At 35.7% G+C, this 103,712-nt stretch carries 82 protein-coding genes, 6 tRNA genes and 1 other RNA gene (2 of these 89 running past the window's edge); 59 read left to right on the top strand and 30 right to left on the bottom strand.

Annotated elements, in window-relative coordinates:
- Positions 1-1,230, top strand: partial view of a polysaccharide biosynthesis protein gene (locus tag FBR08_RS01885; protein ID WP_158961128.1) — the 3' portion only. The gene continues 690 nt to the left of window position 1, outside the view; the window shows 1,230 of its 1,920 coding nt (coding positions 691-1,920); its start codon lies beyond the left edge, outside the window; its stop codon occupies positions 1,228-1,230.
- Positions 1,231-1,259: 29 nt separating this feature from the next.
- On the opposite strand, the gene FBR08_RS01880 is transcribed toward FBR08_RS01885, so the two are convergent.
- From FBR08_RS01880 to FBR08_RS01870, 3 genes are read right to left on the bottom strand one after another with little or no spacing between them, the layout of a single operon-like run.
- Positions 1,260-1,889, bottom strand: a complete 630-nt coding sequence (locus FBR08_RS01880) for a hypothetical protein (protein ID WP_158961126.1) — start codon at positions 1,887-1,889, stop codon at positions 1,260-1,262.
- 57 nt (positions 1,890-1,946) lie between these two features.
- Complete coding sequence (locus FBR08_RS01875; RefSeq protein WP_158961124.1) at positions 1,947-2,675, bottom strand: YggS family pyridoxal phosphate-dependent enzyme; 729 nt, start codon at positions 2,673-2,675, stop codon at positions 1,947-1,949.
- 60 nt (positions 2,676-2,735) lie between these two features.
- Positions 2,736-3,182 carry a GNAT family N-acetyltransferase gene (locus FBR08_RS01870; RefSeq protein ID WP_158961122.1) on the bottom strand — a complete coding sequence of 149 codons (447 nt, stop codon included), beginning with the start codon at positions 3,180-3,182 and terminating at the stop codon, positions 2,736-2,738.
- A gap of 82 nt (positions 3,183-3,264) precedes the next feature.
- Between FBR08_RS01870 and pdxR the strand changes: the two genes are divergently transcribed.
- The 7 genes from pdxR (at position 3,265) to FBR08_RS01835 (ending at position 11,660) form a co-directional block, all read left to right on the top strand.
- A complete protein-coding gene (pdxR, locus tag FBR08_RS01865) occupies positions 3,265-4,737 on the top strand; it encodes a MocR-like pyridoxine biosynthesis transcription factor PdxR (RefSeq protein ID WP_158961120.1) in 1,473 nt (490 codons plus the stop codon).
- 214 nt (positions 4,738-4,951) lie between these two features.
- Entirely contained in the window at positions 4,952-5,449 is a 498-nt protein-coding gene (tpx, locus tag FBR08_RS01860) for a thiol peroxidase (RefSeq protein WP_158961118.1), read from the top strand.
- Between the two features lie 143 nt (positions 5,450-5,592).
- Positions 5,593-8,109 (top strand): FtsK/SpoIIIE family DNA translocase, encoded by a 2,517-nt coding sequence (locus FBR08_RS01855; RefSeq protein WP_158961116.1) that lies wholly within the window; start codon positions 5,593-5,595, stop codon positions 8,107-8,109.
- 17 nt (positions 8,110-8,126) lie between these two features.
- On the top strand, positions 8,127-8,771 hold the full coding sequence (locus FBR08_RS01850; RefSeq protein WP_158961114.1) for a LolA family protein: 645 nt from the start codon (positions 8,127-8,129) through the stop codon (positions 8,769-8,771).
- A 9-nt stretch (positions 8,772-8,780) separates the two neighbouring features.
- The gene (locus FBR08_RS01845) at positions 8,781-10,289 is read left to right on the top strand and encodes an LptF/LptG family permease (RefSeq protein WP_158961112.1); all 1,509 of its coding nucleotides are present in this window, start codon (positions 8,781-8,783) and stop codon (positions 10,287-10,289) included.
- A gap of 23 nt (positions 10,290-10,312) precedes the next feature.
- The gene (gene ribB, locus FBR08_RS01840) at positions 10,313-11,449 is read left to right on the top strand and encodes a 3,4-dihydroxy-2-butanone-4-phosphate synthase (protein WP_158961110.1); all 1,137 of its coding nucleotides are present in this window, start codon (positions 10,313-10,315) and stop codon (positions 11,447-11,449) included.
- 126 nt (positions 11,450-11,575) lie between these two features.
- Positions 11,576-11,660: transfer RNA gene (locus FBR08_RS01835), tRNA-Ser, on the top strand.
- 551 nt (positions 11,661-12,211) lie between these two features.
- Here the strand turns inward: FBR08_RS01835 and FBR08_RS01830 are convergent.
- The 3 genes from FBR08_RS01830 to FBR08_RS01820 all read right to left on the bottom strand — a co-directional run bounded on the left by FBR08_RS01830 (position 12,212) and on the right by FBR08_RS01820 (position 14,135).
- On the bottom strand, positions 12,212-13,186 hold the full coding sequence (locus FBR08_RS01830) for a 3-oxoacyl-[acyl-carrier-protein] synthase III C-terminal domain-containing protein (RefSeq protein ID WP_158961108.1): 975 nt from the start codon (positions 13,184-13,186) through the stop codon (positions 12,212-12,214).
- A gap of 247 nt (positions 13,187-13,433) precedes the next feature.
- Positions 13,434-13,799 (bottom strand): hypothetical protein, encoded by a 366-nt coding sequence (locus FBR08_RS01825; RefSeq protein ID WP_158961105.1) that lies wholly within the window; start codon positions 13,797-13,799, stop codon positions 13,434-13,436.
- Between the two features lie 27 nt (positions 13,800-13,826).
- On the bottom strand, positions 13,827-14,135 hold the full coding sequence (locus FBR08_RS01820) for a hypothetical protein (RefSeq protein ID WP_158961103.1): 309 nt from the start codon (positions 14,133-14,135) through the stop codon (positions 13,827-13,829).
- Positions 14,136-14,766: 631 nt separating this feature from the next.
- Between FBR08_RS01820 and FBR08_RS01815 the strand changes: the two genes are divergently transcribed.
- Together FBR08_RS01815 and FBR08_RS01810 are read left to right on the top strand one after the other, a co-directional pair.
- Positions 14,767-18,735 (top strand): GEVED domain-containing protein, encoded by a 3,969-nt coding sequence (locus tag FBR08_RS01815; protein WP_158961101.1) that lies wholly within the window; start codon positions 14,767-14,769, stop codon positions 18,733-18,735.
- 1 nt (position 18,736) lies between these two features.
- On the top strand, positions 18,737-19,561 hold the full coding sequence (locus FBR08_RS01810; RefSeq protein ID WP_233266195.1) for a hypothetical protein: 825 nt from the start codon (positions 18,737-18,739) through the stop codon (positions 19,559-19,561).
- Positions 19,562-19,705: 144 nt separating this feature from the next.
- Here FBR08_RS01810 and FBR08_RS01805 read toward each other — a convergent pair whose 3' ends face one another.
- Entirely contained in the window at positions 19,706-20,143 is a 438-nt protein-coding gene (locus FBR08_RS01805; protein ID WP_158961099.1) for a carboxymuconolactone decarboxylase family protein, read from the bottom strand.
- A 61-nt stretch (positions 20,144-20,204) separates the two neighbouring features.
- Positions 20,205-20,789 carry a Crp/Fnr family transcriptional regulator gene (locus FBR08_RS01800; protein ID WP_158961097.1) on the bottom strand — a complete coding sequence of 195 codons (585 nt, stop codon included), beginning with the start codon at positions 20,787-20,789 and terminating at the stop codon, positions 20,205-20,207.
- A 697-nt stretch (positions 20,790-21,486) separates the two neighbouring features.
- On the opposite strand from FBR08_RS01800, the gene FBR08_RS01795 reads away from it, so the two are divergent.
- The 9 genes from FBR08_RS01795 to FBR08_RS01755 all read left to right on the top strand — a co-directional run bounded on the left by FBR08_RS01795 (position 21,487) and on the right by FBR08_RS01755 (position 32,000).
- The gene (locus FBR08_RS01795; protein ID WP_199268619.1) at positions 21,487-22,416 is read left to right on the top strand and encodes a PorP/SprF family type IX secretion system membrane protein; all 930 of its coding nucleotides are present in this window, start codon (positions 21,487-21,489) and stop codon (positions 22,414-22,416) included.
- A gap of 608 nt (positions 22,417-23,024) precedes the next feature.
- A complete protein-coding gene (locus tag FBR08_RS01790) occupies positions 23,025-23,912 on the top strand; it encodes a hypothetical protein (protein WP_158961095.1) in 888 nt (295 codons plus the stop codon).
- 23 nt (positions 23,913-23,935) lie between these two features.
- On the top strand, positions 23,936-25,189 hold the full coding sequence (locus tag FBR08_RS01785; RefSeq protein WP_158961093.1) for a hypothetical protein: 1,254 nt from the start codon (positions 23,936-23,938) through the stop codon (positions 25,187-25,189).
- A 110-nt stretch (positions 25,190-25,299) separates the two neighbouring features.
- The gene (locus FBR08_RS01780) at positions 25,300-25,944 is read left to right on the top strand and encodes a helix-turn-helix domain-containing protein (RefSeq protein WP_158961091.1); all 645 of its coding nucleotides are present in this window, start codon (positions 25,300-25,302) and stop codon (positions 25,942-25,944) included.
- A 102-nt stretch (positions 25,945-26,046) separates the two neighbouring features.
- Positions 26,047-27,165: a helix-turn-helix domain-containing protein gene (locus FBR08_RS01775; RefSeq protein ID WP_158961089.1), complete on the top strand. Its 1,119-nt coding sequence runs from the start codon at positions 26,047-26,049 to the stop codon at positions 27,163-27,165.
- A gap of 10 nt (positions 27,166-27,175) precedes the next feature.
- Positions 27,176-28,318 carry a hypothetical protein gene (locus FBR08_RS01770; protein WP_158961087.1) on the top strand — a complete coding sequence of 381 codons (1,143 nt, stop codon included), beginning with the start codon at positions 27,176-27,178 and terminating at the stop codon, positions 28,316-28,318.
- 114 nt (positions 28,319-28,432) lie between these two features.
- The gene (locus FBR08_RS01765; protein ID WP_158961085.1) at positions 28,433-29,707 is read left to right on the top strand and encodes a gliding motility-associated C-terminal domain-containing protein; all 1,275 of its coding nucleotides are present in this window, start codon (positions 28,433-28,435) and stop codon (positions 29,705-29,707) included.
- A gap of 201 nt (positions 29,708-29,908) precedes the next feature.
- Entirely contained in the window at positions 29,909-30,853 is a 945-nt protein-coding gene (gene trxB, locus FBR08_RS01760; RefSeq protein ID WP_158961083.1) for a thioredoxin-disulfide reductase, read from the top strand.
- A gap of 184 nt (positions 30,854-31,037) precedes the next feature.
- On the top strand, positions 31,038-32,000 hold the full coding sequence (locus FBR08_RS01755) for an ABC transporter ATP-binding protein (RefSeq protein WP_158961081.1): 963 nt from the start codon (positions 31,038-31,040) through the stop codon (positions 31,998-32,000).
- Between the two features lie 28 nt (positions 32,001-32,028).
- Here the strand turns inward: FBR08_RS01755 and FBR08_RS01750 are convergent, their stop codons facing one another.
- Positions 32,029-34,356 carry a DUF5686 family protein gene (locus FBR08_RS01750; protein WP_233266193.1) on the bottom strand — a complete coding sequence of 776 codons (2,328 nt, stop codon included), beginning with the start codon at positions 34,354-34,356 and terminating at the stop codon, positions 32,029-32,031.
- A 152-nt stretch (positions 34,357-34,508) separates the two neighbouring features.
- Positions 34,509-34,925: a type II 3-dehydroquinate dehydratase gene (aroQ, locus tag FBR08_RS01745; RefSeq protein ID WP_158961077.1), complete on the bottom strand. Its 417-nt coding sequence runs from the start codon at positions 34,923-34,925 to the stop codon at positions 34,509-34,511.
- A gap of 329 nt (positions 34,926-35,254) precedes the next feature.
- Here aroQ and FBR08_RS01740 point away from each other — a divergent pair, with 329 nt between their 5' ends.
- Both FBR08_RS01740 and xerD read left to right on the top strand, forming a co-directional pair.
- A complete protein-coding gene (locus FBR08_RS01740; protein WP_158961075.1) occupies positions 35,255-35,896 on the top strand; it encodes an outer membrane beta-barrel protein in 642 nt (213 codons plus the stop codon).
- A gap of 88 nt (positions 35,897-35,984) precedes the next feature.
- Positions 35,985-36,902 carry a site-specific tyrosine recombinase XerD gene (xerD, locus tag FBR08_RS01735; RefSeq protein WP_158961073.1) on the top strand — a complete coding sequence of 306 codons (918 nt, stop codon included), beginning with the start codon at positions 35,985-35,987 and terminating at the stop codon, positions 36,900-36,902.
- A 50-nt stretch (positions 36,903-36,952) separates the two neighbouring features.
- On the opposite strand, the gene rny is transcribed toward xerD, so the two are convergent.
- From rny to FBR08_RS01715, 4 genes are all read right to left on the bottom strand, one after another.
- Entirely contained in the window at positions 36,953-38,515 is a 1,563-nt protein-coding gene (gene rny / locus FBR08_RS01730; protein WP_158961071.1) for a ribonuclease Y, read from the bottom strand.
- Positions 38,516-38,564: 49 nt separating this feature from the next.
- A non-coding RNA gene (ssrS, locus tag FBR08_RS01725) (6S RNA) lies at positions 38,565-38,673 on the bottom strand.
- Between the two features lie 65 nt (positions 38,674-38,738).
- Positions 38,739-39,038: a cell division protein ZapA gene (locus FBR08_RS01720; protein WP_158961069.1), complete on the bottom strand. Its 300-nt coding sequence runs from the start codon at positions 39,036-39,038 to the stop codon at positions 38,739-38,741.
- Between the two features lie 8 nt (positions 39,039-39,046).
- Positions 39,047-39,337 carry a hypothetical protein gene (locus tag FBR08_RS01715; protein WP_158961067.1) on the bottom strand — a complete coding sequence of 97 codons (291 nt, stop codon included), beginning with the start codon at positions 39,335-39,337 and terminating at the stop codon, positions 39,047-39,049.
- 342 nt (positions 39,338-39,679) lie between these two features.
- On the opposite strand from FBR08_RS01715, the gene FBR08_RS01710 reads away from it, so the two are divergent.
- From FBR08_RS01710 to fabV, 6 genes are all read left to right on the top strand, one after another.
- Positions 39,680-41,386: a M23 family metallopeptidase gene (locus FBR08_RS01710; protein ID WP_158961065.1), complete on the top strand. Its 1,707-nt coding sequence runs from the start codon at positions 39,680-39,682 to the stop codon at positions 41,384-41,386.
- Positions 41,387-41,389: 3 nt separating this feature from the next.
- Complete coding sequence (locus FBR08_RS01705; protein WP_158961062.1) at positions 41,390-43,906, top strand: TonB-dependent receptor plug domain-containing protein; 2,517 nt, start codon at positions 41,390-41,392, stop codon at positions 43,904-43,906.
- 56 nt (positions 43,907-43,962) lie between these two features.
- Complete coding sequence (locus tag FBR08_RS01700) at positions 43,963-44,751, top strand: hypothetical protein (RefSeq protein ID WP_158961060.1); 789 nt, start codon at positions 43,963-43,965, stop codon at positions 44,749-44,751.
- A gap of 949 nt (positions 44,752-45,700) precedes the next feature.
- Positions 45,701-46,651: a helix-turn-helix domain-containing protein gene (locus FBR08_RS01695; RefSeq protein WP_158961058.1), complete on the top strand. Its 951-nt coding sequence runs from the start codon at positions 45,701-45,703 to the stop codon at positions 46,649-46,651.
- Between the two features lie 10 nt (positions 46,652-46,661).
- The gene (locus FBR08_RS01690) at positions 46,662-47,768 is read left to right on the top strand and encodes a helix-turn-helix domain-containing protein (protein ID WP_158961055.1); all 1,107 of its coding nucleotides are present in this window, start codon (positions 46,662-46,664) and stop codon (positions 47,766-47,768) included.
- Positions 47,769-48,021: 253 nt separating this feature from the next.
- Positions 48,022-49,218, top strand: a complete 1,197-nt coding sequence (gene fabV / locus FBR08_RS01685) for an enoyl-ACP reductase FabV (RefSeq protein ID WP_158961053.1) — start codon at positions 48,022-48,024, stop codon at positions 49,216-49,218.
- 126 nt (positions 49,219-49,344) lie between these two features.
- On the opposite strand, the gene FBR08_RS01680 is transcribed toward fabV, so the two are convergent.
- Positions 49,345-51,789, bottom strand: a complete 2,445-nt coding sequence (locus FBR08_RS01680) for an ATP-binding protein (RefSeq protein WP_158961051.1) — start codon at positions 51,787-51,789, stop codon at positions 49,345-49,347.
- A gap of 285 nt (positions 51,790-52,074) precedes the next feature.
- Here FBR08_RS01680 and FBR08_RS01675 point away from each other — a divergent pair, with 285 nt between their 5' ends.
- Positions 52,075-52,953: an energy transducer TonB gene (locus tag FBR08_RS01675; protein WP_158961049.1), complete on the top strand. Its 879-nt coding sequence runs from the start codon at positions 52,075-52,077 to the stop codon at positions 52,951-52,953.
- An 82-nt stretch (positions 52,954-53,035) separates the two neighbouring features.
- On the opposite strand, the gene FBR08_RS01670 is transcribed toward FBR08_RS01675, so the two are convergent.
- Positions 53,036-54,178, bottom strand: coding sequence for an acyl-CoA dehydrogenase (locus tag FBR08_RS01670; protein WP_158961047.1), 1,143 nt, complete (start codon positions 54,176-54,178; stop codon positions 53,036-53,038).
- Between the two features lie 98 nt (positions 54,179-54,276).
- Here FBR08_RS01670 and FBR08_RS01665 point away from each other — a divergent pair, with 98 nt between their 5' ends.
- The 7 genes from FBR08_RS01665 to FBR08_RS01635 all read left to right on the top strand — a co-directional run bounded on the left by FBR08_RS01665 (position 54,277) and on the right by FBR08_RS01635 (position 57,330).
- Positions 54,277-55,365, top strand: a complete 1,089-nt coding sequence (locus tag FBR08_RS01665; RefSeq protein WP_158961045.1) for an anhydro-N-acetylmuramic acid kinase — start codon at positions 54,277-54,279, stop codon at positions 55,363-55,365.
- A 165-nt stretch (positions 55,366-55,530) separates the two neighbouring features.
- The gene (locus FBR08_RS01660; protein ID WP_158961043.1) at positions 55,531-56,748 is read left to right on the top strand and encodes a bifunctional folylpolyglutamate synthase/dihydrofolate synthase; all 1,218 of its coding nucleotides are present in this window, start codon (positions 55,531-55,533) and stop codon (positions 56,746-56,748) included.
- A gap of 87 nt (positions 56,749-56,835) precedes the next feature.
- A tRNA-Val gene (locus tag FBR08_RS01655) sits at positions 56,836-56,913 on the top strand.
- Between the two features lie 46 nt (positions 56,914-56,959).
- A tRNA-Val gene (locus tag FBR08_RS01650) sits at positions 56,960-57,034 on the top strand.
- A gap of 24 nt (positions 57,035-57,058) precedes the next feature.
- Positions 57,059-57,133 (top strand) — tRNA-Val (locus FBR08_RS01645).
- 23 nt (positions 57,134-57,156) lie between these two features.
- Positions 57,157-57,231, top strand: a tRNA-Val gene (locus tag FBR08_RS01640).
- Positions 57,232-57,255: 24 nt separating this feature from the next.
- A tRNA-Val gene (locus tag FBR08_RS01635) sits at positions 57,256-57,330 on the top strand.
- Between the two features lie 167 nt (positions 57,331-57,497).
- Here the strand turns inward: FBR08_RS01635 and FBR08_RS01630 are convergent.
- Together FBR08_RS01630 and FBR08_RS01625 are read right to left on the bottom strand one after the other, a co-directional pair.
- On the bottom strand, positions 57,498-57,923 hold the full coding sequence (locus tag FBR08_RS01630; protein WP_158961041.1) for a PH domain-containing protein: 426 nt from the start codon (positions 57,921-57,923) through the stop codon (positions 57,498-57,500).
- A 130-nt stretch (positions 57,924-58,053) separates the two neighbouring features.
- Complete coding sequence (locus FBR08_RS01625) at positions 58,054-59,334, bottom strand: DUF7507 domain-containing protein (RefSeq protein WP_158961039.1); 1,281 nt, start codon at positions 59,332-59,334, stop codon at positions 58,054-58,056.
- Positions 59,335-59,997: 663 nt separating this feature from the next.
- On the opposite strand from FBR08_RS01625, the gene FBR08_RS01620 reads away from it, so the two are divergent.
- The 6 genes from FBR08_RS01620 to FBR08_RS01595 all read left to right on the top strand — a co-directional run bounded on the left by FBR08_RS01620 (position 59,998) and on the right by FBR08_RS01595 (position 69,241).
- The gene (locus FBR08_RS01620) at positions 59,998-61,575 is read left to right on the top strand and encodes a helix-turn-helix domain-containing protein (RefSeq protein ID WP_158961037.1); all 1,578 of its coding nucleotides are present in this window, start codon (positions 59,998-60,000) and stop codon (positions 61,573-61,575) included.
- A gap of 9 nt (positions 61,576-61,584) precedes the next feature.
- Positions 61,585-62,706, top strand: coding sequence for a helix-turn-helix domain-containing protein (locus FBR08_RS01615; RefSeq protein ID WP_158961035.1), 1,122 nt, complete (start codon positions 61,585-61,587; stop codon positions 62,704-62,706).
- Positions 62,707-62,871: 165 nt separating this feature from the next.
- Positions 62,872-64,650 carry an arginine--tRNA ligase gene (gene argS / locus FBR08_RS01610; RefSeq protein WP_158961033.1) on the top strand — a complete coding sequence of 593 codons (1,779 nt, stop codon included), beginning with the start codon at positions 62,872-62,874 and terminating at the stop codon, positions 64,648-64,650.
- A 32-nt stretch (positions 64,651-64,682) separates the two neighbouring features.
- Complete coding sequence (locus FBR08_RS01605) at positions 64,683-66,161, top strand: SGNH/GDSL hydrolase family protein (RefSeq protein WP_158961031.1); 1,479 nt, start codon at positions 64,683-64,685, stop codon at positions 66,159-66,161.
- Positions 66,145-67,593 carry a LysM peptidoglycan-binding domain-containing protein gene (locus tag FBR08_RS01600; protein WP_158961029.1) on the top strand — a complete coding sequence of 483 codons (1,449 nt, stop codon included), beginning with the start codon at positions 66,145-66,147 and terminating at the stop codon, positions 67,591-67,593. Before FBR08_RS01605 ends, FBR08_RS01600 begins: the two co-directional genes overlap by 17 nt.
- Positions 67,580-69,241, top strand: a complete 1,662-nt coding sequence (locus tag FBR08_RS01595; protein WP_158961027.1) for an MBOAT family O-acyltransferase — start codon at positions 67,580-67,582, stop codon at positions 69,239-69,241. The genes FBR08_RS01600 and FBR08_RS01595 overlap by 14 nt, the downstream gene beginning before the upstream one ends.
- 51 nt (positions 69,242-69,292) lie before the next feature.
- On the opposite strand, the gene FBR08_RS01590 is transcribed toward FBR08_RS01595, so the two are convergent.
- On the bottom strand, positions 69,293-69,763 hold the full coding sequence (locus FBR08_RS01590; protein WP_158961025.1) for a DUF4265 domain-containing protein: 471 nt from the start codon (positions 69,761-69,763) through the stop codon (positions 69,293-69,295).
- Positions 69,764-69,945: 182 nt separating this feature from the next.
- Between FBR08_RS01590 and FBR08_RS01585 the strand changes: the two genes are divergently transcribed.
- Positions 69,946-71,010, top strand: a complete 1,065-nt coding sequence (locus FBR08_RS01585; RefSeq protein ID WP_158961023.1) for a tetratricopeptide repeat protein — start codon at positions 69,946-69,948, stop codon at positions 71,008-71,010.
- Positions 71,011-71,087: 77 nt separating this feature from the next.
- Here the strand turns inward: FBR08_RS01585 and FBR08_RS01580 are convergent, their stop codons facing one another.
- The 3 genes from FBR08_RS01580 to FBR08_RS01570 are packed head-to-tail and all read right to left on the bottom strand — an operon-like array spanning position 71,088 to position 76,926.
- On the bottom strand, positions 71,088-72,560 hold the full coding sequence (locus tag FBR08_RS01580; protein WP_158961021.1) for an efflux transporter outer membrane subunit: 1,473 nt from the start codon (positions 72,558-72,560) through the stop codon (positions 71,088-71,090).
- Positions 72,561-72,570: 10 nt separating this feature from the next.
- A complete protein-coding gene (locus tag FBR08_RS01575) occupies positions 72,571-75,720 on the bottom strand; it encodes an efflux RND transporter permease subunit (RefSeq protein WP_158961019.1) in 3,150 nt (1,049 codons plus the stop codon).
- 48 nt (positions 75,721-75,768) lie between these two features.
- Complete coding sequence (locus FBR08_RS01570) at positions 75,769-76,926, bottom strand: efflux RND transporter periplasmic adaptor subunit (protein ID WP_158961017.1); 1,158 nt, start codon at positions 76,924-76,926, stop codon at positions 75,769-75,771.
- A 306-nt stretch (positions 76,927-77,232) separates the two neighbouring features.
- Here FBR08_RS01570 and FBR08_RS01565 point away from each other — a divergent pair, with 306 nt between their 5' ends.
- Entirely contained in the window at positions 77,233-78,771 is a 1,539-nt protein-coding gene (locus FBR08_RS01565) for a YifB family Mg chelatase-like AAA ATPase (protein ID WP_158961015.1), read from the top strand.
- A 261-nt stretch (positions 78,772-79,032) separates the two neighbouring features.
- Here the strand turns inward: FBR08_RS01565 and FBR08_RS01560 are convergent, their stop codons facing one another.
- From FBR08_RS01560 to gcvT, 4 genes are all read right to left on the bottom strand, one after another.
- Positions 79,033-79,815 carry a DUF2189 domain-containing protein gene (locus tag FBR08_RS01560; RefSeq protein ID WP_158961013.1) on the bottom strand — a complete coding sequence of 261 codons (783 nt, stop codon included), beginning with the start codon at positions 79,813-79,815 and terminating at the stop codon, positions 79,033-79,035.
- Between the two features lie 20 nt (positions 79,816-79,835).
- Complete coding sequence (gene ypfJ / locus FBR08_RS01555) at positions 79,836-80,693, bottom strand: KPN_02809 family neutral zinc metallopeptidase (RefSeq protein WP_158961011.1); 858 nt, start codon at positions 80,691-80,693, stop codon at positions 79,836-79,838.
- Positions 80,694-81,149: 456 nt separating this feature from the next.
- On the bottom strand, positions 81,150-81,860 hold the full coding sequence (locus FBR08_RS01550) for a YebC/PmpR family DNA-binding transcriptional regulator (RefSeq protein ID WP_158961009.1): 711 nt from the start codon (positions 81,858-81,860) through the stop codon (positions 81,150-81,152).
- Between the two features lie 99 nt (positions 81,861-81,959).
- The gene (gene gcvT, locus FBR08_RS01545; protein WP_158961007.1) at positions 81,960-83,042 is read right to left on the bottom strand and encodes a glycine cleavage system aminomethyltransferase GcvT; all 1,083 of its coding nucleotides are present in this window, start codon (positions 83,040-83,042) and stop codon (positions 81,960-81,962) included.
- A 242-nt stretch (positions 83,043-83,284) separates the two neighbouring features.
- Between gcvT and FBR08_RS01540 the strand changes: the two genes are divergently transcribed.
- Positions 83,285-83,590, top strand: coding sequence for a DUF6804 family protein (locus FBR08_RS01540; protein WP_158961005.1), 306 nt, complete (start codon positions 83,285-83,287; stop codon positions 83,588-83,590).
- A gap of 1,360 nt (positions 83,591-84,950) precedes the next feature.
- Here FBR08_RS01540 and FBR08_RS01535 read toward each other — a convergent pair.
- Positions 84,951-87,488: a heavy metal translocating P-type ATPase gene (locus FBR08_RS01535; RefSeq protein WP_158961003.1), complete on the bottom strand. Its 2,538-nt coding sequence runs from the start codon at positions 87,486-87,488 to the stop codon at positions 84,951-84,953.
- A gap of 677 nt (positions 87,489-88,165) precedes the next feature.
- On the opposite strand from FBR08_RS01535, the gene FBR08_RS01530 reads away from it, so the two are divergent.
- Together FBR08_RS01530 and FBR08_RS01525 are read left to right on the top strand one after the other, a co-directional pair.
- Positions 88,166-88,915, top strand: coding sequence for a hypothetical protein (locus tag FBR08_RS01530; protein WP_158961001.1), 750 nt, complete (start codon positions 88,166-88,168; stop codon positions 88,913-88,915).
- A gap of 12 nt (positions 88,916-88,927) precedes the next feature.
- Positions 88,928-89,134 (top strand): hypothetical protein, encoded by a 207-nt coding sequence (locus FBR08_RS01525; RefSeq protein WP_158960999.1) that lies wholly within the window; start codon positions 88,928-88,930, stop codon positions 89,132-89,134.
- Between the two features lie 372 nt (positions 89,135-89,506).
- Here the strand turns inward: FBR08_RS01525 and FBR08_RS01520 are convergent, their stop codons facing one another.
- From FBR08_RS01520 to FBR08_RS01510, 3 genes are all read right to left on the bottom strand, one after another.
- Positions 89,507-90,202: an RluA family pseudouridine synthase gene (locus tag FBR08_RS01520; protein ID WP_158960997.1), complete on the bottom strand. Its 696-nt coding sequence runs from the start codon at positions 90,200-90,202 to the stop codon at positions 89,507-89,509.
- Positions 90,203-90,279: 77 nt separating this feature from the next.
- Positions 90,280-91,098: a 3-methyl-2-oxobutanoate hydroxymethyltransferase gene (gene panB / locus FBR08_RS01515; protein WP_158960995.1), complete on the bottom strand. Its 819-nt coding sequence runs from the start codon at positions 91,096-91,098 to the stop codon at positions 90,280-90,282.
- A gap of 58 nt (positions 91,099-91,156) precedes the next feature.
- Entirely contained in the window at positions 91,157-92,332 is a 1,176-nt protein-coding gene (locus tag FBR08_RS01510; protein WP_158960993.1) for an SH3 domain-containing protein, read from the bottom strand.
- A 424-nt stretch (positions 92,333-92,756) separates the two neighbouring features.
- Between FBR08_RS01510 and FBR08_RS01505 the strand changes: the two genes are divergently transcribed.
- The 13 genes from FBR08_RS01505 to FBR08_RS01450 all read left to right on the top strand — a co-directional run.
- The gene (locus tag FBR08_RS01505; RefSeq protein ID WP_158960991.1) at positions 92,757-93,140 is read left to right on the top strand and encodes a hypothetical protein; all 384 of its coding nucleotides are present in this window, start codon (positions 92,757-92,759) and stop codon (positions 93,138-93,140) included.
- 1,083 nt (positions 93,141-94,223) lie between these two features.
- Positions 94,224-94,694, top strand: coding sequence for a hypothetical protein (locus FBR08_RS01500; protein ID WP_158960989.1), 471 nt, complete (start codon positions 94,224-94,226; stop codon positions 94,692-94,694).
- Positions 94,695-94,707: 13 nt separating this feature from the next.
- A complete protein-coding gene (locus FBR08_RS01495) occupies positions 94,708-95,478 on the top strand; it encodes an RDD family protein (protein ID WP_158960987.1) in 771 nt (256 codons plus the stop codon).
- A gap of 360 nt (positions 95,479-95,838) precedes the next feature.
- A complete protein-coding gene (locus FBR08_RS16845) occupies positions 95,839-96,864 on the top strand; it encodes an RHS repeat-associated core domain-containing protein (protein ID WP_317165376.1) in 1,026 nt (341 codons plus the stop codon).
- A complete protein-coding gene (locus tag FBR08_RS01485; protein ID WP_158960983.1) occupies positions 96,864-97,172 on the top strand; it encodes a hypothetical protein in 309 nt (102 codons plus the stop codon). Before FBR08_RS16845 ends, FBR08_RS01485 begins: the two co-directional genes overlap by 1 nt.
- Before the next feature lie 532 nt (positions 97,173-97,704).
- Complete coding sequence (locus tag FBR08_RS17055) at positions 97,705-97,833, top strand: hypothetical protein (protein WP_262885173.1); 129 nt, start codon at positions 97,705-97,707, stop codon at positions 97,831-97,833.
- Between the two features lie 247 nt (positions 97,834-98,080).
- A complete protein-coding gene (locus FBR08_RS01475) occupies positions 98,081-98,419 on the top strand; it encodes a hypothetical protein (protein WP_158960981.1) in 339 nt (112 codons plus the stop codon).
- 364 nt (positions 98,420-98,783) lie between these two features.
- A complete protein-coding gene (locus FBR08_RS17050) occupies positions 98,784-98,915 on the top strand; it encodes a hypothetical protein (protein ID WP_262885172.1) in 132 nt (43 codons plus the stop codon).
- Positions 98,916-99,905 carry an RHS repeat-associated core domain-containing protein gene (locus FBR08_RS01470; RefSeq protein ID WP_158960979.1) on the top strand — a complete coding sequence of 330 codons (990 nt, stop codon included), beginning with the start codon at positions 98,916-98,918 and terminating at the stop codon, positions 99,903-99,905.
- 11 nt (positions 99,906-99,916) lie between these two features.
- Positions 99,917-100,381, top strand: a complete 465-nt coding sequence (locus FBR08_RS01465; RefSeq protein ID WP_158960977.1) for a hypothetical protein — start codon at positions 99,917-99,919, stop codon at positions 100,379-100,381.
- A gap of 344 nt (positions 100,382-100,725) precedes the next feature.
- A complete protein-coding gene (locus FBR08_RS01460; RefSeq protein ID WP_158964127.1) occupies positions 100,726-101,712 on the top strand; it encodes an RHS repeat-associated core domain-containing protein in 987 nt (328 codons plus the stop codon).
- A 6-nt stretch (positions 101,713-101,718) separates the two neighbouring features.
- Positions 101,719-102,633 (top strand): pentapeptide repeat-containing protein, encoded by a 915-nt coding sequence (locus tag FBR08_RS01455; RefSeq protein WP_158960975.1) that lies wholly within the window; start codon positions 101,719-101,721, stop codon positions 102,631-102,633.
- 576 nt (positions 102,634-103,209) lie between these two features.
- On the top strand, positions 103,210-103,712 hold the 5' portion of the coding sequence (locus tag FBR08_RS01450; protein ID WP_158960973.1) for an RHS repeat-associated core domain-containing protein. 433 nt of this gene lie beyond the right edge of the window; only the first 503 of its 936 coding nucleotides appear in the window; its start codon is at positions 103,210-103,212; its stop codon lies off the right edge, out of view.

Genomic DNA, 103,712 nt, shown 5'->3' with positions numbered 1-103,712 from the left:
ATTCAACGCGAACGTTTAAATGATATTGCAGAATATTTAGTTGAATTACCCGTGAAGATTAAAATCATTCCACCAGCATCTGATTGGTTGAATGGTAAGTATACGAATAAGCAAATTAAGGAACTGCGTATTGATGATTTATTGGGACGCAAGGCAATTAATTTAGAGAATCCTATTATAGGAAATGAATTGAAGGATAAAGTAGTGATGATTACTGGTGCAGCTGGATCAATAGGAAGTGAAATTGCCAGACAGGTAGCTCTTTTTGATTTTAAGCAACTAATTTTAATTGATCACGCAGAATCTCCACTGTATGATGTTCAGCAATCGATGGTATCTCGTCATAAAGAGCGAATTGTTTACGTGGTTGGAAATATTAGAGAGATGGCTAATATGGAAGCTATTTTCGATAAATATAGACCAGAATTAGTTTATCACGCAGCAGCTTATAAGCATGTCCCTTTGATGGAATCTTATCCTTACGAAGCTATTTATACTAATATAAAGGGAACGAAGCATATTGCGGACTTATCAGTGGCCTTTGGGGTTGATAAATTCGTTATGGTATCGACCGATAAAGCCGTGAATCCTACTAATGTTATGGGAGCGACAAAGCGCGCTGCTGAAATTTATGTATCTAGTTTAAAAGGCAAAGGCAAGACGAGTTTTATTGTGACGCGTTTTGGAAATGTATTGGGGTCGAATGGATCTGTTATTCCGCTTTTTAAACGTCAATTGGATGCTGGTGGACCTCTAACTGTTACACATCCTGATATTACGCGTTATTTTATGACTATTCCAGAAGCTTGTCAATTGGTTTTGGAGGCGTCAATCATGGGAAAAGGAGGGGAGATTTTTGTGTTTGATATGGGAAAATCAATGAAGATTATTGATTTAGCTAAACGAATGATTAAATTGAGCGGGTTAGTTTATCCTGATGATATAGATATTAAGATTACGGGATTGCGTCCAGGGGAAAAGATTTTTGAGGAGCTTTTGGCTAATGATGAAAATACCGTGAAAACGCATCATGAAAAAATCATGATCGCTCAAGTAAGAGAACAGAATCTTGTTGAAATTAGAAACACAATTGAACAACTTTGTCATCGTGTGTTAAGCGAGGAAATAAAAAAAGATACGATGTATTTGGTTACTACATTGAAGGAAATTGTACCAGAGTTTATTTCTCAAAATTCAATTTACTCTTCTTTGGATGATGTAAAAGTATAAAAAGAGGCTGTCCGGAAAGACAGCCTCTTTTAATTTTGCCAAAGTTCTATGCTTTGAAATTTTATTTCTTTGATTGTATTTCCTTGCGTATCGCCAATCGGTTTTTCAAATACAACCCAATACATCATTCTCTTTTTACTCGTTGGATTTGTATAAATGCAACTTAATAATGGAGATTCAGGATTATTTCCGCTGCCGTTTTTGTATTTCATAGGCGTTGTACAATACAGACTTAATTCGTTGTAATTAGTATTGTATGCATAATTATCCTCTTTATACTGTACTTGTTTTTTGGCATCTACCGTGTATTCACTTTTTAATAAAAATTGTGCGCCAAAGTAATATTTATCCGCTCGTTTTAATTGTTCCACTGTAAACCTACTTTCTTCAGGAGTGGTAAAGGGAATGTAATACATTTTATCTCCATCAAATCCATCAAAGATGCTGTAGGACAGTGGACCTGTTTTTACTTCTTTGTTGTCCATGTGTAGGGTTTCTAGAATTTGCTGTATTTTTTCTGTATTTGGTTGATTTACTGTCATTTCATACATTAGATCACCAATTGTTTTGCCAAAATTTTTCGTCTGTGCTTGAGCTGTGATGCCAACGATAGTCACCATAAAAAACACTAATAATGTTTGTAAATTGTATTTTCTCATTGTTTGTATGTTTAAATTTAAAAATACAATATTTATGCCAAACCCTATGTGTATTTGTTATTTGTTTTCGTTCCAGTAGTAGCTGTCAGGATAAATTCGTTCGCCAAATATTGCAGTACCTACGCGTACAATAGTAGCTCCTTCTGCAATGGCGATCTCGAGATCGCCACTCATTCCCATTGACAATTCTCTCATTTCAACTTGAGGGATATTAAGTTGAAGTGCTTGTTGTTGTATATTTTTAAGTAACCTAAAACAGGGGCGTATTTGATTTTCATCTGCGCTAAATAGACCAATGGTCATGAGTCCTTTAATGTGTAGTGTGTCGAGTTCAGAAACTTGTTGAATAAGCTGTAATGCATGCTCGGGTGCAATGCCGAATTTACTTTCTTCATTGGAGGTGTTTACCTGAATTAGAACATCCATGGTTTTGTTTTCCAAAGTTAGGCGTTGATGTAATTTTGTTGCTAAATCTAATCGGTCTATCGAGTGAATACAGGATACATCGTATTTTAAAATGTCTTTGATCTTATTTGTTTGGAGATGGCCAATAAAGTGATTAATAGGTTTTAAATCTAGCAGATCGGGATGCTTCTCCTTTATTTCTTGTATTTTGTTTTCTGCAATTAGGGTTTGACCCGTTTCTAGCGCCAGGCGAATTTTTGATGCGGGAACTGTTTTTGTTGCTAATAGCAATTTTACTTCTTTTGGGTCTCTATTATGGGCCAGGCATGCCTTTTCAATGCGTTGTAAAATGTGCGTTATGTTTTCTTGAATGTGTAACATGATCTGTAAATTAAGATAAAACAAAATTGGCGAAGCCGAAACTCCGCCAACAAACTAGACTTATTTCCACCAATTATAGTAGTTATGCACCCCATCGTATTGAAAATCACATTTCGGATAGAGATTATTACCTATGATGTTCGTTTTTTCGGTTTCGAGCATTAAGCCACAAGCTCCTGTCTCCTCGCACCATTGTTTACTGCGGTTAATTAGAGCAACTGACAACCCTTTTCCTCTGTGATCTGGGTGTACAAATAAGTCACTTAATAACCATTGCTTTTGTAATTTGATGTAGTGAAAAAGCTTGTATAATTGAACAAAACCAACTGGTTTATCATCAATTATCGCTAAGAAAATATCAGATTCCCCATTGAGCAATCGCTCTTTGATGAAAGCTGTACTTCCTTGTAGATTTGTTTCTTGACGATAAAAAATTCGGTATAAATTAAATAATTCAGACGCTTCTTTTAAATCTTCTAATGTTGCTTTTTTAATTGTGTAGTTCATCTTTATTTTATTTTACGAGACAAAAGTATAAGAGATAAGGACTATCTTTGTGGTCCAGTTAAGTTATAATTAGTAGTCCAATATGTTGCCATTTGAGAGAATCATCACCATTGATAGAGAAAGTAAAGTACCTATTTATCGACAGATTGCCATTGCTTTTATTAATGCGATTAGTCAAGGGATTATTAAAGCAAATACACATTTGCCAAGTACAAGAGATTTGTCGAAGTTACTCGAAGTACATCGCAAAACGATTGTAGCGGCTTATGATGAGTTAGAAGCACAAGATTGGGTTGTTTCTGTTCCCAGAAAGTATGTTGCTGTTTCTGCTAAGATTCCCAATTTGAAACCCAAAAAGTGGATGGACGAGGTAAATGAATCCGCTTATCGAGCTTTGTTTCAATTGCCTTTTAAGCAAATAGTCGTTCCTAAGGTAAAATCAAATGCGCAATTACCTGAAGTAATTATAGATGATGGATTTCCAGATGTGCGCCTTTCACCTATAGATGATTTACTCAAGATTTACCGTTCTTATACCTCTAAGAAGCACAGCATCCGCAATGCAACTTTTGGAAGTGCCCAAGGCAGTTTAAAGTTGCGTGAAGTTTTAGCGAGTTATTTATCAGAGACACGCGGATTAAATATAGAAAAAGAACACCTTTTGATTACCCATGGGGCACAGATGAGTATTTATTTGGCTGCACAATTACTATTGGCAAAAGGAGATGTTGTTGTGGTAGGAAAGCCTAATTATAGCAAGGCAACCCAAGTGTTTGAACAGACAGGAGCAACAGTAGTGGAAGTGGGAGTAGACAAGAGTGGTTTACTTGTTGAAGAGATACAAGCCATTTGTCAACAAAAGGCAATTAAAGCAATTTATGTCATTCCTCATCATCATTATCCTACGACGGTCACGATGAGCATCGAAAGGAGAATAGCGTTGCTTAAGTTGTCTCAACAATACGCTTTTGCGATTATAGAAGATGATTATGATTACGATTATCACTATGCGTCTTCCCCATATTTGCCTTTAGCGAGTAGTCCACATCAGGGGAATATTATTTATATTGGATCCTTTTCAAAATTGTTGGATCCCTCTATCCGCATAGGGTTTATGGTAGCTCCATTTAATTTTATTGAGCAAGGGGTGGCTTTGCGCAAATTAATTGATGTGGGGGTGGACGGTTATATGCAAAATGCATTGGCGGAGTTGATAAGAATGGGAGAATTAAAACGGCATATTAAAAAAGCAAAAAAATGTTATTTTTCCCGTCGGGATTATTTAGATCATTTGTTACAAGAACACTTAAAGTCTCAGGTATCTTATAGTCTTCCTTCTGGAGGAATGGCCATTTGGATTGTATTAAAAAAAGAGGGACTAGTGGAATATTTGGTCCAGCATCCTCAACTTGCAATTAGACGGTCTGCTATTGAATTAAATGCATTTCGCTTTGGGTTTGCCTCCATGAACGAGACTGAGCTAGAACAAGCAGTGTTATTGCTCAAAAAAATTATTGAAGGTTTTGAATTGCAAGGGGTAAAAGGGCAGTTGTGAATTTTATAAGCTGCGAGGATATTCTCTTTTATCGCGAATCAAATAAAAAATGAAAAAACAAAAAAGCGAGAAGAAGAAAGTCTCAATTTAGTGTGCGTATACGCTTGTCTACATTTATCCTAATGGATAGGATGATTTGCGATAAGACTTCGCAACAATTAAATCAAAAAGTTGGGCATTTTTTCTTATTTTTGTTTGAATAAAAAAGTAAGGTATGGCAACAGTTACATTAAAAAATAATCCATTTCACACCCTAGGTGAATTACCTAGTGTAGGTGTGGTAGCTCCTAATTTTGAATTAGTTGGAGTCGATTTAGCTACAAAAACAATGGCGGATTTCGCAGGTAAAAAGATTGTTTTAAATATTTTTCCTAGTGTAGATACGCCAACATGTGCAACATCTGTCCGCACGTTTAATCAAAAAGCAGCGCAATTAGCAAATACAGTAGTCTTGTGTATTTCTAAAGATTTACCCTTTGCTCAAACTCGTTTTTGTGGTGCTGAAGGTATTGATAATGTTGTGATGTTGTCCGATTTTAGATCGGGAGCATTTGGTCAGACGTATGGATTGACATTTACAGACGGACCTCTAACAGGTTTATTATCGCGTTCCATCGTTGTGATTAATGAGGAAGGAAAAGTTGTTTATACAGAACAAGTTGCCGAAACAGCAGATGAACCAAATTATGAATTAGCTTTGACTGCTTTATAAGCAGCACTAACTTCAATCGTGTAAAAAGATATTTTTAAAAAAGTAGTTCATTTAAATGGAATTCATTTTTTTAAAGATATCTTTTACTTTATTACATGAGTGAACAAACTGTAAAAGCCTATCTTATCAATTGCAAGGTATAAATGGAAAAAGAAAATAAATCAACAAAGAAAAAACCAACTCCACTTGAACAGAAAAAATACGATACAGCGATTTTAAAGAACTCGCGTTTTCTATTTTCTATCTTATTGATTATTATGGGGATTTCCCTTACACTGAGTTTTGTTTCTTATTTTATTTCAGGAATAGAAGATCAGAGTAATTTAATCGATGTGAGTAATAGGGAATTAGAAGTCAACAACTGGTTAGGAAAATTAGGTGCTTATTTAGGGCATGTTTTTATTTATCAAGGATTTGGATTAGCTTCTTTTTTCTTTGCCAAATTATTGGTTCACACAGGAGTATATGCTTTTTTCGGGATTGCTTCTAGACGAATTAAAAAAATTGTTTTTTGGGATCTTACCTCGATGATTTTATTAGGGGGATTCTTGGGTTTTTTTTGGGAGTCAAATCCACTTTTGGGAGGAACAGTAGGATATGAAATTAATCTGTATTTAACGGATTATTTAGGTACTGCTGGAGCTATATTATTAATCAGCTTTATTACACTGATATTCTTTTTGTTTCGCTATAAATTATCACCAACTAAAATTAGAGATTTTATAGCCACGATGCCAGCCAAGTTTTCTACATTGGCGCCAGGCAAGAAGTTAGATGACGCATCTTTTGATCAGGAGATACCTCCAGTTGCGTCAGTTGTTCAGCAAGAAACAGCTGTACCAGCAGCTAAAAAAGAAGTTGTCCCACAAGAGGAGCAAGTCAAGGCAATAGTTCCGTCAGAACAAGATAGCCGTTCTAAAGAAGAGCAGCCATCCGCTTTTGCTATTGACCACAAGAGTATTAAACCAACAATAGGGCATAGTTCGGAATTAAATTTACCCCTCAAAAAGGAAAGCGAATTAACCAAAAATGAGGAAGAACTTAAACCTAGTTCTACGGAAGAGTTCGTTATTGAGGCTATAAAAGAGGAAGGAACAGTAGAAGAGAACTTGGCAGCGCAATTGGTGCAGGACTTTGGAGAATTTGACCCGACTTTAGAGTTGTCTAATTATCAATTTCCTTCTATTGATTTATTAAAGGATTATGGAACGGGAAGTATTACAATTAATCAAGAAGAATTAGAAGAAAATAAAAATAGAATCGTAGAAACCCTGCGAAATTACAAGATTGATATTGCGCAAATTAAAGCTACAGTAGGACCGACGGTAACGCTGTATGAAATTGTACCAGAAGCAGGTGTTCGCATATCGAAGATTAAGAATTTAGAAGATGATATTGCTTTGTCTTTGGCCGCTTTGGGAATTCGTATCATTGCTCCTATTCCAGGAAAAGGAACCATCGGTATTGAGGTTCCAAATACAAGTCCGTCGACTGTATCCATGCGCAGTGTAATTGGTTCTCCAAAGTTCCAAAGTGCTGAAATGGAATTACCTGTTGCATTGGGGAAAACCATTTCTAATGAGACTTTTGTGGTCGATTTAGCAAAAATGCCTCACTTGTTGATGGCTGGAGCAACAGGACAGGGTAAATCGGTGGGGTTAAATGCTTTATTAACTTCTTTGTTGTACAAGAAACATCCCGCAGAGGTGAAGTTTGTTTTGGTGGATCCGAAAAAGGTTGAGCTGACGCTGTTCAACAAAATTGAACGCCATTATTTAGCGAAATTACCAGATGCTGAAGAAGCTATTATTACTGATAATACAAAGGTTATCAATACGTTAAATTCACTTTGTATTGAGATGGATAACCGCTATAGTTTGTTGAAAGATGCGATGGTTCGCAATATCAAGGAATACAATGAAAAATTTAAACAAAGACGTTTAAATCCTGAAAATGGGCATCGTTTCTTACCTTATATTGTATTAGTGATTGACGAATTTGCGGATTTGATTATGACAGCAGGTAAGGATGTGGAAACACCAATTGCGCGTTTAGCACAATTAGCTCGTGCCATTGGAATACACTTAATTATTGCAACTCAACGCCCATCTGTAAATGTCATTACAGGAATTATTAAGGCGAACTTTCCTGCTAGAATTGCGTTTCGCGTAACGTCTAAAATTGACTCTCGTACGATTCTCGATCAGCAAGGGGCTGATCAATTAATAGGACGAGGAGATTTACTCTATACGCAAGGAAATGACTTGGTTCGCGTGCAATGTGCTTTTGTTGATACACCAGAAGTGGAAAAAGTTACAGAATATATTGGTGGGCAAAAAGCGTATCCAGATGCTTATTTGTTGCCAGAATATGTAGGAGAGGAAGGAAATTTATCTGCCTTAGATATGGATATTAGTGAGCGAGATTCCCTATTTAGAGAAGCCGCGGAAATTATTGTTACAGCTCAACAAGGCTCTGCTTCTCTGTTGCAGCGTAAATTAAAATTAGGGTATAATCGAGCAGGGAGAATTATTGATCAATTGGAAGCAGCGGGTATTGTAGGACCATTTGAAGGAAGTAAAGCGCGTAGTGTGCTAATTCCCGATTTAGTAGCTTTGGATCACTTTTTCCAAGAAGAACAAAATGACTTATTTAACTAAGAAAATTAAGAGTAATCATGAAAAAAATAGTATTTCTTTTATTGGTGTGTAGTACAGCATTAACGTATGGGCAAAGTAGTCAACGCGCGAGAAATTATTTGGATGAAGTAAATAAGAAAATAGCGAGTTATTCGACTATTTCTATTGATTTTCACTACGCTCAGCTTGATGCAAAATCGGGGGATATCAATCAAGAAACAGATGGACATATTGATTTGAAAGAAAATTTGTATCGCTTGACATTCATGGATATGACGCGTATTTTCGACGGTAAGAAGATCTATACTATTAGCGATGAGGATAAAGAAGTAACAGTTTCAAAATACGATCCCAAGAAAATAGACAATGCCTTGCCTTTGCAAATATTGACCTTCTATAAAGAAGGCTATGATTTGCAGTGGGATATTTTGCAAAACATCAAAGGCAAGCAAATCCAATACATTAAATTGATTCCCCTTGATAAGAAGTCTGGGATTAAGGAGGTTTTAGTTGGAGTGGATCACGAAACAAAACAGATCTATACCAAAATTCAAGTAAATAAAAATGGTTCGAAGTCAGTCTTGACGGTTAAATCTTTTAAAACTAACCAAACTATGTCGAAAAATCATTTTACCTTTACAAGCGCAGATTATTCAACTTATTACATCAATAACATAGATTAATTCCACTTCGTGAAAATACTTGATCGCTATATACTAACCTCTTTTGTATCAACGCTGTTTACAGTGTTTATCATTCTTTATTTTATCTTTATCTTACAGGGTATTTGGTTGTTTATCACTGAATTAGCAGGTAAGGATTTAGATTTCTTTATCATCGTGCAGTTTTTGTTGTTTTATTCGCCTAAGATGATTCCATTGGTTTTACCTCTTTCGGTTTTATTGGCATCGATTATGACTTTTGGAAACTTTGCTGAGCATTATGAATTTGCCGCAATGAAAGCATCGGGAATTTCTTTGAAAAGAGCGATGCAACCGCTATCTATATTTATTGCTGTATTGGCTTTGATTTCATTTTGGTTTGCCAATGATGTGATTCCAAAGGCGGAATATCGCTTTATCAATATGCGAAAAGAGATCTTGCAAACGAAACCGGCGATGGCTATTGCTGCAGGCCAGTTTAATGATGTAGGAGCCATTAATATCAAAGTAGATAAGAAAACTGGGGAAAAAGGGCAGTATTTGGAAAATGTAACCATGCATATCAAGTCAGCCTCTGGTTATGATAATAAAGCAGTTATCCGTTCTGTGGATGGTGAATTGGAATCAGATAATTCTTCTAGTATTTTGCAATTGCATTTATTTGATGGGAATTACTATGAGGATGTGGTGCCTAAGTCGACCTCTCAAATGAGCAGAAAACCTTTTACAAAGGTTGCTTTTGAAAAGTACACCATGAATATCGATTTGAGTGCTTTACAAGATGAAGGAGGCGAAAGGGAAGAAATTAAGAATACCTATCACATGTTGAATATTCGAGAATTAACCTATACGATTGATTCTTTAGAAACCACTTTAGCAAGTGATACAAAATCGAATATGGAAAATATGTTGCTTCGTTATAACGGTATATACAATCCATATAATTCTAAAAAAACGAACGCTGGAACGATTAAAGAGGCTCAAAAAGATTCAGTTCGAGAAAAGGAAATGGATTTGAAAGGAGATGCTTTAGCTCAATTTTCGGAGCCATTGCAAGCGAGGATTTTACAATCATCCATTGATTATACCAATAACATTGTGTTTAATACAGAGTCAAATGACGTTGCTTCATTAGGGCAAATCAAGAAATTAAACGATCACTACTTAGCGTTGTATGAAAAGTTCGTCATTGCTTATTCTTGTTTTTTAATGTATTTTATTGGTGCGCCTTTGGGAGCTATCATTCGAAAAGGAGGATTGGGATTGCCTATTGTCTTTGCGGTGATCATTTTTATTCTGTATCACTTTGTTAATACATTTGGAAAGAAGTTGGCGCAAGAAGATGGAATACAACCTATTCTAGGAGCATGGGCAGGAGCTATGGTACTTACGCCTTTAGCTATCTTTTTAACCTTGAAAGCAACACGTGATAATGGAGAAGTAAATTTCTTGGGATTCTTTTCGACAATTGGAGATTTTTTTAAGGGATTATTTGTTAAGAAACACGAGGTAAAAGAAGAAGAAAATACAATAGAATAACACACAACAAATATATATTTATTATGTCAACGAATCATATTCAGTTAAATACGATAGAAGAAGCAATAGAAGATATTAGAGCGGGGAAAGTGATTATTGTCGTGGATGATGAAGATCGTGAGAATGAAGGAGATTTTATTGCTGCCGCGGAGATGGCTACACCAGAAATGATTAATTTCATGGCTACCCATGGGCGTGGGTTGATTTGTGCACCATTAAACGAAAAACGCTGTAGAGAATTAGATTTGAAACCGATGGTTCAAAACAATACGGTATTACATCAAACGGCATTTACGGTATCAATTGACTTAATCGGAAATGGTTGTACTACTGGTATTTCAGTACAGGATCGCGCCAAGACAATTTTGTCGTTGGTAGATGATGCAACAAAACCAGAAGATTTAGGTCGCCCAGGACATATTTTTCCATTAATCGCAAAACAAGGTGGCGTATTACGCCGTACGGGACATACGGAGGCAGCGGTTGATTTGGCTCGTTTAGCTGGATTTAAATCTGCGGGTATTCTAGTAGAAATCCTAAATGAAGATGGCACGATGGCTCGTTTACCTCAATTGGTTGAAGTAGCGAAAAAATGGGATTTGAAAATTATTTCGATTGAGGCTTTAGTGGCGTATCGAATGAAACACGATAGCTTGATTGACAAGAAAGAAGATTTCGAAATTGAAACGCGTTTTGGCAAGTTTCGTTTACGTGCTTACCAACAAATTACCAATAAACAAATCCACATCGCCTTAACAAGAGGAGAATGGAGCGAAGATGAGGCAGTTCTGACGCGTATTAATTCCATGATTGGAAGTAATGATATCCTAGATGCATTGAGTGGAAAATTAGATTTGCGTATAGAAGCAGCCTTTAATAAGATTAACGAAGAAGGAAAAGGAGCTATTTTGTTTATTAATCAAGATGCACAAAACATTAGTTTATTAAGAAGATTGAGTTTTATCAAGGATCAATTGGCTGGGAAATTAGATATGGAAACACCGAAATTACCAGGTGATGAAAAGGATTTTGGTATTGGGGCTCAAATTTTACATGATTTAGCTATCACTAATATTCGTTTAATGACGAACTCTGAACCAGAAAAACGCGTTGGAATGATTGGATATGGTTTAGAAATAACAGATTATGTTACGTATTAACTAACAAGATAAGAGGTAGTTGGAAGTATAGGGTAATTTTTTATTTAAAAAATAAATTTTCTTTTTTGGATAATTAAAAAAACGCGCTATATTTGCACTCGCAATACAGAAGTAGAGCAGACTACTGGAGAAATGGCAGAGTGGTCGATTGCGGCAGTCTTGAAAACTGTTGACTGTAACAGGTCCGGGGGTTCGAATCCCTCTTTCTCCGCAAAGAAAACCGATAGTGTAACTATCGGTTTTTTTATTTTGTAAAAGGAACGGAAAGCTCGCTTTCTGCGTTCCTTTTACAAAATAAAAAAAGTGGATAAGCGTAGCTTATCTGTTTTCTTTGTGTTAATTTACCCTCCTCTGGGATCTGTAATCCCTTTTGTATAAACCGTAGATGTTTTCGTTAGACAAATACAACGAAGTATCGGTTTTCTTTGTGTTAATTTACTCCTTTTGGGATATCCAATCCCTTTTTTCTTTTGAAATAAAATTCATGTTATAGGGCGAATGGCCATTCGCTCCTACGTTTATCCTGGAAATAAAAATGCTAGTCGCATTTCTGCAGGCCCATATCTTTAGGATTTTATCGGCATTATTTAGTAGTCAAGTAGTAGAAGAAACCCCAGGATTAGACCAGTTGTATTGGGTGGTGAATTCGGTTTTTTTAAGAATTAAATCTTTGCCACAGAGGAATAGAAGATAAAAAAAACCGATAGTCCTTGACTATCGGTTTTAGAATGATTCATTTTTAGCAGACGCTAAAGGGTATTTTTAAAATCTCCACAACATAAGTCCCGCTTGATATCCAGCACCTAAGGTCCAAATAAGAGCATATTCCCCTTCTTTTAGGGGTTGGACAATTTGTTGATGCTGATGCAAAGCTACGAGTGGACTGGAGGATCCAGAGTATCCAATTTCTTTGGAATAGAAAGGAACCTTGTAGTCGGGTAGTGCAAAGTGTTTTTTGATAGTATCAATGTTTTTTAAGGACAATTGAGAGAATAAAAATAAACTAATATCTGCTGTTGTTAGCTTATTTCGACTTAGAAAATCTTCTATTTTACTGGTTGCATATTCCACACTACCACTACCGTCAAAGGAGGTATCCCAAGTGGTTAATTCTCCAGTAGCAAAGCAGGAGTGCCCTTTAGGCGGAAATAGTACAGTGTTGCAGAAACTGCTATCCGTGTGATAATGGACATCAATTAATCCAGCAGCGGTATCGTCTTTTTCTACGATAAAGGCGAAAGCGGAATCTGAAAAGCAAAAAGCCGTTACCGGATTTTCTTGATCCAGTATGCTAGACATCTTTTCTGCACAGATGACCAAGGCTTTTTGTGCAGTTTTGCTGTTGTTTAGATATTGGGCTACCTGATCTAAAGCGAGCAATGCACCAATACAATTGGCATTGATATCATAACACATGGTGTCGGGTTTGCCTTGTAGGGCTTGATGAATGAAAATGGAATCATTGGGAATTTGATGTTCTGGTGTACAAGTTACAAAAGCAATAATGTCAATTTCCTGCATGGAGATTTTGCTTTCTCTTAATACGCCTTTGGCAGCATCAATCCCCAAAGAAAGGGAAGTTTCAGGTGAATCAAGTGGAACCACATAACGATTGGTTCTCCCTAGTGCTTCTTGAATCTTTTTCATGGAAACACCTTGGTTTTCAAATTTTTGTATCACCTCTTCGTTGTTTTCTAATCTCGAAGGATGATGAAAATACATCTGTTTTAATTTCATACTATAAGGGGTTTTGTTGGTTAAAAAAAATAGTATGAAACGAATTTAATATTAATATTATTTTTTTGTTCGTTAATTATGTTAATTTTTATTTATAACACGAAGTTGTTGGTGATGTACCGTAAACAGGGAACAGTGAAAATCCGCCTGGAATAGTATCGATCAATTTAAAGTAAAATTTCATAGAACATTCTTCTGATGGGGATCTTTCAGGATTAAAAGTGAGCGTAGGAAGAGCAAAAGCGTACTATTTATTCTTTTCAACTATTTTTGAATTGGTTTTGTGAAGCAGATAAAAAACTAAAGCACCGCTAAAATAAAGGATGCAATCGATCCAATCTCCCGTATAGCGAGGATTGTGCTGTGGTAAATACCATTCAAAATAGATGCAATAACAGACCGTTACGGCCAGGATTAAAGACAGGGATAGTTGAAGATTGGGGGCCTGTTTTATTTTTCGCACGACAAATAAGCAAAGACTCAGTGTCAGCGGTAGAAAGAGAAAATCATTGACATAATGATTAACCCACAACGGAAGAGGCTGTTGTAGTTGTTGTAATAGGTAGATGGTAGTGGCTATACTTAAAGCAATAAAAAATAAGCCCTTTCTCATATGTAGTCTTTTTGTCGTTAGCGGTGATCAGGCAGCAATCATGCCTACAAGATAGGCAATCCCCGCCGCTATTGTGGCAACAATCAACCAAACGGTATGTACAATGAAAAAGAGGACTCGAATAATAGGATTGGAGTGATTTCGCAGTTTTTGGATGACTTTTTCAAAGGGAGTAGGTGCGGCCTGAAGTTCTTTTTGGATTCGCTCTTCTTTTACTCGTTGTTGTTCCAATTGACGCTCCAGTACAATATTGATGATTTTCCCACAGTTTGTACAATAATCTGTATTGACGTTCTCTGTGTTGCAATATTTACACGTGATGTAATGCTTACTCATGATTCGCTTTTAAATGAACCCTATTTTTTTCAATACTTGATAAGGGTAAAATTGAGGTCAATAGCTAGTGTAAAACGAACTATTTGTAACCAAAATGGGCTTAAAAATACGCCTTTTTTTTAATATGAATAGGGAACTGGTTAGAACGGGTAGTTCCCGTATGTTAGGCAAGAGATATTTAATCTATAGAAAGGAGTTAACATTCAGTTCAATAGCACATCAGAGCGAATTGTTTGCTATGAATCCCTTAAGGCTTGTCATTGGCTATGTACTACAAGATAAAGACTGACTGAAAATTAACGAAATAAAACAGCAATAAATTTAATTAGTCTAATTCTAATGAAATTAACCTTGGTTTTATAACGGTTAAATAGAAAAATCGGCAAATAATCATTCTTTGTTTTTAATTAGATTTAATATAAATAGATTTGTTAGTGAAATTATAACGATCTATTTATATGAATCATTTATACCCTAAATCGGAGTTTAAACCCTTGTTTTGCCCGAATCAGTTTTATTTTTATCAGCCCAAAGGATGTCCAATCGGTTTTGTTTTAGGAATGAATTAAAAGTAAGAAAACGCAAGATTGTTTTCAAATAAACGAAATGAATCATGATATAATCAGACACAATGTACATCTATACAATTAAAAAAACACTTATTTTTTTAGGCCTTTGCTTGTTAGGAGGTTTTACAGTTCAGGCTGAGCATTTTCGCGTGCTTACAGCTCATACTTTTTCAGCGGTATTCTATGAGGATGCCACTATACTAAATGTCAACAACGATACTTATTCAGCTCTTGAGTTTCCTGACACAGCAACAAGATATAGCAAAGGAAAGACAGATTTGTTTGTAAGCGGTTATACAAGTGATGCTGCTGGCATGACAACTTTATATAAGAATACAGTAGAACCTGTTGTAGCGGAGGATTACTGTGATGTTTCTGTGTTATATGGAGTGGAACCAATTACACTTGTACAATTTGCTAATCTGAACAACCAAACTGATAGAACACCTAATCCGACGGTAGCTCCAGCAGCGGCGTATGAAGATTTTACGTCTTTAATGGCGAACGTACAGCGCGGTGAAATCTATACCTTAACGGTGAAAGGTAATACCAACGGAAATTTCGAACACGATATTCGCGTCTTTATCGATTGGAATAACGATGGCCAATTTGATGTGCACACAGAATTGTATCGAAGGCTACTTTCGCCTTCTACAGGGCAAGATGACGTTCAGGTTGAGTTTGAGATTCGCGTTCCTGCTGATGCAGAGCTAGGTAAAACGCGCATGCGAATTATCAAGGACAATTGGTATATCTATGAAGAGGGAGAGTTTGATGCATGTACAGCTGCCGAATACGGTCAGATCGAAGACTATTCGGTCCAAATTTCGGATGAAAGCACTTCAGAAGCGTACTGTCAACCTGAAATTTCGGATAACGCGCGTAGCCTACCCATTTATGAAGTTACGTTTGGTACAACAACGAAGACAAGTGGAAGTAATACCGCTACAGAGCCATTGTATGAAGATTTTACCTCTATTATACTACCTGTTGAACAAGGTAGAACCTACCCCATAACGGTGAAAGGGAAAACTGATGGACAGGATATGTTATTAGTAAAGGTATACCTTGATTACAATCAAGATTTTGAATTTTCAGAAAATGAAGCAGTAACAGTTGGTTTTTTAACGAATACAGAAGGAGAAAGAGGAGAAGTTTCGGGAGCGATTCAACTGCCATCGGATGCATTACTTGGTACAACGCGAATGCGTGTGGTAAGTATGTATCACAATCCAGAAACAACCTGGGCACACCTAGAAAACGTTCCTTGTCCGACGGGATATTATTTGGGACAAGTAGAGGATTATACGTTAGATATTCAACGTCCTGCTGTTGAAATAACTGCAGTAAACGTGATTACAGAAAACAATATTCCTGCTGCGATTACAACCGAAAATGGCACAATACAACTCTTAGCCAACATAACCCCAGCTGAAGCAAGTCAAACCGTGACATGGTCTCTTGTTGAAGGCGCCGAATTTGCATTAGTCAATCAACAAGGGCTCGTTACTGCTCTGGCTAATGGAGTGGTAAAAGTAAGAGCAACTGCGGTTCAGCATGCCACAAAATATGGAGAAATAGAAGTGATTATTGATATTGAAGCTTTGCGCTGTCCACCAGTTCAACTCAATATAGAACATATTGGAGAGGAAACAGCAACGCTACAAATTGCGTCTACGGTTACTGTTTTCGAAATAGAATATGGCGTAGAAGGATTTGTACAAGGAGAGGGAACTTTAATAGAAAATGCAACGAATACGCAACAAATACAAGGATTGTCTCCAGAAGTAACGTATGACGTTTACGTGCGTGTTGCAGCGAATTGTTCTACATGGCAAAAAATTAACTTTACCACGATTAAGGTAAAAGAACAAGTTATTTCGGTAGAGGATGTCAATAAAATATACGGAGATGTTCCGTTTCTAGTAGGTGAAACCACAAGTCAATTGCCTTTGACCTATACAATAACAGATACTTCTGTTGCTGCGATTGAAGGAGGTAGGATTGTGATAAAAGGAGCTGGAGAAACAGAAGTTCTGGTTAATCAAGCTGGGAATACCGAATATTTACCAGCTGAAGAAGTGCGATTTACGCTGCATGTAGATAGAGCTCCGTTGACGGTTTTACCAAGTAATCAAACGAAGGTGTATGACGGAAGAGCACATACAACCTGGAATGTAACTTATCAAGGGTTTGTATATGGTGAAGGGGCAAATGTATTACACGGAACATTACAGTATGATGGAGCTGCTATAGACGCCGTGAACGTAGGAATATATACTGTTGAAGCAAGTGGGTATGAATCGGTGAATTACAATATTCAATACGAAGTAGGAACGCTGGAAATTACCAAAGCAATGATTAGAGGAATCACATTTGTCAATGAATCATTCTTATATGATGGCACACCTAAGACCATTGAAATTACAGGCGTACTTCCGGAAGGAGTAAGTGTAACGTACGACGGCAATCAACAGGTAGAGGTAGGAGATTATACGGCTATAGCATTGCTTCATGGTGGACTAAACTACGAAGACAATAGGCTAGAAGCTACTCTTCAAATTCGACATGCTTTATCCGGTTTAATATTTGAAGATGCTACTTTCGTTTACGATGGAACAGCCAAGCAAATTACGATACAAAATTTACCTGAAGGTGTAAGTGTAACCTATCAAGGTAATGACAAGGTAGCCGTGGGAACTTATACCGTTATTGCTGTAGTTCAAGGAGGGAATGATTACGAAAATATCACGCTTCGCGCGACTTTGAAAATTGGGAAAGCAGCTATTGAACACATCCAATTTGAAGGACAAACATTTACGTATGACGGCACTGCGAAGTATATTTTTGTTTCAGGATCATTGCCACAAGGAGTGACTGTAGAACACATCAACAATGGAAAAATAGAGGTCGGAGCTTATGAAGTTAAAGCAAAAATTAGTGGTGGAAACAACTATCAAAATGCAGAGTTAGTTGCTATTTTGAAAATAGAAAAGGCAAATCAACAAATTCGATTTGATGAATTGGAAACCCTAATCTTAGACGAGAGTGAAGATTTTCAACTTCAGGCGGCCACATCGTCGGGTTTACCTTTACAATATACGTATACCTATGCCGGTACTCAATCAGCGGCTGAAGTGAGTACAACAGGTTGGGTGACACTTAAAAAAGTAGGGGAAATTACGGTTACTGTAACGCAAGTAGGAGATAAGAATTATCATCCAGCAACTGCTGTAACTCGAGTACTGCGCATTGTAAACAACGATGCCACGATACACGATATCTGGATTGAAGAGCAACAGTATACCAAACCTCAGAGTGAAATTTATCATGTAATGAGTTGTGAAGATTTACGCACAACAGTAGCGGTGAAAATTGCTGTAGATGAGGGCGCTCAAATTACCCCTAGTGCTACATTTATACTAGCTGTACCTAAACCAGGTATTTACAAACAAATGGTCACTGTGGTTTCACAAAATGGAAAAGTAAAAGAAACTTATGTCATTGTAGTTGAGAAACCGTTTGCCTTTGCCGATGTTGCAGTACAAAAGTTTAATAACACCTTGTTGATTAACAAAAATCCAAAAACGAATGGCGGTTACAATTTCGTTGGATTTAAGTGGTTTAAAAATGGAAGTTTGATATCAGAAGAGCAAGTATACTCTGCTGGGGCTATGACCATATTAGATCATAAAGCTGTATATCACGCAATTGTTAAAACCGCAGAAGGAGAGGAGATTCACGTTTGTCCAATGGAAGAGACAACCGCTGCAAAAGCAGTCATTCAATTGTATCCCAATCCCGTGACCTTGGGACAACGAACAACCCTAGAAGTACACGTTACTGGAGTTCAATTGAGAGGAATTCCAGTGCAAGTATTCAATTTAAATGGACAGTTAGTTCATACCTTTTCAATAGAAGGAGAGCAAACAGAGATCTACTTGCCTCAAACAATACAAGGAGGGATGTATGTAGCTGTTTTTGAATTAAATGGAAAAAGAGAGACAATCAAATTTGCAGTAAAAAAATAAAATGAAGACAATAAAAATAATTGGATGGACGATGAGTATGATACTCGGACTGCAGGCGCCCCAAGTAAAGGCGCAAGAAATAGAAATCTCTGCCTTAGGGGGATTGGCTGGGGTAAGACAACCGAGTATTTCGATGTCTACTGGATCTACCTTTGGTTTTTCAGCTTTGTATATGCAAGAAATTCACCAAAACATTTCTCTTGGTGTTGGTCTTGAAGCAGGGGTATATCGTTTTACTAAAGAAGATTCTGATTATCAAGGGACTAGTCCGTCTATAGACGCACAAGGGGCAGTATTTGAATTTCGCTATAAAATGGCAAAATTCAAGGAAGAACTGAGTGGGAATTATTTTGCTATTCCTATTAAAGTGCAGTATATGGGGCCAAGTTTAGGAAGTGAAAAATGGCGCCTCTATGCTACAGCAGGCATCAAATACCAGATTTATTCTAAAGTAAAGTCAACCTTAACCTTAGAAGGAATAAAAACTAGTGGCTACTATGAGCAATGGGATGCTGAATTACATAATCCGACCTATGCTGGTTTTGGTAATCTGGGTACTAAACAACAAGAAGATAAGCTCAAACTACACAATGGGTTTTTTATACTTGCAGAAGTAGGAGTGAGATATAATTTATCCAATAATCAAGCACTTGCTTTTGGTTTGTTTGGGGATTTTGATTTAGGTTCTACTGATGAAGGCAGTAAATCTGTGCTAACCTATAAAGGAAGAGAAGAGCTGAATAGTAGTTTACCTGGCGAAAATAATCGCTATAGTTTGAGGATGTTTACGTTAGGAATGAAAGTAAAATACAATTTCGGTTTGTGAAAATTCAACGTGAATGAGTCAAATCATATATTATTTGTAAGCCATAAAAAAAAGCTTGAGTTCCAACTCAAGCTTTTTTTTATATCCATTAATTAGTAACAGTCAACGTTTTTTAATAAGTAATCGAAAACGAATAACCATCCTTTATTTCGCTTTTAGATGGGTAGCAATTCCAATGCGATTCCATGCGTTAATGGTCACCATACACAGGAGTAATTGGGCAAGGTATTTTTCGCCAAACAATTGGGCTGCTTCTTGGTATAATTCATCACTAATCCCACCTTTGTGAATAAAAGTAACGGCTTCTGTTAAGGCGAGAATGAGTTGTTCATCTGCCGTAAAAAGTGTTGTTTCTCTCCAACCGGCTAGCACGAGTAAACGCCTAGCAGATTCTCCATGCGCTAATGCATCTTTGGTGTGAATGTCTAAGCAATAACCACAACCATTTAACTGAGAAGCTCGTATCTTGATGAGCTCTTTATGGGTAGCTGTCAGTTGTGATTCGCTGAGGTATTGCTCAAGTTTTAGCATTCCGTCGTATGCTGTGGGATCCACGCTGTAAATCGCTTTTCTCTTTGTCATGATATAACTTTTTAATATCCTCAAAGCTAGAAGAAGTACAGGTGAGAAAACTTCAACTGGTTTAAGAAAAGCGTTTCTTTTTAATTTCACTTAAATACTCAGGGCTAAAGCCCAAATATGAGGCTAATAAATATTGAGGAATACGTTGAACAAAGGATGGAAACTGCTCTTCAAAGTGAAAGTACAATTCCTCACGACTGTATTCATATAGCAATTTTAATCGATATTGAGCAGCACCATGCGCTTTTTGGAACATAATTCTAAAATACGTTTCCACGACAGGATGGGCAGCAAGTAAGGAGGTGAAATTTGTGCTACTGATACTCACTATATCAGAGGATTCAACCGTTTGAATCCAAAAATTACTAGCACTGTGGTTTGCAAAAGCCAAGTTATCCGTTAACCACCATTTTTCAATGGCAAAGTCAAGAGTTTGCTCTGTACCATTCTCTTTGATATAATAACTCCGCAAACAACCGCAAAGAACAAAGTAAATCGATTCACAAAGCCCCCCTGCTTCCTGAAGATTTGTTTTTTTTGCAGTAGATTGAAACGAAACAAAAGAGACAATGGAGGCTATTTCACTCGAAGAAAGTTTCCTAGTGAATTGTTCTATATGTTCTATAAAAAGGGTCGTTTTAGTCATAGGTCACGATTAATTCGAAAACAGAATGCGTGGATACAAATCATCTAGGATGTATTTTACTTCCGCTATAAACAGCTAAATTAAAATATTTGCCTGATAGTTTAGCATTATTGTTCTGTGAATAAAAAAGGAACAACAACGCGCCATTTTTTTCTTACACGATGTGTTAGAGTCTAATAGAAAGAGCGCATTAATTTTTTGCTTTTGATATTTGATCAATTGGTATTGCTATTTTATTAATTTGATTTTAATATTTTTTTTATTTACACTTTACGCCTTTTTTTGTCTGTTGTTTCTTCAATTTTGCCTTGTGAAAAAGAAAAGTATTATTTGTTCACTACATGATTTCCTATTTGATTCTTGATGTTCTCTCTATTTAAAAAAATAATAAACACAGGAATTAAACAAGAGTTTGTTTGCGCTGTTGTTCAATTCCAGAGAATAATCAGATGAGATTATAATGAAATCATGAAGAGTTACACTGTTGTTTCCTAGAAGTTTGCCTGAAATAGGCAAACTTCTTTTACCTAGGTAAAGTACGATACATAGAAAACGACCTATTGTTTCTGAAATTTCCACTAGATACTTAAGCAAGATTGGAAAGTCTTGATTTTCTCAACACGAGGTTCACTCCTGTATAAATAGAGCCATCGTTAACGGCTATTCCTTGCAAATAACTAATTTAATATAACAATCTGTGAGAAAACAACTAACTAGAATAGGTGTAAGCCTCTTGATATTTGGTTTTCGTTCGGTACTTTTTGCTCAACAAAACCCGACGTATACTCAATATATGTATAATCCAACAACAATTAATCCCGCTTATGCGGCGAGTAGAGAATCGATTAGTATTTTTGGTTTATACCGCAATCAATGGATGGGGATTGATGGGGCGCCTAAAACGGCAAACCTTGGAGTTACAACTCCCCTACAAAATTCTAAATTGGGATTAGGAGTTAATTTTACCAATGATCATATTGGTGCTATGAATGAAAATAACATTGCCGTAGATTTAGCTTATACCGTTAATCTAAATGCAGTATATAAACTAGCCTTAGGGGTAAAAGGGAATGTTAATTTGTTGAGTTTATCGTATTCAAAACTGAATATTTATGATCAAGCAGGACCATTTAATTACGATGATTTTAGCAATAAATTTAGTCCGAATATTGGTGCAGGAGCCTATTTTTATTCCGATCTGGCTTATTTAGGACTGTCAGTTCCTCAAATGTTTACTGTTGATTATTACGATGATGTAAAAAGAATAACCATGCGCGAGTATCCTGTATGCTATTTAATGGGAGGGTATATCTTTGACTTAGGGGCTGATTGGTTGTTAAAACCAGCCTTTTTATCTAAAATTAGCAAGGGGCAAACTGAAATGAATGTAACGGCCAATTTCTTGTTTCAAGAGAAATTCACTATTGGTACTTCTTATCGTTGGAACTCCTCCTTTAGTGCTCTAACAGGCTTTCAAATTGATTCAAATTGGTTTATCGGTTATGCATATGATTTTGATACGACAAAATTAAATCACTACAATGTAGGAACACATGAACTCTTTATGCGTTTTGACTGGGGAGGACGATGGAATTCTAATACTAAAAGTACGCGTAGATTTTTTTAAGAAAAGCACTTGAAGTTAATTGTATTGACCGTTTGATCGTGGTGAAAAATACAACTGTAATGCTTTAGCGGTGTCAAATAAAATAAGTTTTAATGGAAAAAGGAAGAACGCTGTTCTTCTTTTTTATTGCACTATAGGCTCCGTTCGTAAAGTCTGGTAGGACTGAAAGCAATGGATAAATAAAAATCAACAAGGGACAAAAAATCGAAAAGCAGGAAGACATACCTTATGGCACATATAGGGAGATTTAGAAAGGATTTACTATGTGATTATACTACTTTTTTTCCTGCACTTTCTTTTTTATACCGTTGAAGGGTGCAAATTGATGAATTCCCATTTTTTTCTAAGAGGTTTTTGTTTCATTTCTTTAGAAATATACCTTTTTCTTCTATTTATGTATAGAATTGAAATAAAATAAATAGAGAAATGGGTCCAATTCTTAATTAATTGTGTTTGAGTGGTTTATTTTGTTTTTTTATGATTGTTATCTCTGTTTTTTACAAAAAATAAAAGTGTAAAATTATATTTACATCTAGTTTTTTACTTTTTATTTAATTTTTTTTGAAGAGTAGCAATTTCTTTGCAACAGAAAATTAAACAAGTTCGCAATGAAAAAAAGACTATGGATTACCATGGTATTAACAACAGGTTTGTCATGGGCTCAAGTCGGGATTAATACTCCTAATGCGTCAAGTACGCTAACCGTTAATGGATCATTTTCGGGTAAATACCACGAAATATCTGGGACTTCACCTTATGATATCAACGATGATGATTATACGCTTACCTATACGGGAGCTACGGGAGATGGGACTTTTGTGTTACCTACAACGGCTAAAATGAATGATTTAGCTACAGGACGTACGTATCAAATTAAAAATATGTCACCGACCAAAAAGTTAACGGTTAAAACACAGTCAGGGCAGGGGTTTAGAGCTGGTAATGCTTATGGTACTAGCGTTGGTTCTCAGGAGCTTCTTCCTGGTGAGTATATGTCTATTGTAAGCAATCACAACGGATCATGGGATATTATTTCTTGGGATAGAATTCGCCGTGCAAGTAAAGCCACTTTATGGGAAGGTAATATAGAAGTTAATTCGGAAATACGAATAGGGGATTTTTGTGTAAGAGCAGTTGATTTGTTTAGTAGTAAAGGGAATCCTTTCAAAGATTTAGCCTATTTGCAATTTAAGTATGATGTCAATCGTCCCAATATTGCATCCATATGGTTTAGCAAACAAGGATTAAGCAGTCCTACTGTCACTACTACTATCTATCGTACAAAAGAACTTTCTTCTCGTAGCTGGAATTATATGTATCGTGATGATGGGAATGGTTATGATTATCTAAGGCTATCTAAAAACGAAATGGGCGTAATTATTATTGCACTTGAGGCTACTGCTGAAATGTATCGCATTACTGCAATAGGACTACCAGATAACAGTTCATACAACGTTAAAAAACAAATCAATATTATCATTGAAAAATTGAATTAAAAATAAAAAATAAATTTTAATATATGAAAAGAATTATATTCTTCGCGCTAGTATTAGGCGCAAATTTTGCAGCAAATGCACAAGTAGGTATTGGAACTCCTACACCAGCTAATTCGGCTATGTTAGATGTAGAAGCAGGAAATAAAGGGATTTTAATTCCAAGAGTACAATTGACCAATGAAACTAATTTTTCTCCAATTGAAGGAGAACAAGTTGAAAGTTTACTTGTGTTTAATACAGGAGATGCTTTACCCAAAGGATTTTATTTTTGGAATGCCAATCAGTGGAATCAAATTATAGATCAAGTAACTTTAGAAACCTCAGTTACCAATATCATTAATGGGAATGGGAATGGTGATCAACTTAATTTAGGTGAACTGAAAAGAGTAGTGGATGTCTTAGTTCCTACAAACCCTAATAGTAGCGATAAAGCATTGAGTCAAGCCGCCCTTGTTATTGATCCAGTAGACGGTAAAATCTACAGCATCAGTTACGATGAAACTACTTCTGCTTATATCCGTACTCCTGTACAATTAGAAGAAAATATCAAAGAATTTGAAACGCGTACTTTCTTTAAAAAAGCAAAAATTGAAGAGGATGGACAAGCTCCGGTTTTTGTTGACGTCAATGTGGCTCCAGATTTTACAACGACCAAAAAAGGGGAAGTATTTTACCAATATTTAGGAGAGGACAATCGAGTAGATTACCTGAATCTTACTGCTGATGTGACTACTATTATCGAGAACAATGAAACCATCAAAAATGAAATTACCAACATTTTAAATCAAGGTGGAAACGTTTATTTTACGGTAGATGCTATTGATGATATTCCAGCTAATAGTGTTTATTATATTGACCCAGAAACGAATGAAAAAGTAGTGGCCGATTTGTCGGAAACGGTGATTAATTCCATTACAAACAATACGCAAATTATAAAAGAAGAAATAGGAAATAAAATTACGACAGATAAGGTGATAAAAACAGGAAATACAATTGATGGCGATGCTGTTTTTATCTACAAGACCTCAACAAAAATTACAGGGGCTAAAGCAAAAAGAATAGAGATTGACGGCAAGCTACCTGCTGAAGCACGACATATTGATCGCGTATTGAATATTCAGGTTTTTGACGGAAAAAAACTCGTTACTACTGTAGTAACAGATGTTATTATTCACGAAATGCAAACCAAAGTAGATTTTAACCTCGGAAATGGAAAAATGTATTTTCCGATAGCAGAGGGTGATTATGAAGTAATCCTAGAGTTTACAGCAAAATAGATTTTTACTTTATTGAATTCAGGTGGGTGCACTCACCTGAATTACTTATCCTATTTTACCAAACTCGTTGCTTGCAACTAAAAAAGGTAAAAGTATAATGATACAGAACTATGATGAACAGTCAATTAACAAAATCACCGCAGGTGATTAATTCTTCAAAAGAAATTTTAACTAGATTAAAAATTTTATTAGGTGTAAAGTCAGCAAAAGAATTAGCCTCTATTTTTAATTTAAAACCCAATACGATTTCCTCTTGGAAAAAGAGAAATACACTGTGTTACTCCAAGTTAATTCAAGTGTGTAACGAATATGGTATCGATTTAAATGAATTATTTTTTATTGATTATCCCAATAAAACCATTGAAAAGAACTATATAAATATACCAATTATTTACATCAACGATTATTTGGAATACTATTTGAGTATAGAAGGAAAATATCAAAAACTCAAACAAATTTATTACCCCAAACAAGTTTGCTTCGATATTGTGATTCAACTATATGCTACAATACAAGGAGAGGAGAAATCGTCCTTGGTCTATGTGTTTTGCAAAAAGGTAGATTTTTCAACTGTTGAAGTAGGTCAAAACTTTGTGTTTTTACTAGCTAAAAAAGGTTTTATAAGCCATCAACTAGTACAAGTAGATCAGCAGGAAAAGGTGCTTTACTTAAAAAAAGATACGGGAGAAACTTACACGGTAAAAGAAAGTGAAATAATTGAAGTGTTTCAGTGGATCAAACATTTACCTTGTTAAGCATGTGAGGGTGTAGAAGAAATAAAGGTGTTTTTGCTATTGTTAATTGAGCGCTTATAAAATAAAAAAGCTAGTAAAAATAGAACAGTAAAAGAAAAAACAATGGAACTATTGAAGTACATTTTAATTTCCATTCCAATGATTTCATCTATGACATGTGGAATTATTCTAATGGTAGTTTTTTATAAAAACCTTTCCGTAACCGAAATACCAATTTTAAGAACCTTAGGAGGATATTATTTAGCTTTAATAGCTTTGTGGGCTACAGATAATCTAACACAGAAATTAACGGGAGGTCGCCTTTTTTTGCTCCCAGCGATGTCGTTGTTTATCACCTTGTCTCAGGTGTGTTTTTACCACTTTATTTGCTATATCATTCCAGCAAAAAAGAAGTTTAACTATTTGCAATATCAAATGACTTTTGTCGTATTTGTGCTGTCTTATGCTTTTATTTATGCATTGGCACAAACCAATGGGTATCAACAATTGGACTTTCAAACTTTTTCCGCTCGATATTTGAGCATTTATATTACCCTAAATACAGGTGTCTATACGGTACTGTGTTGGAGGAGAGTGTATTTGTATCACCAAGAAAAAAACAAGCGAAAAATTCGAATTAAAAGATTGAATTGGGTTCACTTAATCTTGACTTTTAAATTGATATTCACCCTTTTCTTTAGTTTGAACAATTACAGCATTATTGTACAAGGTATAACGGTTTTTGTACTTTCTTTTCAACATATCATATTGACATTTAATATGTTGTTGGAAAAAAATAGAATAAAAATTCCAGTAGCCTATAAAACTAATGTAATGCTGTCTTCAGGACAGATTGTCGCTGTGGATCAAACAGGTACCTTGGCAAATGAGCTGTTAGAATCTACATTTATTAACTCGAATACTGGTGTAGATAACCTATTGACACAACAAGATATTGTCAACTATTTTACTAAAGATAAACCTTATACCAAAAAGGATTTTCGCTTGGATACCCTCGTGAGTTATTTTGGTGTTAATAGAACTTATATGTCCAAGTTTATTAATGTAACCTACCATTGTAATGTTTGTCAATTTATCAATTGTTGGAGACTGAAAGAAGTGAAATACCTTCAGGCAATAGGCAAAGAAAACAGCCTGGAAGATTTAGTACTCCAGGCAGGATTTTCAGATTATCGCCATTATTTAAGAGCTGTACAAAGTGCTGAAAAACGACAACAATAAAAAAATAATTATGGATTACGAATACCTTTTTTTAGGAGTATCATTCTCCTCCTCAATATTTTCAGCCCTCTTTTGTTTGGCTTTATTGGGACTTAAACTAATTGATGATAAAAATGATGTAGGGGTGAGAAAAACAACCCTTGTTTTGATCTTGTTCTATATTGTTTGCATTTTCTTTCATAGTACGACGTTTTTTGAAGTATTTCAAATTTGGCGCTTACCCTGCTTGAAAGGAGTGAACTTTTTGTCTACTTTGTTAATGCCTACCTTGTTTTATCATCTTATTTTTATCTTGACTCGCTTGAAGAAGAAAGAAAAATTTAAATACTTTCACTATGGAATTACCTTGACGTTGTGTCTTGGTTTTCTTTTCTACCACATTACGGGGCTCGAAATACAAATGGAAGGGCTTTTGCCAATGAAGAGTATATTTACTTTTTTGCTTTCCAATGAAGAGGGGATTACAACTACTGTTTTTAATTTAATTTATTTATTATTATCTCTCTTTCGCTTGTTGAAGTATAGAAAGAACATTGCCAATTATTCTTCAGACGAAGAACGAGATTCTCTATTTTGGCTCTATCCCATTTTTGCTATTGGATTTTTGTTATTTCCAGGATCTATTGTTTTTTATATATTTCCACAACTTCAAACAAATCTTCTTGTAGGGCAGTTAATCCCTAACTTTTTATTTATGTTTTTTAACATTAGTCTTTGTTACAATCTGTTTTGCGAAAATTTTGCCCAGATAACAGAAGATATTTTAGAAGAGGAAAAGAATTTTGACCTAGACGGGTGTAAAAAGGTAAAAGAACTGGCAATTGACAAGCAAAAGTTCGAAACTTATATCCTAGAAACTAAACCCTTTTTAAATCCTCAACTGAAAATTACAGACCTTTTGAGTGACTTAATGACGAACAGAAGTTATCTCTCGCAATTTATTAATGCTACGTATAAAAAGAATTTTTCTCAATATATCAACCAATGCAGGTATAACGAATACCTCAGGTTAAAAGCAACAGGTGATCCCGAACAAGATACAGAGGCAGATCTCATACTGATCAGTGGATTTAGGAGTTATGAAAGTTTTAAACGAACGGAAGATGCTGTTTGTAAAACAAAAAATAAACCGCAAAACGCTGTACTTCAGTAAGTCAAAATCTAATCGATACATAGGGCTTTAGCCAATTGAAATACAAATGATAATTTTCATATGCCTTGCTATTTGGCAATGAGTCAACCAATAGTGAGATTAATTTAGAATACCATGAAAAAAAAATACTCGCTTCATTTGCTGCTTGCTAGTACTATAGTATGTAGTCCAAGTATAGGGATTGCGCAAAATAATGTTTTTTTTAACAAAGGAATACTACAAGTGAATAGTAAAACTATTTTGAGTTCGTATTCGGATTTTTCCAATCAGACACAAGGACAGTTAGTCAATGATGGATTGGCGTATTACTTTGGGAATTTTACTAATGATGGAGCTTTTACCTACACTAAAACCTTAGACACGGGTGAAGTGCGATTTGTAAGTACAAAAGAGCAACATACGATTATTGCAGGCAACAAGGTTGTGGACCTCCATAAGGTTACTTTTGATCTCAATACAGCGTTTTGGTTTGATCTAAAAGCCAATCTCGATATTTGGGGAGAAGCTAACTTTAAAGAAGGAGTGATTATCGTGGATGCTGTTGTCAATACGGTCACCAATCAACCCGCTGGATTGATGAGTTTTATGCCCAACGCCAAATATAAAAATAGCAGCGCTAGTAGTTTTGTTGATGGAGCGGTAGAAAAAGTAGGAGCAGAGCCCTTTATTTTTCCTGTGGGAAACAAACAACACTATCGACCAGCTAGTATCAGTGCTCCTAAAAATAACAAGGATGTCGTACTGTGTAATTATGTCTATCATGATCCTGCTTTTTTTGAAATACACCAAACCCATGTGCCTGAAATCAAACAAATAAATACCCGTGAATATTGGAAGGTCGAAACAGCAAAAAAGAATCAAACTAGTTTTATGCTGACATTAAGTTGGGATGAGCATACTCTATTGCCCGATTTGTTACAAAATACCGAACAAAATTTACACATTGTTCATTGGAATTCAGCAGTAAAGCAATGGGAAGATTTAGGAGGAGTTGTCGATAGGGAAAATAAAACAATAACCACTCCAGCAAATATTTCTAATTTTGGATATTTTACGTTAGCACGTATGGTTGACAATGGACCAGAGGATGATGAGTTGGTGATTTACAATTACGTCAATGCTACGGGAAGAGATAACAACGACTACTTTATCATTAAAAATATTGATAAATACCCAAACAACAAGGTTCAACTTTTCAATAGATGGGGAACAAAAATCTACGAAACTAAAAATTACAATAGCGAAGGCAATGTATTTAGAGGGACTCAAAAAGGCGGAGGTAAATTGTCAGCAGGAACCTATTATTACCTCATTACGTATGAGAAAAAAACGAAGAATACAAGTTATACGGTAAAGAAAACGGGCTATCTTCACTTAGATGCTAAGTAAAATTGGAGTGGTATAAATTTGTTGTAAAAATAGAGGTACCCCAAAAGAAAAAAAGGAGGCGTTTCCCCATGAAAAAACAAGGGAATCTATTTTCCATTGATAGGCTTTCTTTATGTTGATATAAGTTATTTCTTTATAAAAGTACTTTGAAAAGCACGGAAAAAGGGTATTTTTGTTTTTACAATTAATAAAAAGAGTATTATGTCAACGATAGAAAGAACAAAGTGTTTAATTATTGGATCAGGACCTGCAGGATATACGGCTGCAATTTACGCTGCTAGAGCGAATATGTCTCCTGTTTTATACCAAGGATTACAACCAGGAGGGCAATTAACAACAACAAATGATGTAGAAAACTTCCCAGGATATCCAGAAGGTGTTACAGGACCTGAAATGATGCTACAACTAGAGGCTCAAGCTAAGCGCTTTGGAACAGAAGTAAGAGATGGATGGGTGACTAAAGTTGATTTAAGTGGAGCTGTTAAAAAAGTTTGGGTAAACGAAACAACCGAGGTACACGCTGATACGGTGATTATTTCAACAGGAGCAACCGCGATGTATTTGGGATTGCCTTCGGAACAACATTATTTAAACCTTGGAGGAGGAGTTTCTGCTTGTGCAGTTTGTGATGGATTCTTCTACAGAAACCAAGAAGTGGTTATTGTTGGAGCAGGAGATTCAGCTTGTGAAGAAGCACATTACCTCTCTAAACTGTGTAAAAAAGTGACCATGTTAGTGCGCAGCGATAAATTTAGAGCTTCTAAAATTATGGAAGACCGCGTTCGTCAAACAGAAAATATCGAAATCTTACTGAGTACTAGTACAGTTGAGGTATTAGGTGATGGTCAGGTAGTGACGGGAATCAAAGTTAAAAATAACGAAACGGGAGTTGAACAAGACATTCCCGCAACTGGTTTTTTCGTTGCAATTGGTCATAAACCCAATACAGATATCTTCAAAGGGCAATTAACAATGGACGAAACAGGATATCTAATCACTACAGGTAAAACGAGCAAAACAAATATTGAAGGTGTTTTTGCATGTGGAGATGTACAAGATAAAGACTACAGACAAGCAATTACTGCAGCAGGATCTGGCTGTATTGCAGCTTTAGATGCTGAACGCTATTTAGCTTCTCAAGAATAATCCTAAAAACAAGCAGGAGATTTCCATTTTAAAATGGATTTTGACCGCAAGAAAATACATAATAAATTAGGGATAAGCCAATTGTGACTTATCCCTTTTTTTACACTATTATTTTTGTGTCTTTCTTGGAATTTTATAGAGTCCATCCTAAGATATTTTTATCTTTGTACTTTAAAATCTTGACATGCTTTTATTAAAAAATATATCGTTTAGTTATACAGCCAATTTCACCGTTATAGACGCCATTGATTTAGTTATTGAAAAAGGAAAACACGTAGCTTTGCTCGGTGAAAGTGGATGTGGAAAAAGTACCCTATTGAAATTGATTTACGGTTTACACGACTTAGATCAAGGTGAAATTTTTTGGAAAAACAATCAAGTACTCGGTCCTGCTTATAATCTGGTACCAGGTATGGATAATATGCGCTATTTAGCTCAAGATTTTGATTTAATGCCCCATACGAGTGTTGCTGAAAATATCGGTAAGTACCTTTCAAATTTTAACTTAGAAAAAAAGCAAGCAAAAATAGCAGAGTTATTAGAGCTAATTGAAATGACCGCCTTTGCCGATGTAAAAGTCAAGCTTTTGAGCGGTGGTCAACAACAACGTGTAGCTATTGCTAGAGCTTTAGCAGTAGCACCAGAGGTATTGTTATTAGATGAACCGTTTAGCCATATTGATTATGCAAGAAGAAGCGTTTTGCGTCGCAAGATTTTTGCCTACCTCAAAGAAAATAATATTACTTGCATTGTCGCTACTCACGATAGTATGGATGTATTGAGCTTTGCTGATGAAACCATCGTGCTCAAAGACGGTCGAGTAGTGGATTATGGAGATACACAAGATTTATATGAATATCCCTCAGATAAATACGTCGCTACGCTATTTGGTGAAGTGAACGAATTGTATATTTCTGATTTTACCCCTGATACCAAAGAAGATGAAGTGCTGTTAATCTATCCACATCAATTGATGATTTCCAAACAAAAAGGCGTAGTGGAAGTTGAAGTACAACAATCGTATTTTAATGGAGATGGTTATCTTGTTTGTGCCAAGTTTAAAAATAATAGAGCCTTGTACTTTAATCATCCCGTTGAAGTTCAGGAAGGAACTAAAGTGAAATTAGCGTTGAAGAAATATCAGTAAATTACGGTTAACAAAGCAAAACTCACGGTTATTTCTGAATTAAATCTAAAACTTTTATTCCCAATACAATCCCGTGATTTGTCTTGTTGTTGGAAAAAGAGGTAAAGTAATCAATTCTAAAAGGTCTAAATTTTTTGAACCCAAAGTTATTTAATCCTATACTAAACTCTTTGTAGGTTGGTTGATCTGGGGTTTGTAATAAGTGAAAACCAACAATAAGGGAATACCTGGTTTTATTTAACAGTGGAATTTTATTGAGGATGTAACCGCGGAAATCGTGTTCTAAGTGAAATTCGACATAGGACTTATTCGTGCTATATGCATAGTACGGCAGTAAATTAAATTGTTTATTGTAAATAGCGGTTGAACCAATAAAGGTTTGATTGCCATTAAAATGTTTGAAGTCAGTAAAGGGAATTTGATTCTGTTCAAAGAATTGTCCAATAGAAATACCCGTGTACAATGCTCCAATATTGCCGATGTTATTTTGGTATTTTGTGGCAATAGAACCAAAGGTATAGCTGAAATTTCGGTCCGTCGTATTCCATGCTTTTTCTAAGTGAATCTCCAAAACAGGGTACTTCGACTGTTGTATATATTGTTTTTTGTTGGGGTAACTAATCGTTTTTTGGTCAAAGACCACTTGTACATTGGCTTGTAGTTTTACAACGCCATTCGGTTTGAACGTTGGACTTTCAAAATCCGAAGGATTCAAAGGATTGTTTGACGTAAAATCCAATGTCGGTACAAAAGGCGGATTTTGAATATTATTGTACAAATTCTCGCGATAAGCATATTCTAACCGTCCATCGAAAGTAAAATTAGTCCCCAAATATTGACTGTAATTCAGAGCGAAAAACTTCTTTTGAAAGTACTTTGCATAGTTTTTTCCAAACCAAGCAGAAGCAAAAGAATTGATGGGCTTTTTAATTGGATCATCCTGATTAAACTGCTCAATGGACTCCCCCGCCTCTAATCGTATTGTACGATAATCCTGTTGGTTGAATACATGAGAGGCGTAACCTAAAAAACGAAATTTATTCTCACTAAGACCATAGCTAACATTTACACCATATGAGGTCGCAGCATTGTTGGATCTAATTTTGGTATAGTCAATTCCCGATGTAATATTAAATCCCTGTACCGCATTAAATGCGAAGGTAGAAAGTAGCCCGTGATAACTATAGGAACTGTTTTTATACGAATTCGTATAGTTGTATCCTTTGATTAATTTAAAAACTGTAAAATTATTGGTTCGCTTATCAATAGAATCTAAAATCACTTTGGTGTTGTCCGTTGTGAAAATCGACTTTTGGTCAAAGTATTTTTTTTCGCTTTCTAGCAAGTGAAAAGGACGAATAGCAGCTAGTTTTTCCTCTTCGTCAACGTTGTATTTTTTGGTAAAAGTTAAATATTCATTGGTCTTGTTCTCCATTAAATGTTCTGGTTTCTCGGTGTAATTAGAGAAACTACTTTCAAATTTACCTATGAAGTCGAAAACGATAAATCGACCATCAAACACCAAGGTTTGAGCGGCTTTTACATGGGCATTCAAAGAAGGAGAATAGGTATACGTTTGTTTAATCTGTAAGTTGTTGATGTTTTTGACATTTACATTATTGCCTTGCATCTTAGCGTAAAAAGACAATATTTGCCAATTCTTGTTTGTAAATTCAATATATCCTTCCATAATGGGCTCTCGATCGCGTTTAGGTGTAAAGTATACGCGGTAAACAGTATCATCACCCACCTGTTCTTCCATGATGATATCAAAGAAATAATAGGTATTTGCATACGGAAGTAGGGGAGATACAACATTAATCTGCTTGGAAACTTCTGGACTAAAAATATTAAAATCATTGTCTGTTCCTGTTAGAAAGAGCAAGTCTTTTCCATTTCCTCGTTCTTGTAGTACCTGTACGGTCTCTTTACTGATCATCTTATTGCGATAATCCAAGTCAGAGCTAATTTCGCTGAGGTAAATGAAATTCCCCGATTCTTCACTATCGATGTCCAAAGCCGGATCTAAGTCCTTGCGTTGTTGTCCTAGATAAGAAGAGCGCTGTGTATTGAGTTGTAGGTCTCCCTTTGCATAATAAGCGACTTGGTAGTTGTCGGCTCGCTGTTTGAAATGCTCATAAACTAACGAAAGTAGATAAGTAGCATACAAATCTTGCTGATCGGTATAAAGAATGTTGCGCTTATCTAAAGGCGTTAGAGAAACAACGAAAGGCTCTTCTTGCTTGTTGTACTTTAATCGTTTATTTTCATAGCCTTCTTTCTGGATAAAAATAGGTCGCTTTGAGTCCCAATTAATTGTAAATAAACCAGTTTCATCTGTGCGCGTTTGATGCATAGTTCCTGGTATAAAAACCAAACAATTCACAAGTGGCGTTTGTTTATCTGAGAATACTCTCCCAGTAATCGATTGTCCATAGCACCAATTGCCCCATAGAAAAACTATAAGGAAAATTAGAGATAAAGCAATCTTTGTTGTGTTTTTATACATTAATTCTCAAAAGCGCGAAGGGCTAGTGCATAACTTTTTAAACCAAATCCCAGGATTACTCCTTGGCAATAAGGGGCTAACTTAGATGTCTTTCGGAACTCTTCACGAGCCTGTGTGTTGGAAATGTGTACTTCAATAACTGGGGTTTGAATAGCGGCAATCGCATCTCCTAATGCTATAGAAGTGTGCGTATAAGCGCCCGCATTGAATACAATACCATCATAACTAAAACCAACCTCGTGTAGTTTGTCAATTAATACCCCCTCGCTATTGGATTGAAAATAGTCCAATTCGAAAGAAGGAAAATCAAGCTGTAGTTGCTCAAAATAAGCCTCAAAACTCGTGCTTCCATAAATAGTAGGCTCTCTTTTACCTAATAAATTAAGATTAGGGCCATTGAGTATTAGAATTTTCATGCTTTGAATTTAGTGTAACAGTGAAACAAAGATATTTAATATTCAGGTTGGTTAAACAAAAGAAAATGGTAATATTTAGTAGGATTCGAATTTAGTTTCCATTCATTCTCAGTCTTTTAGTTTTTCAATGCCTTCTAAAGTGCGATTTTTCTTGAAATTAACTAAATGTTAACTATTTGTAATAACGGAATAACTAATTGATTTACAATATCATGTTAATTTTTTAAATTTACAATGTTTCTTTAATGTTATAGTTTTATTAAATAAACGTCATCTTAAGGGGAGATGCCTTAATTTCGTACTTAGTTAATAGAAAAAAATTAATGAATATGAAAAAATTAGTACTATCGTTAGCAGCTGTTGCTGCGTTTGGATTCACAGCTAACGCTCAAGAAAAAGAAAAACCAACATTTGGTTTCCAAGAAGGAAACATCATGATTGAAGGAAGTTTCCAAATTTCTGATAAAGTAATCAAAGATTCAAATTCTGGATTGAAAGACAAAACGACACATTATACTTTTAATCCTAAAGTTGGATATTTCTTAAGTGATAAAGTAGCTGTTGGAGCTTCTTTAGGCTTTGGTAAAGGTCTTTTAGAGTCTGATGTATTGCCAGTTGACGTTACTGGAACTAAATTATACGCTGGAGCATTCGCTCGTTACTACTTCTTAGAATTAGGTAGCCGTTTCAAAACGTATGCTGAAGTTGGAGTAGGATACCAAGAGAATAAAGTTTCTGATGCTAAGTATAAAGAAACAGGATTAGCTGCAGGTATTGATTTAGGATTCAACTATTTCGTAACTGAGAAATTAGCTGTTACGTTTGCTTTAGGAAATGTATTTAGCTACAGCAACTACGATGCTAAACAAAACGGAAATAAAATAGAAAGTGTTTCTTCTACAGAAGCAAACTTAAACGTTTTCAATAACTTCTTTGACAACGCTACATTCGGATTAGTTTACAAATTCTAATCACAGAACGGTAAATAATAGAATACAAGAAAGAGCTTCAGTTTTGAAGCTCTTTTTTTTATCTTTGAATGAAACGAATCAAGAGAAAATGAGTAGTAAAAGTTGGCAGATTACCCTGCAATCGTATATCCATTATTTGAAATTAGAACGAGGGCTAGCAGAGAATTCTATCGAAAGCTATGAATTGGATTTGATGAAATTTGTTCAATTTTTAAACCACAGTGAAATCGTAGTAACCCCACAAGCGGTTACGCCAGAACACATCAATGAATTTGTATATCAAATTTCAACACTCTTGGCGCCAACTTCGCAGGCGCGTATTATCTCAGGTTTAAAGAGTTTTTTTACTTTTTTAATTGTCGATGGACAGATTGAAAAAGCACCTACCGATTTATTGGAAGTTCCCAAGTTAGGGCGAAAACTTCCCGAAGTGTTAGCGATGGAGGAGATTGATGCTATGATTGAAACCTTTGATCTGTCTGTGAATGAAGGTTACCGAAATAAGGTGATGCTGGAGCTCTTGTATAGTTGTGGGTTGCGCGTGAGTGAATTAGTCAATTTGCGCCTGAGTGATCTCTTTTTTGAAGAAGGGTTCATTCGCGTAATAGGGAAGGGGAGCAAGCATCGCTTTGTGCCTATTGATCCAGATACGATGCGATTTATTACTTTATATAAAGAAACCATTCGCAACCACATGCAGGTAAAAAAAGAGGATAGTGATGTTGTGTTTTTAAATCGCAGAGGGGGGCGTTTAACGCGAGCCATGATTTTTACGATTGTCAAACAGGCAGCAAAAAAAGTCAATATTCAAAAAAATATTAGTCCACATAGTTTTCGACATTCCTTTGCAACGTATCTTTTAGAAAATGGAGCCGATATTCGCATGATTCAATTGATGTTGGGACATGAATCGATTTTAACTACAGAAATCTACACGCATATCAGTAGAGAGAAGTTGAAAGGAGTGATGGATCAATATCATCCTAGAAGTATAAAGAAGCCATAAAAAAAGCGTTATAGTCAACTATAACGCTTTTTTTTATGAGTATTTCAGTCCTATTTAGCAATGTTGATTGCTCTAGTTTCTCTGATTACTGTAATTTTTACTTGACCAGGATATGTCATTTCTGTTTGAATTTTTTGCGAAATATCAAAAGATAAAGTAGCTGCCATTTCGTCGGAAACTTTTTCACTTTCAACGATTACACGTAATTCTCTACCTGCCTGAATTGCGTACGAGTTTTTAACTCCACCAAATTCATTGGCAATACCTTCTAGGTCTTTTAAACGCTGAATATAAGAATCCAATACTTGTCTTCTCGCTCCAGGTCTCGCTCCAGAAATAGCATCACACACTTGGATAATTGGTGCAATTAAGGTTGTCATTTCAATTTCATCGTGATGCGCTCCAATAGCGTTGCAAACTTCTGGTTTTTCACCATATTTCTCCGCCCATTGCATACCTAAAATTGCGTGTGGTAATTCGCTTTCTGTTTCAGGTACTTTACCAATATCGTGAAGTAATCCTGCGCGTTTGGCTAATTTGACGTTTAAACCTAATTCTGCAGCCATTAAACCACATAATTTAGCTACCTCACGCGAGTGTTGTAATAAGTTTTGACCGTAAGACGATCTATATTTCATACGACCAACGATTTTAATCAATTCTGGGTGTAACCCGTGAATTCCTAAATCGATAACGGTTCTCTTTCCAATTTCAATGATTTCCTCCTCAATTTGCTTTGTTGTCTTAGCAACAACCTCTTCAATACGAGCAGGGTGAATACGTCCGTCAGTTACTAAACGGTGTAGTGATAAACGTGCAATTTCACGTCTTACAGGGTCAAAGCAAGAAAGGATGATTGCTTCAGGGGTGTCATCAACGATGATTTCCACTCCAGTAGCAGCTTCAATTGCTCTAATATTTCGTCCTTCACGACCAATAATACGCCCTTTTACATCATCCGATTCAATGTTGAATACCGATACACAGTTCTCTACTGCCTCTTCTGTTCCTACACGTTGAATCGTGCTGATGATGATTTTTTTCGCCTCTTGTTGAGCCGTTAATTTAGCCTCCTCAATCGTATCTTGAATATACGACATCGCATCTGCTTTCGCTTCTGTTTTAAGGCTTTCAATGATTTGATTTTTCGCCTCATCAGCCGTTAAACCAGAGATAATCTCTAATTGCTCCACTTGCGTGCGGTGTAAGCGATCAACTTCCTCTTGTTTTTTCTCGATAAGTTCAAGCTTAACATCGTAATCTTTGATGATTTTTTCGCTTTCTTCAGCCGCCTTCTTGGCTTTAGATAATTCATTGGAAATTTGAGATTCTTTATCTCTCGTTCTCTTTTCTGCCTCCGCTATCTTTTTATCACGCGATAAAATAACTTGCTCATGCTCCGCTTTTAGCTCAATAAATTTCTCCTTTGCTTGAAGAATTTTCTCCTTTTTAGTAGATTCTCCTTCTGTCTTTGCGTCGCGTATAATTGTTTTAGCTTCATTATTAGCGTTTTGTAAAACAGATGAAGCATGGTTTTTTTCTAGGTATTTTGCGATGGCAAAACCTATGCTTGCACCTACCAAAACTCCTCCAACAATAAATAGTATATCCATATGTGTTTTATAATTATATAAAAAAAAGCCCACATCAGTAGAGTTGCATAAACTCTGATTTAAACAAGTTTTGGGTTAGCTTGCTGTTCAAGGATCTGCATAAATGCAGCATGCTTTAGTAGCAATGATTCACCCATTTTAATTTGTTAGTGTTGAGTTTATCAAAACGGTTTACTAATGTGAGCAGTATCTTTTTTAGTTTTTTCCTTTAAATAAGAACGTTTTATTTAGAAAGTATACGATCCAAGGCTTCATCCAATCGAACTAATCGGTCAACAGCTTTGTTGTAATTCTCAGACTTATCAATCGTTTTCTGTTCCGTTTGTGATGCCAATTGTAAAGCACACATCGCCAAAACATCTTGCTTATCTCGTACCGCATAGCTATCCTCAAACTGAGTAATCATGATATCAATCTTCTTTGATGCTGAACGCAATGCCTCTTCTTGTGCATAGGTAACCGTTAACGGATATACGCGATCAGCTATCGATATCTTGATTTTTAGTTGTTCATTTTGACTCATAGCTAGCTTTATTTACTGAGTTGAGCGATACAATTGTCAATCTCTCTTATCAATGAATTTATCTTGAGTTTCGTATCTTTTCTTCCTTCGTCACTGCCCAATAGTGAATTGGCTAATTGAAGAGATTCATACTTTTTGTAAATGTCGTCCAATTGACTCTCATTTTGTTGAATTTCTTGCTGTGCCTCAATTAAATTTTGTTTTAGCTTGTTGTTCTCCGCTTCCAATTGATCTAATCGCTGTACAAGTTTTGCAAACTTTACTTCCAATGCATTAATTATGTCCGTTAGTTCACTCATGTCACAAAATAAATATTCACTATTCTTTTACAAAGTTACAATTAGTATTTAGATTTTAAAATATTTTCTGTGAAAAGTTCGCGTGAATGGATAGGAAATTGTTTAATAACTAACTAAGGAATGTATTCACTGTTTTTAGGAGTGAAATGTTTAATAATTCTTGTTTTATTTTTAAAGGCTTGATAAAGTAAAGTTATGACCACACATTTTCAGAACTATAGGAGGAAACTAGCTTTATTTGATGGATTTTTGATAGAGTACGGACGCGGTTAATCTGAGGTTTTGTGGAAAAGGAGGCGCGAATTTTAGATTATTCTTTATTTTAGCAATAAATTGTACATTATGAAAAAGCGTTTCACTGGTTTTTTTGTTTGCTCTGCTTTGTTTGCTTTTGGGCAATCGCAATCGATAGAGTTTGCTAACCCTTTAGATATACCCATTCACGCTTCGGGTAACTTTGGCGAATTAAGAGGAAGTCATTTTCACTCAGGATTGGATATAAAAACGCAACAACGTATTGGCTTGCCTGTTTATGCACCCGCAGACGGCTATGTTTCTAGAATAAAAGTATCGACTTGGGGGTATGGGAAGGCTTTGTATATCGATCATCCCAATGGGATAACTACTGTTTATGGTCATTTAAATGGCTATGAAGGAACAATTGCACAACGCGTATTGGATACCCATTACAAACAACGCGTATTTGAAATTGAAATCTATCCGAAACGCAATGAAATTCCAGTAAAAAAAGGGGATATTATTGCCTATACCGGAAATACAGGTGGCTCAGGTGGGCCACATTTACACTACGAATTCCGCGATACGAAAACGCAGAATATCATCAATCCTCTGAGCAAGGGGATGAAAGAAATGCTTCTCGATACAGAGGCTCCAACAGTTAATGCGGTTTATGCCTATCCAATTTCAGCAGATGCAACCATTAACAAAAATAGCAATCCTATTCAACTGTCCTACAAAATGCGCAATGGCGTCTTGGCAGTGGATCCTATTACAGCCAAAGGAAAAATTAGCTTTGGTATTGATATGCATGATACCTCGAATAATAATGCCAATAAAAATGGCGTTTATAAGCTTGAAACGTTTATTAATGGAACACCGAGTTTTAGTTATCAATTTGATACGTTCTCCTTTAGCGAAACCGGTTTTGTCAATGCTTTGGTAGACTACGGACGTGTAAAACAAACCAAAGCGAAAGTGCAAAAAATGTTTGTTGAAATTCCGTACCCACTTTCTGTGTTGAAAGTAGATAAAGGCAATCAAGGGATTTTGACAGTTAAACCTGGAGAAAGCTATATTTATCGAATTGTGGCTTCGGATTATCACGGCAATCAAACGACAATTGAAATTCCCGTTGCCTATGCTGATGATTTTGTCGCTCGAGTAGAGAGTATAGATGTAACAGAAGGTGATCGTTACGATATCGTGTCGACAAGGGATTTTATATTGGAAAAGGATTTTGCAACGGTGACAATTCCCGCTAATGCTTTTTACCGTGATTTTCAATTTATTTTCAATGCCAAAGATAAAGTGGTAACGTTGCACAAAGATGTTGTGGCTGGATTTAAGAATATGACGTTGACGGTTGATGTGAGTGGGTTCGGATTAACTGACGCAGAGTTGGAAAAAGCGTATTTAGCTCAACTTAGCCCAAATGGCAGTAAAGCCTATGTGAAAACACATAAAAAAGGAAAGTTGTTTACTATTTACACGAAGAAACTAGGCGATTATACCTATGCAATTGATCGTACACCACCTAAAATTTATCAACCGAGTTTCAAAGAAGGAGACTGGTTGAGCAATGCAAAGGAAATCTCTTTTTTAATTCAAGATGCCGATTCGGGAATTGATAAAATTGAAGGAAGTATCAACGGAAAATGGATGTTGTTGGACTACGATTATAAAACAAAAAAAATAGTACATTTATTCCGCGATGGAGTCGTTGTTTCTGGTCGCAATGACGTGATTATCAAAGTGACGGATAACATGAATAACGAAGCGACTTATACCACACATTTTTTTAGAAAATAACAGATGATACACCGATTGGGAATTACACTACTTGTTTGTTTATTGAGCGTATGTCTATATGCTCAAGAGCTTGTCGTATTGAGAGGTAAGGTTGTGAATAATGAAAATCAAAAGGGAATTCCCAAGGTGACCATTACGGTTTATCAAGGAACACGCGAGGAAAAACTAGGCGCAATTGGAGAGGTTTTGACTGATGAGGAAGGGGGCTTTCAATTGGAAATTCCAAAAGTAGAAAAGGTGTATATAACGATACCAGATTCACTTCTTTGTTTGGATCCAGGAACCTTCTATCTTACAGACGGTTCGTTTCAATTTGTTCGTTTTGATTGTTTGAAACGGACAAGTGAAAACAAAGAACAAACAATCCAAGTACTGAAAGAAGAATCCAATAAACAGGAGCAAGTGTTGGATAATATTACAATTGTGACACCTAAAGGGGGTTTTGAACGCGATCTCTCTAGCGTGAATTTGTCAGATATTACACCTGCAGTTGCTACAAGTAATCGCTTAGAAACGGGATTAACTACATTGGCAGGTGTGAATTCTAACAACGAACTCAGTAGCCAATATAACGTGAGAGGAGGAAGTTTTGACGAGAATCTCATCTATGTTAACGGAGTTGAAATGTATCGTCCAGTTTTAGTGCGTTCGGGTAAACAAGAGGGATTGAGTTTTATAAACCCGACGATGGTGGAAGATATTTCCTTTTCTGCTGGAGGATTTAAAGCGCGATACGGCGATAAGCTGTCTTCGGTTTTAGATATTACCTATCGCAAGCCGATCGAAAATAAAGCCTATTTGCAAGCGAGTTTTTTAGGTGCGGGTGCTACAGTAGATTTAGTATCGAAAGACAAGGCACTAACAGCGGTTATGGGCATGCGCTATCACAACAATCGATTGTTGATGAATCGCTCCGACGACGATGGGTATTATAAACCTGTTTTTATGGATGCACAAACATCTGTGAACTATAAATTAGACGAGCAATGGAGTTTTAGCTTTTTGGGAAATATGACTGGGAATCACTATAAATATGAGCCCAACCGCGCCAATGTTTCTTTTGGAGCTTATAATAGTGTATCCAATGTAACTGTGCTATATGACGGAAGAGAAGAAGATAAGTACAGTTCGTTGTTTGGCGCTTTTACTTCTTCTTATGTATGGAAGGACGACAATAAAATAGAAGCTGTTTTCTCTGCTTATCACACCCAAGAAAAAGAATATTACGACATAGAAGCCTCTTATTTACTAGTGGATCAAGCCGAATATGATGCTGATCCGCTTTTTGGTAAGGATATCGAAAGACCTGCTCCTGTAAAGAAAGGAATCGCTTCTCAATTTTTACATGCCCGAAATAATTATGATGCTTTGGCTTTGAGTGCCGAGCTAAAAGGAAAGGCTTTGTTTAGAGATTCAGACGCATCGCTTCATTGGGGAGTAAAATATACCAAAGAAAATATCAAAGACCGTTTGTCCGAATGGGAACTGATGGATTCATTGGGATACGTTTTGCCAGCGATACACCCTTATGCTGCACTTCAAACGCAACATACAGTGGATATTAATCGCTTTATGGCCTATGGAGAATGGAATAAAGCCCTATATACAACGGATGCAAAAATCACTCTTAATGCTGGTGCTCGCATGCAGTGGTGGAAGATGTCTGAAAGTGATAAGAGCAAAGTAGTGGTGAGTCCTAGAGCACAAATTGCTTTTGAACCGAGTAATTGGGATAAAGAGATGTTGTTTTCTTTGGCCTTAGGACTTTATCAACAACCACCATCTTATCGGGAGTATAGAGGATTTGACGGGGAGTTAAATCCCGATTTAAAAGCGCAAAAAGCCTGGGTATTCGTACTTGGACATCAATATCGCTTTAAGATGTGGGGGAGAAATTTTGGTCTTCATTCTGAAGCATATTACAAAAATATACAAGACGCTAATATTTATACCTTAGACAATGTGCGTATGCGCTATGTGGCCAATAACGAGGCGAAAGCTTATGTTTATGGAGCTGACATGCGCTTGTATGGTGAATTTATTGAGGGAACCGAATCGTGGGTTAGCGTTGGTTTTATGAAAGCAGAAGAAAATTACCAAAACAAGGGATACATTGCTCGACCAACAGATCAACGACTAAAATTTGGGTTGTTGTTTCAAGATTATGTGCCTTCTATTCCCAACCTGAGATTGTACCTCAATGCCGTGTATAGCACTGGACTTCCAGGGGGGTCTCCTGCTTATGTCGATCCGTATTTGTATCAAGGAAGATTGCGCGATTACAAACGTGCAGATTTGGGATTTAATTACGTTTTCAAAGACAAAAACATCGGACAGAATCGCAGTTGGCTCCAGGGCATCGATCAGCTACAAGTCGGGGTAGAGGTGTATAACGTATTCGATTTTGATAACGCCATTACCAATACGTGGATGAGAGATATCAGTAGCAATAAAGAATATGCAATACCGAATTATATGACGCAAAGAACACTTAATATTAAAGTAGCGCTAACGTTTTAATTTTTTCGTAGAGCATTCGTAAAAAACGTATCTTTGAATCATCAATAGTGAAAAGAATGAAAACAAAATTAGGTTTCGTAGTAAGTGTTTTTTCCGCTGTGTTGTTTTTCTCTTGTAAAGGACAAGAAGAAAAACCAAAAGTGATCTACAAAGACGAGGTAGAAACACAAGAACAACAAGAAGCGGTAAAAGAAAAAACAGAAGATATCAGAATTGCTGATTTGCCTTTGGTTGTCGGTAGCTCTTCCTATTTAATTCACCCTGTTGGTGAAGTAAGAGTGTATACAAGTCCAAGTAAATACGGTACAAGTAAGGTTAGTCAATTTTCTTATACGGTATCCAATTATGTGCCATTCGAAATTACGGGGTATTTAGAAAACTTAATGTTTCAGCATAAGGATTCTCTAGAGATTAGGCCGTTGACAAATAAAAAAATTCAAATTCAATCTGTGGTGTATTTGAATGTCATAGCAGAAAAATTAAAGAAAAATATTTTAGTATATAATGTCTTTGATGCCGATACGAATCGCGATGGTAAAATTGATTCGAATGATATTAAAACACTGTATATCAGTAGAGGTAGTGGTAAAGAATTCAAGAAACTAAGCCCTTATTTACAAGAATTATTGGACTGGACCGTAATTGATGTGCAAAATCGATTGTATTTTAGAACAATTGAAGATATCAATAAAAATGGAGCTTTCGATAAAAATGACAATGTCAATTACTTCTATATTGATTTGACAGATCCTACATGGGAAGTTAAAAGTTATGATCCATTAAATGTCTTAAGTACTGAAGAAAGTAACGAAGCTACTGCCCCTCCTGTAGAGGAAGCACAGTAAACATACTATAAATGCCTTAAGATGCTCCAAGTTTTTTGGGGCATTTTTTTTTGAAGGTCAACCAACAAATTTCAGAGTAGGCTACGCAAGGAACGGATGTAGTTGAGATGGGGTTAGGCTTGCTTATTTGAAAATCACCATAAAAGAATAGACTGTTAAAAAATAGAGCAAGTTGCTCAGTGTCGCTTTTGAACCAACAAGATTAAGTAGTTCTCTATTTGAGAATATATGGATTAAGGGTGGGGATAAATAGAGAAAGTTACAGAAAAATGGAGTGATAAATTAAAATTTAAAATTGTGTTATGTGTATTGAATTTAACGTTATACAAGTTTTGTTTTGCTTTATTTAATTTCTTTATTGATAGATGTGTTTTTTATTGTATAAATCAATGAATTGTTCTTGGTTTTTTTTGTTGAAATTACCAATGTGGATGTGACTTTTTTAGGGTGTTCTAGTCTAATGTATAGATGAAATGAGATTTTGATGCCTAGATGATTTGTACCCTTGCTTTTATGTTGTTTACTCGATATAAAAATGTTGGAAACAAGTGGAAGGCTAGAAGTAAATAAGCAGTTAATTGGATAATCAATTGTGTTTATTGTATTAAATGGCGATAAATTAATATGATAATCTGAATAATTTGCTGGATATGTTTAGTAACTTTAAGTGTTTTGTCTTGATAATTTAATTATTATAAGAAGTAAAATGCGAATAGGTGAAGAATATGTAAATCTCATTTTGTAGTGTTAAATAATATGTTAATCTAAAAAATAAATAATAATTTTGTCACGCTTTAAACGAAAGTAAAAAAAGTAGTAATAGGCGAGCATCTATTATCTTAAGTCCCCACTTAATAGAGAATCGTGCCTATATTGCTATGCAGTATTGTCACGACGCAATATGTGAGGGTAGAGGTATTAATATTAATACATCATCACCACTAACATTATGAAACTAATTAAAACATTTGATGGTTCTTTAAAAAACCATTTTAACTTCGAGAGCATTGTTAAAAGTATTTTGGCAATATCTCTTATTCAACTTGTAGTGATTTACTTAGGTGTAAATCTAAATTTTATTCACTTAGCTATCCCGCTATTGTATTTTTTTACAAGAAAAACGGCTAGTCATATCGAACCATCTGTAGGAGAGTTTATCCTGCATTTTAGCGTTGTGATCTTAATGATTTTATTGCCGAATTTATTCCCATTTAAATATATAGGATCACTTATTTTTGCCTATGTATTAACTTATTTAATGTTGATTTACAAAGAAGCAAAGATGATAAAACCTTCTTCGGCTAATCAAAGCGTTTTAGGGTTTATTGGTTTCTTTTGCAACTATATGATTGCGTGTTTAATTGCTAAAGTGATATTCTTTTTAGTTACCTATATTTATGCTGACTTCGGTATTGAATATGTGTTTTTTCAAACGGGATTGTCTGTATTGGTTTGTTTGTTCAGTTTGCTGAGTTTGGTTACGATCAATGGAAGTAACAAAACCATTTTAAATCAAGTACCTACTTTTATCGTAAACAAAGCGGATATTAAATCCTATAGCTATGTTGTTGAAGATAAGGAACGAACGATTGTAGACTTTTTTGAAACAAGTGATGAGTTTTTGACTAATTCATTTTCTTTAGAGGATTTGGCAGAAGCAGTTGGTTTGAGCAAACAAGAAGTTTCTACTGTAATCAACCACCAATTGAATTCTTCTTTTTATCACATGGTGGCTCAATATCGAATCTTACATGCAAAAGAACTTTTGCAAGAACGCAATAATCTGACCATTGAAGCCATTGTTGAAGAATGTGGTTTTAGTTCTAAATCAACCTTTAATAAATACTTTAAGCTTTTTGTTGGAAAAACACCATCGGTATATCGCAGTCAAATAGCTTAGTAGTATCGGTATGGAATTTTATTTCAACTTAGCTGTATTAACAGCTGCAATTATTTTTGGTAGCATCTCGTTTATCGTCAATTCCACACTGACAACAACGACAAAAACACAAAAAACACTTCATGCTTTTTTGTTGTTTTTTGTTTTGCATATCATTGTAATCTTGTGCTTGAGGCTTGTGTTCTCCGATTATAAATTTCTGAGTTTAGGCCTGCCGTTAAATACTGTTTACGCACCGACATTTTATTGTTGTTTGGTTTTATTGTCGGATGAAGTGAATAAGGTGGTGACCAATACGTCAAGGTATTTTTTCTTTATTTTACATTTCATTCCCACTTTGTTATTGCTGGCCTTTTATGGGTATTTTGTGAGTAAATCGACAGATATTGACAGTGAAGAAGCCTACGGCTATTTAATGGTACTCTACTCTTTTGAAGTATTTCAGTATATTGGCTATGCATTTACTGGGTACTTTAAAATCAATAAGTTGATGCTGAACAACAATATCCGACTTCTGATTTTAAGGGTGATGTGGATTATGATTTTCATGGCTTTAGTTTCGATGGGAGTTGTGTTTTACGGAAGTATATTATACTACGATCTTTCAGTGACTTACCTGGCTTTGTTGTGTTTTTCTGTCGTGATATTTAACTATTATATGACGCGATTAAAATACGTCAAAGTGGTTGCCATAACTGCTCCACAACCTGTGTCAGTAGAAGAGGAGCAGCTGTTGTTGAAGTATGAAAAATCAAAGCTTGCAGATGATGTTTTAGAAACTTATAAAGTAAAGGTAGAACAAGTGTTGCAAGACAAAAAATCCTACCTCAAACTCAATTTTACACTGGATGATTTAGAACGTGAAAGCAAGATTGCCAAACACCACTTGTCTCAGTTCTTTTCAACAACCTATGGCATGAATTTTAATGCCTACATCAATAAACTACGAGTGGAATACGCCAAAGAATTATTGGAGAAAAGAAATTTTGATATCTCAGTTTCTGAATTAGGTGATGAATGTGGATTTAATTCTAGAACCTCTTTTTTTAGAGCTTTTAAAAAATTTGAAGGCGTATCTCCTTCAGAGTATATTGCGAATATTTTGCAAAAGAGATAGGTGTGCACTGTGCGTTTTGTACCTTGTAAAACGCATTGAGCGAACAACACTTCTCCTAGTAGATAAACCTTCTTCTCATCGATGAAAATCACCCAAGGGAAGCAATCTGCCCTTAAGCTCACCTATTGCTATTTTCTCTACACTATTTCATTTGCATATAAAAAGAGTTGCTTATATTTGTATTTGCATTGATACTATCAATTCGAAACAAGAAAAATAATTTACAGCGTAGTAAAGTAAAAAAATAGAAAGAATGATTATACAACCTAGAACTCGTGGATTTATCTGCTTAACTTCTCATCCTGAAGGATGTGCAGCACATGTTAAACAACAAATAGCATATGTTCAATCAAAAGGAAAAATAGCGAATGGGCCTAAAAAAGTACTTGTAATTGGTGCTTCTACTGGTTTTGGATTGGCATCACGCATTTCTGCAGCTTTTGGTTCTGACGCAGCAACTATCGGTGTGTTTTTTGAAAAATCTGCAACAGAAGGCCGTCCAGCAACTGCAGGTTGGTATAATTCAGCAGCCTTTGAACAAGAAGCTGCCAAAGCAGGTCTATATGCAAAAAGTATAAATGGAGATGCTTACTCTGATGATATTAAAAAACAAACAATCGAATTGATTAAACAAGATTTAGGTCAAGTAGATTTAATAGTATATAGTTTAGCGTCGCCGAGACGTACTCATCCGAAAACGGGCGTAGCTTATGCGTCTGTTTTAAAGCCTATTAATGAACCTTTTTCTGATAAAACGGTTGATTTTCATACAGGTGTAGTATCGAATATAACCATTGATCCTGTGACAGAGCAAAGTGATATCGATAATACGATCGCTGTAATGGGAGGTGAAGATTGGAAATTCTGGATGGAAGACTTGAAAGCAGCTGGTGTTTTAGCAGAAGGTGTGAAAACAGTAGCGTATTCTTATATCGGACCAGAATTGACGTATCCAATTTATAGAAATGGAACAATAGGAATGGCTAAAAATGATTTAGAAGCAACCGTTCCTACAATCAATAATTTATTGGTAGATTTACATGGGGTGTCTTATGTTTCTGTAAATAAAGCTTTAGTGACACAATCGAGCTCTGCTATTCCAGTAGTGCCGTTATATATCTCTTTGTTGTACAAAGTAATGAAAGAGAAAAATATTCACGAGGGATGTATTGAGCAAATGTATCGCTTATTCGACAGTCGTTTATATGCAGATAAAACAATGGTTCTTGATTCTGAAGGAAGAATTAGAGTAGATGATTGGGAAATGAGAGAAGATGTTCAAGCCGAAGTAGCTAAACTTTGGGTGGAAATTAACTCAGATAATATCAATGAAATCTCCGACTTAGAAGGGTACAGAAAAGACTTCTTTAATTTATTCGGATTTGAATTTGACGCGATCGACTACAATGCTGAAACAAATGAACTGGTAGATGTAGCTAGTATAAAATAATAAAAAAGGTGCTCTTGAAAAAGGGCACCTTTTTTTATGGGGTATCGGTTGAATATTCTTAAATAAGGTTGATTGTTTTTTGGCTGAAAATCTACCACATCACAACTCACCGCATTTCAAGGAACTTCAATCCAAATACTGCTCTTGTAAATCTTGAATAACTTCTTGAATTTGTTGAGCAAGCGTTTGAATATACTGAGCTAGCTCCTGCTTTGTTTCAAATAGCAGGGTTTTATCTTCTAATTTTTCTAACGAAGGCACTAGGTGATGGATGTGAAGTTGTTTAAACATAGGCAACATTTTGTGTGCAATATTGCTAATTGTATCATAGTCAAAATCATCTGTGGCATAGTTTAAATCTAGTAGATTCTCTTGCGTACTATCAACAAAAATGACGACAAACTTGCGTAGGGCGGCACTATCTTCGCCTATAAATTGTTTAATTTGATTTATATCGTATAATTGCGCAGGTCTCTCATCCGATAGTGATGTACTACTGGATACGGGATTAAAATCAACTTGATAATCCGGATGTAGCAGTTGTGTGATGAGGATTAATAACTCTTGTAATTGAATTGGCTTTTGATGCGCAGCAGTAAACCCAGCATGCGTGAAATCTTCAAGTGTGAGGTCGCGTTTACCTGATAAGGCAATAACGGGAATTGCACTGTACTTTGGGTTTGTACGCAAGAGTTCAATCATCTCAAAACCATCCATTTTTGGCATCTGAATATCACTGAGGATAACATCATACGTATGCTGTTCTAAAATAGATTCTATTTCAGATGAATCGTTGAGTATTTCGACTTGTTTGAATAAAGGCGAAAGCAATTCTTCCATCAATTGTAGTTGAATTTTATCATCATCTACAACGAGAATTTTATTTTGACTTAACACGGTAAATAGCTCTTTGTACTGATGAACTGTGGTATGGGTGTTTACTTGTATATCTGCTTCTTCTAAAGGGATGGTCAAGGTAAAAATAGAACCTTCTCCTAAGATGCTCTCTACTTTTATTTCACCTCCTAATAAACCAATTAAGCGTTTGGATATATTAAGTCCCAATCCTGTTCCGCCAAAGCGTTTTTCTATTCCTTCATTGGCTTGACTAAATTCCTTAAATATATTTTCAATTTGATTTTGTTCAATCCCAATCCCCGTGTCGATAACCTTGATTTGCAATTGGTCTTCTAATCTAATCGCCTCTATAAATACACCGCCTTTTTGGGTGAATTTAATCGCATTGGTAATTAAATTAGTTACAATCTGCTTCAAGCGATAGGGGTCTGAAATGAAGGTGTTATTCAGGGCTTGATCTACCGTCCATTTTAGTTTGATTTTCTTGTTATCTGCATTGGGAACTAAAGGTGCGCATATGCTTTCCAACAGATCTTTTGGATTAAATGCCTTTTCTTGAATGCTGATTTTGTTGTTTTCTAATTTAGAGAAATCCGTTAAATCGTTAATTAGATTTGCAATGTATTGCGTTGAGCTCTGTATGTTGTTGAGGTACTGACGTTGTTTGGCGTTTAATTCTGCCGACTCTAACAGGTTGGAGAAGCCAATTAAACTGCCTAAAGGTGTTTGTAAATCGTGAGTTACCGTAGCAAATAACATGGTTTTACTGCGCAACAATACTTCTCGCTCTTTGTTGAGTTGCTCTAATTTTAAACGATATTCTTGAGTTTGGTTGATGTCTTTGATGATGATATATCCCAAAATAATAATAACGAATAAAGCAGAACCTCCTATATAAGCAATATTAGTAGAGGCTGTGCTTATACGTGCTTTAGATTCGTTTATATTTTGATAGGAAAGCGTTAGTAGGTTTTGTTCAATGCTCTCAAGGATTTTACGCAATTCATTGGTGATGTTTTTATTCTCAATGACGAGTTTCTGTTCTTCTTTTAAAAGATTTGCCTGCTGTTGATTCACTTTTTCTTGTGCTTTGAGGATAATGCTTTCCATAGCATTGATCAGCGAATCAGTAACGTTGGGATAATTAATCGTTTTGGTGATGGTATCGGTGTGATCGCCTTTAAATAATCTAGCCCAACCGCTTCGCTTTTCTTTTTCTTTGGATTGAATAACGATGGGCTGAATTTTCTTTTCTATTTCATCGCGAATATTGTAAATCTTGTCAATAGCTTCGCTGTAGTTTCGATCTTCATTAATCTCTTTTCTCGCCTTAATGATATTGTTAAAACTGACTTTTTTCTTTTTTAATAGGCCTTGGACCAAATCAATTTTTTGATGAATGGCTTGGTCTGTTGTCGTTAGTTTAATACGATCTATTAGATTAACTAAAGTATCCAAATGAGAATAATAGCTTTGAATGTCTTTGTTGTTTCCAGTAACGATGGCATTTCTGCTGTAAATCTCGGATGAATACAGGTTGTTTAGGGTGCTACTAACAAGAAAAATCTTGTTGTTTTCCTTGACTACTTGTTCCTCGGGTAAGGTGAATTTTTTAGCTTCTTTGTATATGTAAAAACCCGAAAAGAACACTGCTCCTAATAGAATAATATATAAGAATATGATTTTTATTTTGATTGACTTTGTGGGTTTCATGTTGGTGTTTCGTTAGAATTGAACCACAAATGTACAAAATGTTGCGTTGCATTTTTTGATTTTATCCTGCAATGATTTTTAGCGATACAAGAATAGGAAAAGAGTTGTTGTTGTGTTGCGATATGTTTTGTTTTAGTTTGTTTAGTTTGTTAAATTTTAAAGGTTGTGTCTATTTTATTTGTATATTAATTATTATTGTTTAATTTTATTAGAAACAATGTAATAATGAAGGGGGGGAGATGCATTGTGACGTGTATTAGGTTTAATCAATTAAAACAGTTCGTTATGGCAAAAAATGATTTATTTAAGAAAGATTGGTTAGATATTGTATTTGCAGGTCGAAATAAACAATATGGCGCCTACAAATTACGTCTAGAAAGTCCTAGAACTACACTCTTAGCTTTGGGAAGTGGTTTGTGTTTATTCGCTTTTGTATTTGTTGTACCAACGGCTATTTCTTCTTTTTTTGAAGAAGAAAGTGGATTGGCAGCTGGAGAAATCATCTATTGTGATTTTGGAACGTTGGATCAACCCGTAGAGCTGGATGATTTAGATTTTCCAAAGGATGAATTAGAAGACGTAAAACCAGTAGTAGAAGAACCTAAGACAGAAGAGAGCAGTGCACCTGCTTCTAGCATGGATGTAGCGCGATTTACTATACTAGAAGTAGCTTCAGCCACCGAAGTAACGGAAGAACCCGCTAAGCAAGAGAATTTAGTCGATGTTTTAATCGGTAGTACAACGATAAAAGGCAATGAGGAAGGACAAATTTTAATTGATGAAATCCCTGGAGTTGTTGTGGATGGTACGGGTACAAGCACAGAAATTCTCGATGATAAAGAAGGGGGAAATGATATTGTTCATTTTACAACTGAAAAAGCAGAACCTATGGGAGGCATGGCGCATTTTAGCCAAACGTTTGTTTCTAAGTTCCGCGAAATACACGTACCTGATCATACAGCTAAGGTGCAAGTGATTTTGTCTTTTGTTGTTGAAAAAGACGGGAGCATTACAGATATTCGAGTATTGCGTGATCCTGGATATGGAACAGGAAAAGAGGCGATTCGTGTATTGAAGAGTATGCCAAAATGGAAGCCTGCTCGTCAGGATAATCGAACAGTACGATCTCAATTCACTTTACCGATAACGATTCAAGTACAGTAAAGGGAGATAAATTGATAGATAGGTTTAAAAAGATAAAAGCGATCCATTGGATCGCTTTTATTGTATGTGTAAAGAATAAAATTTAGTCTCTTGAAATTCCTCTGGAAATAACAATTTTCTGAATTTCAGACGTTCCTTCATAGATCTGTGTGATTTTAGCATCACGCATCATACGCTCAACGTGATATTCGCGTACATATCCATTTCCACCGTGAATTTGTACTGCCTCTATTGTGGTGTCCATTGCTGTTTTAGAAGCAAATAACTTTGCCATAGCACCAGAAACTGAAATATCTTGCCCTGCGTCTTTTTCAGCAGCAGCTTTTAAACAAAGCATTCTAGCAGCAGAAATCTGTGTTGCCATATCTGCTAATTTAAATGCGATTGCTTGGTGATTGATGATTTCTGTTCCAAAAGCTTTGCGCTCTTTGGCGTATTTAAGCGATAATTCATAGGCTCCTTGTGCAATTCCCAGTGCTTGAGATGCAATACCAATACGCCCTCCATTCAATACATTCATCGCAAAAGCAAAACCAAAACCGTCTTCGCCAATTCGATTTTCTTTTGGTACTTTTACGTCTGTGAATAATAAGGTGTGAGTATCAGATCCACGGATTCCCATTTTTTGCTCTTTTGCTCCAATTTCAAATCCTGGCAATCCCTTCTCTACGATAAAAGCATTGATTCCCTTGTGTTTCTTTTCTGGATTTGTTTGTGCAATTACAATGTAAAAAGAGGCTGTACTACCGTTGGTAATCCAGTTTTTTGTACCGTTTAATAGGTAGTAATCCCCCATGTCAATAGCCGTTGTCTTTTGAGAAGTTGCATCGGATCCTGCTTCTGGCTCAGATAAACAAAAAGCTCCGATTCCTTCTCCTGAAGCTACCTGAGTTAAGTACTTTTCTTTCTGCTCTTCATTTGCATATTTCTCTAAACCTGCACAAACTAATGAGTTATTAACAGATAAAACTACAGCAGTAGAAGCGTCAACTTTTGCAATTTCTTCCATTGCTAGTACGTAAGATACGCTATCTAATCCACTTCCTCCATATTTTGGATCAACCATCATTCCCAAAAAACCAAGCTCACCTAATTTTTTGATTTGCTCTGTTGGGAAAATTTGATGCTCGTCTCTTTCAATAACACCTGGTAATAATTCGGTCTGTGCAAAATCACGCGCAGCCTGTTGAATCATTAGTTGTTCTTCTGTTAATTTAAAATCCATTGATTGTTTATTTTATGCTTTGTAATCTGTAAAATTTAGAAGTTCAAATATAGCGGAATAATATCAAATATTCAATTAGTATGCGTAAATTTATACCTATGAAAAATAGTCAATACCGCGTTATCGGAATCATGTCAGGAACTTCTCTTGATGGAGTCGACTTGGTCTATGTTACCTTGTCTTTCAATCAAGGAAAATGGTCGTTTGAAATTGAACAAGGGCAAACGATGCCTTACACAGAAACATGGAGAAAGAAACTGAAAACAGCCATTACTTTAAATAAGGTAGAATTAGATGTGTTAGATGAACAGTATACCGTGCATTTAGCGGAAGTGATTACTGCCTTTATTCAAGAACACGCCTTAGAATCTGTTGACTTTGTTTGTTCACACGGACATACTATTTTACATCGCCCCGATTTGGGATATACCGTTCAGATTGGAAATCTACCCATTTTGGCGGATTTGATTCAACATAAGGTGGTTTGTGATTTTCGCGTGCAAGATGTACTGTTAGGAGGCCAAGGAGCTCCCTTAGTTCCTATAGGTGATCGCTTGCTTTTTAGCGAGTATGATGCTTGTTTGAATCTTGGTGGTTTTGCGAACGTCTCTTATGAAAATAAACTGAATTATCGCCTTGCGTATGATCTGTGCCCTGTTAATGTTCTGCTCAATGAACAAGCACAACGCTGTGGTTTTTTATATGATGATGAAGGAAAATTAGCGCAAGCAGGTACAATATCTTCTCCTTTATTGGAAGCGCTAAATGGATTGGATTACTATGCGAAAACGGCGCCAAAATCATTGGGCGTTGAATTTGTAGCGAGTCATATTCAACCCTTAATAGCATTGTATCCTCAAACGGCGGAAGATTATTTGGCTACGTTTGTAGAACATATTGCACAGCAAATTGCTCAAGGGATTCAATTGCCCGAACAAGCGAGAATTTTAGTGACCGGAGGCGGAGCTTTTAATCACTATTTGATGGAGCGCATTCGTTATCATGCGGCATCCTATCAATTTGATATACCGCAACCTGTGCTGATTAACTACAAGGAAGCGCTTATTTTTGCTTTATTGGGCGTGCTTAAGGTGAGAGATGAAGTCAATACATTAGCTAGTGTTACTGGAGCGCAATACGATCACAGTGCGGGTATTATCTACGATATTTTTGATCCAGTGTGGTAATTGTGTGGTTTAAAAACGTTAATCTACTTGGTTAACAGCCGCAAAACGACCTATCTTTGATTGACTTTTTCAAAGTAAAACGTTGTTTTATTAAAGTATTTGAAACAGAGAGATTTATAAAAAATAATTAGTGATCGTAGGCGTTCGTCCTATATTTTTTAAGCCATGACCTATCAAGAAACTGTCTTATGGATGTTTGAACAACTTCCAATGTACCAACAACAAGGAGCAATTGCTTACAAAGCAGATTTGTCGAATATTGAAAAATTAGCGGCCCATTTAAACCATCCCGAAAAGCAGATTAAAACCTTACACATTGCTGGTACAAACGGCAAAGGATCGACTTCCTCTATGTTGGCTTCTATTTTACAAGAAGCTGGCTATAAAGTAGGGTTATATACCTCACCACATCTAAAAGACTTTAGAGAGCGCATCAAAATAAATGGAGAAGAGATAACAGAAAAATTTGTCGTTGATTTTATCGAGGCAAATAAAGTTTTTTTTGAACGTGAATCCCTGAGTTTTTTCGAAATGACTGTGGGGATGGCTTTCCAGTATTTTAAAGAAGAGGAGGTAGATGTTGCGGTTATAGAAGTAGGGATGGGCGGTAGATTGGATGCAACCAATATTATTACACCGTTAGTATCTGTGATTACGAATATAGGAAAAGATCACGTTGCGTTTCTTGGAAATACACTAGCGGCAATTGCTGGAGAAAAGGCAGGAATTATAAAGCCCCACATTCCTGTAGTGATAGGAGAATATACAGCTGAAACAAAACCCGTTTTTATCGCTAAAGCTAAGGAAATGGAAAGCCCGATTTATTTTGCTTCAGAAACTTTTGCGTCTAATGGGTGGACCTCTGATTTAAAAGGAATCTATCAGCAAAAAAACATACGAACTGTTCGTCAGGTGATTGCATTAGTGCGAAAAGATTTTTCAATCACAGCAGAAGATGAGGTAAATGGACTGAATAACGTGGTGGCAAATACAAAATTACAAGGACGTTGGCAGGTTTTACAAGAAAATCCGAAGGTTATTGCAGATACGGCCCACAATGAACACGGTCTTTCAATTGTAATGGAACAGCTAAAAACGGAAAGATACAAGCAATTATATCTTGTTTTTGGTGTGGTGAATGATAAAGATTTACAAAGTATATTGCCTTTTTTGCCTAAAGAGGCTAAATATTTCTTTGCGAAGCCAACTATTTTTCGCGGATTAGATGGGAATATTTTAGCAGAGAAAGCGAAGGAATTTGGATTGGAGGGAGTTGTTTGTGATTCAATACCAGAAGCTTATGCGCAGGCTAAAGCTTTGGCTGGGGTAGAAGACCTGATTTATATAGGAGGGAGTACGTTTGTGGTAGCTGAAATTTTATAAAAAAAAGTTTCAAAAAGCTTGCAAACATAAAATCCCGTCGTATATTTGCACCCGTAATCAACACATGATTACACGTTCATTAAGAAAGGGCGATTAGCTCAGCTGGTTCAGAGCATCTCGTTTACACCGAGAGGGTCGGGGGTTCGAATCCCTCATCGCCCACCATTCTTACACATATTGAAATATTCCGAATTTATAGAAATATTTATTTGGGCGATTAGCTCAGCTGGTTCAGAGCACCTCGTTTACACCGAGGGGGTCGGGGGTTCGAATCCCTCATCGCCCACAATATTTAAATAAAAGTTAATTCGGGCGATTAGCTCAGCTGGTTCAGAGCACCTCGTTTACACCGAGGGGGTCGGGGGTTCGAATCCCTCATCGCCCACATATTTTTAATTAACGCAATTCGGGCGATTAGCTCAGCTGGTTCAGAGCACCTCGTTTACACCGAGGGGGTCGGGGGTTCGAATCCCTCATCGCCCACAATATTTAGATTACATACAATTCGGGCGATTAGCTCAGCTGGTTCAGAGCATCTCGTTTACACCGAGAGGGTCGGGGGTTCGAATCCCTCATCGCCCACAACAAAAAAGCCTATTCATTTGAATAGGCTTTTTTTGTTTTATAGTGTACAAGCTTCTATTGTGTATCACTTGCGTCTTGCGTTGATTGATATAGCGATTCGAAATGTTTTTTACCCTTATTCACTGATCGTGAAATTTCCCTCAAAAAGAATGCCTCCTTATTAATTAGGGGTGATTTACTGTTTTAATATCAGGGTTAATTTCTATTAATTCATTTGCCAACTCTTTATTGTCAATCGGGGCTATGTAGATTTCATCATGGGTGTTGTACGTGATAATCATTCCCTTGGTAGCTAGAGCTGGCTTTAATCCCACCCATAACGACTTGTTTAATTGAATTTCATTGATGCGAATAATGCTTATCTTTCCACGGATAAATGCAGATCGATAATGTAGGTGATTGTCCTGAATCCAATAGGTAGTAGAAAAGTAGATCCAAATCAATAACAAAAAGGGCAAACTACTTAGAGCAAAGTCAAACCAGAGGTGTTTTAGACTACCTTCATGGGTGAAAAAAACAACCACGGGAATAATACTCGCAATGATTGGATATACAAGGAATCCTTTTTTCTTTGCTGGGAATTTTTTCATAGTCAATTTGATTGATTTTGAATCAAATATAGGTAAAAAAGCGGATAGGAAAAGAACTGGGGGAAGATGATAAAAAAAGACTTAGTTTGATTACTAAGTCTTGCGTATAGATTATTTTTTTAACGAGAGGTTAATCATCGAGGTTTCTCATTAATTGTATAATATGTGGATTGGTGACTAAAAGGAAGTACTCTTTTAATAGTACAATCGTACATTTAGGACAGTCAGCTAGCACGCCTGGGTGATCCGGTGTGTCTAAAGGTAATGGATTAGGATCATAAGAAGTTGCAGTAGCTGTATTATACTTGAAATCAGAACCTTTTACTGTAGCAATGTTATATACTGCATTTCGATCTATATCTTCTTCTTTTAGGGTGTAAATCGCTTGATAGGTCCAGGTCTCTGTGGTATCGAGTAAACCATCGTTGTTGGTGTCTCCACTCATGTACGCAGGTGTAGGAAGATCTGTTAAACGATCATCTGTAATTAGAATTCTTCGCAAAGGAACATTTCCTGTGTTTTTTACTTTAAAAGTATACGTTATAGTCTCTCCAATACTCGCATATCCTTCATTTTCACTTGTTTCGTTAAATTTACCCGTTTTGGTTAGGGTTAATGCGGGTTTGGGATTGGTATTTCCTCCCGTTTCAGAACAGATACCCTCAATCTCTTGTTTTAGCCCTGGAGGCCACATGTCTTGACAAGCCGAAGCATTGGTACACAAGTTTGCGTTTCCTGGTGATACGTGCGCCAAACCGGCTAAGGCAAACCAATTGACGAATTCTGATTCAGATAAGCGTGCGCCAGGCGTACCTGCGGCAGGAGCGCGATTGACTACATTGGCATTGACATCACCAACACCAACATAGTTAACCATCGGATAGTGAAGGGAAGCAATAGATAGGGTAGCGCAAACATTGATATTTGCACCATCCCCTAAATTAAATTGTGCTTTGCCAGGGGTATCTGCGTTTCCGCTAGAAGGGTCAAGTTGACTGATGGATCCATTAACGCTAAAAAAACTAAAATTTCCTACATTGATAATAGCGTCCTTTTGACTCGCTAATTTCCCAATATTTACCGCTCCTTTGAAGAAAAAACCAGCATGATCACAGATGTTGATTTCTCCTCCCTCCATGTGCATGGTGCCTCCAGCTTGAAGAACTACACCTGTAGGAATGTATAATTTAGCACCAGCTTTTATGGTAAGACTATTTCCTGTTAAGGTTGTGTTTTCATTAATGTGGTACGATTTTCCTGCTTCTAATACTGTTCTAGTTGGAGTAAGCAAAATAGAGTTTGGTGGATTTGTACAATTGGCATTCCCAGCTGTGCTCGTAAATGCCAAAGACAAACTAAAGAATAAGAAGATTAAATGGCTGAATAGAATCTGATTTTTTTTTCGTTTCATAGCAATTTTGGTTCATTTTTTACAGAAATAGTATGATAGGAGACTTAGTTAAAGTCTCTCACAAGAAGGAAGGTATCTGTATACTTGTTGTGGGGACGACGAAGTGCTGCTACGTAAAACGCAACGCACGAAAAAGATAGCCTTCCTAGGTTGTGATTATATCTGTCTCAAAATTGTCGAAAAAAGAAAGCAAAGGCTTTTCAAAAAAGTAATAAAATCTTTTCTAATAATTTGGTAATGTTGATTAAGTTAATGACTGTTAGTGTGTTAGGTTATTTTTTTGAATTAAGTCTTTTTACTTTTTTCTCGTTGACTTTTTTAACATTTACATATTGAGAATTAGCAGTTAATTTGAATAAATTACAGTGAATGTAGGGGTAAAGTAGTAGTTTGTTTCTGATGTTTAGAAAAAGTTGGTTCAAATCTATCGCAACCTTCGTCAATAGTGAGATTGTGTTAACAAGAGTTATTTTTTTTAAAAATTGGCTTTGGAGCGTAATAATAGATTTTAAAAAGTCTGAAATTCTTTCGTAATTTGCATGTTTGATAGAAATAGCATTGATTCGCTTTAAAAATTTAGGATTGCCCAAGTAATTGCGATTGAGGATGTGGTTATGATTATTCAAATGAGCGCGATGGTATTGAATGTTAAATAAAAAATGGATGAAGAAAAAAAGAAATTTTGGGATACTTATCGTTCTTCTCATTTGCACCTTGGCACAAGCACAAGTAAGTAAATCAGAAATGCTATTGGCAAATATCCTCACAGAGGTTCGATCGAAAAATAAAGAAAGAGCTTTTTTCTTGGTGGATTCAATTTATAAAAATGAGACTGATATTCATGTGAAAGTACACGCTCTCTTTATACATGCCTATCTTTATCACGATGAATTTAATATTCCAACTTCTTTACAATATGCTTTTCAAGCGATTGATTTAGCAGAAAAAAACAAAAGCTATAAATGGTTGAGCCGTTTGTATGGTTTCGTTGGAGCTGAATACAGTCGTTTGGGTCTTTTTAATGAGGCTAAGTTGTATTTTGATAAGATTGAAACTGTAATTCCACTTGTTCCAGGTGAACATGATCGCAATTTTTCCTATTTTTATTATTATCATTTATTGTCAGCTTATTATTATGATCAAAAAAATTATAATGAAGCTCTATTGAGTATCCAGCGTGCGGAAAGTTATATCGCTAAAGTTGGCACAGCACTTATTCATTATAACCACTATATGTGTTCGCTAGAACAGGATAGAGGAATCAATTACCTAGAACTCAAGCAATATGACAAGGCAGAAAAAGCATATGATAAGGGATATGAATATATCAGGAAGGAGGAGGACATTGAAGATTACCTTGCTTTAGGATATATTTATGCAGGATTAGCAAAACTTTATGTGTTACAACAGCGCCCGGTTACAGCTAATCAAGTTTTAGATTACTATCACAAAGGGTTACATATAGCGATAGTTAATGATAATAGAGATCTCAAGGAAACTTGTTATGATTATTTGAGAGAATATTATGAATCCATTGAGGATTGGGAAAATTATAGCAAGTATAATAAATTGTACTTGAATGAACGACACGAAAAAGAAGCGTTTAGAACAAAAACAGTTAATGAATTATTAGAACAACAGCAACAATTTAAAGATGAAATTACAACTAAAAATAAAAAGTATTTAGTTGTAATTGTTTCATTTTTAGTTGTTTTGTTGTTGGCTCCAGGAATTTATTTCGTTATAAGACGCAAAAGAAATAAGGAGAATGAAGCAGGGGAAGAGTCTTCGACTGCTTTTTTACAAAAAATAGTTCAAGCTAAAGAAAGTGAGTTAGCCGCCTTTTTTCAAGGATTGAGTTGGTATAATATACCTTGTGATGAAAAGGAAAAAGCAATCATAGAAGCTTTGCTTCGCTTTGAGCAAGAAAAGCGTTTTACAAATAGCGCACTTACGTTAGAAATGCTGGCAGAATATTGTCAAGCAACTACAACAGCTCTTGCTTATGTTTTTCAAAAACATAAGCAAGTAGAATTTAAAACCTATCTTACACAATTAAGGCTTTTAGAAAGTGTGAAACTCATGCGTTTTGAAAAAGAATATAGAGACTACAAAATTAGTCACCTAGCAGAGGTTGTGGGGTTTGGTTCTCATAGTAGTTTTTCTGTAGAGTTTAAAAAGAGTATTGGTGTTAATCCTTCTTTTTTTATTCAATACCTTGAAAAAATAGAAAAAAAATAAGTGCTTATCATGGAATTGTATACGATAGAAAGTCTTTTTGCGGTTATCATCCTTACAATACTGTGTGTAGTTAATGTATTTACTTTGGTTTTAGATGGTAAAATCAATCCTTCAAAAGAAAATCACTTTGATAGAAGGCGACAATTTACTTGGTTAATACTTTTATTTTCAATCGTTGAGTTAATTGTATTTATTGTACAGAGTGAGCGTATTGTCAATCATGTCATTGTGGGATTCCTATTCTTGTTTTGGCCTAGTTATTATTTTTGTTTTATCGAGTCGAACAAAATAGTCAACCGAAATAAAGGATATATAGTTGAGTTTTATTTATCTTATGTCTTAGCTATATTGACTTTGATTGAGTTTTTTATCCAGGATCTTTTTGATATAGAAGAGGAGGTTTTTCTTTTATCCTTCGTGGCTCTCTTGTTTGTCTCTATGTTGTATTATAGTTTTTTATTCCTTTCGGCTTTAAAAAATGTACCTCATAAGAAAGGGAAGCCTTTCCTGTTGTTTAGTTGTTTTTTTATTTTGAATAGCAGTCTGTTCGTAGCCGTTTTTTTTGTTAATTTCAAGTGGATGATGACGGTGAGCTTACTTCTATTTATTTTTGTATTGTTGTTTTTGAGTTTAGTTTTTCTTCAGCAATATATAGCTAAGCTATACGCGTTTGTACCTCAAGAGCATCGTGAACGATTTGTACCCTTGTCCGAGGCTACAGCTCCAAGAACGAATGACAAAAAAGAATGGACTAAATATGCGAAATCAAATGTAGATATTCAACGTTTGCAAATGATAAAAGAATCTTTAGCAGGATTGCCAATTCAGTATTTCTTTGATTCTACCCTTAGTCTAACCAAGTTAGCCGAAACTTTAGAAACGAGTAAGTATGAGTTGAGCTATTTTTTTTCTAACCAGTTACAAACTAATTTTAATCAGTATGTCAATGCAATTCGTGTATCGAAGGCGCAACAAATGTTGACGAATTCCCAGTATACTGAGCTATCCGTAAAAGAAATAGGCGTAGAGGTAGGCTTTAGCTCTACTACCTCTTTTTATCGCGCATTTAAAGATTTACATGATTTACCACCACTAGAATATAGAAAGAGAGAAACAAATAAGGAATTATAGCCTTCTTTTTTTGCTTTTTTGAAGGAATACAGCCGGATTAATCAATTAAAAAGAACGCTTCTCTAAAATAAAATAAGAAAACCAATTCCTTTGGATATAAATTTTCCTTTTATCTATTTTATTCATGATAAAATAAGAATTATCTTTGCCTATTAAATTTTGTTAATGATGTTGAATCAGATTTTAACTCCTCAGATTATAAATGCAGCCAAAGAGCTGTACGATGTAGTAATTGATAAAGTAGAATATCAAGTTACTAGGAAAGAATTTGAAGGAGATATTACAGTTGTTATTTTTCCATTTTTAAAACAGATTAAAGGAAATCCTATCGAAATAGGAACTAAAATCGGTGAGTATTTAGTTGAAAATACAACTGAAATAGAGCGGTTTAATGTCGTAAAAGGATTTTTGAATCTAGTTGTTGCAGAAAGTTACTATTTATCTTCTTTTGCGGAGATGAATAAAGAGGAACACTATGGGTTTAAAACTCCAGACGCAAATGATAAAGCAGTATTAGTTGAATATTCTTCGCCTAATACAAATAAACCGTTACACTTAGGTCACGTACGCAATAACTTACTTGGATTTTCGGTTGCTGAAATTTTAAAAGCTTCGGGGAAAAAGGTGTATAAAACACAAATTATCAACGATAGAGGAATCCATATTTGTAAGTCTATGCTGGCTTGGCAAAAGTTTGGCAATGGAGAAACTCCAACCTCAACAGGATTAAAAGGCGATAAACTAGTAGGAAACTACTACGTGAAATTTGATGTGGAGTACAAGGCTCAAATTAAAGATCTGATGGCGAGTGGTCTGACAGAAGATCAAGCTAAATTAGAAGCGCCAATTATAAAGGAGGCAAAAGAAATGCTATTGGATTGGGAAGCTGGAAAGCCTGAAGTAATTGAGTTATGGAAAATGATGAACCAATGGGTATATGATGGTTTTGCCGTTTCTTATGCAAACTTGGGAATCGATTTTGATAAGAACTATTACGAAAGTGATACGTATTTGCTAGGTAAAGATGTTGTTGAAGACGGATTAGCACGTGGTGTATTCTTTAAAAAAGAAGATAATTCTGTTTGGATTGACTTAACAGACGATGGATTAGATGAAAAGTTAGTCCTTCGTGGAGATGGTACATCCGTGTACATGACACAAGATATCGGTACAGCGATTCAACGTGTAAAAGATTTTTCTGATATTGGAGGGATGGTCTATACCGTTGGAAATGAGCAAGATTATCACTTTAAAGTGTTGTTCTTGATTCTGAAACGCTTAGGGTTTGATTGGGCCGATAGTTTATTCCATTTGTCTTACGGAATGGTAGATTTACCTTCAGGAAAAATGAAGAGTAGAGAGGGTACGGTTGTAGATGCAGATGAATTAATGGAAGAAATGACCAATACGGCTCGTTCGATTTCAGAAGAATTAGGTAAATTAGAAGGTTATTCGGAAGAGGAAAAAGAAACGCTCTATAACACCATCGGTTTAGGGGCGCTTAAATATTATATTTTAAAGGTTGATCCTAAGAAACGCATCTTGTTTAATCCGGAAGAATCTGTCGATTTTGCTGGAAATACAGGACCGTTTATTCAATATGCTTATGCGCGTATTCAATCGATTTTGCGCAGAGCAGCGTTTGATTTATCAACTGAAATAACGGCTATCGCTTTAGATCCGAAAGAAAAGGAAATAATTAAGTTGTTGGAAGACTTCCCAGAAGTAATTCAAAATGCAGCACGTTCACATAGTCCAGCTTTACTTGCAAATTATGTGTATGACTTGGTAAAAGAATACAATTCTTTTTATCAATCGGTTTCTATTCTTGGAGAAGAAGACCTAACGTTGAAAACGTTTAGAGTACAATTATCTCAAAAAGTTGGTTTGGTGATCCAAGACGCATTCTCTTTGTTGGGAATTGCGGTACCAAATCGTATGTAATTTCGTTCTTTGTGAAAGTAGTAAAATCATACATGATACAGTCATTAGCCATTGTTATATTGGCTAGTGGCTTTTTTTTATTCTTTAAGGCAAATTTGCCTCAAAAGATTTTTTCGGAAGAAAAACCCAAAACGAGCAATGTGGTAATTGACAGCTTGTTATTGGAGGCAATTGAAGAGGAAAAAGTAGCCGTAAAAGGAGAAACTACTCCTGCTTCTGATACAGAAGAAGGAGAAGTACTTGTCATTCAAGAAGAAGATTTGTTTTCCAATGAAGGGGAAGCAAGCTTTAAAGGAATGGTCTTTTTGGATTACTTCTTTAGCCGTTTGTACCAAGTAGAGATGGAAAATCAAGGACGTGCGCGTATCGCCTATTATGGAGATTCTATGACAGATGGTGATATGATTGTTCAAGATTTGCGCAAAAATTACCAAGATAAATACGGGGGTTCTGGGGTTGGATTTATCCAAATTACGTCGGAGTCTTCTCAATCTAGGGGATCTGTGACGCATAAGTATTCGCCAAATTGGAAGGTTCAGTCTTATTTAAATGTAAAAAATCCACGCAAACCGTTTGGTGTAGGTGGACAAGTGTTCTTTGTTAAAGACACCGTAAGACCTACCTGGGTAAGTTATCAAGCAGGTAATATACGCAATATGACGACGCTGAATAACCCAACATTGTATTATGGTAGATCGACTAATACACGCGGTACAGTTGAGGTTATTATGCAAAAAGATACCCTTCGAAAATCCTTAAATGCCGCTACAGCATTGAATAAACTGAAATTGACCGGAGGAAGTTCAATCAAACAATTGAAATTGCAATTTCTTCATGCGGATTCGATTCCGTTATATGGTATCGATGTTAGTAGTCCAACGGGGGTACAGGTAGATAATTTTTCAAGCCGCGGAAACTCCGGATTACCTTTATCTTTATTCAACGTAGCTGTCATGCAGAAATTCCAAAAAGAATTGGATTATAGCTTGATTATCTTACATTATGGAACCAATGTATTAAATTATGGATCACATAATTACAGTTGGTATACCAAACAAATGAATAAAGTCGTTAGTCATTTAAGACAGTGTTTTCCAAAAGCATCCATCTTAGTTATTTCTACAGCTGATAAGTCGACGAAATATGATTTGACCATGGCAACTGATTCAGCGGTAACCCCATTGATGCGTGCACAGCGCAAGTATGCAATGGAATCCAAAACGGGTTTTTTCAATTTATATGAGGCGATGGGAGGAAAAGGTTCGATGGTTCAATGGGTAGAAGGATCACCAGCGAAAGCTAATAAAGATTACACCCACTTTAATTTTAGAGGTGCACAAACGGTATCTGCTTTAATTTTTAAACAATTAGAAGAAGGATACGCTACGTATAAAAAAGAAAAAGGAGGGGAAACTAGACAAAGAGGGAGAAGTAATTTGAATGAAGATTCCCTACATAGAAATAAAGTTCAAAAAGAAATAGATACGGTGTCCAATGAAGAAAGGGAGTAAAGTTATGGTTTCTCTACTGCTTTTGGTGAGCACGAGTATTTTAGCTCAAGTACAACCAAAAGATCAGGAAGATATAGATACAGCTCAGGTACAAGATACACTAAATGAGCCCTACAAGAATATGATTTATTATCCAGAACAATTAAAACATTTTTTTACTAGCTTGAGAGAATTGAGTCAGGGCGAGCGAAAAAAAGTCAATATTGTTCACATTGGAGATTCGCATATTCAAGCTGATTTTTTTAGTGGAAAAGTGCGCAATTTGATCCAAGAACAGTTTGGAAATGGGGGATTGGGATTTACTTTTCCCTATCAGTTAGCACGTACCAATAGCAATAATTTCGTGCGTTATTCTAGTAATTCTGACTGGGAGAACAGAAGAAATATCTATCCAGTTAATGGCGCTAAAGTAGGGTTGAGTGGCATCGCCTTGTCTTCTAGTACCAAAGACGCAGTGATTAAGGTCGATTTGAGAGAAAGTAAATTTGCTTTCACTAGAGTGAAACTTTTTACCCCTACTGACGAATTGACGTATCGGGTAGGAACAACGGATCGCGAACTGAATTTAACCAATACAACAGTCGCTAAGACGAGTTCACATAAAATTAAAGCTGGAGAATCACTATCGGGTATTGCACAAAAATACAATACCACAGTAGCGCATTTAAAACAATTAAATAAGTTAAAATCTACCGCAATACAAGCAGGTAAAACTTTAGTGATTCCCACAAAAGAAGTTGAACGACCACAGCTTGCTACTTCGGTGTTTCATCCTGTTAATTACAACAAGCAAAAAACGTTTGTTTCTTTTGATTTCCCTAGTACAACAGCACAGTTTTATCTGTATGCTGTGGCTCAAAATGAGTCGAATGACTTAAATGGACTGGTATTAGAAAATGATCAACCGGGAATCGTATACCACACGATTGGCGTTAATGGTGCACGCTATTCAGATTACAACAAGTATCCTTTGTTTTTTGAACAATTAGAAGGACTGGAAGCAGATTTGATTATCTTGTCCTTGGGAACAAATGAAGCTTTTGATAAAATTGATGGAGCGAGTTTTAGAAAGGAGATCAATCGATTTTTGATGGAAGTGAAAACTAGAAACCCGCAAACGTCAATTTTAGTTACCTCACCGCCCCCTAGTTATTTTTCAAAAGGAAAACCCAATACAATAGCAAGTACGTTGGCCAATGAAATTATCATTAATGGCATTGAGCAAAACTATGCGATTTGGGATATGTATTACAACTTAGGAGGCACCCTGGGATTGCCTTATTTGATTGATGAACAAATGTTGTCCAAAGACTTAGTACATTATACCATTAAAGGTTATGAATATACTGGAACCTTGTTTTTTGAAGGATTAATGAAGGTATATCAGAACTATTTTTCAACAGAAACTACACAGACAAATGAGTCTATTTAATATAGAATTGCCCACTGTAACCTTGGATGACGTGATTCACTGGTTTACATTTAACCCCAAAGAACCCTTGTTGTTTAACTCGGCTTTGTTTTTGGGGATGTTTATTGTTTTCTACGTTATTTATATTGGTCTAAGAAAAACGTTTCATGCCCGCTTATTGTATGTGGTGCTGTTCTCCTTGTTTTTCTATTATAAATCAAGTGGTTTGTACCTCTTCATTTTGATAGGATCATCGTTGATGGATTACACCTTTGCCAATACCATCCACCACAGTACAAATGAGGCGAAAAAGCGATTCTTACTCACCTTAAGTGTGGTGTTAAATCTCGGATTATTAGGCTATTTTAAATATACCAATTTCTTTTTAGATGGATTTAATTTCTTCGCAGATACCAAATTCCATTTAGATGATTTGATTTTACCTGTTGGAATTTCGTTTTATACCTTCCAGTCGATTAGTTATATTATTGAGATTTATCGCAAAGAAATAGAACCCACTAAAAACTTTTTAGACTATCTGTTTTTCATTTCTTTCTTTCCTCAATTGGTCGCTGGACCTATTGTGCGGGCAAAGGATTTTATTCCTCAGATCTACTCCAATCTTTTAGTTACAAGAGAACAGGTAAATGAAGGAATGTTGTTAATTATTGGAGGGCTTTTAAAAAAGGCTGTTATCTCAGATTATATATCCATTAATTTTGTAGATCGCGTATTCGATGCTCCAAATAGTTATACTGCTTTTGAAAATTTAATGGCTTCTTACGGTTATGCCATTCAGATTTACTGTGATTTCTCTGGATATTCTGATATGGCTATTGGTATTGCTTTGCTATTGGGTTATCGCCTGCCGATGAACTTTAATCTGCCTTATCAGTCTACGTCTATTACGGAATTTTGGAGAAGATGGCATATTTCCTTATCTACTTGGCTAAAGGATTTTCTTTATATTTCAGTAGGAGGGAATCGAAAGGGAACGTTTGGAGGATACTTCTTTCCAGGGCTGTTTTTCGTTGGAATTATAGGTTGGGGAGTGTATAGCTACAACTCGAGTATTTACCCTTTGATTATCGGTATTTTATCTTTGGTTGTGTTTCTATTGACCATCGCTTTGTCTAAAACAAAAGAAAAGAGTTTGTTTACCAACTTCAATTTGCTGACCACGATGTTGTTAGGGGGATTGTGGCACGGGGCTAGCTTGCGTTTTATCGTATGGGGGGCTTTACACGGAATTGCTCTAGCTGTACACAAATTAGTGATGGAGTTGTTTCCGCGTAAAAAAGATAAACCCGCTTCTTTTGTATGGCGCGTGATTTCCATTATTTTGACGTTTCACTTTGTTACGTTCTGTTGGATTTTCTTCCGTGCGAATTCATTTGATACGGCATTGAATATCATTTATAATATTGCAGATCTTGAATACGATTGGGAAGCTTGGAAAACAATTATCATGGGATACAAAAATGTATTTTTGTTAATCGCTATTGGATTTGTATGGCATTTTATTCCTAAACGTTGGATGGCTATTCCTCATCAATGGTTTAATGTTGCACCAATCTTTGTTAAATCAGTGGTGTTGGGATTTGTGTTTTGGGTGGTGTATGCAACTGCTACAGCAGGTCCGCAACCCTTTATTTACTTCCAGTTCTAAGAAAAAATAGAAATAAAAAAGCCTCGTATTCATTTTTTACGAGGCTTTTTTTTATTTTCTAATATCTGCATTGTGCTTTGGTGATAAATTAGGCTCAGCAAAAGAAATAACCTGTTCTTCTTCTAAAGCAGCTAGAATGGCATATACATTTTTGTAATCTGTTTTTGCAGGGACATTGATGACGAAGTAATAATCATCTACTAATTCAATTTCCGTTTGTGCGTATAAAATCTCGTTGTACAAATCCTCACGGTTGTATTTTTCTTTGAGTACCATCACTTGAACTGTCGTGTTTCCAGAAGGTTGCTCCACGTGTACCACTTGATAGCGCTTTGCTTTCTCATCATAGGTGGCATGCACCACATCTTCGCAAGATAATTCCGGACCATAGAACGGAATATTGTCTATCTGAAACAAATTTTTCTCTGCATCAACTACAATTCCCCATAAAATCTCTTCTGTCTCTTTTTCTAATACTTCACTGTGATATTGAATGGCAATCTGTTCGTATTGTTCTTTCATACTTGTCTTTTTAAATTAGGGAATTAGTCGTAGCTCTTCACTTGCAAAGATAAGGGGTATAAATTTAATTACTAATAACCTCGAGAATATTTGTTGTACCATTTAAAGGGTATACTGGTTAATAAAATAAAAAAGGAGTATCTTGGACGCTTAAGATTTATAATAATTCCAATCATTTCGTTATGAAAAAGTATGTAATCGTTCTGTGTTTATCGCTGTTTTCCCTTGTAGCAGTTCAAGCTCAAAATCAATTGGAAGAATTAGTAAAAGAAGGAATTGCTTATCACGACAATGGACAGTATGAAAAGGCCATTGAGAGTTACCAAAAAATGTTGGAATTAGATCCAAATTCTAGTATTGCATATTATGAAATAGGCATGAGTTATATGTATGCGAAACAATATGATTTAGCCCTTGAATACAGTAATAAAGCAATCGAAAGAGGAGGGAGATATACTGTTCCTGCTATTGTAGTTAAAGCATCGACGTTAAGTAATCAAAATCGCGTACAGGAAGCAATTGAATTATTAGAAGATACGATAGAAAAATATGAGGCAGATGTTATGGTGTATTACAACTTGGCTATCTGTTATTTTAAACTGAATAATCTTGATGGAGCGGAACGGGCTTTAGTAGCGGGTATTTACGATAACCCCCTACATGCTAGTTCGCATTATATGTTGGCTGTTCTAAAAGAAAGTCAGCAGTTGCGCATCGAATCTATGTTGTCCGCTTACTTTTTCTTGTTGTTAGATCAGCATTCGGCACGCAGTGTAAAGATGTTGCAATTGATTGAGCAATCCTTTGCACATGGGGTGACTGTTTCAACAGAGGAGAAAAATGTAGTCAATCTAACAATTCCAAAAGGAAGTTTGGAAGCAGATTCCAAGTATGGAATGGTTGAGATGGGATTAGTGCTCAATGCTGCGGCAAATTTCGAACTGAAAATAGGACAAGATATACAAGGATTCTGTGATAGGACTACTAATTTTTTAGGTTTGTTGCAAGGAGTGAAAACAGAAAATCCAGCTTCTATGTTGGAATTAGACTTAGTGTTTTATGTACCTTTCTTTAATGCAATAAGAGAAAAGGATGTTTTTTGTAACTATATTTATCAGATGACTCCTGGGGGAAATAAACAATGGCTAGATAAAAACGAGAAGAAAGTAGAGTCCTTCCAGCAATGGATGCAAGAGTGGATACAGGAAAAAGCATCCGAGTTAGAACAGCAAGTAGAAGAAAAATAAAAAAAGCGAAAAGGAGGAAAGTTATTCCTCTTTTCGCTTTTATAGGAGAATGGCTGTGAAAAAAATACACCAATTTATTATTGCCAACCACCACCTAATGATTTGTATAATTGTACTCCATACTGAAGCTTGTTCAATTTCAGTTTATTTAGGTTTAACTCATTGTCCAACATATTTTTCTGCGCATTGATGACCTCAATATAGGTTGCATATCCACTGTTGAATAATAAGTTCGATTGCTTCACACCCAAACGAGAAGTCGTTACTTGTTCATCTGCTATTTCGATCTGTTCCTCTGAAGTTTTGAGGTTAATCAAAGCATCTGTTACTTCGGTTACGGCCGTATATACCGTTTTTTGAAAGTCGATTTCACTCTTTGTGCGTTCTATTTTCGCTACTTCAAAAGCTGTTTTTAGCTTGCGTTTGTTGAAAATAGGATTGGCTACTTTTCCGATTAAGCTTCCAAAAAGAGAACCTGGAATATTGAACCAATTTTCTCCTAGCATGCTGTTAACCCCCCCCTCAAGATTAATCGTTAAGGAAGGATATCGAGCGGTTTGTGCAACACCTACTGCGGCATTTCTTGCTTTTAGTTCTAATTCTGCCATTTGCACATCTGGACGATAGTGTAGCAAGGCCAAAGGCAAGCCGATACTTCCTAGCTCTTCCTGTTTAACATCTGCAAGCTTAACTTCCCTCACTATGCTCGTTGGTAATTGACCTGTCAATAAGGAAAGTGCATTTTCCTGCGTGGCAATTTGTTGCTTTAGGGATGGAATTAGCGCTTTAGCCACTAACATTTGATTGCGGGTTTGCGTGATAGCTAAAGAGGTTATCTGTCCTGCATCACGTTGTAATTCAACAATCTTTAATGTGTTTTTTGTTAATTCGTAATTCGTCTGTGCTACCTCCATTTGCGCATCTAATAATAGTAGGTTGTAATAACCTTGTGCTATCTTGGCAATCAGTTCGGTCTGAATGGCTTTTTTCGCTTCTGCTGTTTGCAGAAAACGCGCCAATTGTTCTGCGGTTTGACTTTTGATCTTTCCCCAAATATCGATTTCCCAGCTCAAGTCTAAACCTGAAGTGTATTGTGCAGAGTTAACATACATATTGGTTGGTGGCTCTTCTCCTTTATTTTTATAGTAATTAGTAGAAGGGGTACCATAATAATTCTCAGAGCGATATTGATAGGCTACACTCCCTGCTTCTAAACCTATAGAAGGCAACCATTCCAACTTGGCCTGTTTTGTTTTTTGTGCGGCTATTTCTAAATTTTTAAGGGCATTCTGCATATCAAAATTATGCGTTAATCCTTTGTCTATTAAATTCGTCAATTGCTCATCCTGAAAGAAGTCACGCCACTTGATGGCCGAGATGCTCAGTGAGTCTTGCGTAGCTATACTGTCATGTTGCCCTCTGTATGTTTCAGGGAGATCAACTGTTGGAGTTCTATAGTTTGATTGAGGAGCACAAGCTTGAAATAAGGTCAAACTTGTCCCCAATAAAAAAACGAGCGTTAAAGGAGCAGTGTTTCTTTTTTTAATCATACTGTTTTTTTTAATCGTTAGTAAATTTTGCTTTTAATCGTTCGTCGATCGTTTGGAAGATGACAAATAAGACAGGAATAATAAAAATACCTGCAGCCACCCCAAAGAGCATTCCTCCAGCGGCACTAAAACTAATGGAGTGATTTCCTTGTGCAGATGGACCAACGGTGAACATTAAAGGAATTAGACCCGCTACGAATGCGAAAGAAGTCATTAAAATAGGACGTAGCCTCATTTTAGCTCCCTCCGTTGCCGCTTCGATAATGGATAATCCTTTTTTGCGCTGTTGAAGCGCAAATTCGATAATTAAAATAGCATTTTTAGCTAATAACCCAATTAACATAACCAAACCAACTTGTACGTATATGTTGTTTTGTAACCCAGCTAAATTGACAAATAGCGCTACACCCAATAAACCTGTCGGAACCGTTAATAGAATCGCAATAGGTAAAAAGTAACTCTCATATTGGGCGGCAAGTAAAAAGTAGACAAAAATAATACTCAAGGCAAAAATAAAAATAGCTTGATGACCAGAATCCTTTTCTTCCAAAGACATACCCGTAAATTCATAGGAATAGTTTCCTGGCATTTTGCTCGTTACTTCTTCTATGACTTTCATCGCATCTCCAGTACTATATCCTTGACTCGGGTTTACCTTAACCGTAATCGCATTGTATAGATTGTAACGATTAACCGTTTGGGGTCCCAATACTTTTTTCAGTTTAACCAACGTATTGGCGGGTAGCATGTCTCCATCTTTATTTTTGACGTAAATCGAACTAAAGGATTGCGGGCTTTCTCTGTACTCAATATCTGCTTGCATATAGACGCGATAAGTACGTCCAAATCGGTTGAAATCACCTGCTTTAACCCTTCCATAGTAGTTTTTGATTGTATTCATCAAATCTTTTACACTTACTCCTAGCGATTTGGCTTTGATGTAGTCAATTTCGAGTAAGTATTGAGGGAAATTAGCTTTGAATGAAGTAAAAGCGGATCCAATTTCTTCTCTCTCATTTAATTCTTTGATGACACCATCTGCGGCCTGACTAAATGAGCTGAAATCTCCTCCTAATCGATCTTGCAAGACAAATTCAATTCCCCCAAAATCTCCAAATCCCTGAATCGTTGGTCGAGGAAATACATTGAAGGTAGCCTCGTGTATAACAGCTAAATCTTGTTGAACTTCATCGATAATGTCATCTATATTTTTAATTTTCCCTCTCTTTTTGTATGGTTTGAGGTTGATGTATCCCACAGCAAAAGAAGGACTCGCATTTCCGTCAATGGTATTATATCCCGAAATAGCAGTCATGCCCTCGATGTCTGTTCTCATTTTCAAAATACTATCCGCTTTCGCTAGGACTACTTTGGTTCTCGCAAGAGAAGCCCCAGGAGGCATGGCTAACGAATAAGTGATGTAACTATCATCCTCTCTTGGAATAAAAGAAGAGGGCGTTTTATATAAAAAGAATACACCCAATCCGATGATTAATACTAATCCCGCGATGGCTACTTTTTTATTGCGTATTAATTTGCCAATAGTCGCTACATATTTGTTCGTGAACGAATCAAAAGCCGTATTAAAGGCAAAGAAAAAACGAGCAGATACTCTTTTGATTGGATTTGTTTCCTTTTGACTAGCTAATTCCTCTGCTTTGGGTTGTTTTAAAAACAAGGCACATAAAGCAGGACTCAGCGTTAAAGCATTAACCGCTGAAATTAGAATTGCAAAGGCAAGGGTATAGGCAAATTGTTTGTAAAATATTCCCGCAGGACCTTGCATAAAACCAACGGGTAAAAATACAGCAGACATAACCAAGGTAATCGAGATGATGGCTCTTGTAATCTCATTCATGGTTTCAATGGTCGCTTCTTTGGCTTTTAATCCCGTTTGATGCATTTTTTCGTGAATCGCCTCTACGACGACAATGGCATCATCCACTACAATACCAATGGCTAAAACCAAGGCAAACATGGTCAATACATTGATAGAGAATCCCATCAAATAGATAAAGAACAAGGTTCCAATTAAAGAAATGGGAATGGCAATTGCTGGAATAATCGTCGATCTAAAATCTTGTAAAAACAAATAAACGATAATAAATACAAGGAAAAAAGCTTCAAAAAGCGTACTTCTTACCTGGCTAATTGATTCGTCAATTTGATCTTTTACGGAATAACTGATTGCATAGTGAATCCCCTTCGGAAAAGTTTGTGCAACGCGCTCCAATACTTTTCGCACTGCAATGTCTATTTCTCTTGCGTTAGAACCTGCAGTCTGCGTAATATTCATTGTTAAACCAGGATAACCATTGACGCTGTTGTCACTGCCGACATTAGAGGCTCCGAATTCAACACGAGCCACATCTTTCAACAACAAAACAGATCCATCAATATTGGTTTTGATTACAATGTTTTCATATTCTTCGGGTTGACTGAACCTTCCTTTGTGTTTTAAGGCCGTTTCAAAAGCCTCTTCTGACGTTTCTCCAAAGTTACCTGGTGCAATTTCGAAGTTTTGATCTTTGATTGCCGCTATGACATCCTGAGGCGTTAGTCCATACAAGGCTAGTTTCTCTGGATTTAACCAGGTACGCATCGAGTAATCACGTGCACCTACACGCCCTACTGCAGCCACCCCCGGAACACGTAAAAGCTCTCGGTTGATGTTAATCTGCGTATAGGCTTGTAAGAAAGTCTCATCGTAAATTCCCTCTGGGTGATCGCTGAAAAAGTTAATCGTCATGATATTACCACTCTGACGAGGCGTAACGGAAATTCCGTTTTCATTCACTTCAGAAGGCAAATCACTGGATGCTTTACTTACGCGGTTTTGTACGTTTACAGCGGCTTGATCAGGGTCTGTCCCTGCCTTAAAAAAAACATTGATTGTTCCTGAACCACTATTACTCGCTTTTGAACTGATGTAGGTCATGTTATCCACTCCATTGATTGCTTCCTCAATAGGGAGTAAAACACTTTGGGCTACGGTTTCAGCATTCGCTCCAGGATAAGACGTAGACACACTCACACTTGGGGGTGCAATCTCTGGAAAACGTGTAATAGGCAATAAGGTTAGTCCTACTAGTCCAAGTAAAACGAACATAATCGAAATAACGGTAGCTAGTATCGGACGATCTATAATAGTCTTTAGCATATTTTTTTATTTTAGTAGCGGTGAAAAATAGGTGAATAAGGCAGAAGATTAGTTCATCGCCTTCACATACATTCCTTCTGTTAACTTATCGAATCCCGTTTTAATTACGCGATCGCCAATTTGAAGTCCCTCCGATACAATGTAGTTTGTACCCGAAACTCCGTCCAATTGGATTGATTGTAGTTTAACTTTATCATCTTGATCTAAAAGGTAGACAAAGGTTTTATCCTGAATAGCTGTAGTCATTTCTTGTGGAATTAAAATTACATGTGCTTTCGTTTCACGTAATTTTACTGTTCCTGTATTTCCAGAACGCATAACGTCTTGTGAATTGGGAAAAGAAGCGCGGAGGGAAATGGATCCCGTGTTGCGGTTCACCTGTCCGTTTACCATATCTACTTTTCCTTTTTCTCCATATTCGTGTCCATCTGCTAGGATTAAAGTAACTTCTGGTAAAATCTGCCCCGATGAGGTAATGCGCGTACTATCTGACTTTTTGGTGTCTTTCGTGAAATAAAGGAAATCCGATTCACTCATCCCAAAATACACATAAACCTCACTGACATCGGTAAGAACGGTCAACGGTTCTTTATCCCCTCTGCTAACTAAGTTTCCAATGCGTTTAGGCATACGCCCAATGTAACCACTTACAGACGCTTTGATTGTCGTGTAATCTAAATTGATCTGCGCACTAGCAACCGCAGCAGAAGCTTTAGCTAAAGAAGCTCTTGCTATTTCATAGTTTGATTTCGCAGTCTCCAATTGTACTTCGGCTATTACTTCATTGTCAATTAAAGGTTTTAAACGGTCAATTTCCAATTGAGCATTTTTTAATTTCGCTTTTTCTACATTTTCTGTAGCAATCATATTGTTTAAAATCTCGCGATAAGGTTGGGGATTAATCTGAAACAAAGGTTGCCCTTCGTGTACATAAGCCCCTTCATCAACAAATATTTGATCCAAGGTTCCTTCTACTTGCGGACGAATCTCTACATTTATTTTACCTTCAATATTGCCAATGTAATCTTTAATGGTGATCGCCGTTGTCGTATCAATTTGAATGATAGGCAAGGCGATGGCATTCTCTCTTGGGTCTAATGTTTTAGAGTTGCCAATATTGCAACTATTGATTGCAATCAATGTTCCAATCATTACGATGGCTGCAAAACCAATAAAATATACTTTTCGATTTGTTATCATTTTCATACTGTTCATTTAATTGTTGTAGGTGATGAATTCTTTCTTCGTTGATAGTAGTTATTCAACTAGAGTGCCAAAATGAATATTTTCGTGTAATCAAACTATTTTAATGGTTGTAATTTATTGATTAATAGCTTTCTATGTTATTTTTTCATTCTTGAAATAAAAAACAAAAAAAAATATGAAATAAAAAAAAGCGTTGCCAATTGGGGATGTGTTCTACAACTCTACATTTTTCGCTTCCTTGAATTTAGGAATAAAATTTGATTAAGCATAAAATTAAGAAAAGAATATTAACAATAAATACGAGGTATGTTAACAAAAATAGCAGGAAGTGCGGTGTTTGGTATTGATGCAACCACCATAACCATAGAAGTCAACGTGGATCACGGGGTAGGTTATTATTTAGTCGGATTGGCAGATAATGCAATTAAGGAAAGCTCTTATCGAATTGCGGCGGCTTTAGCCAATACAGGTTATCGATTGCCAGGGAAACGCATTACGATTAATTTAGCTCCTGCCAATATGCGAAAAGAAGGCTCTGCCTATGATTTGCCTATTGCCATAGGAATTTTAATTGCTTCAGAACAGATTAAAATTCAGGTAGATGAAAATCAGTATATCCTGATGGGAGAGTTGTCTTTGGACGGTACATTACAGTGTATTAATGGGGCTTTGCCTATCGCAATTCAGGCAAAAGAAGAAGGGTTTAAAGGGATTATTTTGCCCAAGGAAAATCAAAAAGAAGCTGCAGTTGTCGATGGATTAGAAGTGTATGGAGTAGACAATATTAGCGAGGTGATTGCTTTTTTTGAAGGAAAAAGTGTATTGGAACCCTACCAACTCAATTTTGAGGAGGACCTTTGGGATCAAGAGGATCTGCTGGATCGAGATTTTAAGGATGTCAAAGGACAGGAAAGTATTAAAAGAGCCATGGAGATTGCCGCTGCAGGTGGACATAACATCATTTTGATCGGCCCACCAGGTTCAGGTAAGACCATGTTGGCAAAGCGATTGGCGAGTATTTTACCTCCCATGACCTTGGAGGAATCGCTAGAGACGACCAAAATACACAGTGTTGTGGGAAAAGCAAAAGAAAAGGGACTAATTCGCATACGCCCGTTTCGAAACCCCCATCATACTGCATCATCTGTCGCCTTAGTAGGAGGAGGGAGCTATCCACAACCTGGTGAAATTTCACTTGCTCACAATGGAGTCTTGTTTTTGGACGAATTACCAGAATTTAAACGCGAGGTTTTAGAAGTAATGCGTCAACCTTTGGAAGATCGAGAGGTGACAATTTCTCGGGCAAAGTTTACCATTACGTACCCTTCATCTTTTATGCTTGTGGCTAGTATGAACCCTAGTCCGAGTGGTTATTTTCAAGAGCCAGGAGCCATGGTGCAATCCACGCATGCGGAAATGCAACGGTATATCAATAAAATATCAGGTCCTTTATTAGATCGCATCGACCTACATATTGAAGTCAACCCCGTGCCTTTTGAAAAACTAGCAGATAAACAACTGGCTGAGCCGAGTGCTGCTATTCGTCAACGGGTTATCGAAGCTCGAAAGAAGCAAATTCAACGCTTTGCCACACATCCTGGAATCCATTATAACGCCCAATTGACAACACCTTTGTTACGGGAGTACTGCAATTTAGAAGCAGAATCATTGGCGTTGTTAAAAAAGGCTATGGATCGACTGAATTTGTCTGCTCGTGCCTATGATCGAATTCTAAAGGTAGCTAGGACAATCGCTGATTTAGAACACGGTGATAAAATAGAAGCGAGTCATATTGCCGAAGCCATTCAATACCGCAGTTTGGATCGAGAGGGATGGTTTAAGTGATTGGTGAGAGGGTGAGGAAAGAAGAGAGAGGAAAGAAGTGAGAAGTGAGAAGTGAGAAGTGAGAAGTGAGAAGTGAGAAGTGAGAAGTGAGAAGTGAGAAGTGAGAAGTGAGACAGAGCCAAAAATTCTAAAAAAGAGTCACTCTTTAATCGAAAGAATTGCACAAAAAAGCAAAAAAGCAAAAAAACAAAAAAGCAATAAACAGAAGCTCCGCTTTCAAGTGAAAGCGGAGCTTCTGTTTATTTTGAATAGTGGAATCTGCTATATTTTTTCTTCTTCTAAGTTGAAACCAATAATCTGTTTATACAAAGTAAAGTAAATAGAGAATAAGTAGGGGAGGGTAATTAGAATCCCAACAACAAAGAAAAATAAACCGGAGAATACTAGAAAGTAATTCAATATCACCGTTAGTATAATAGGAAGCGGTTGTTTATTTACGACTTGAATACTCGTTTTGATTGCCGTAAAAGGAGACATACGTCCAAAGATGATTAAGGGTGTAACGAATATCGTTAGGATATTAATCAGCCAATTGATAATAATCGAGACCATTTCTAATTGGTATTCCTTTAGCAATACTGAAAATCCAGTAAAGAATAAGGTAATCAGTCCTTGTGCGACAAAGATATAGAGTCCCTTAATACTAAAAAAATATTTAAAAACGCTCGTAAAACGAGGCGTTTGTCCGAGAGCTGCTTCAGCGTTTATTTTGTAAAATCCAGCAATGAGTACACTACCCAAAGCAGAAAAGAGAACGGCAAAGAGCAGATAGGTGTACAACAAAGGTGGTTGAGTGAGTTGGTTGCTTAATTCAAAGAGTTTTTCTTGAATCTCCGCAGGCGTAGTAGCTTCATTGATATCGATAAAACGCGTTACAGCCATAGAACCCAAAAAGGAAGTAATAAAAAGGGCGAATAAAAGACTGACAACAACCAGTACTATGGTTTTCTTGTAGTAAACAGCCGCTTCTCTCATTACTAGAAAAGGTTGGATGTTATATCCTTCATGTAAAATTCGTTGAATTGTTTGTTTTAAATTAGTCATTATGGTTTTTAAGTAGATTGTTATTTGATAAAATCGAAGGTATTTCCTTGTTTGATGTCACCTGTTTGATAGCCTTTCATGAACCACTCTTTGCGTTGTTTTGAGCTGCCGTGCGTAAAGGAATCGGGGTTTACTTGCCCGGATACTCTTTTTTGAATGGCGTCGTCTCCAACGGCTTGTGCAGCACTTAATGCGATATCAATATCTTTGGGATCCAAATATTTTTGGATGTGTCTGGCCCAAACACCTGCGTAAAAATCAGCTTGTAATTCTTGAGCAACGGATAATTTATTCGCTTCTTTTTTTGAAAGTTTCTGTTGTTGTTCCCAAACTTTAGCATTGGTTCCCAATAAGTTTTGTACGTGGTGTCCTACTTCATGGGCAATCACATAAGCAATGGCAAAATCTCCTTTTTCAGCACCAAAACGCTGGTGTAATTCCTCAAAGAAGCGCAAATCCATATAGACGGTTTGATTAGCAGGACAGTAGAATGGACCTACACTAGCCAGTGCATTTCCACATTTAGTGTGTACTTGATCATCAAAGAGAACTAAAGTGGGTTCTTGGTAGATCTGACCCATTTGATCAAAAATACTGTGCCAAACATCCTCTGTATCCGCAAACATAACGGAAACCATTTTTCCCATTGTCTTCTCTTCTGAGGAGAGGGTTCTCGTTTCAGTCTGTTCTGTTGTTTGACCTCCTTGGTTGAGTTGTTCCAATACAGGAGCAATTTGTTGCCCTGTTTCACCGCCAAAAACAACAAGTAACATAGCGATAATTCCAATTAAACCTCCGCCTAATGCGGTTTTACCAACCATCGATTTTCCGCGATTGTCTTGGACATTTTTACTTTCTCTGCGATTTTCCCATTTCATACGGATTCCGGATTTTTTCGTAAATGTATGAAAAAAAGAGAGAAGAGAGTTAACAGATATCAGTTATCAGTTAATGGAAGATTTCTTCGATTTAAGGATATTCTTTCTTTAATCGAAAATTTTATACCTACACAAATCCAAGGAAAAATTCATTCAGCTTCAAAATACAATATAAACTTAATGAGAAAAAGAAGTTATCCGTGATCAATTAGGAGGTATCGGTATTTTTTTGTCGTCTCACCACCTCATCATCTCATCATCTCACCACCTCATCATCTCACCACCTCATCATCTCATCATCTCATCATCTCATCATCTCATCATCTCATCATCTCATCATCTCATCATCTCATCATCTCATCATCTCATCATCTCACCACCTCATCCAACAACCAACAACCAACGACAAACAAAAAAAGCCTCCATCAGGAAGCTTTTTTTGTATTTGGATAAAGATTACGCCATGGTTGTAAAGACGTTTTGAACGTCATCGTCTTCTTCAATTTTTTCTAATAATTTGTCAACATCTGCTTGTTCTGCTTCCGAAAGTTCTTTGGTTACTTGTGGAATACGGTCAAATCCAGAAGATAAGATTTCAATATGTCTACTTTCTAATTCTTTTTGGATTGCCCCAAAGCTTTCAAAAGGAGCATAGATCATTACACCATCCTCATCTTCAAAGATTTCGTCAATACCAAAATCAATCAACTCCAATTCAAATTCTTCTAAATCTCTATCGGCAACTGTAGGTATTCTAAAGTTACATGTATGATCAAACATAAACTCTACAGAACCTGAAGTTCCCATAGTACCGTTGCATTTGTTGAAATAACTTCTAATATTAGCTACAGTTCGGTTGTTGTTATCCGTAGCACATTCGATTAAGAAAGCAATTCCGTGAGGGCCATAGCCTTCAAAGATTACTTCTTTATAATTTTCAGTGTCTTTATCAGTAGCACGTTTTATGGCACGCTCAACGTTTTCTTTCGGCATATTAGCCGCCTTAGCGTTTTGCATAACCGCACGTAAGCGAGAGTTTGTTTCTGGGTTAGGACCACCTTCTTTAATAGCCATTACAATGTCCTTACCAATTCTCGTAAACGTTTTTGCCATAGCAGACCAACGTTTTAGCTTACGTCCTTTTCTAAATTCAAACGCTCTTCCCATAATAATTTATTACTTGATTTAATGATGCAAAAATAAAAGATAAAAAAAATATATCATAAAAAAGAGGGGCTTATTTTAAGCCCCTCTTTTTTGATTTAATTATTTCTTGTAAAATGGTGTTTTTACCACTTTTGCTGCAACATCATTTTTTCTAATGCGGATGAAAATTTCACTACCCTCAGCTGCATGTGCTAAAGTTACATACCCCATACCGATTCCCTTTCCTAAAGAAGGAGACATAGTACCAGAAGTTACTTTACCAATTACAACACCTGAAGCATCAACGATTTCGTAGTCGTGTCTTGGAATTCCTTTTTCTACCAATTCAAATCCTACTAATTTATTTTGTAATCCAGCTTCTTTTTGTGCTTTTAAAATATCAGCGCTAATGAAATCTTTGGTAAACTTTGTTACCCAGCCTAAACCTGCTTCTAATGGAGAGAGCTCATCATTTAGTTCGTTTCCGTATAAACAGTATCCCATTTCTAAACGCAGTGTATCACGCGCGGCTAATCCGATGGGCTTAATTCCCCAAGCAGCACCTGCTTCAAACACTTTATTCCAAATCATCTCGATGTCTTCATTCTTCGCGTAGATTTCAAATCCTCCTGAACCTGTATAACCTGTTGCTGAAATTACCACATCTTTTGCACCTGCGAACGTATCGATGGTAAAGTTGTAAAACTTAAGATCTGCTAGGTTCACTGCGGTTAAACTTTGCATGGATTCAACTGCTTTTGGTCCTTGAATTGCTAAAATAGAGTAGCCATCTGATAGGTTTTCTACGGTAGCATTTACATCATTATGTTGGTTAATCCACGCCCAATCTTTATCGATGTTCGATGCGTTTACAACCATTAGATATTCGCTATCATTTACTTTATAGGTAATGATATCGTCGATTACTCCCCCTTTTTCATTTGGAAAATAACAGTATTGTGCTTTTCCATCTACTAGAGTAGAAGCATCGTTAGAAGTAACTTTTTGGATTAATGGCAATGCATTCGGTCCAGATAATTTGAAAATCCCCATGTGAGATACATCAAATACGCCCACACCATTTCGTACTGTCTCGTGTTCTGCATTTACACCCTCATATTGAACAGGCATTGAAAATCCTGCAAATGGAACCATTTTAGCTCCTAAACCTTCGTGAATGTGATTTAAAGTTACTTGTTTCATCGTGTTGTATATCAATTTTAATAATAGCGCTAAAGTAAACTAATTTTATTGGATATGAAAGTGGGATTTTATATTCAATAAAAGCATACTGATATTGTGATATTTACAAGGGATTTAAGATAAATTTTAATAGTTTGTGAACTATTCGTGTATTTTGTTTGAATTTTTGAAAACTTTATTTGAGCTTGGTTTTCAGTCTGTTAGGTCGTATCTTTGCAGTATATTTAAAAGAAATAAAAACTATGGAAAAAGGATTGAAAATAGGAGCAATGCTATTGCTATTAGCAGGTATGCTAAGCTTGCCAAAAGATTTTTATGAATTGACAAAATTCATCTTGATTGCATTATTCGGTATCCTTGCTTACAATTCACACGTAGAAGCAAATATTAAAGGAACTGGACTTTATATCGCTTTAATCATCTTGTTTCAACCTTTTGTACCTATTCCATTTGGTACAACAGTTTGGATGGTTATACATGGTGCAATTATAGCTTTTCTAGGTGTTACACTATTTGCTGCTAAAAGTAAGCTTCGCAAAGCTATTTAATGAAAAGTTAATATACAAGAAATATTTACAAAATTTTAGTCTATCCAAAATTAATGGATAGACTTTTTTTATTCGCTTACACGTAGTGAAATTACGGGATTATCACTGGGTTTAACGTTTTTTAGTAAACGTATGGAATTAGATGTTTAGGGATTGAATTACTCATTTTCTTTTATTAATATTTAGATATATTGATAGTTTTTATATTAAAATGTTTGATTATTGGTTTTTTTTACTATCTTGCATTGGGTAAATAAATGTATTACTGTATTTTTTATTAGTTGTTAAAATGAGTATTCTGTGCTTTTTCTTACTTTGTGGGGACTTGGTTTAAGATTAAGGCGAATACGAAAGAAATTGAAAAGGGTTGCTGTGAAGCAACCCTTTTTTGTTATCAGTTATCGGTTATCGGTTATGGGTTATCAGTTATGGGTTATCAGTTATGGGTTATGGGTTATCGGTTATCGGTAGATTTTCTGATTTACAGCTATATTTTCTTTACTCGATAATCTGTCAAAAAAACAACTTGCAAAAAAGCAAAAAAGCAAATCTAAAGGTTGATTTTCTGATTTACAGCTATATTTTCTTTACTCGATAATCTGTCAAAAAAACAACTTGCAAAAAAGCAAAAAAGCAAATCTAAAGGTTGAATTTCTGATTTACAGCTATATTTTCTTTACTCGATAATCTGTCAAAAAAACAACTTGCAAAAAAGCAAAAAAGCAAATCTAAAGGTTGATTTTCTGATTTAAAGGTATATTTTATTTACTCGATAATCTGTCAAAAAAACAACTTGCAAAAAAGCAAAAAAGCAAATCTAAAGGTTGATTTTCTGATTTACAGCTATATTTTCTTTACTCGATAATCTGTCAAAAAAACAACTTGCAAAAAAGCAAAAAAGCAAATCTAAAGGTTGAATTTCTGATTTACAGCTATATTTTCTTTACTCGATAATCTGTCAAAAAAACAACTTGCAAAAAAGCAAAAAAGCAAATCTAAAGGTTGAATTTCTGATTTACAGCTATATTTTATTTACTCGATAATCTGTCAAAAAAACAACTTGCAAAAAAGCAAAAAAGCAAATCTAAAGGTTGATTTTCTGATTTACAGCTATATTTTCTTTACTCGATAATCTGTCAAAAAAACAACTTGCAAAAAAGCAAAAAAGCAAATCTAAAGGTTGATTTTCTGATTTACAGCTATATTTTCTTTACTCGATAATCTGTCAAAAAAACAACTTGCAAAAAAGCAAAAAAGCAAATCTAAAGGTTGATTTTCTGATTTACAGCTATATTTTCTTTACTCGATAATCTGTCAAAAAAACAACTTGCAAAAAAGCAAAAACACAACAATCAACACCTCACAACTTCGTATTTTTCAAACGCAGTGAATTAGCAATCACGGAAACGGAGCTGAAACTCATCGCTAAAGCCGCAATCATAGGCGAAAGTACAATCCCAAAGAAGGGAAATAAAATACCTGCTGCGATAGGGATACCGATGCTGTTGTAAATAAAGGCAAAGAATAAGTTTTCTTTGATATTTTTCATCACGTTATGACTGAGTTTAATCGCTTGTGGAATTTTGTCAATCTCGCCTTGTAAGAGGGTGATTTCTGCACTTTCAATGGCCACATCCGTTCCTGTTCCCATGGCAATTCCCACATTGGCTTGTGCAAGAGCAGGGGCATCGTTGATACCATCGCCTGCCATCGCGACAATCTTGCCTTCTTCTTGTAGCTTCTTGATGGCATTGAGCTTGTCTTCTGGGAGTGCTTCGGCAAGAAAGGATTTTATCCCCAGTTGGTTAGAAACTGCCTGTGCTGTATTGTGGTTATCTCCCGTAATCATAATGACCTCAATGCCTTGTTGGGCTAGTGTTTGGATCGTCGTAAAGCTTGAGGCTTTGATTTTATCATGCATCACAACATAACCGACAACGGTTTGATTATCGGCGATATAGGAAATTGTTTTTCCTTCTTTTTGAATAGCGGTTACTTCCGCTAGTAAAGCCTTGCTAATTGTAGCGGACAAAGATTCCATCAACGCTGCATTTCCCAAAGAGATGCGCTTTTTATCTACCACACCTTGAATCCCTTTTCCAGTTACACTAGCAAACATTTTAACAGGAGTCAACCCGATGTTTTTGTCTTTAGCTGCTTGTATAAAAGCCAAGGCTAAGGGGTGTTCACTGTTTTGATTTAACGAAGCCGTTAGATGCAATAGGGTTTCTTCATCATACGCTGCTTGCGTGGCGACCATTTTTTCTATGGAAGGTTTCCCTTCTGTGAGCGTTCCTGTTTTATCGGTAATCAGTACATTGATTTTATTAGCGGTTTCCAAGGCTTCTGCATTTTTGATGAGGATTCCATTTTGAGCCCCTTTGCCGATGCCCACCATAATTGACATAGGAGTAGCTAATCCTAAAGCACAAGGACAAGCGATGATTAATACGGCCAATGCATTGATAAAGGCATAAGCTAGTTTCGGCTCAGGACCTAAGAATTTCCATAATAAAAAGGTTGCAATCGATACGAGAATTACCGTCGGAACGAAGTAGGTCGATACTTTATCTGCCAACTTCTGAATCGGTGCACGAGAGCGACTGGCGTTATTTACCATCTCAATAATCTGCGAAAGCAAGGTGTCTTTTCCCACTTTTTGCGCTTGCATGATAAACGAGGTATTGCTGTTCATGGTTCCCGCAACAACGGTGTCATTTTTTGTTTTTTCTACTGGGATGGGCTCTCCTGTAATCATCGATTCATCAATCGTAGCATGCCCTTCGAGGATGATTCCATCCACCGGAATCTTCTCACCTGGTTTGACGCGAAGTTTATCATTTTTGAGAATGGCATCAATCGCCACTTTTTCTTCTGTATGATCCTCGTTGATTTTAGTGGCTTCCGTAGGGGATAATTTCAATAGTTCTTTAATCGCTGAGTTGGTTCTGCTGTGCGCTTTAGCTTCCATGACTTGGCCTAACATGACGAGGGTTAAAATCACTGCTACCGATTCGAAATACAAGTGTATTCCGTGTTCCCCTTTGAAATCTTCTGGAAATAAAGTAGGAAAGAACAATGCTACTACACTGAAAATCAAGCCTGCAGCTCCACCTAATCCAATTAAGCTAAACATATTCAAATTCCACGTTTTGAAAGACACCCAAGCGCGTTGAAAGAAGGTCCAACAAATATAAACTACGGGAATAGTAAATAACAATTGCAAGTAGTTGTTGAGGTGCATCGGAACTATTTTTCCAATTGGATCACCAGGTAACATACTCCCCATGGAGAGGATAAAAACAGGAAGGGTAAACAGAATGGCGTATTTCAACTTGCGCAACATAGTAGGATAGGTGGTGTCTTCGGGTTCAATATGAATCGTTTTAGCCACTAAGTCCATTCCACAAACAGGACAAGAACCTGCTTTATCATACGTTTTATCTCCCTCACATAACATCGGACAATAATATACCGTTTGTTCAATTTTAGCTGCTGGAATTTGTTCCAAGTTCATTCCACATACCGGACAACCGACATTGCTATCATATACCTGATCTCCCTCACACAACATCGGACAGAAAAATTTACCTGCTTTATCCGCCATATCTGCGGGAATCTCTTGATGAAAATGATCGTCTTCACTCAATTCTACAGGGGACAGTATTTCTTGACTCCCGTCTTCTTTGGTGATTACTTCTTGTAAAATGTAATTTCCCTTTTTTAGCAAGGCTTTTTGAAGGGTAAGCGTATCAATATCGTGATGTAAATCTAAATCAGCCTGTTCCTCTTCTAAAGAAACGGTTGCTTGAATACCGTGTATTTCATTTAGCGTGTTTTCTACTTTGGTTCGACAACCATTGCAGGTCATTCCACTTACTTTATATCTTCTTTTCATGCGATTAGGTGTTTTTTGAACATCCTAAGTTCGCCTTTTTGTAGGAATAAAAGGTTATATAATTTTCGGAAAAGGTTATATTATTTTTTTGCTTTTTTGTTTTTTCGTTGGTTTGCTTTTTTGTAAGATTTACTTTTTAGATGAGAAATCTTACAATTTTACCCCCCGTCATGTCCCTCGACGAAGGAGAAATCGGAGCGTAGTGAAAATTGAAACGTAGTGAAAATCGTAACGCAGTGAAAATCGTAACGCAGTGAAAATCGTAACGCAGTGAAGATTCATCGAACACTAAAACAAATATAAAATAAGGTGAGATATATTCATCGAACACTAAAACAAATATAAAATAAGGTGAGATCTATTCATCGAACACTAAAACAAATATAAAATAGGTGAGATAGGTCGCATTCGTCACTCAGCGCCCGTTATTCAAAGCTTTCGATTAGAGAACAATTTGATTATTCAGAAAATCTCACCAAACAACAGACACCACAATAAAAAACAAAACAAATCCATTTATTATTTAGATTTAATTCATATATTTACCAGTACTTTTAAATTAACTTCAATAAATAACAACTTTTATTATTTTAATTATATACAAAACCCTGATTGTTATTTTAAATGTATACATCTACATTCGTTATTCTATTCTTTTAATTTAAAAAACAAAGACCATGAGAAATTTAGTACAAACAATGATGTTGAGCCTATTGCTATTAAGTTTGGGCTGTCAAAAAGAGGACACAGTAGAAGTTAGAAATTATGCTGAAGATTCAAGAATATTACAAAACTTTGTGGCCATTGATAAACAAAATCTAGCCTATTATTTGAATCTAAATGCTAAAAATGACTTTTTGAAGCTGATTCCGACTAGTATGATTAATCAATTAGACAAAGTTTCAGAGGAGCATTTAAATAGGTTTAAAAGCGAAATAAACCATTTAAATGCATTTTTGAAAAATGAGATTAGAAACGGAGCTTCCTATGTTGAGATGAATACGAATAGCGATTGCTACTTCAAAGAAATGAATACGGACGGAATCCGCATTTTAAAAAAGAATGTTGCTCCCACTTCTACCAAATTACAAACGCTGGCTGAAATTGGCAATATCTTTTTTTATAGAATAGGAGAGGCTTCTTCTCCCGAACATTTTATAGGCAAAGACCACATCAATGCACTAATCAATATAAATGGTCCCACAAACAGTATTTCAGCTACCCTTTTATGCAGTACAGGAACGAGTCCTCAAGGTTCAGCAAACAATCCTTCCTTACTTGTACTATCTTCTATGTCCGGTTTTTATTCTGGCAATTTTAATTGGATCAATAGCGTATCGGGAGATAATGTCAATTGGACATTCGAAGGAAAATTGAACACGTCTAATTTTTCTGTATTGGGATATGTATATCTTACTGATGATTGAGAACATGCTTTTTTGTCAGCACTTTCGATAAGAGATGCATCAACCATCAACCATCAACTATCAACCATCAACCATCAACACTGTCATTCCCCTCAACAGAAGGTGGGAATTGGAGAGAAGAAAGAGGAAAAGAGAAAATTTTTAAATATTGAGAATTTCCACAAAAAAGCAACCAACAAAAAAGCAACCAACAATAAAATAAAATCTTTTAAATATTGAGAATTTCCACAAAAAAGCAACCAACAATAAAATAAAATCTTCTAAATATTGAGAATTTCCACAAAAAAGCAACTAACAAAAAAGCAACCAACAATAAAATAGAATCTTCTAAATATTGAGAGTTTCCACAAAAAAGCAACTAACAAAAAAGCAACCAACAATAAAATAAAATCTTTTAAGTATTGAGAATTTCCACAAAAAAGCAACCAACAAAAAAGCAACCAACAATAAAATAAAATCTTCTAAATATTGAGAGTTTCCACAAAAAAACAAAAAAGCGCCTTACAAAAAAGCAAAACAAAAAAACCATCCCTACAAAGGAATGGCCTATCTTTTATCGATATTCTTCTGTTAACCGTTAACCGTTCCCTGTTAACTGTTAACTGCATCCCAAATCACATCTTCAGGGGGAGGTGCTACAATCGTCAAAATCTCTTTTGTTACAGGATGTGTAAACGTCAAGGATCTCGCGTGTAGGTGAATACCTCCATCGGGATTACTGCGATCGGCGCCGTATTTCAGATCCCCTTTAATTGGGCAACCGACGGCGGCTAATTGACAGCGAATTTGGTGATGACGTCCCGTGTGTAGATCAATTTCCAAAGCGGAATACGTTTTCAATTGATGGAACATGCGATAGCTTAATTTTGCTTTTTTGCTATTGGGAACTTCTTTATTGTGTGCTTTAGAGGTGTTGTTCTTTGGGTTTCTCACCAAAAAGTGCTCTAAAGTATCTTCTACTTTAGGTGGAGCATCTTTTACCACCGCCCAATAGGTTTTCTTGGTTTCTCTATTTTTGAATGATTCATTCAAGCGCGTTAGCGCCTTAGATGTTTTTGCAAATACTACAATTCCAGATGTAGGACGATCCAAACGATGGACTACGCCCAAGTAAGCCTCTCCTGGTTTGTTGTATTTGTATTTTAGATAAAGTTTAATAATCTCACTCAAGGGTATATCACCCGTTTGATCGCCTTGAACCAAATCGCCTACGCGTTTATTGATGACAATAAGGTGATTGTCTTCGTGTAAGATTTGTAAATTATCTGGAGTAGAAACAACTTTCATACGATGAATTTTAAAACAAAAATATCCTTTTAAATCTAAAAGGATATTTTTGAAGGTATATTTTGTGAAAAAACAGTTTAATACTGTTCGTTTTCATTGGGGAAATCCACTGCTTTTACATCGTCAACATATTGTGCAACAGCCTCTTTCATCTGATCGAAAATATTTAAATAACGACGTAAGAATTTCGGGTTGAATTCATGGGTTAACCCAATCATATCGTGGATAACCAATACTTGTCCATCTACGCCATTACCCGCACCAATTCCGATTACGGGAATTGAAATGCTCTCGGCTACTTTTTTCGCTAGTGAAGCTGGAATTTTTTCTAATACAACGGCAAAACATCCAATTTCTTCTAACATTTTAGCGTCTTTCATCAATTGTTCTGCTTCTTCGTCTTCTTTGGCTCTTACGGTATAAGTTCCAAATTTATAAATCGATTGTGGTGTTAAACCCAAATGTCCCATTACGGGAATTCCCGCATCTAAAATGCGTTTGATCCCTTCTTTGATTTCGATACCACCTTCCATTTTTACGGCATGAGCTCCACTTTCTTTCATGATTCGAATAGAAGAACGCAACGCTTCTTTTGGGTCAGATTGGTAAGAACCGAAAGGTAAATCAACTACAATTAAAGCGCGATCTGCACCACGTACTACCGATTGTGCGTGATATATCATCTGGTCTAATGTGATAGGTAGAGTCGTTTCGTGTCCTGCCATAACATTACTAGCAGAATCTCCAACCAACATTACATCCACTCCACCAGCTTCTAACACTTTGGCCATCGAGTAATCATAACAAGTAAGCATTGATATTTTTTCTCCATTGGCTTTCATATCAATCAGCGACTTTGTGGTCACTTTTTTATAATCTTTCTTTGCTACTGACATTGTTGTTTATTTTGTAATTCCTTGTAAAAGTAGAGTAAAAAGACTTGAAATAAAAAAATTAGCAGTAATAAATCAATTCTACTCGCAATAATTCATTATTGTAGAACTCAAAACTGTAGAGAACATCTTCCACTGCAATGTAATACGTATGTTCTACAGGATCGATTGTGGTGATTAATCCCTTAGCTAGTTTCAAGAACATCGTTTCCGTTGTATATTGCTCTACTAAGTGATTGTCAAGGATAAAGCCATTTTTATTGATCATATCCATTTTTCTCGCTTTATAGGTGTGATCGAGATCGTGTGTGATAAATTCAGCCGAGTTAAAGAAGGAATTCCCTTCGTAATCTCCCAAGGCACAATCTTCTAAATTGGCCGATTCATCAATGGGGTATCCTAAATAGGTATGAATCCAATCGAGGTCAAAACCGTTCATGGGTTCAACCTTTCCATTTAGCGCAAAACCAAATTGTTTTTTCTTAATCATTTTATTCACTTTGGAGGAGTCGCCTAGTTTAGGCATGGCTTTCAATACTTCCAATTGCATTTTCAACAGCTCTACTTTTTCTGTTTCATCCTGTTTAGTCGCAAAATCGATATAAAGTTGAATGGCTTTTTGCGTTACCGCATCCTCGCTGTTCCATCCCAATTCTAAGATGCGCTCGGCGTATTTGCGTTGTTCGCTAACTTCTGTGGTTGTTTTATACGCTTGAATCAACTCACTCATCACAGGGCGTTCTCCTAAATACTGTACAGCAACATAGCCATACCCTTCTTTATATGAAATCGGTACCCAAGCATTTTTGTCATAGGGGTAAAACTCGATAGGCACTGCCGTTCCGATTAATACCGTGCCCAATACACTAGCAGTGCTGCTTGGATATTCGCGTACTTTTAGTCCCGCTACGGTAGTAAAAAGGTGAGGCGATCCGTAGTATTCATCCATTTCGATGATGGGAGCTGGTGCTTCGGGTGAATCTTCCGTATAGTATTCTTTTAGGTTTTGAGTATCCACAATGTAGAGGGGATTTTCATAATCGCGGTCAATTTGCACCAAGCGCTTATTGATCTTCTCATAGGAAGAAAGATGCGCATTGGAAATAAAGATTCCCGCTTTTTGCGTCGCCGCTTTGTCTTTGTAGGCTTCTGTGGGCTTGTTGGTGTATAAGGTTGGCGATTGTGCTACGGCTTGTAAGGAACAGCAGATTAGCAAGGCTTGAACGAGTGTTTTCATACGGTGTTCTATTATTCAATATCGTTAATTGAGGACGCAAAAGTGAGGAAAAAAACAATGCTGAAAGTAGAAAAATGCAAGGGAAGGCTGAAATTCACTATTTCTGGGGAGATTGAATTCTTGTTTGACAAGGCCCATATGTTTATTAAATAGCAACGAATAAGATGAAAATCTGTAATTTTAATTAGGTCGAACTGAATTTTATTCTAGTTCTTCCAAAACTTAAATTTGTGTTGAGGTTCTTTTGTTGCTCCTCGTTTTTACTACCTAAAAATCAATTACTTTTATATCTCGATGGCGAGGATTTGCACCTTACATTCGCGCCATTGGAAGTTTATGAGGTAGACAAAGGCACGGATTTCAAATCCGTGCCATCGGGGGTAGCTCTTCTAAAACTTGGGTCTGGAAATTATAATAATTAATTATGGAGGAAAATAAAAAAATAGTGTTATTTGTATTAATGGTTGGATTTTTTGTTTTTACAATTTATTTAGTGATTAGTAAAAAAAATGTTTTGTCTGTATTGCAAGAAAACTATCACAGAGAGATAATTGATAGTTATCAAGGAAACATAGATGGAAAATATGTGGATAAAGAAAATCATAATAGTACAATGATAATATTTAGGAATGGGGGAAATAGAGGAATTCATCCTTATTTTTGGGGTAAAGTGCAAGTAGGAGATTCTATTAGTAAGATGACAGGAGATTCATTGATACAAGTTTTTCGAAATGGAGAAAAGATTATATTGGAAATAGCACCATTATATGAAAAAGTAATTGAAGATGAGAAGAATAAAAAAAGTTAATAAATGTATTTTACGTTAATATCTGTTTCTTAACCCAATCGTACAGACTTAACTTCGTTTCGTTCGGTTGAATCCTCGTGTTTAGTTTGTAAGGCTGGAGATAGTATATATGAGGTTGAGGTGTAGAAAGGCACGGATTGCAAATTCGCGCTATCGGGGTAATATAGTTAATCTTACCCAGTATGTCATTTCGACGAAGGATACATCGTAGCGCAGCGCAGATTCATCGAATACCAAAAAAATATTAACTCAGTGAGATAAAAAGACAATCTCAGCGCTATACATTTTCCATTCACTGTTCACGATTTACAGTATGATGTGAGCACTGGATGCGACCCCTCCTTCGTCGGGGTGACATGTTGGGTGAAAAATAAAAAATACAAAAAAGCATCCCTCCCTCACTTTTTTCAACGTTCACAGAGAACTCACTACTTGGATCATTAGTAGTACTAGTGGGATTTAGTGTAGAACTTTTTATTTCTTTTCCAAAAGAGTGAGTATTATGTTGCTCAATCCATCACTAACCCCCCTGTAAACCCTTGTGGTTATTGAGAATCTTTTTATGATCCATTAAATCTTCCTTATAGGTTTGTTTTATCTTCGTTTTGTGTTCGTTTTGTGTTTGTTCGGTAAAAGGCCCTAAAACCAAGCAAACACAAAGCAAACACCGAACAAACCCAAAAGGAACTGTAAATGAGTTTTTTTTATGTAGTTGATTAATAGTTGTTTGTGTTTTTTTATTCTGGACAAAAAAGGACATTTACTCCCTTTTTTATCCCAAAATAGGAAGAATACGGAAGGGGGGTGTTGTACAGTTATTTTTATTTTTTTAGTATTGCAAGGAGAACATTAGTGAAGGTAGCTAGGACGCATAATCGCAAAAATTTGTAGTCATCAAGTAAACAGTACACGCATGGTAAAAATAGACAATGGATGAACAGTGAAGGGGTAACCGGTTAGGAGGGAAAATAGGAACTGTTTCTGGAGGTAATAACCCTGTTTTAGATCTAAGTGTAGGTATTAAGGCTATACTAGAAACGATGTCTCACTTAAAATAGGTTTAACAGGTAAAACAAGAAAATAATGTATACGGCGATAACTTTGAATGGTGATACAGATTTTTACTATCAGAATCAATTATTATATACGAGTAGAACGCAAAAAAAAATGTTTAAAGACATATTTTCTATAAAGGATAGTAGTAATGTAAAATTAATAGAGATAGAGATTAAACACTTGTTTGGATATAATAAAAGATATTTTATAAAAAGCCAACATTTTGAAAAAATAGTAAATTTACGTTTTTTGAGAAAAAGATTGTGCTTAGAAGTAGATGGTAGTATTATAGAACTCAAAAAAAAGATTAGAGCTTGGAAGTTTGAAGGAGATTTTATTGTGAATAATCAAAAACAAGGTATATTCAGTAATAAATTAACATTATTGAAATCGTCTTTTACATTTGAATTTAATAGTGAGAAAGAGGTTAATTTTTATTGTATAATATTATTTTCTATTCTGGTTATAGATGAGTTTAATACTCAGGCTCTTCCATAAAATTAAAGAAAAGATGGCGAAATCAAGTAGAAAGAGGCGAATAGTTGCTTTTTTAATCGATCACTTTGTAATAACATTTTTAATAGTTACAATTTTATTTTTGTTTTTTGGAGAAGCGTTAATTAACGGGAATGATCCAGAACAAGTCATCCCAATATTGTCTTCTGTCTTAATTCCGGGGTTTATGCTCTATTTTGCAAAAGACAGTTATCAAGGAATAAGTTTAGGTAAATGGATTATGGGAATTATGGTTAGGGATGAAAATCACCTTAGCAATGCTCCTTCTTTTGGTAGACTTTTTTTGCGTAATCTGTTCCTTATTATATGGCCAATAGAGTTTATTATATTGGTTACTAATGGGCAAAAGAAAAGATTAGGCGATATAGTTGCAAAAGCGGTTGTGTTAAAGAATCCTGTTACATCCTCAAAAGGTTCACGTATTATGGCCTTAATAAGCGTTGTGATGTTATTTTTTGTATTTGTGTTTCTTGTAGTTGGAAGTGCAATAAAAAATTCAGATGCTTATAAAACTGCGATAGAAGAAATTGAAAAAAACGAACAGGTAAAAACAGAAATAGGAACTATAATCAGTTATGGTATGATTCCTTCTGGAAATATAATAACTGAAAATGAATATGGGCAGGCTTTATTAGAAATAAAAGTCATTGGAGAAAATGGAACTATGCCTGTTACTGTTTATTTAGAAAAAGGAAAATCAGGTCATTGGCAATTAGTAGAAATGCAAAAAGAAGATGGAACTGTTCTAAAATCTATATCTCATTAAATATTACAATAACATTTAAAATATAACTCTTACAATCTCCGACTTAATCGTAAGGACTTGACTTCGTTCAATTCGGCTAAAGCCTCGGGTGCAATCCGTGGGCATAAATAAAAAAAACATAAAACCCGCTGTCTTTCGATTAGCGGGTTTTATATTTTATAAAATAGCTTGAACGTTATTTAGCAAACGCTTGTTTCGTTTTAAAATTTTGAATGTAAGTATCAATGATATGGAATAAGGCTTTATCGTTAATGTGTTTTCGTATTCGTTAACTAAAGTCTATGTATAATCTAAAAGTTAGTTATCTTTAACTTCGGGTAATACCGCTTAAGTTGAGCCGATGAGAATTATAACGACAAGATCGACGTTGGTGAGATCATTGAAGAGACGAACTATTATCCCTTTGGATTGGCGCATCAAGGGTATAATGAGAAGAATAATACGATAGCTCAAAACTATAAGTATCAATATAATGATAGGGAGTGGCAACATGAATTAGGTCTGAATATTACCGCCATGGACTTTCGAATGTATGACAATGCATTGGGAAGATTTTATGGTATTGATAAATTAGCGGAAGCTATACCTGGAATAACCCCCTTTCATTTTGGATACAATAATCCAATAATGATGAGTGATCCTAGTGGATTATTGTCTCAAGGTTTTTTACAAGGGTTATGGAACAATAGTTCAAGTACAGGTTGGAATACTTGGACGAATCAGGGAGACGACTTTTTTAATGATTTTGGAAATATAGGTGTAAATAGTACAACAGGAAAGAGTACATTTTATGAAAGTTTGCCTAATATTACAATTTCGAGTAGTTTTAGCAGTAGCCAACGAGGAATATTGATTCAGGATCATGTGTATAAAAATGCATCGGGTTATCAGTATTTCAGAGATGGACTTCGGGAAACACAATTAGATAATTTACAGTCTGCTTTAGATGTTGTTGGGATGATACCGATAATAGGCGAACCGATTGATTTGATTAATGCAGGTATTTCATATGGTAGAGGAAATTATGTAGAAGGATCTTTGAGTTTAGCAGCTACAATTCCATTTATTGGGGTTGGCGCTACAGTGACAAAGGTTGCTATAAAAACAGCGCTTCCTAATTCAGCGCCAATTATAAAAAGTATCGGTGCTGCATCAAAAGCAGAAATGTTGGCAAAAAAATTAAAGATGAATATTAATAGTCCGACAACAAGACAAGTACTAAATAGTTTAGATGAGCCTGTAGAATCTTTTATATCAACCTATCGAAAATCGTCTATAAGAGCTGAAATCCCGGGACAATATTTAAATCAAACAGTAGAAGAAGCTTTGAGAAGTGGTAATACAACATTAAGAAAATTATTAACAGATGGAAGATTTGTAAAATAATGGAGAAGGATATAACAATATTGGATTTTATAGAAAGATTGCGATTAAAAATTAATTTTAATGCAATCAAAATAGTTGATTTCTGGGAATCAGATCTTTGCTCAATTGGGATAATGAAAGAGAATAAATTAATTTATATTTCTACATTTAATTATGTAAACGATAAAAAATTAATGTATGATTTTGATTTGGAGATATTAGATAAGAATGATAATGAAAAAATTAATGTTGTGAAAGAAGGAAGAAATATAGGAGAGGAAGAACTAATACATGAAATAAAGATATTTTTAAATGACTTGAATAATTAACTTTGAAAAAAATTAACCTTAATCGTGTGTATTTAACTTCGTTCAATTCGGCTAAGGCCTCAAGTGCAGTACGTGTGCATAGATTATAAAAAAACAAAAACCCGATTGCGCGGATTTAATTTCATACAATTCGGCTGAAACTGTAGGTGCAATCCGTGCGTCTAAATAAAAAAGGAAAAACTTGTCTTTTGATTAACAGTTTTTATATTTTATAAAATAGATTGTAATTTTCTTTAGAAGATTTTTTTCAACCAAATAAATCTTATTTTTATAGGAGTAATTGGTTTTGTAAAGTGAAAGTTGGGGGCACACAAGAAAAAGTACATTTTATGAAAGCTTGTCTAATATCATTATTTCGAGTAGTTTTAGCAGTAGTCAACGAGGAATATTGATTCAGGATTATGTGTATAAAAATGCATCGGTTATGAGTTATCAGTTCTGATTGAAGGATATATTCTTTAATCGATGATTTGACAAAAAAGCAACAAACAAAAAAACGAAAAAGCAAATCTAAAGGTACGTAGAAGGATCTTTGAGTTTAGCGGCTACGATTCCCATTATTGGGGTTGGCGCTACAGTTTCGAAAGTTGGAGTTATATTGATTGAATCTGCAGGAGATGCAGGTGCTTTGGTCACAAACAAATACCAGAAAATTGGATAGTTAAATCGGCTAAAAAAGATGCGGGAACAAGGTATATTGATCCTTCTAATATTGGTAACAATGTAAGAGTAATGAGAGGGAATGTTAATAGCCCTTTTATTAATTCTCAAACACCTTATACCATAAGATATATAAATGGAGCTCCAGTAGATGTTCATAAAAAACAAATTTTAAATATAACTGGTAAAAATCAAAATAGAGCATCTAATTTACATGTACCAGTAAGTGATTTTAAGTTTTAGAAAAAATGAAAAATAAAGAAAAAAATGTTATTGATATTCTGGAAAAAATAGCTGATTTGAAATTTCAAAAAGATGTATGGTTAGAAGGAAAATATTGGGATAGAGTTTCTAGTTTTGAAGAAGGAGTTAATTCCTTAGAAGACTATGACTTTTTTTCGGATGCTAAACAAGGTAGTATTAAATTCTTTGAGGTAGAAAAACAGAAGATTGATTGTTTTATTGCTAATTTATTAGAGTATGAGGAACAGGATGTTGAAAAAATGTTAAGAGATTCTGTTTGGATTAAGATTACAGAAGAAGCAAGAGAAGTAGTAAAAATTTTAAAAAAACATCAGATAAAATAAAATTTAAAAACTCGTTTAACTAGTGGATTTGTCATAGCCTACAAAAAAGGAACAGTGAATTTAGTTAACAGTCTACGGAAGATTTTCGATTAAAAGAGAAGTAAAACTGTAAGCTGTGAACCGTCCATCGATATTCAATTAAAGTATAAATAACACACCCACTAATCTTTTGGTTAGCGGGTGTGTTATTTTATCGAATAGTTAGCATTAACTTATTACTTAGCAAATGCTTTTTTGTTTTAAAATTTCGGATGTAAGTATTAATGATCTTAAAAATTGTTTTTTTTATTCTAGTTTTAAGCAAAGAAAAGTTGTTTTTGCAGCCGGAAAAATTACTTACCTTTATACAGCCACAGGAGAAAAAGTGCAGAAGAAAGTCACCCAAGGCAGTAGCGTCGTGGTAACGGACTATGTAGATGGTTTCCAATACGTAGATGGAGTATTGAGTTTCTTCCCGACCGCAGAAGGATATTTCAATGCAGAAACACAAAACTAGGTGTATCAATACCGCGATCACCTTGGTAATGTTCGTTTAAGCTATTCGGATACGAATAAAAACGACAAAATCGACGTAGGTGAGATTATTGAGGAAACGAACTATTATCCATTTGGATTGGCGCATCAAGGGTATAATGAGAAGAATAATACGATAGCCCAAAACTATAAGTATCAATATAATGCCAAGGAGTTACAAGATGAGCTTGGATTGAACTTGTATGATTACGGGGCAAGGAACTATGATGCGACTATTGGTCGATGGATGAATGTGGACCCGTTGGCGGAACAGACTCCTAATTGGACACCTTATCGTTATGGATTTAATAATCCAATAAGATATATAGATCCTACGGGAATGTTTGAGGATGATATTTATTATAATGAGCAGGGCAAGGAGATTTATAGAACAATAAATAATGACCCAGATAGAAACTTTGTAATAAAAACTACCCAAACAGCAGATCAAATGTATGGAACTGGTAGTTCGCCACAAAAAGGGACAACACAACCAATAACGACTACTGCCGCTGTTATGACAGAAAGTGAAATTTCTTCTGGAAATTTAACAGGAGAACATATGAAAAATGTTGTTGAAATAAAGAATACGGATAGTATGAAAGCGATGCTAGGATCTATAAAAGACGATGGACTAGGTGGTACAAGTCTTGCAAATAATAGGGAGTATTCAGGTTCATTTGGTAAAAATGGTGTTTATAATACGAAAGAGTCTAAAGCAAATAAACCGACTGATGGAAAACAACTAGTAACAATAGGTGAAAATGATTATCATAGTCATCCAAGTGGTACTGAGGATTTTACTATAAATGGAGAATCTTATGTAGCTAGATGGAAGCAACCACCTTCAAAACAAGATATTACTGTTGCTGGTAGTAGAATACAATATGTACCTGCGATGAGAAATCAAACTATTTACATCTATAATAATAAAGGAGTCATTGCAACTATTCCTATCTCAACATTTAAATGATTTATAAGTCTATGAAAAAAATATATACTTTGGCTTTATCGCTAATTACACTTATGACGTTTACTAAAATGAGAGGACAAAAAATGGGTGATTTATATACTTATATAATTAATGATTGTTATGAAGTATCATTAAAAGAAGGATTTATCTCAAAACAGGATACATTATATTTTACATGTGGCTTTTGTGATTGTAATAATAAGTGCTTTGATTATGAAATAGAACTAGTAAATGATAAAATACAATTTAACTTACCTATAGTTAATAATATTCACTCTAAATCTATTTTTTATCGCTTGTCTAGCCCAGAGATAGATAGACAATATTTAGTATTTTATGTAGGCATTTATGATATGGTCTTTTATGACGATAATAACAAAGAGTTTGTCTATAATGGAACTATTAAGTATGTTTTTAAATACAATAGTAAAATGTCTAAATTTGTGTTTGAATCAAAGATGGAATATGGGTTATAGAAGAGGGTATTTTCAATATTAATACTCCCAATCGCGCGGATTTAACTTTGTTCCCTTCGGCTAAAGCCTCGGGTGCAATCCGTGGGCATAAATAAAAAAAACATAAAACCCGCTGTCTTTCGATTAGCGGGTTTTATATTTTATAAAATAGCTTGAACGTTATTTAGCAAACGCTTGTTTCGTTTTAAAATTTTGAATGTAAGTATCAATGATATGGAATAAGGCTTTATCGTTAATGTGTTTTCGTATTCGTTAACTAAAGTCTATGTATAATCTAAAAGTTAGTTATCTTTAACTTCGGGTAATACCGCTTAAGTTGAGCCGATGAGAATTATAACGACAAGATCGACGTTGGTGAGATCATTGAAGAGACGAACTATTATCCCTTTGGATTGGCGCATCAAGGGTATAACGAGAAGAATAATACGATAGCCCAAAACTATAAGTATCAGTATAATGGAAAAGAGAATCAAGAGGAGTTAGGACTGAACTTGTATGATTACGGAGCAAGGAACTATGATGCGGCTATTGGTCGATGGATGAATGTGGACCCGTTGGCAGAACAGACTCCTAATTGGACCCCGTATCATTATGTGCATAACAATCCAATGAATTTGATTGACCCTACGGGGATGAGTGCGGAAGAATTAGATAATGAGTATAAGGTTAATGTTTTAGGAGGTGTGGCTCAAGAGCCTATAAAAACAGGTAATAATGGAGGGGATTTTGTTGATTATGTAACCTATGTTAATTTAGATACTCCAGCCCCTTATGCGCCAGAGACAACTACTGAAGTTCAGTTTGTTCAATCTACCGAATCAATAGTAACAACGAATATTTCTGCTCTAAATGGCCAAGTAGCCACTATAGAAAGAGGACCTGGATTTAAACATGATATAAAGTTCAAGGCTCAAAGTCAAGGAATAGAAGCAATGGGAATTGATTCTCCGTGTTTTGTTATGGGAGGGGTTACTAAATTTGCTACAAAGGGAAGTTCTATTACGGTTACAGAAAGATTACAACAACATGTAACTAGAGCATCAAAAGAAATTGATGCATTGGGAAATGCAGCATTAACTCCAAAACAGTTGAAAGCGAGTATTGCAAATCCAAATCTTAGAGCTGCGTATAGAGGAAATCGTATTGATGTAAGAGCTAGAAGGATTATTGAGAATGATCCTACATTACAACATTTAAAAAGTAATTATCGTAAAGGTGCTGATTTTGTTGATCCTAAAACTGGACAATGGTGGGATATGACTACCCCAGCACAATGGCAAAAACACGTTGATAAATATGGAAAAGGAGGGACGCTTTTAAGAACAAAGTAAACTATTATGAGTAAAAGTAAATTAATAGAAAGGTGGGAATTAGATGTGAATTTATATTATGCATTTAATCAAATAAATCAATTGTTAACAAAGGGAGGAAAATTGACACTGAAAAGTGTTCCTTTAGACTTAATTGACGGTAAATTGGATGTGAGAGGTTTAAAATTAAATGGAAATATAATCAAGAAATTGGACGTTCAACATGCTGATTTTAGTTTTTCTTCATTTGATAAATGTTGGATTGAAAAATCATCATTTAATAATTGTTATTTTGAAAAGGTTGATTTTTCCCATTTTTCAGATCATAAAAATGTGTTTCATTCTTGTGTGTTTAAAGATTGTAAATTTAATTATACAGCTCTTGGTTATGATGGGACAAAATTTTCTACATGTATATTTGAGAACTGTACGTTTACTAAAGCGATTTTTAGCAGACCAGAATTTGTAGATATAATTTTTAAAAACTGTAGACTGAAGGCTATTGATTTTAATGCATCATCTTTTGAAAACTGCTTTTTTGAAGGAGAACTTAATGACGTTTGGTTTAGAGGAGATTTTCCATTGCAATCAGATTATATGATTTTTGGTAAACCAAAAAAAAATGAAATGAAAAACGTTTCTTTTGAAAAGGCTTATTTTCGTGATTTGACTTTTAGTGATAATTGTGATTTATCGACGGTTAAAATAAAAAATTTTGATAAATATTATAGATTTAATAGGTGGAAAGAAAGGCTTCTGTTTCTGGAATCGAATATTCATAATTGGTCAGAGAAGGAGAAGTATGAAGCGGGTGTTTTTGTAAGTATCTATATGGTTCATGCTCAAAACCAAGACTGGTATATATTTAACATAGAAGATGTTGAAAGAGATTATGGTAAAGAAGTAGCTTTTAAAATTATAAATAAACTTAGTGAATTTTAAACCCGATTGCGCGTAGTGTGCTGTGATGGACAAAAGTTAGAAACGTTGTTCAATGCTTTATATGAGATGATAGTAGGTCTATCGCAATGGTTGTACAAGCGAGGGTTGCAAACCACCTCTCGGTGCTTTGAAAGTAATAGAAAGGTATTGAACGGAAAGAGGAAAAGGCTGTCAAGAATAGTCAGGTGCGAATAAGAGAGATGAACGCAAGTGAACCCGATCGCGCATATTTAACTTCAAGCCGTTCGGCTAAAGCCTCGGGTGCAATTCGTGCGTATAAATAAATAACATGGCCCGTTAGTCTTTAGATTAACGGGTTTTGTTTTATAAAATAGCTTGAGCGTTATTTATCAAACGCTTGTTTGGTTTTAAAATTTTGGTTGTAAGTATTCATGATATGGAATAAGACTTTATAGTTGATGTGTTTTCCTATTCATTAACCAAAGTCTATTTATAATCTAAAAGCTAGTTATCTTTAACTTTGAGTAACACCACCTAAGTTGAGTTGATGCGATTAAAAACGATAAAATAGACGTAGGTGAGATTATTGAGGAAACGAATTATTATCCCTTTGGATTGGCGCATCAAGGGTATAATGAGAAGAATAATACGATAGCCCAAAACTATAAGTATCAATATAATGCCAAGGAGTTACAAGATGAGCTTGGATTGAACTTGTATGATTACGGGGCAAGGAACTATGATGCGACTATTGGTCGATGGATGAATGTGGACCCGTTAGCGGAACAATTTCCAGCTTGGAATCCGTATCATTATGTACACAATAATCCTGTTAATTTGATTGATCCTACGGGGATGGTTGCAAGACGTCCTACAGATTATTTTAATAGTTATGGAGTTTTTGAACGAACTGTAAATGATGGAAGTAATGCCGTGAAAATTTTTGCAGCCGATACAAATAGATATGTTAGTCCCTCTCAACTATCTTCATCAAGAGGTAGTAGTAATGCAGTGTTGAAAATGGCTATGCATTATAGAAAGCAAATGGGAGTGTCTGAAAATTTTAAGCTTGGAGTTGGTCCAAGTGATAAAAATTCAAGTGGTAATCCAGGATTTAC

The sequence above is a fragment of the Myroides fluvii genome (genome assembly GCF_009792295.1).
GTDB lineage: Bacteria > Bacteroidota > Bacteroidia > Flavobacteriales > Flavobacteriaceae > Flavobacterium > Flavobacterium fluvii_A.
Note: the sequence above shows the minus strand (reverse complement) of the source record. Positions and strands in the feature narration are given on the sequence as shown.

Excerpts from the sequence above, each read along its gene's own strand:
- FBR08_RS01680 (WP_158961051.1), bottom strand. The coding sequence starts at position 51,789 with ATGAAACCCACAAAGTCAATCAAAATAAAAATCATATTCTTATATATT.
- FBR08_RS01455 (WP_158960975.1), top strand. The coding sequence starts at position 101,719 with ATGAGTAAAAGTAAATTAATAGAAAGGTGGGAATTAGATGTGAATTTA.
- FBR08_RS01770 (WP_158961087.1), top strand. The coding sequence starts at position 27,176 with ATGGATTACGAATACCTTTTTTTAGGAGTATCATTCTCCTCCTCAATA.
- FBR08_RS01510 (WP_158960993.1), bottom strand. The coding sequence starts at position 92,332 with ATGAAAACACTCGTTCAAGCCTTGCTAATCTGCTGTTCCTTACAAGCC.
- FBR08_RS01590 (WP_158961025.1), bottom strand. The coding sequence starts at position 69,763 with ATGAAAGAACAATACGAACAGATTGCCATTCAATATCACAGTGAAGTA.
- FBR08_RS01810 (WP_233266195.1), top strand. The coding sequence starts at position 18,737 with ATGAAGACAATAAAAATAATTGGATGGACGATGAGTATGATACTCGGA.
- FBR08_RS01805 (WP_158961099.1), bottom strand. The coding sequence starts at position 20,143 with ATGACAAAGAGAAAAGCGATTTACAGCGTGGATCCCACAGCATACGAC.
- FBR08_RS01800 (WP_158961097.1), bottom strand. The coding sequence starts at position 20,789 with ATGACTAAAACGACCCTTTTTATAGAACATATAGAACAATTCACTAGG.
- rny (WP_158961071.1), bottom strand. The coding sequence starts at position 38,515 with ATGGATATACTATTTATTGTTGGAGGAGTTTTGGTAGGTGCAAGCATA.
- FBR08_RS01535 (WP_158961003.1), bottom strand. The coding sequence starts at position 87,488 with ATGAAAAGAAGATATAAAGTAAGTGGAATGACCTGCAATGGTTGTCGA.
- FBR08_RS01605 (WP_158961031.1), top strand. The coding sequence starts at position 64,683 with ATGATACAGTCATTAGCCATTGTTATATTGGCTAGTGGCTTTTTTTTA.
- argS (WP_158961033.1), top strand. The coding sequence starts at position 62,872 with ATGATGTTGAATCAGATTTTAACTCCTCAGATTATAAATGCAGCCAAA.
- FBR08_RS01625 (WP_158961039.1), bottom strand. The coding sequence starts at position 59,334 with ATGAAACGAAAAAAAAATCAGATTCTATTCAGCCATTTAATCTTCTTA.
- FBR08_RS01560 (WP_158961013.1), bottom strand. The coding sequence starts at position 79,815 with ATGACTAATTTAAAACAAACAATTCAACGAATTTTACATGAAGGATAT.
- FBR08_RS01600 (WP_158961029.1), top strand. The coding sequence starts at position 66,145 with ATGAAGAAAGGGAGTAAAGTTATGGTTTCTCTACTGCTTTTGGTGAGC.
- FBR08_RS01820 (WP_158961103.1), bottom strand. The coding sequence starts at position 14,135 with ATGAGTAAGCATTACATCACGTGTAAATATTGCAACACAGAGAACGTC.
- FBR08_RS01550 (WP_158961009.1), bottom strand. The coding sequence starts at position 81,860 with ATGGGAAGAGCGTTTGAATTTAGAAAAGGACGTAAGCTAAAACGTTGG.
- FBR08_RS01750 (WP_233266193.1), bottom strand. The coding sequence starts at position 34,356 with ATGCATCAAACGCGCACAGATGAAACTGGTTTATTTACAATTAATTGG.
- FBR08_RS01715 (WP_158961067.1), bottom strand. The coding sequence starts at position 39,337 with ATGAGTGAACTAACGGACATAATTAATGCATTGGAAGTAAAGTTTGCA.
- FBR08_RS01495 (WP_158960987.1), top strand. The coding sequence starts at position 94,708 with ATGGCGAAATCAAGTAGAAAGAGGCGAATAGTTGCTTTTTTAATCGAT.
- ypfJ (WP_158961011.1), bottom strand. The coding sequence starts at position 80,693 with ATGAAATGGGAAAATCGCAGAGAAAGTAAAAATGTCCAAGACAATCGC.
- FBR08_RS01580 (WP_158961021.1), bottom strand. The coding sequence starts at position 72,560 with ATGATTAAAAAAAGAAACACTGCTCCTTTAACGCTCGTTTTTTTATTG.
- gcvT (WP_158961007.1), bottom strand. The coding sequence starts at position 83,042 with ATGAAACAAGTAACTTTAAATCACATTCACGAAGGTTTAGGAGCTAAA.
- FBR08_RS01830 (WP_158961108.1), bottom strand. The coding sequence starts at position 13,186 with ATGAAATTAAAACAGATGTATTTTCATCATCCTTCGAGATTAGAAAAC.
- FBR08_RS01465 (WP_158960977.1), top strand. The coding sequence starts at position 99,917 with ATGAAAAAAATATATACTTTGGCTTTATCGCTAATTACACTTATGACG.
- FBR08_RS01595 (WP_158961027.1), top strand. The coding sequence starts at position 67,580 with ATGAGTCTATTTAATATAGAATTGCCCACTGTAACCTTGGATGACGTG.
- fabV (WP_158961053.1), top strand. The coding sequence starts at position 48,022 with ATGATTATACAACCTAGAACTCGTGGATTTATCTGCTTAACTTCTCAT.
- FBR08_RS01870 (WP_158961122.1), bottom strand. The coding sequence starts at position 3,182 with ATGAACTACACAATTAAAAAAGCAACATTAGAAGATTTAAAAGAAGCG.
- FBR08_RS01675 (WP_158961049.1), top strand. The coding sequence starts at position 52,075 with ATGGCAAAAAATGATTTATTTAAGAAAGATTGGTTAGATATTGTATTT.
- FBR08_RS01570 (WP_158961017.1), bottom strand. The coding sequence starts at position 76,926 with ATGAAAATGATAACAAATCGAAAAGTATATTTTATTGGTTTTGCAGCC.
- FBR08_RS01855 (WP_158961116.1), top strand. The coding sequence starts at position 5,593 with ATGGAAAAAGAAAATAAATCAACAAAGAAAAAACCAACTCCACTTGAA.
- FBR08_RS01565 (WP_158961015.1), top strand. The coding sequence starts at position 77,233 with ATGTTAACAAAAATAGCAGGAAGTGCGGTGTTTGGTATTGATGCAACC.
- FBR08_RS01765 (WP_158961085.1), top strand. The coding sequence starts at position 28,433 with ATGAAAAAAAAATACTCGCTTCATTTGCTGCTTGCTAGTACTATAGTA.
- FBR08_RS01530 (WP_158961001.1), top strand. The coding sequence starts at position 88,166 with ATGAGAAATTTAGTACAAACAATGATGTTGAGCCTATTGCTATTAAGT.
- FBR08_RS01500 (WP_158960989.1), top strand. The coding sequence starts at position 94,224 with ATGTATACGGCGATAACTTTGAATGGTGATACAGATTTTTACTATCAG.
- FBR08_RS01475 (WP_158960981.1), top strand. The coding sequence starts at position 98,081 with ATGAAAAATAAAGAAAAAAATGTTATTGATATTCTGGAAAAAATAGCT.
- FBR08_RS01710 (WP_158961065.1), top strand. The coding sequence starts at position 39,680 with ATGAAAAAGCGTTTCACTGGTTTTTTTGTTTGCTCTGCTTTGTTTGCT.
- FBR08_RS01540 (WP_158961005.1), top strand. The coding sequence starts at position 83,285 with ATGGAAAAAGGATTGAAAATAGGAGCAATGCTATTGCTATTAGCAGGT.
- FBR08_RS01775 (WP_158961089.1), top strand. The coding sequence starts at position 26,047 with ATGGAACTATTGAAGTACATTTTAATTTCCATTCCAATGATTTCATCT.
- FBR08_RS01880 (WP_158961126.1), bottom strand. The coding sequence starts at position 1,889 with ATGAGAAAATACAATTTACAAACATTATTAGTGTTTTTTATGGTGACT.
- FBR08_RS01505 (WP_158960991.1), top strand. The coding sequence starts at position 92,757 with ATGGAGGAAAATAAAAAAATAGTGTTATTTGTATTAATGGTTGGATTT.
- FBR08_RS01700 (WP_158961060.1), top strand. The coding sequence starts at position 43,963 with ATGAAAACAAAATTAGGTTTCGTAGTAAGTGTTTTTTCCGCTGTGTTG.
- FBR08_RS01740 (WP_158961075.1), top strand. The coding sequence starts at position 35,255 with ATGAAAAAATTAGTACTATCGTTAGCAGCTGTTGCTGCGTTTGGATTC.
- FBR08_RS01755 (WP_158961081.1), top strand. The coding sequence starts at position 31,038 with ATGCTTTTATTAAAAAATATATCGTTTAGTTATACAGCCAATTTCACC.
- FBR08_RS01620 (WP_158961037.1), top strand. The coding sequence starts at position 59,998 with ATGAAGAAAAAAAGAAATTTTGGGATACTTATCGTTCTTCTCATTTGC.
- FBR08_RS01780 (WP_158961091.1), top strand. The coding sequence starts at position 25,300 with ATGATGAACAGTCAATTAACAAAATCACCGCAGGTGATTAATTCTTCA.
- FBR08_RS01875 (WP_158961124.1), bottom strand. The coding sequence starts at position 2,675 with ATGTTACACATTCAAGAAAACATAACGCACATTTTACAACGCATTGAA.
- ribB (WP_158961110.1), top strand. The coding sequence starts at position 10,313 with ATGTCAACGAATCATATTCAGTTAAATACGATAGAAGAAGCAATAGAA.
- FBR08_RS01790 (WP_158961095.1), top strand. The coding sequence starts at position 23,025 with ATGAAAAAAAGACTATGGATTACCATGGTATTAACAACAGGTTTGTCA.
- FBR08_RS01660 (WP_158961043.1), top strand. The coding sequence starts at position 55,531 with ATGACCTATCAAGAAACTGTCTTATGGATGTTTGAACAACTTCCAATG.
- FBR08_RS01695 (WP_158961058.1), top strand. The coding sequence starts at position 45,701 with ATGAAACTAATTAAAACATTTGATGGTTCTTTAAAAAACCATTTTAAC.
- FBR08_RS01825 (WP_158961105.1), bottom strand. The coding sequence starts at position 13,799 with ATGAGAAAGGGCTTATTTTTTATTGCTTTAAGTATAGCCACTACCATC.
- FBR08_RS01850 (WP_158961114.1), top strand. The coding sequence starts at position 8,127 with ATGAAAAAAATAGTATTTCTTTTATTGGTGTGTAGTACAGCATTAACG.
- FBR08_RS01520 (WP_158960997.1), bottom strand. The coding sequence starts at position 90,202 with ATGAAAGTTGTTTCTACTCCAGATAATTTACAAATCTTACACGAAGAC.
- FBR08_RS01670 (WP_158961047.1), bottom strand. The coding sequence starts at position 54,178 with ATGGATTTTAAATTAACAGAAGAACAACTAATGATTCAACAGGCTGCG.
- trxB (WP_158961083.1), top strand. The coding sequence starts at position 29,909 with ATGTCAACGATAGAAAGAACAAAGTGTTTAATTATTGGATCAGGACCT.
- FBR08_RS01665 (WP_158961045.1), top strand. The coding sequence starts at position 54,277 with ATGAAAAATAGTCAATACCGCGTTATCGGAATCATGTCAGGAACTTCT.
- FBR08_RS01485 (WP_158960983.1), top strand. The coding sequence starts at position 96,864 with ATGGAGAAGGATATAACAATATTGGATTTTATAGAAAGATTGCGATTA.
- FBR08_RS01585 (WP_158961023.1), top strand. The coding sequence starts at position 69,946 with ATGAAAAAGTATGTAATCGTTCTGTGTTTATCGCTGTTTTCCCTTGTA.
- xerD (WP_158961073.1), top strand. The coding sequence starts at position 35,985 with ATGAGTAGTAAAAGTTGGCAGATTACCCTGCAATCGTATATCCATTAT.
- FBR08_RS01615 (WP_158961035.1), top strand. The coding sequence starts at position 61,585 with ATGGAATTGTATACGATAGAAAGTCTTTTTGCGGTTATCATCCTTACA.
- FBR08_RS01815 (WP_158961101.1), top strand. The coding sequence starts at position 14,767 with ATGTACATCTATACAATTAAAAAAACACTTATTTTTTTAGGCCTTTGC.
- tpx (WP_158961118.1), top strand. The coding sequence starts at position 4,952 with ATGGCAACAGTTACATTAAAAAATAATCCATTTCACACCCTAGGTGAA.
- FBR08_RS01785 (WP_158961093.1), top strand. The coding sequence starts at position 23,936 with ATGAAAAGAATTATATTCTTCGCGCTAGTATTAGGCGCAAATTTTGCA.
- FBR08_RS01575 (WP_158961019.1), bottom strand. The coding sequence starts at position 75,720 with ATGCTAAAGACTATTATAGATCGTCCGATACTAGCTACCGTTATTTCG.
- aroQ (WP_158961077.1), bottom strand. The coding sequence starts at position 34,925 with ATGAAAATTCTAATACTCAATGGCCCTAATCTTAATTTATTAGGTAAA.
- FBR08_RS01720 (WP_158961069.1), bottom strand. The coding sequence starts at position 39,038 with ATGAGTCAAAATGAACAACTAAAAATCAAGATATCGATAGCTGATCGC.
- FBR08_RS01690 (WP_158961055.1), top strand. The coding sequence starts at position 46,662 with ATGGAATTTTATTTCAACTTAGCTGTATTAACAGCTGCAATTATTTTT.
- FBR08_RS01705 (WP_158961062.1), top strand. The coding sequence starts at position 41,390 with ATGATACACCGATTGGGAATTACACTACTTGTTTGTTTATTGAGCGTA.
- pdxR (WP_158961120.1), top strand. The coding sequence starts at position 3,265 with ATGTTGCCATTTGAGAGAATCATCACCATTGATAGAGAAAGTAAAGTA.
- FBR08_RS01630 (WP_158961041.1), bottom strand. The coding sequence starts at position 57,923 with ATGAAAAAATTCCCAGCAAAGAAAAAAGGATTCCTTGTATATCCAATC.
- panB (WP_158960995.1), bottom strand. The coding sequence starts at position 91,098 with ATGTCAGTAGCAAAGAAAGATTATAAAAAAGTGACCACAAAGTCGCTG.